Genomic DNA, 111,777 nt, shown 5'->3' on the forward strand with positions numbered 1-111,777 from the left:
AGGTCGCGGATCTGAATGCTCTGAACGCGATCCTCGCGGTCGTGAAGTGGAAGAAGATGTGCGGCTTCTACCGGGACCTCGAGGAGGAGCATCACTGCACCTACACGACCGACGGCAATCAGCTTACCAATGGCGACCTGCCGTGATCCGCTACCACCGCCTGGAGCCCCGGTTCGTGCAGCATCTGCCTGACCAGCTGATGCCGGGCATCCTGTATGTGTCGATGGAGTACGGCACGGTCGGGCATAGCTGTTGCTGTGGATGTGGGGAGGAGGTGGTGACGCCACTTACCCCCACTGACTGGCGGATCACCTATGACGGAGAGACCATGTCGTTGAGCCCATCGGTCGGCAGTTGGTCGCTTCCCTGTCGGTCTCACTACTTCATCGACAGGTCGCGAGTAATCGAAGCGGGGCAGTGGACGGATGAACAGGTCGCCGCCGAACGTAGACGCGATCACTTGGCCAAGCAGCATCACTACGGCGCGGACTGCGGCCAAATGCTGCCCACGCTGGAACCCGAAGTGAAGCAGCCTGATACGCCTGGGCGCCTGACGCGGCTGTGGCGCTGGTTCTCGGGCTGATACTCGAGAACCTATTGTCGGGGAGCCAAAGCATGGACGGCACCGCCGTCCATGCTTTGGCGGTACGGCCCCAGAGGTCGCCGCGTCGGGATGCGTGGAGAAGGGCGACTCCCCAACGGATTTCTGAATGCACGCCGATGCTCGGTGACCGGGCTCGAAGTCGCCGAAGAAAAGTGTCGGAACTCAGGGCAGCCTTGGATGCGAACGAACCCGTCCGTAGCATCAAGCCGATGGTCGGATGCGAATGGTCTGAAAAGGCCCGCGTTCCCGGCGCTTCGGACAACGAAGCAGGGTTGGTGCGCAGGGCCACGTCGGTCTTCAATGCCGGAATCAGTATCCGTTATGGCCGGGAGCGCGCCCAAGCGTCTGTCCACGCTGAGTGTCTTATCTCGGGCCGTGAGCCAATGACCGCTCTTGGCGCATTTGAGACTGAGAAACTGTAGTTTGGGAAAGGGGCCTTGATCACGGAGGTGGCCATGGGCCAGCTCGACCTTTTCCGGATGCCCCGCAAACCCTGGAACGCTGGCCGCATGACTGGGGCGAAAGCGCCGCTCAAGCCAAAGCACATCTGGGCGATCCGCCAGCACTTGAAGTCTATCGGATCGGTCCGGGACCTGGCGATGTTCAACACAGCCTTGGACGCAAAACTCAGGGGCTGCGATCTCGTCAAGCTACGGCTCGCCGATGTCGCCCACGGGGGCGTCATTCGTCAGCGCTCGACAATCGTCCAGCAGAAGACCGGGCGACCCGTACCGTTCGAGATCACAGAGCCGGCGAGAGAAGCGCTTATGCAATGGCTCGACCTTCGGGGCCGGCGGCCGGACGATTGGTTGTTCCCAAGCCGCAGCAATGCCGGCCGTCATATCGGAACGCGCCAGTACGCACGCCTGGTCGACGGCTGGGTTCGAATGATCGACCTGAATCCGAGTGCGTACGGCACCCACAGCCTGCGACGAACCAAGGTGGCGCTGATCTACAAGAAGACCGGAAACCTCCGCGCCTGCCAGCTGCTCCTGGGTCACGGCAAGCTGGAAAGCACGGTCCGATACCTCGGGATCGAGGTCGACGACGCTCTGGAAATTTCCGAGCAGATCGATCTTTAGACCGCAGTGGGTCCGCCAGAAAGCGGACCCACCAAAGGTCTCTTTTGGGTGGAAAGCGGACATCCGCATCATGCCCGGTTCAGCCCATTTTCAAAGCCGTCGCCATGACATGAACTACTATTACGCAACCACCATCCAGGGGTAGCGTGAGGGGTGAGGTCGAGGACGAGAGCGGGGACTTGTCGTCGGTCGCCAGACGCCCGCGAGTGATTTCCAATCAACAAACGGCGGGCATGTTGTTTAGGGATTTCTCAGGGTGCTAGCACGGCAAAGCAAGGGGATGACGGAGCCGTAGTAGCCCGCGTGGCCAGCATGCCGCGCGCACTCGACGACAGACCAATGACGGTGACCAATTCGTCTTGGGTCCAGGATGCGCTCAGAACCCCCCATTCACCCGAGGTAGATCGGCCATGACGGGCTTCGAATTCTGGGGTTCCCCGCCGCTGCGTTTCCTTCTCAACCTCGTCGGCGAAGGCTTCGAGAGTGGTGCCGAACCTGTAGGACTCAGCGACCACAACACCATCGCAAAGCCTGACTTGCCACGTGTCACCCCAGGCAATCGCCGCGCCGGGTGACCCGTTAATGACCGGGACAATTTGTGCATCGGGTCTGTGGGCCAACAACTGTTCAGCTGTCTGACCAACTTCTTGAGCATGGGCTGAGGATACGGCCATCGCCGCAATGACTGTCGCCAAAACGGTTCGCATGTTCACCTCATTAGGCCGATGCGCCCGCGCCATCTCAGTCTCTGCCGCGAGGCAATAGGTTCAGTCCCAGCAGTAGCCAAAGGAACAAGCCGCCGAAGAAAAGCCCTAGGAGCCATGGGTCAGTCTTCACCTGCATCGCGCGAACGAAAGTGTCAGCCTTAGTAATCTGGACTGCGGTCAGGTCGGGCCTAAGGCGGTCAATCCCGGAAATGAAACCAAGTTGGATGCCATAGACCATCAACCCGAGAACGACCGCCCCGCCTGCCAACCATGGAGCCAACTTGCTGTAGGCTTTGGGATGGTTCCACGCCATCCAGCCACATGCGGTGAGGCCCGCGACGATTAGTGGTCCGGCTATCTCGTTCATGTATCCATGTGTGCCAACCTAAGCCGCATGTGTCGAGGCGGTCGAACGGGTGCCACCCAGGTCGAGGCGACATCAGCCTCGTCCAGACGGTTGAGGAACTCGCCCGAACCTGAAACCATGGGTGCGTTGTATACAACGCGTGCCTGTGGGCGTCATTTTGCTGTCGCCGAATTGGTAGCAAAACCGTCATGGAATCAGCCCCACCTAGCCTCCGGCGCATACGAGTTCTTTCAATGAACAGGTATGCCCAATGTTCTCCCGCAAACCAGCACCGCTCCCCGCACCGAGGAATTTCCTCTCGGTGAAACTCGGCTCGTGGGTGGCCATTGAGGCGAAGGGTTGGGGGGTCGCCATCGTCCCCCTCGTCATCATCGTCAGTCTGGCCTTAGGCAACGTCGTCAGGGGCGGAGCCACCGAGGTATGGCAGCTCATCGGGGAAGTCGCGGAAGCGGCGCAAGCCGAACCCGCCGTGATCGCCGAACCCCCTCAAGAGCGAACCGCGATCACTCCATGAAGTCGATCTCGAACCATGCGTCTGGGTCACGACCGTAGCCGATCTCAGCCAAGACCCAGAGGTGGCCATCGGTCATGGGCTGGAACGGGGTCGCCGACACTTGATAACCCGCCTGAGCGTCCGCTAAGGGTCGGGAGCGGACCATCGCCTGAGGGTGGAAAGCGGACATCAGCCCAGTTCCAAAATTCGCTACTCTCTCTTGCGGAGAGCCCAACGCAAGAACATCCATTGGATGCCGACGAAAACAATCACGGCCACGATCAGGGTGGGAATGAAGAAGAGGTCGGCTGGTTGGGTGCAGGTCTCTCCTGCTTCAATTTGTGCGTCGCTTAAGACGCAATGGGCCATCACCAACGATCCGAGAACGACGACGGTGGCCGTGCAATAGGCCGCCGTAATGATAGAGAAGCCGACAACGGCTCCGAGGTAGCGCATCATTCTCAGGCTCCCTTGCGCGGGTTCGAGCCCGCATCCTGCCTTCAAGGGCCACGTCGCCGCAACGTCCGCTATGGGTCGGAAGCCGACAGTCGCCTAGGGGTGGAAAGCGGACATCTCCTGACGTAGCGTTCCGGATGCGCCGCGCTCTTCCCTATATCGTGTTCTTGGCTTTGGCCTCGTGCGGTGAACAGCCGGAAGCTGATGCTCAGCCGTCCACCCGAATGGACGCGGTCGACGCTTCGAGCGACGAGTTGGAAGGGCTGGTTAGACTAGATAGTTTGGACGCCGCGTCGTCATTGTCTTTAGCGAACGACACCCGACTTGTTGCCTACGCTTCGCCGCATGGAGAAGGGGTCGCTTGGGTAATGCCGGGGCTTCGTTGTCCGAAAGAAGCCTTTGCGGCAGCCAAGAAGGTGGAGATTGGGGCGGCATTTCCGGAAAGCGCGACTTTGGCCGGAGCCTTGTTCGCTCACAATCGGAGGGTCGCGAAAAATCCGGACAACGCTGGCGACTGCGTGAATTCGCCCGGACCCTGAACTGGCCTCTTCATCCCTGAGATCGGCCAGCAAAGATGTCCGCTATGGGTCGGGAGCCGACCGTCGCCCATGGGCGGGAAGCGGACGTTCCCCTTGTGCTACCGGCTGACCCACCAAAGGGTAAGGCCCCAAGCGATCAGGACAGCGATCAATCCCCCCGCGAAACGCCCCAGCCGCCCTGCCGCTGACAACGGGAAGCTGGCGGCGAACCCAACAAGTGCGATGACCGTGACGACGGCTCCCCAGAGGAGGCCATCAATGGCGGTTTCCGCATTTCCGGTCTGGCTGGACCGAACCCAGTAGCCCACCCCAGGAGCGGAGAAGGCCCCAAACAGGAGTGCCGTCCTAATCGCAGCCCACATGAGGGGCAGGTGAGCAAGGCTTGTCGCCCGCGGATTGGCAACCGTCCGAGGGCGAGGCGTTGTCATGGACACACTATGCCGGACACTCATCAACGTCCGCAACGGGTCGGAAGCGGACATTGAAAAGTCGCTGCTCAAGATGCACCGTGAGCTGCCTCAAGGGGTGGAGAAGTCTGTCATCGCTACCAAAATCACGCCCTCAAAAGCCGTCAGCCGTGGCAACCTGACCGTCAACGGCGCGGTCATGTCGATGATGTTTGGCGTCCCGGCATTCGCTTTTGCGGTGCCTCTGCTCCTTGGACTTGATGTGCAAACAGCCGGTGCAGCGGCAGGGCTCGCCTTCTTTGCAAGCTGGCCCTTGGCTTGGCTCACATGGTCCGTTCTCGTCGTCCGGTGGAGGGTTTGGGCTTACGAGCGAGTTGACGATCTGGATGAGCTAAAGATGCACGCGGTGGCCGCCGGTCTGATCTGGCGCAATGGGCACTTCTTCGAGCGAACGGAAATCCGCTCGCAGCTTCAACGCAAACGTATTCGCGAACTTGAGCAGGCTTGGGCAGCTAAGCGTGGAGACCGAGGCTAGCCTGCCCTCTCTCTGGGGAGGTCCGCTTTGGGTCGGGAGCCGACAGCCTCCCAGGGGTGAATGGCGGACAGCTATTCCAACACTTCGATGCCGATAACTTCGCCTGCCTCATTGAGATCGAGGCGGATATCCGGCCCCACATAGTTCGGGATGAGCGCGCTCACTCTAACCATGCTTTTCACGCAGCCAGCCGTTCCCGCACCGGGATGATTGGAGAGATACAGATACCCGACAGAAGGGTCGTCCCTGCTCGGTTCAAATCGCATGGCGTCCCTCCTAGACCTCTAGCCTAACTGCGAGGGGAAGGGTCCGCTATGGGTCGAGAGCAGACCGTCACCTGAGGGTGGAATGCGGACATTGGCGAAGATCAACTCTGCGGCCAATCGAAGCCTTCATGAACCAGCGCGAGAGACTGGGCTGGAGGGAGGCCATACATATCCGTGACGACGCGGGCCGTGAATTCCGCGACATTCGCAGGCTCGACGCGCAGATATGAAACTCCATTGGTCGTTTGGGCTACGGGCTCGACGCTGTGCGCACGGGCGAATGTCCTGAACTTTTCTTGGTCCTCAATGTTTCGTGGTCCCAAGAGAACCCAGTCAAATCCGGCCTTACCATTCTCGACTGAGACCTGGAGAGCCACGGCATCTTGATCAGATGGACGGTCGGGAGTGCTGAACATCAGCGTTGCCCATTTCGATCCAGCCGATCCGCGGGACATTGCTTCGACCAAAGCGGGCAGGTCGTCTGTTCGAACCTCCGTCTGCTTTAGTAGGCGCGGCATTCCCCCTTTGCCTCGATCCCAGACGAGGTAGTCAGATTTGAAAGCTAGGACTGCGACCGCAACAGTCATTGCGGCGATGATGCCGAAGATGATGGCGGCGGAAATCAACAGCGCCCTCTTATTCCCACGCGACTTGGCCATGAAAGCGAAGCTAGTTCGGCGCGCGACCGCGTCAACGCGGAAAGCGCACAAGCGTCAACGTCCGCTTTGGGTCGGGAGCGGACTGTCGCCTACGGGTGGGAAGCGGACTTTCCGCTGGTCCATCGATGGATGCGGCACATGGATGTGCAGGGGCGGCGAAGTCAGAAAATGATGGCCCCGACTTCAATCCAGAAATTGTCCATCGAAAGATTCAATTCTCGGGATGATCTCGTCAACTGACGCAATATCAGTGTCATCGACAAATGCGTAGCGCACCGAGGAGCATCTCCGATCCTTAGATGGGGTTTGGGATAGAAACACGCGAACAATGCCCACTACATCGCCTACGGTGCATCGGAAAACGTAGTCTTTTCCTCCCCGAACATCAGCAGACGAATATATTGCCATTTGCTGGCGACAATCCGCTCTGACATCTGATTCGGACCTGTCACTGGACGCAGCGGAAACAAATCCGGGAACCGAATAGCATTCCCCGCCAGCAAAGCACGACAACGCAAGCTGCTCGGCTACATCACGCCGAACGCTACAATTTTCGCCTCCGGCCCAAGTGCAGGCACCGCAAGTTAGGACGGAGGTCAAGACTGCTGCGAGCCTGAACATCGACGGCACCAAATGATAGTTTGACGGCCAATACGTGGTGACCGGGCCAGACTATATCGAAGGGTAAAGAGTCCGCTATGGGTCGGTATCAGCCAAAGGCATCTGACCGAAAAGCAGACGTTCCCAGGCTCAGACGTCATAGCTGAATGTCGTTTTTTCGGCGCTGAGGAACTGTCTGGTTCTGGCGCTAAGCGGCTATCGTCCGTTGGGCTAGCTCTCTATTTCCCGCCACCTCCGAGTCGCCCTCTGTTATCCGGGTGTCGAACTCTCGGCGCTGCCTGACGGAAGGCACGCTCCCAATTGCGGGCCGAGCGCCAACACATGCGGATATTCAGACCGCCAGTCGGAGTTGCATGTATCCTGGATCATCGCCTCTCCAGCCCCTAGTGGACAAGCGAACAGGTGCCGACGGCCGGCGAGGTCGGGAGTAGAGAGCTCGACGAGGGTGCGCGCCTCAAGGTCGCGGGCGGCGGTCCGAACGGCGGGATCAGTATAGCGCCGGCCGAGCTCATTCTCTGTCCAACAGGCGACGCCTTCTTGCCAGAGTTGGAACTCGGCATAGCGCCAGGCGCGCTCCCCGACGACATCGGCGAAGGCCGCCCGGGCTTGCAGGTAACCGGTCAAAGCGTCCTCGAAGCCCCCCCCCCCCCCGCGCCAACCGCGCTGACCAAAGCGAGCGAAGCCGACCGGTGCGCGGCGACGACGCCCGAAGCCTCGCTGGATTCTGGCTCTGGTCGCCATGGAGGCCAGCTGAAGAGCTACTCAGCGTCCTGCGGTGAGTGAGGTCTTCGGGACCACCTTTCCGGCGGTGTGTGCAAAGGCCCAGCAGCAGCATGGCCCATCCGGTCCGCTCTGCCCGGCGATGCTCATCGCATTGCGAGTTTTTAATGTGACTTTATAACATAACATCTGAGAAAAGCTCGTGGAGAAAAGGGAGGCCAAATTGAACCGACGCGGAATTATCAGCGCCGGGCTCGCCACGCTGACGGTCGGCTGCAAGCCGGCATCGAGCTCGCGTGGCCCCGCCGACAAAGGCCTGACGCGGGAAAACCGCTGGGCCCGAACCTTCTCCGTTCGCGAGCATGCCGGCTTCAAGGTCGTGGAGTTCACGGCCCAAGTGGTTGCGTGGGGCGGAGCCGCCCAGGGCGGGGTACAGCGCCGCCGGGTGGTACTCGCGCCCAAGGCAGGGCCCGCACCCCACCTGACAGGCGACCTCGCCGGCGCCGCGGTGGTGCGCACGCCGGTCGAACGGATCGCGGTCAACTACGCGCCGCAGGAGGCCATGCTGGTCCAGCTGGGCGTGGCCGACCGGCTGGTCGCGGTCGGCGGGATCAACTCCTATGACGACGACATCCGGGCCCGCGCGCGCCGGGGAGAACTGCTCCAGGTCGGCTACGGCTGGCATTCAGCGCCGGCGCTCGATGTCCTGATCGCCTCCCGGCCGGACGTCTTCTTCATGGCTCAGATCGATCCCAGCCATTCTTCCCACCTGGAGCGCATCCAGGCCATGGGCGTGCCGGTCGTCCCTTTCTTCCTGAGCAACGAGCCCCACTACATGGGCCAGGTCGAGTACATCCGCCTTGTGGGTCTGCTGACCGGCCGTGAAGCGGAAGCGGAAGCGCATATCCGCCAGGTGGCAGAGCGGGTTGAGGGCCTGAAGACGGCAGCGGCCGCCAGACCGCGCCGTTCGGCGCTGCACAGCTGGTGGATGGGCGGCGACGCCTTCATGGCGATCGTACGAAACGGCGAAGCCATGCTGATGCGGGACGCCAACCTCGAGGTTGTCATGGGCCAGCCCGACGATGCGCGCCACGATTCCAGCATCCGGCTAGGAACGGAGCGGCTGCTGGCGGACGGCCGGGACGCTGAGTTCTGGATCGCCCGTGACCCGCATGGACGCCCCTTCCCCGATCGCCAAGTGTTGCAGCAATTCAAGGCCTGGCGCGAGGACCGCGTTTTCGCCGTCGACGGTCGGATCAAGCAGCGCGCCGACGCCTACGACATCTGGCACACCGGGCCGATCCGGCCCGACCTGCTGCTCGCTGACTATGTGAAGATGGCCAATCCGGACCTTGTCCCGGGTCCGTTCACTTTCCTCAGCCTCGATCGCCAAACGAGGCCCGCATGAAGGGCGTCGTCACGCACCGCGCCCTTGCTGGCGGCGGCCTGCTCCTGCTTGCCCTGCTGGGTCTGATCGCGGCCGCGCTGACCCATGGTCAGATCAGCCTGACGCTCGGCCAGGCCATCCGCGCGGTCATCGATCCCGCTGCGGATCCTGTGGCCAGTCAGATCGTCGCGCAAATCCGCATGCCACGCATGCTCACCGGCGTGCTTGCCGGGGCCGGACTGGGGGTGGCGGGCGTCCTCATGCAGGCGCTGTTCAGGAACCCGGTGGCGGACGCCTGGTCCCTGGGCCTGACCGCTGGCGGCCAGCTGGGCGTCGCCCTCGCCGTTGCCGGAGCGGCCTTCGCCGGCCCAGCCGCCGTCTCCTTTGTTTCGACATTCAAGGGCCTGGACCTGACCCTCGGCGCCGCTATCGGAGTATCCGCCGCGGCAGCTCTGGTGCTCAGTCTTGGACGACGTCTCGGCACGATCACCCTGCTCGTTGTCGGGCTCATGATCTGGTTTACGGCCCAGGGGCTCGTCAGTGTAATTCTCCACTTCGCCAGTCGCGCCGGCGGTCGGGTCTTCGGCGGCTGGAACGACGGCACGTTTACCGGAGTCACGGGCGCGGATCTTCCGCTGCTGGCGATCCCGATTTTGATCGGCCTGGCGGTCGCCGTGGCGGCCGGTAAGCCGCTGACGTCCCTGTTGCTCGGCGAGACCTACGCTCGCAGTCTCGGAGCGGACGTCGGCCGGTTGAGATGGCTGGTCGTGGGTGCCACTGTCCTGATGGTGGCGCCCATCACGGCCTGGTGCGGACCGGTGACTTTCATCGGTTTGATCGTTCCTCATTTCGCGCGGGCGATCGCGGGGACGGCGCGGATTGGGCCCCTCCTGCCGTTGGCGGCGCTCTCGGGAGCGCTCCTGGCGGTCGCGGCCGATTTCGTGGTCCACCTCCCCTGGGACCAGCATTTCCTGCACCTGAACGCGGTTCTGGCCCTCGTCGGAGCCCCGGTGGTGATCCTGCTGTTGCTCTTCTCGCCTGGAATGCGGGGGTATCGGTGATGCTGACCCTTGAGCAACTGGTCTGTGGCTATGGACCACCGCGCGGCTCCGTCGTCGATGCCGTCTCCCTGACGGTCGATGCTGGTGCCTTCGTCTGCTTGCTCGGTCGGAACGGGGCCGGCAAGTCGACCCTGATGCGCACGCTTGCGGGCCTCCAGCCGCCCCTGGCCGGCATCGCCCGGCTTGATGGTGATGAGGTCCACTCACTGTCCGCGCCGGAACGTGCGCGTCGCATCGCCGTCGTTCTCACCGAGCGGCCGTCCAGCCCGGGACTGACCGTCGACGACGTGGTCCGTCTGGGTCGCCAACCGTTCACGGGCTGGGACGGTCGCCTGACCGACAATGATGAAGCACTCGCCGACGAGGCGGTTAATGCGGCCGGGGCGACCCCCTTCCTCGGTCGGCTGATTGACGACCTCTCCGACGGCGAGCGGCAGCGGGTGATGATCGCTCGCGCCATGGCGCAGACGCCCCGCCTGATGGTGCTGGACGAGATCACCGCCTTCCTCGACCTGCCCGGACGCGTCGAGGTGATGGCGATGCTGCGTCAACGTGCGCGCGAGACAGGCTCCGCGATCCTCCTCTCAAGCCACGATCTCGATCTGTCCCTGCAGCTGGCTGACATCGTCTGGCTGCTGGACGGGTCGGGAGCCCTTCAGGTCGGCACTCCCGAGGCGCTGATCGAGCGCGGCCTCATCGGCGAGGCTTTTGACACGCCCGACGTCGCCTTCTCCGCCGAACGCGGCCGGTTCGAACTCAACTCACGGCACTAGGCCGTCCACCCAGCGCACAGGACCACCATGCGATCCTTCCTTCTCGCCACCTCCCTCCTCACCCTGCCCGGTGCCGCCCTGGCGCAGTCGGCCGTGCTAGAGCCGACCCAACTGGACGAAGTGGTGGTCACCGCAACTCGCAGCGAGCAGTCGATCCTCGACGTGCCGGCGGCGATTTCGAGCCAGAATCTGGATGAACTCCGGCAGCAGGGTTTCACTTATGGCACCGATGAATTTCGCGGCGTGCCCGGGGTCTATTTCCGGCGCGGCGAGGGCGACGGGGACGAATTCCCCTTTGTCAGCATCCGCGGCGTCACCGGCAACCACGGCAACGACACCTTCCTCGCCTTGATCGACGGCATCCCCTTTGTGGGGCCTGATGAGGAGGTGATGCTCTACCAGGTGCCGTACGGGGCTGTGGAGCGGGTCGAGGTCGTTCGCGGGCCGGTGTCCGCGCTCTACGGCCGCGGCGCGATCGCGGGCGCCGTCAACTACATCACGCGAAATCCTCGAGAGGATGGGCTTGAGATTTCCGTCAGCGCCGGAAGTGATGACTATTATCGCGCTGAGGCTCTCGTCGAAAGCGCGGGCGACCGCGCAAGCTTCGTTGGCAGCGTCTCCTATGAGACCTCCGAGGGCTGGCGCGAGCAGAGCGCGCGCGAAAATCTGAACCTGTTCGGCAAGGCGCGGTTCGATCTGTCCTCCTCCACGACTCTGTCGCTCTACGCCAACTATCTGGACCGTGCCGGTGATGTGCCGGGGGCGATTCCGACGCTCGCAGACGGCACGGTGCCGGACGGCATCGATCGGGAGGTTTTCCTTGGCTACGGCGACACCCATAACGACTTCCAGGGCCACATGGGCGCTGTCAGGCTGGATCACACAGCCTCGGACGAGCTCTCCTTTTCAGTCACGGCGCACGCCCGCCGGTTCGACACGGACGTCTTCCTGAATTTCTACGACCCTTTCGGCTTCAATCCCCCTGCCAACATCATGGCCGTGAACGGCTATGCCTCGCACGGGGAAAGCGGCACCGCCTTCGGCGAGGCCACCGCCCGCTGGACGCCGGGCCGCCATGACATCCTGGTTGGCGTCAGCGCCGAGCGGACGACGCTTGACGATGACGAGCGCTGGAGCGGCCAGTACGGCTTCACCTTCGGCTGCGGATTCGCCTTCTTCCTGATCGAGATCGACTACACGACCGGCGAGACCCTGAACGCAGGCCACCCTTGCTTCGTGCAGAACCAGGTGCAGGCGCTGACCGAGGCGACCAACAGTTTCTGGAGCGTCTTCATCCAGGATGAGGTCGAACTGACCGAAACCCTCACCTTGACCCTTGGCGGCCGATACGACGCCTTCGACCGCGAGGTGACGTTCGGCGCCACCAGCCCCTTCAATCCAGGCGGCCAAGCCGGGGGAGACTCCAGCGCCTTCGCGCCCAAGGCGGCGCTGTCCTGGCGCTACGGTCCGGGACAGGTCTATGTGGCCTACGGCCGCGGCTTCAACTCCAACTTCGGCCCCACGTGGCAGTGGGATCCGTCGCAGTATGCCCGGACCGAGGAGCCGACCACGATCGACAACCTCGAGATCGGCTGGAAGGGACGAGCGCTGGATGACCGCCTGACCTTCGAGACCGCCCTCTTTCATCTGGTGCAGAAGAACCGCCGTGTCTTCGTAACCAACCCCGATCCGCTGGGCCCTCCGACCCTGGCGACCACCGGTCAGCGCTATGAGGTCACCGGCTTCGAGGGTGCGATCGAGTTCCGACCGACGACGGACACCACGTTGAATGCTACTTTCACGTGGCTGGATCCCGTCTGGGACGAGTTCGAGGCCGGCGGGGTGGACTATTCCGGGGTCACGCCAACCGGTGTGCCGGGCCAAATGTTCGCCGTCAGCGCCGAGCATCGCTTCACACCCGGCTTCCGCGGACGGGTCGGCTACGAGTGGTATGCCGACTACCAGATCAGCTTGGACAACGCCCACGAGGGCGGGGGCTACGATCTGGTCAGCCTGTCCGGCGTGTTCGACATTTCGGACCGGGTGGCCGTCGATGTCTCGGCCACCAACGCCTTGGACAGCGACTACCTCGCCTTCTTCGGCAATGAACACGACGTGACCCACGCTACCCCCGGCGTGCCGCGCCAGATCCGGGCGACGCTGCGGGCCCGGTTCTGATGCGGAGGACAACGCGGCCAAGTCTCGTTTCCGTCCTGATGACGACCCTGGCCACGCCAACCCTGGCCCTCGCCCAGGCTGGCGGGGCCGAACCCACTGCTTATGCAGCGGCGCACTATCAGCCCTACGCGCCCCAGACGGCGCTGGACATGGTGCGCCGAACGCCGGGCTTCGTCCTCGACGAGGGCGAGAGCGAGCTGCGCGGCTTTGGCGCGGCGGCAGGCAATGTACTGATCGACGGACTCCGCCCTTCGTCCAAGGGCGGTCTTGTCGACGCGCTGAGTCGGGTGCCGGCCAGCCAAGTCGAGCGGATCGAACTGATCCGGGGAGCCTCGGCGTCGGAGGCGCAGGGCCAGTCCCTGATCCTCAATATTGTGCGCAAGCCTGGTGGCGAATCGGGCGCTTGGGCTGTCGGCCTGGAGCGGAATGGCAATGGTCTGGTCTATCCGCAGGTCGACCTCAGCTATTCGCGACCCGTGGCCGGCTGGGAGGCTTCGGTGAGGTTGAGGGGATATTGGGAGGAGTGGCCGATCCGCAGCCTGCGGGTGAATCGTGATGCGTCAGGTATCCTCGTCTCCAGCACCCTGACCGACCTGCCCTCGACCTTGAGCGAAGTCTATCTGTCCGGTGACGCCCGTCGCCCTGTCGCAGGCGGCCTTCTGACCCTGACCGGCCGCTTCGGCCGGTACGGGTACTACTACGACCAACCGGGAGAGACTTTCCTTGGCCGCCTGCCCGACGGTACACCGGACCAACAGCAGATGACCGGGTATGATGTCGAACGGTGGGTGTTCGAAGCGGGAGCCGATTACACCCGCGCAGTCGGCGACTGGACCTGGCGGTCGATTGGCCTGGTTAACTACCGCGACGGAGTCGAGACGTCGAGCGACGAGCGGAAGACGGCCTCGGGCGCGTTCCTCTCGCGCTCGTTCGTGGACTCCACCGCCCGGCCGCTTGAGGTCGTGGCCAGAACGACCATTGCGTCCGTCGGAAACCACCGTCTGCGGTCCGAGTTCGGCGGCGAGTTCGCTTTTAACCGGTTTGATCGCACCTTCGCACTGTCCCTCGACAGCGGGTCCGGTCTGGTTCCCGTTCCCATCCCCGCCGCAGACGTCACGGTCGAGGAAATACGGGCCGACGCCTTCGCCAATCTTGTCTGGACGGTGAACCCTGAGTGGTCGGTCGAGGCAGTTCTGGGCGCCGAGTTCTCGCGCATCGCCGTTACCGGGGACGCTGACCAGTCCCAGACTTTCACCTTTCTCAAGCCGGCCCTTGCCCTTGTATGGAAGCCTTCCGAGCGACTGCAATTCCGCGCCGGCACCCGCAGTACCGTAGGTCAGCTCAACTTCAACGATTTCGCCGCCGGTGCCACGCTTGATGACGGGACCACCTCGGCGGGAAATCCTGACCTGGGTCCGGATCAGACCATCCGCTGGTATGCGTCGATAGACTATCGCGGCCGGGGCGACCTGGCGGTGAACTTCGAAGTTTTCCATGAAGACCGGACCGATGTCCTTGAGCAGGTCCTGCTGCCGTCAGGCGCGCCGGGCCTGGCTAACGCCGGCAACGCAGCCGTGAGGGGTGTGAAAGGGTCTCTGACGCTGCCCCTGGACCTCATCCTCACCGGATCGCGGCTCACAGCCGCGGGGCAGGTCGCTGACAGCACGTTCGAAGACCCGCTGATCGGAAGGACCCGCCCCCTCTCAAACATCCTCTCCCCGGACATCGACGTCGAATTCCGCCACGACCCGCCTGGACGCCCCTTCAGCTGGGGCGTGACATGGCGCGCCCGTCAGGAGCGGGAGGTTTTCTTGGTGAACGAGATTGAAGCTGCAGAAACCGCCGATCACTTCGGCGCCTTTGCCGAGACAACCGCCAGAACAGGCATGAAGATCCGGCTGGATGTTCGAAACGCCGACACCCAACGTAGTTCCCGTAATCGTCGCTTCTTCGAACCGGATCGATCCGGCACGCTGGAGCGCATCGAGGAACGCTTCACCCACCTACCCGTCTTCGTGACGCTTGCTGTCAGTGGTGCCTTCTGAGAGGCTTTGACAGCCCGGCTCCCATGGGCACTATCAGCTCGACTGTCGACCGATCCATCGCAATCGACCATGTGAGGTTTGGCATCACTTCGTCTCGCCAGTCTAAGGTTCCCCGAACGGGCCATAGGCCTTTGCCTGTGACTGACCTGCCCCCTTCCTGATCCCTCGGTTTGAGTGAGAGTCCGTCAACCTCAAGGAGACGGACATAAAGAAGAGCAGGTTCACCGAGGCGCAGATCATAGGCGTGCTGCGCGAACAGGAAGCTGGCGGTGCGCCGGCGGCGGGGGCGCAAGCGGGCGACCGGGGTGCGGATGCCGATGGCTGTGCCGGAAGGGCCGAACCAGCAATGGAGCTTGGACTTGGCTGCTACGCGCCGCCCTTCGGGTCGTGGCGAACGCCCTGTCGTGGGGTCGGCGCTTCCGCATTCTGTGCATCATGGACGACTTCACGCGCCAGGCCCTCGCGCTGGTGGTCGACACCTCGATCGGCGGCCGGCGCATGGCGCGGGAGCTGGATGCGCTGATCGCCCGGCGCGGCAAGCCGGCCATGATCGTCAGCGACAACGGCACAGAGATGACGTCGAGAGCCAAGCTGGAATGGGCCAACCGGACCGGCGTCGGCTGGCACTACATCGATCCCGGCAAGCCCCAGCAGAACGGCATCGTCGAGAGCTTCAACGGCAAGTTCCTTGACGAGTGCCTGAACGAGGAGGTGTTCAGGAACCTGGCCGAAGCCCGGGCTGTCATCGCCCGGCGGCGACACGACTAAAACCACGTTCGACCGCACTCCGCCCACGGCGGCCTCGCGCCCGAGACCGTACGGCTGAACCACGCGGACTCCCATTATGACCGAGGGACCAGAGGAGGGCAGGTCAGGTCTGGCTCCCGCACCCCCAAACGGCGTATCCTTAGTTGACACACCTATTGCTCAGAGAAGTTTGCGCTCCCAGGCCTCTTGCGCCTCGGCGGTAACGGCCAAGGCAGTCCACTCACGGGCGTGGGTGGAGTAGATTGCCTTCACGTCTGGGCTTGTTGCCTCCGCCGCCCGCATGAGAGCATCGTTAGCTTTCGCTCGGCAGGCTTTGGCATTCATCATGGTGGCATAGCCATGCGCCCTATCGCGGGGAATGGCGCAGTCTTTCTGCGGTGTAGCTTGTGGGGCCGACGCTTCTGTCCTTGTGGCCGCCGTTCATGGAGAGAATGCCCGGCCGTTGAAACGACTTCAGCCAGCATCGGCTGAATGTCTACAATGGGTCGAAAAGCGACTTAGGCCTTTGTGCAGAAAGCGGACATCGCAACGCGGCTTTGTCTATGAAAGCCGCGTTGCCGTCGCAGCCGTAGTAGTCGCTCTTGGCGCTATGCCGTGGCCAACGGTTCGCCCGCCCATGTCAGCCATTGTCGAAGGCACGGCCCTGGGCACCCAACAAATTCCAGCCTGCGTTTGTTGGCCAGAAGCCCTTTCGGCCCCGACGCTCCACATACCCGAGCACGGCCATCTTCTCACTCTGCGTGCGGCTCTCCGTCCGTGAGGCGTCCACAATGTCCAACAGGGCTTCAAGTTTATCGGCTTCGGTCATCAGCTAGGAATATCACGCGGCTTGAGCAGGGGAAGCATCGCCAACTCCTAAGGAAGTGCCCGGACGGAGTGTCGCATTTCACCGAGGAGCCGAAGGTCAGCTATTGGCGCGTAGCTGACATCCGTGCCTGCGTGTCGGAGGCCCTTTGGGAGCAGACCAAATCGGCCCCCACTCTCCCCCGCGCCTACCAGAACGCTTTGGCGATCAGCGTGCCCAGGCCATAGCCGGTGAGGCTGATGAATATGTCGTCCAGGGCAGCTTTCAGGTGCGTGTCGGCCGCCGTGTAGCACTGCCTGATGCGCTCGCAGTCCTGCTCGCAATCGGTCGAGCTGTCATCGGTCAGCAGCTCGTGGAGGATCAAGGATTTGAGGTCCAAGGGAAGCTCTCAGCTGCATGGTTGATGCAGGGCGATTCACTGGTCCAGCGATCTAGTTGACCCGATCCCGATTCCACCCGTCCCCGGCGCTGGAGCCTTCTGAATATTCCACCCCGGCGGAGCGCAGCTTCAAGGGAGGAGAAGGGGGAAGGGAATGACTGTTTGCTGGGGGAAGTGGGGGTGGGGGAGGAAGTATATATGGATGTAGTGCCGACCAGTGGTTTCAGCCATCGCTCTGACGGCGACTGCTGCAGGGAGCGCAGTTCTATCAGTCCGGCGTGGGGGCTGCGATACCACCTCTCCGTAGGGTGCCAGATCGCGAAAGACCGGCCCTTCAATCACCCGAAAGGGACCCCAGACGACGCGCGCAATACGGTCCGCTCGCCCTCTATCCGCCCCCCGCCCTGCGCGCGAGGCGTATCAGGCTCCTGCCCTGCTGAGACGTGTCGTCATTCATCCAGGCGAATATCGGCCTCGACCAGGGATCGCGAGATGGGCTCGGCCCACCCCTTGCGACCTTGCGCCCGAGCATCGGCCAAAGCGTCCTCCAAGGCGTAGCGATCATGGTGCAAGAGCGCATCGATTAGGGCCTTTGCCTGCGCCAGATCCTTGGTTCGCTTGATACGATTGGCGGGATCACGCCGCTGCGCCAGGATCAGTTTGTGGACGGCGAACCGTGCAGGCTGAGGTATCCGGACAAGGACGCCTGAGCCCCACAGAGCGGCCGCCGGTACTGCGTCCTGGATCAGCCAGGCGAGATGCGGCAGGGGAGCCGCGCCCGCGGCCAGGCCGCGAAGCGCCACCGGATTTACGTCATCTCGGGTGCGAACAGGGGTCAGTACGTCGACGAGGTAGCCGGACGCGCTTCTGTACCGAGACGAGGGTGCCTGTGGATCGAGTTGCGGGATTCCCGTGAAGGTGGGGTCCGCGCGATGGAGGATTTCCTCAAACCGTTCGGGAGGGGTGGACGCCAGCGCCAGGCTTGCGGCCGCGACATCCACATCACCGGTCATGAGCGTCGGCGAAGGCAGCCGCCGGCCGACAAGGGGCTCGCTGATCAGGAAAGCGGCTGTGCCCACCAGAACCGCCCCTGCCTGGAACAGGCCCGCCTGACTTAGCGTGTCCAGGATCGTCCCCATCGACCGATCGGGCGTCGCCAGTCGCGCTTTGCGCAACATCGCGATGAGGCTGCGTCGCTCGCTGGCAAGCGCCACGCCCTGCTGCAAGGACAAGGCCTTGGCCTCAGCCTGGGGGTCGCCGGCCTTTCCGATAAACCTGTCGATCCGCGCCGCTCCAACGGGCACCTTGGCGTAGATGTACTCGCCGTGCTCCGTAGTTCTTCGATACACGGAACCGGCCTCAGGCGAGGTTTCGAGCTGCTGCAAGAGCTCAGCGTAGAGGGTCAGCACCGAAGGCGTGAGGAGGTTAGCCATACAGACACATGCTCGATCTTTGTCTGCATGTAGCACTTACAGACAAAAACCGCAAATCCGTCTGTAAGACACATCAGGCTGACTTGCCCCGTCAAATGCCCTGCAACTCCGGAAGTGTCGGACGAAGAGCCAGGCGCGAGGAACGAGCGATCGTCGTCCTCCGCAAGCGACCGTTTGGCTTATAGCATTTCTAAGGCTTGTGAGCCCCGGGCGAACCTGTCTTCGCCTCTGCGTATGAAGAGTGGAGGCTTCAAGCGGCATCCAAAAATGTGCGGCGAAACGGCGATGCGGAGCGATAGCGACCGTCATGCCCGCCCCTGCCTACATGTGCCGGGTGGAGACGAATTGGCATTGGACTGACAGCACCACCGGGTCAGGTCTGCCGTGCCGATTCAATCGTCACGGCGTCTTCGGACGACGGATGCGACTGTGGAAAGGGTCTCCATGGCAACCACACCCCCCTCGGCGTCCCGAACGAATTGCACTCGGGTTTTGGTGTCCCCATCAATTCGGAAAAGATCGTCTCTGACGGGAACCAGGGAGCGCGCCGGGCGGCGACTCTGCCGCAGAGACAGCCCGCTTGGCGTCTCAGCAATCTCGATCCCGCCATAGCTACCTGCAAAATCAGACAATGGGCGCGAAGGTTCGATGGGATCTGCCAGCGCCTCCAACGCCCATAAGGCATTCTGGGCCATGCCCGGGGAGTCTTCGCGATGTGCAAGGGTCGTCAGTGCGGCGCGCTGGGCGACCCTCAGCGCCTCTTCCGAGGGACTGGGCAGGTCGGGTTGAACCCCGGCACCGCCCCAGTTGCGGCCGGTGATCGGATTTACGGGCGTGGCATTGGACACGAATACCGAGAATCCATCACCTGTCGGGAAGGTGTCACCCGGGTTCGACGCGCCGCCGCTAGCTTCGCCGACGATAAGGGCGCGACCGGCGGACTGCAGGGTATATGCGAAACCCTCGGCCGCAGATCCGCTCCGCCCGCTGATCAGGATATAGACAGGTACATCGAGGCGCGGAGTCGCATAGGGGACCCCAGGCCGCTCGTTCGATGCCCCTCTCCTCCCTACAAAGGTATTGTAGATGTCTGCGTCCCGCGGCGTGAAGGCACTGACCAGATACCCTACCATTGACGGCGAACCACCAGGGTTCTGTCGCAGGTCGAAGATCACGGCATCGGTGAAACTGACAAGGGTCAGGACGGCGTCGGCGAAGGCGCGAATTACATTATCGCTTCGTGTGAAGTCGATTTCGGCAAAACGCGTCATCTGCACATAGCCGATATTGCCGGGGAGGACGCTGACCTCAGCAAAGCCGAAATTAGAAATAATGGCCGACTCGATGCGGCTGAGGCGAGGCGGGGCACCAGCAATCATATTCTCTGCCGCCACTCTACTGTCATAGCTGACGGAGAAGTGCGGGTCCTCGGGCTTAAGCCGGTCGCTCAGAACGGCCGCCAACTCAGCGGGGTCGGCATATGCATCATATGCACCTGCTGCAGCCTCGGCCTCCAATGCGTCGGCGATCCTGTCCGCCGCGGCTGCGTCGAAGAAGTTGCGCCGGATGGCCGCAGCAACGCCCTGCGTCGTCCTGCGCGGGTCAGCTTCTACAGCAGTCGCGAAAAGAGACGCCGACAAGAGAACGCTGATCAGGCCAAGTTGTAAACTTCGGAACATATCGTGGTCGCTCTTGCCCCTGGAGACGGAAATGGAAGTGAAGTCAGTAAGACGGATACGGTAATAACGATAGAAACTGGGCGCTCTCCCGGAAAGTTAATAAATCGCAACAATGGTCACTGGGTTCGCCCGAGGAGTGCTTGCGGTAGCGAATCCCCTTGACCCGCAATACCGGCGAACCGGCCGGATCGTCGTCGCGACCCTGGTCAGATCGAAAAGGATGGACTGTCGACGAGACTGAACAGCAGGGTCACCAATGCCAGGCCGCCCGTGGCGCTCCGAAGAAGCTGCCGCGTCTCCACGGACATCTCCAGGGTCGGCACGCAGGCCATGTCCCAGCCACCGAACATTCGGTGAGACGCTGCCCAACGGCCCAGCACCTGGATGTTGCGATGCCTCGGGTCGCGAGTAAGGATCACCATTAGCCCATCGATCTGCGCCGGCGGGCCCTCGATCACCTGAACAAAGCGGTCCTCACAAACGGCCAGAGCACCAGTGATCCCGCGGGCCCGGTTGTGGCGGTTTGCGACATCGAGAATGTCCGACAGATCCTTGTCCAGATCCTCTGTGGCCACTGCGCAGCTTCGATAGATCAGGCGCTGATACAGCATGCAGGATTTCTCTCTAGCAACTGTGCTCTATCCCGCGGCAAGCCGCCTGCTTGCTAGATTTTGAAGGTGTTGCAGGCCGCCGCTTAGGTAGAGAAGAATTTCGGCTTTTGCGGGCCATTTTCTACCGCGTGCCTAGCGGTCCACCATCAAGATCCTTCAGGTCCGGCGCGTCATCTGACGGCCCGCGAAAGAGCGTGAATACCGTTGTCCGATAGACCTGCCAGTAGCCGTTGCTGCGCCGCGCCAAACTCACAAACCGGCCGACAAAACTGGACCCATCCACAAAATCCTCGCGCAGCACATAGCGCGAAAGCGCAAGATCGCCGAATACATCGACGGAAACTGGCCACATCTGGGTGGAGATCGCTCCATTACCCGCAGCGTGCCAAGCCGCGACCCCGGGTAGATACTCTGCCCGTGCAACTTCATCACCATCGATCCACAGCGTGAAGTCGTCGTGGAACTGCGCCGCGAATGCATCGAGCCCGTCCCTTGTCAGCACAAGAGCGAGGTCGCGCTCCATAGTGAGCACGGCCTCTCCCTCATCCTGGGCTTGGGCTTGGGCTTGGGCTTGGGCTTGGGCTTGGGCTTGGGCTTGGGCCGATGAAGCGGAACTAATTGCAAGTACAATCGCAGCGAAGACGCAAAACGAGCGCGACCACAGCTTAAGCGTTTTGTAGAATGTCCTATACATTCGCGTTCGATGTCATCATGCTAATGCAGACTTACAATTCGAGGTCGATACCGGCTCGCGCCGGTAGTGCCAAATGTTGGACTACATCAACGGCTGTCGCGTAATCACCGGTGCCGAATAGTTGGCAAAATCCTCATGTCGAGCGACCTTTCCGTCGCGAATAGTCAGGATGGTCACCTGTTCTGCTCGCCATTGCTGGCCGAAGCCTTCTTCGCGCGTACGGCTGAGGGTGTTTACGTGTCCTGTGAAGACCACGATGCCGCCGCTCTCAAAAACGACCGGGAAGTCCAGAAACAGACCGATGATCCTACTGCTTTCTCCGAAGTCACGCAGCATGGCCAGAACGGCTTCGCTACCCCGGAACTCCTGACCGCCGAACTCCGGGCTGGTCCGATCCACAAGGACAAAATCCTCAGCCATAAAGGGAGCCATGGCGTCCCAGTCGGCCGCGGAATAGGCGGCGATATACTGCCGCGCGACCGCTTCTGCCGGGCTGACCGGGCGGGACGACGACTGTTGCGGCGCAGGGGCGAGGGGCTGCGCCGCAGCCGGAAGGACGACGGGCGTGGTCAACAGCGTCGCCGCCAGGACCGATCTTGCAAACAGGTGGAACACAGTCATCTCCAGATGATTAGGCGGCGCCATCGGCGGTAGAGCGCCAGTGAACATTGACGACCGCCCACCGGCCGTTGAAGCGAAGGAGCTGAACCCAGTAGGTGATCCGTCCGCGAACGATCTTGCCGACTGCAGTGACGCCGCTGGCGTTCAACACCTCGATTTCCTGATCTTGTGCGCCGGGGTCCCGGGCATCGTGATCAGCGTTATAGATCTGGTCCCGGGTCTGGGCATGGACCACCGTGTGTCCAGCCCCGCGGGAAAGGGTGCGGAACTGGCTGATCGGATCCAGCACCCGGTCGAGCGCTGCATCATCACCAGACTGCACAGCGGCGGCGAACGTCGACAGAACCGCCCTGACCTCGGCAGCCTCTCCTGCGTCGACGCGAGCCGGCTCCCATTCGGGCAGGAGCCCCCAGACGCAGTCCAGGATGGTCCATTCCCCGTCGATCTTCACCGCGGTGAAGACATCGTACCAGTCGCCCGCCAACAGCTCCACGACGGCGACGTCGCCCGAGATGTCCAGGATAACCGCCCGGCGCTGCGTGGTCTCGTCGAATTCGCCGGCCTGGTTATAGGCGCGCCCCATCTGGCGCAGGCTCTCGCCCTCCAGCCAGGCCATGGTCTGCACGCCGAGGCCGCGAAAATTGCGATCGACGCCCCGCTTGGACAGGTCCCGATGGACTGTTCCCAACATCAGGTCAGCGTTCCCGGTATGGAAGCCAAGCGCATAGTCCGAAACCAGCCGCTCGAGGGCGGCGGTGTCGCTGGTCTGCAGGTCCGCCTCGGCAGCAGCGGCTCGGAATGGAAGGAGAAGTACGGCAGCCGCCACGTAGGCAAATGGCTTGAAGGTTACCGGCATTGATCAGGTCTCCATTGGTTATCCTAGAAACTACCGAGCTCAGCCATGAGCCTCCAGTGAAGGTTTCGTAAGGTACCGAATATTTCAGAATGGCCAGCGACTTACGATCGCAGGGACGGACCAAAAAGTCCGCCCCTGCTCTCTTCTCTTCATATTCTACAGTCTAGAAGTTGGCAGTAACACCGAAGAAGAAATAGCGACCCTGGGAGTCGTACAGCTGTGGGTAAGTGTTGCCGTTTCCGCTGGTACCTGCGCTCAACGACAGCTGCGGATCGTCGTCGAAGACGTTGTTGACACCGGCCCGAAGGGAAACGTTATCCATCACCTGCCAGGTTGCCGCCAAGTCGAGGTAGTTCTCAGCGTCGAAGAAACGATCGATGCGGGTACCACCGTTGTTGAGAGAACCATCGGCCGCCAGCACAGCGAGTTCCACCTCGCCGTAGTGGCGCCAGGTGGCCGAAATGTCCACGTCCCACGGTGTGAGCCAAGTGGCTCGGGCGCGGTGACGCCATTCGGGGTTCGGTGTGGTCAATGTAGAACCGTCGGTGCACTGGTTGCCGTAGAAGCCGGCGCAGTCATAGACCGAGTTGGCGGCGCCCAGACCGGTGTCGGTAACATGCGAGTCGAGCAGGGTGCCGACGAACGACATGTTGATCGAGCCCATGTTCGCCACGCCCATGTCCTCGAGGTCGAAGGCATAGTTGGCGTTGAAGTCCCAACCCGTGGTGCCAAGACCACCGATATTTTCGTTGAGGTCACTCACGACACCAGTGCCGACCCACAAGTTACCGCCGGCGTTTCGTGTAATGCGGGCGCAGGCCGCCGCATCGGGGGTCGTGCCGTAGCACTGAGCAATGGTGTTCAGCGGGCCGACCGTAGAAATAAGTCCGTCAACCTCAATGTCGAAATAGTCGACGGTCAGGTTGAAGCCCGGGACGAAGCTTGGCGTCCAGACCACACCATAGGTGAAGGTGTCGGCCTCTTCAGGGTTCAGGTTCGGATTGCCACCGGTCAGTTGGTTGTACTGACCCGCCGGGCTGTTGAGAGCGCCGCTCGCGGACTGGCCGGCGGTGACCTGGTGGGGTGCCGAGCCGATGCAGTTGGCCGCAACGGCGCCGGTGGTGGCGTCGCAGGGGTCACGATCGGCGTCGAACAGACCAAAGCCCTGGGCTGAGAACAGCTCGATGACGTTGGGCGCCCGCACAGCGTGCGAATAGCTGGCGCGGAAGCGGAGGTCCTCGACCGGGGCATAGTCGGCACCGACCTTGTAGGTGTCGGTGCTGATGTTCTCATACTCCGAACGACGATAGGCGGCGTCGATCGAGGCCGAATAGGCCCAGGGTTGATCGTCGGCGAGCGGGATCTGGATTTCACCGAAGACTTCGGCGACGTCCGCATCACCCGAGAGGCCGATCGTCGGTCCGCCCTGGCCGGTACCGTCGCCCGAAGCGAAATTGGCGTCCGTGGTGGAGGCCAGATAATCGCGACGGTACTCGGCACCGAACGCGACCTGGACGGTGCGCGAAGCTGTCGGCATCGACCAGCCCGTGTCGCCCGTGATGGCGGCAGTGACGACCTGCTGGGTCGTTTCACCACGCTGGATCAGCGGGATCTGAACGTAGTCGAGGGCCGCCTGGGTCACGCCGCCAATGATGAAGATGTCGTAGGGGACGCAGGTCGGGTCGGTGCCGTTGACGACCGAACGGCAGGTCGGGGTGCCGCCGACGTCGACGACGTCGAGAGCGCGGGTCAGGCGGGTGGCCGAGAAGTCGTTCATATAGGTGCGGGCGAGTGCGACGCGCGAGAACTGCGCGGCGACGTCATAGTCCCAGCCCGGAGCGATTTCGCCGCGAACGCCGACCACACCCCGATAGGAGGTGTAGTTCAGGTCGTCCTGACGGCCGCCGCCCTCGACGTTCCGGCGCCCGATGTACATGACCCGGCGGGTATCGGCAGCAATATCACCCGCGGTACAGCCGATGGTCGCGGCTTGTTGGGCACCGAGCAGCGGGTTTCCGCAGTTGATGTCCGCCGTGTTGAAGAAGTTGCCCGACGGAGCGATCTGCGCAACCGACTTGTAGTCGGAGAACATCAGCTGGGCGAACACCTCGGCCTTTTCGTTCACTTCATAGCGGCCGAAGGCCCCCATGGTGTAACGCTCGTCCGGGCGCTGGAAATAGTTGAGCGGTCCAAAGTTGTACTGGTGCAGGGCGTTATCGAACGGCACGAAGGTGCGGCCGGCGCCCAGGGTCGAGTTGAAGCCGGGGCCACCGCCGAAGTCGGTGAAACGACCCGGGAACGACGTGCCCGAACCACCGCAGGTGAAGGACTGCGGCGTAGCGGCGGCCGGAGCACCGATTGAGCAGCCCGAATAGTCGCGGTCCGCCTGGAGGATCGGGTTGTTGTTGCGATAGCCGGCATAGGCCAGCAGATTGCCGCGGCCGTCGGGGGCCGAGACACCGAGAGTGATGTTCACCGAACGGCTCTCACCATCCGAGACATTGTCATCCGGCAGGGCGAACTGGGCTGGGTTGGTCGCGCTGCGGTCGGCGATGACCGAGCGCAGGTTGCCCACGCCGTCGAAGTTGTTGTTGTGCTGATAGAAGCCGTACTGGGCGTCGATCTGCAGACCTTCGAAGTCCTTCTTCATGATGAAGTTGACGACGCCGGCGACAGCGTCCGAGCCGTACACGGCGGAAGCGCCGCCGGTCAGGACTTCAACGCGCTCAACCAGTTGTTCCGGGACCTGGTTCAGGTCGGCCGCGGGGTCGTTCGGCGAACCATAGCCCATCCGGCGACCATCGATCAGCACCAGGGTGCGCGACGAGCCGAGGTTGCGCAGCGAGACCGTGGCCGTACCCGAAGCGCCGTTCGAGACGGTCGAGTTCTGGGCGGCGAAGGCTTGCGGCAGTTGCGAAATCAGGTCCTCGACCCGGGTCACGCCCGCGACATCGATGTCCTCACCCGTCACCTGGGTCACCGGGCTGGTTGTGACCAGATTGGCTTGCGGGATGCGCGAGCCGGTGACGATGACATCGTCAAGGTCCTGCGACGCTCCGGCGTCCTGCGCCATCGCCGGCGCGGCGAAGGCAAGAGCGGCAAATCCGCCGATCATCGTTGTCGACAACAGCCGACTACGGGTTCTCTGGTTTCTCAAAGGTCGTCCTCCTGAATTCGGGCTGTCTCTCGGCGTCGCGGCCTAAACACTGCCCAGGTGAGCTGCACTGAATGATGGACATCAAGTAGCAACGCAGGAGACTTGAAACACGATTGTCATGACACACAATAGTCTTCTTCAATTGTTTTTGACTGTGTCACCTCACTGCCACTAAGACCAAGAGATTCTATATTAGAATTACACCGCTGTAATTGGCTTACTTGTATATTTGATGCGATAACAAATTACCGATTACAACAACATGGCGGCTCATGATTATGCCGGAAGCCTCTTTCTCTATCTGGCAGATGATTTTTCGCTCCCTCCTGATGAACAGAAGGGAGTTCTATAGGCCAGCCACTGTACGCAAGGTCCAAGACAACTGATTCCGTCCGCCCAACGATGCAACATAGCCAAGCGAGCTTGAGGGTCCTGGCCAAGCGCCAGGGCATCAATCAGAAGACGGTCGCTGAGTAGATTTCCGGATTTCGTTAGCGGGGCCTGCTGACGGGGCCGATCCCGCCCGGAGCGAATCCGCTGTTGGTCATTGCGCCATTAAGCTCCGCGACCAACAGCTAGGTCGTCGTAAGCCGGACCAGGGCACCTGCGGCGAGGGCGTCATCGATGGCCTGTCGCAGTCCAGCCGCTTCGATGAAGTCGAACTCAGCCAGCATTTGCTCCAGACTGAAGCGGCCCTGCGCCGCGCACCAGTCGTAAGCCAGCTGCACCGCCGTTCCCGCCGCGGGGAAGGCTCGACCGGTGATCTTGAAACTGGTCAGCACCGGTTGTTCGGGAAGAGTGAAACTGGCAGGTCGGGTCACCAGCCGTTCTTGCGACATCACCACCTCGTCAAGAAATGCCGGGCTGGACACCAGATCCGAAAGCAAGGCTCCGAGCCGTGCCAGATGAGCAGCCAGTGGCTTGCCATCGCCTTCGGCAGCGGGCGGGAAATAGGCCCGGAAGGCCGGAAACTGCATCGCCGCGCTGTCGAGAAGCGAGAACAGGATCCGCCCGTAAAGGGCAGTGACCGAAAACGTCACATGCAGGGAGGCCCCATCGACGGCGAGCGCGTCGTGAAAACGACCGCGCGGCAGGTACAGCACGTCGCCCGGCTGCATCCGTATCTCGGACATCACCGGGCCGCACGCCTGTTCGAGCCATTGGCGGGTTTCCGGGGTGTCGGGCGGCAGATCGACCGGCATCTCGATCTGGCTCTCATAGATGCGCCAGATCTTCTCGCCTTCAGTCTGAACGGCGAACACATCGTGGTTGTCGTAGTGGGGGCCGAACGCCTGGACATCCTTGAAGGAGCAATAAACGTTCGCGCCAATTTGGGCAGCGAAAGCCCGGCTCAGGAGGGCAGCGGTCTTTGCGATCCGCGGATGGAGCGTCTGCAACTCGTTGACCACAAGGCTGGCACCTTGGGCCAGGAACACCTCCACCTTGTCCGGGCATGGCCGATAGACTTGGCCTCCGCTCGGGACGCTCTTGAGCTGGCAGTATTCCCAGTGTGGGACCGCGACGCGGTTGTGCATCAGCCTGAGGGTCTGACCCGTCCAGATGGCGCTCTGGTCAAGGAGATGGTTGAGCGCCCCCCAATCCAGAAGCGCGCGCTTTTCCCGGTTCGCGCCGGCGAGGATGTGGAGCGGCTTTCGTCCCAGATACTCGTCACGGAACTGCCGCAGCGTGATCGGGGCAAGGAGTTCGTCAAAGCTGAGCATGTTTCCAAGCCAGGTTAGGTGCGGTCCCCGATCAACGGCGACGGCCGTGATCCCTGAAAAGCAAAAACCCCCGCCGCGATGAGCGACGGGGGTTTCCGTGACCCGTAAGGGTCGCCCCTAGAACGGGCGGTAGTTGAGGCCGATGAAGAAGCGCGTACCGTAGGGGTCGAAATTCGAATACAGCGTGTTCCCAAGGTAGCGGGCCTGCTCCGCGTCAAAGGCGTTGACCACCCCGGCGCGGATCGAGAGATTGTCCGCCGCATTCCAGCGGACGGTGAAATCGTGGCGGGCGAAGTTGCCCGTATTGAAGTTTTCCGGAAGGCGGGAGTCGACGTTGCCGGAGGCTCCGTATTGCGCGGAGGTGAACGTATCCTGCGCAGTCTGCCAGTCCATCGTCCAGTTCACACTCCACTCGTCGTTGGGCGCGTACGTCAGAGACGAGGTCAGCCGGACGCGGGGGTAGAGGATGTCGCTGTCCAGACCCGTGAAGTCGCTCGGATCCTCGGCGTTGTTGAAATTCTTCTGTTCGATCAGCCAGGAGCCGCCCAGGCGGTAGTCCAGGTTCCCCCAGTTGCGCCCGACGGCTTCTTCCAGATCCAGACGGTACCGGGCAGTGAAGTCCAGACCACGCGTGGTCAACTTGGCATAGTTGATCGAGCCCTGGATGAAGGCCCCGATCGGATCGCTCGCGGGCCCGCCGATCGCGAATGGAAGGAACGGGTTGTTGCGGAAGATGGTGGCGCACGCCCCCTGGTTCAGCGAAGGCCCGTCGACACAGTTGTTCGCCGCGATGTTCGGCGAGATCGCCGCGATGACGTTGGAGATTTCGATCTCGTAGTAGTCGAGCACCAGACTGAAGTTCGGGAACATCCGCGGCTCAATAACGGTCGAGAAGGTGAAGCTTTCCGACTCTTCCGGCTGAAGGAACGGATTGCCGCCCGCCGAGCCAACGACCGAGCCGGAGCCCAGCGGCGTCGGATCGAAGTCGTCGGTGGTGGTGGCCGTGGCACCGGCGAAGTCGAAGGTCAGCCCCTGCTGCTGGGCCAGGGCCGTGCAGTTGGCGATCCGGTTGGTTCGGAATTCCTGGTTGGCGGGCGCGTTGATGTTCGTCGTCGAGCAGGGATCGGTAAAGGCGAAGTTGGCGAACGCCGGGGTGAGAGGCGCGAAATTCTCCCCGAGGTTTGGTGCGCGGAACGAGGAGTTGAAGCTGGTCCGGAACGTCACGTCACGGATCGGCCGGTAGATGAAGTTCACGCCGTAGACGTCGCCGGTGCCGACCGTAGTGTAGTCGAAGTAGCGGTAGGAGCCGCTGATTTCGGCGTATTCGCCCAGCCAGTTGTCGCGGATCAGTGGGATTGAGAGCTCGGCGAATGCCTCTTCCGACTCATACTGCGCGGCAGGCTGGAAGCCGCCGTCGAACCCCTGCGTCAACCGGTTTTCGTTCTCGTCTTCGTAGCCGACACCCTCCGTGAACTCACGCCGGTATTCGACGCCGACCGCGCCGCCGATGCGGCCCGCGCCCCAGAAGTCCCACAACTCGCCGGAAACGGCGGCGATTGCCTGTTCTTGCTCGTTGCGCGCGAAGGAGTCGCCGGCGAACTGGATGTAGGCTAGGGCTTCAGCCGACTGGTTGCCCTTGCCGAACATGTTGAGGGGCTCGCACTCGTTGATGTTCTGCTGGCCGATAGGGTTGGCCCGCAGATCGCCACCTCGGACCTGATCCTCGATCAGGGCGACGTTCTGAGCCTGAAGCAACTGTACCCGGCAGACGATCTCGCCCGGCCGGCCGTTCACCAAGCCCGCGGTGTCGAAGACGGCGTCGGTGGCGTAGGCCTGACGCTCGGTGTCCACCGACTCAGCGACCTGCTCAACCTCGACTTCGCCGTAAGTGTAGCTCAGATCCCAGCGGACATTATTGAGGAAGGCGAAGCGGTCGTGGGTGCCTTCGAGCGATGCGACGAAGCGGGTCAGCTCGCGGGTGTTGGTCTGCTCGTTATCGACGCCCCGCAAGGCGTTCCGCGCGAACGGCGCGGCCACCGTCAGCGGATCGCCGGTCACCGGATCGGTCCTGGGCAAGCCCGGAGACGTCGCGGTCGGGTTGGTGTAAAGAATGAGCCGGTTGTTCTCGATTGCAGTGCGGACGTTCGCCGGCAGGAAGGCGTTGTCGCTCAGCCGGACGGTATATTGTGTGGCGCCGCGGATCTCGCTGACCTGGTCCGCCGTTCGGCCGTTGTTGATGTAAATATCGAAGAAGGTCGCCTGGCTCTCGGCGAAGGTTGCTTCCTGGGTTTGCTTCGCCTCGACGCGGAACAGGATGTCGTCGGTGATCGAGAAGTTGGCGCCCGCGGCGTAGCGCGTCGTCTCGCCTTGCGGGAAGAAGCTGAACTGGCTGAACTCCGAGTAGTCCTCGCCGTCACCGCCAATATTAAACAGCCGCGAGAAACCGGTGCCGATCCGAGTGCCAAAGTCGGTCGGTCGGCCCACAGCGCCGTCGAACACGAAGGAGTAGCCCGGGTTGGGCGTCGTGCAATTATTGTTGGTGTAGGACGTGCCGCTCGGGCAGTTGAAGAACGGAATATCAGGGTCGCTGAGTGGGCTCGCCGGTACGTTGTTGGCCAGGTTGACGATGCTCCACCGAACGCGTTGGAGCAACCTAGCGCCGGAGTAAACTCGCTGGTCGATGATCCCGTCGCTGGGAGGGCCGAAGGCCGGGTTGGTCGGATCGACATCGGCACCGATATGGACATAGTTGGCCCGCAGCCAGTCGATGTCCAGGTTCCGGACCTCGTCCAGCTCCTCATACTCGGCAAAGGCCCACAGGTTCAACCGGTCGTCAAAGATGTTGGCCCCGACCAACGCCGAAAGGCGGCGGTTCGCCTGACCGCCCTGGTTGATCATGCCGTAGTTGGCGTCGATCTCGAGGCCCTCGAAGTCGCGGCGCAGCTGGAAGTTCAGCACACCCGAGACGGCGTCAGCGCCATAGACCGACGACGCGCCGCCGGTGATGATCTCGATGTTCTCGATCAGCAGACGCGGGATGGTATCGACGTCCACGGCAAGCGCCCCGGTCTCCGATCCGACATGACGGCGGCCATCGACCAGCGTCAGCGTACGGCCCCTCCCGAGCGAGCGCAGGTTGGCGGCCGACAGACCGCCCAGGTCGCTGCCGACGGTGTCCGAAGGCACCAGGGAGTTCGACAGTGCTGGGATGGTCGCCAGAAAATCGATGACCGTCGACTGGCCGCTGGTCAGCAGCGCTTCACGCGAAACCTGGATCAGCGGGGTCGGCGAATTCGTCGGGTCACGACGGATGCGCGAGCCGGTGACGACGACTTCGTCGATCTCGGTGGCTTGCGACTCAGCCTCGCCCGAGACGTTCACGGTCGGCAGCGGGGCGGTCTGGGCGAAGGCCGGCAGGCTCGCTCCCCAAGCCACACCGGCAACGATGGTGGTCGCGAGGAGGCGTGAGCGCATGTGGTTCTTCATGTTGGTCTCGATCCTGAAATGACGCGCTCCGCAGCCCTCACGACATCGACCGGATCAGCGGTCGGGCCAAAGAACACCCCGCAGCACGTGCCGACGCCGAAATGTCCGACGCCATACCCAAGACAAGACTAGCTTCGCTTACTCTCGTTACACATACGTTTTACAATCACCGTAAGTGATTATGGAATCTGAGTCACAGATCAGCCACATGAATTAGAGTTACGTCGATGTAAGTCTACCTTAAATCGTAACGCCCAGCGCACGGCGTCGACAGTCCTACCTATTACACTATTGTAATGTGCCGGTTTTGAATTGACAGTCGCAAACGGCTGACACAATGATGAATTCAAACGCAATTCCTTCAATACATTGCTTATGTCCGGTCGGTTTTATCTTTCCATTTGAAGACAGAGTAGCCGCCTCTGATCACCGATTAAAGCAATCTGATAAACGAATCTCAATGAACTCTGTGAAGCTCGACGTCATCGACAGCCGTCTGATTGCAGCACTTCAGAAAGACAACCGCGTCAGCGTCACTGAACTCTGCGATACGATTGGCCTAACACCTGCGACCTGTCACCGTCGACTGAAGCGGCTCCGCGAAAGCGGAATCATCATTAAGGAAGCGGCACTGGTCGACCCGCGGCTCACCGCCCGGCCTCTGACGGTCATCATGGAGATCACCCTGGCGCAAAACAGGACTTCGTTCGAAAAGAAACTCAGCGGCCTAAGGGAGATCTCGATGTGTTGGGCGGTCTCGGGGCCGGTGGATTTTGTGGCAGTCGGCCAGTTCAGAGACATCAATCACTATCGCGAGTTCATGCTCGCCGAACTGATTGATGACGAGAACGTCAAGCGACAGAATTCAGCCATCGTCGTGGATCGGCTCCGCTTCAATCTTGAATTGGAGTTCCCGGTGGAGACCTGAAGGTCAGACCGCCCTGGTTTCACCGAAGGCGACCGAGATCTCGCCGGCGCGGCCTCGAATGGGTTGCGCGCGCCCTATCAAGACGTCCAGCTTCCCGCTGATTTGCGCGCCCAGTGGCGTCAGATACAGGTGACGGGAAATATTTTCACGGCCGTTTGACGACATAACCAACCAGCCGCGACTGGGAGGCAGAGCACCCGGATCTCCCTCCGACACCAATGCCCGGGCTGCGCGCGAAGCCGTGGCCTTGGTCGTCATCATCAGCCCGGCGAGCTCTGTGACCCGCACACCGCCGTTCTCGGCGACATACAGGAAAGCGAGCATCTCGGAGACCGAGATGCTCGGCGCCATTCTGCGAAGCAGGGTCAGGCAGGCAAGCAATGTGTTGCGCCGTCTTTCAAGCCCTTCAGTCATCGGCGTAGCCAACAATTACTGGGGCCGGAACACCCGGGCGCGGACGCATGCGTGGACGGCGCTGCCTGAATTCCAAGCTCGCACCCTCGTGCCGCTGGCGAATTTCGGCGAACTGGGCCTCGATGGACGCCTTTGCATGTTGGGCGGCCAGATAATCTTCCACCTCAATATCTATGGTGATCGTCGCGCGCAGTCGTATGGGATCGCAAGCGGCGTGAGGACGGCGCCGCATAGACTGGCCGACCATGGATAATGTCGTCATTTGAAAGTCTGCCCTTAGAGAGAAAACGATGGGGATGATGCCAGATGTTTTGCTGAAGTAACGCCGCAAACAACATCGTAATTTGACAGACTTTTGCATTTAAACGGCCATATAAGCGATTTTCTCTCACCTCACCTTCGTCTTTCACGATTAACTTTAATCGCACATGCTATTATGATCCTGTATTCGAGCGGATCGCCAATCTAAATTCTTAATGAATGAAAGATGCAGTATTATTATCGCCACACAGTTTGCGTCGCTCATTTATTATTGTTCAGACTATTACGCCAATGCAATGGCGTTGGATATTTGTCGAGAAACAATTTCTAGTCACATCGCTAAATAGAACTCGCTTCGCACCAGCTGACGTAATGACACAGCTTACAGAGAATAATTTGATAGGCTTTGCTCTCGCAATGGACCCCAATAACAGTAACCTGGATTTAGCGACTGGCGAGCGCATTGTCTTAGTTGTCAGCACTGACATTGAAGTCAGAGCCGGCCTGGTTGACCTTTTCGAGGGCGAAGGGTTTCGAACGCTCCAGGCTGGCAGTATTGAGGCGGCCACGGAACTCATGGCCACAGTTGCGATCGATTTGGTCGTTCTGGACGAGTGCCTATCAGGCGGTCGTGCCTATGGCTTTTGCCGCCGGCTGGCTGTGGAAGGGGGAGCGCGTGTCATTCTGTTGTCCGACAACACGGATGTCATGAGCCGAATTGTGGCGCTCGAGGTTGGCGCCGACGACTTGCTGCCGACCCCGGTGGACAGCCGTTTGCTGCTGGCTCAGGCGCGAGCACTGATGCGTCGCTGCGGAACGCGGCTCGGCCGAACTCATCCTGGCCCCTCTTCGGACTCTTGGAGGCTGGATCCTGTCTCGCGCGAAGCGATCGGACCGAACGGGCGGCGGCTTCGTATATCACCGCAGGAAGTCTCCCTGCTGAACATGTTCTTCCACAATCCCGGCGTCGTAATCACGACCGAAACAGCGTCGCGCTGGATCCCCACACTCAAACACGACACCACAACCGGATTTCGCACCGCCTTGTCGCGTCTTCGGCGCAAACTTGACGACTTGGACTGCGGCGAAGTCATACAGACGGTACATGGTGCTGGTTACATGTATCGACCTAATGGTGAGGGGCTGACAGGTTAGCTGCGCCACGTCGAAAGCCGCCCCTCCCTGCCCGAAATCTGGCAACGGCCTTCGACTAGGCCGCATCAGCTTAGGCTCGGAAACGGCAAAGAGCGGGTCGGCTGATCAGGTGGCGTTGGATGTTGAACGTGTTGTAGATCGCCACGTAGATGGTGAGGAATCTCCGGGCTGACTCTTGGGATTTGAGCCGCTGCTGCTGGCGTTTTCGTCGCCGGATCGGGCGCTGGGAGTTCTCAAATCGGTTGATCTCCCGCAGCCGACCCGGCCGGTGCAGATGCCTCAGATCCAGCTGATCCAGAGCTGCACCGTACGACGCCAGGCCGTCAGTGGTGATCGTCTGCGGCTCGACTGGTTGGTTGTGTAAAGGACGTCGGAGAAGCCCCAGCGCCGCCTCCGTATCGCGTCGCCACTGGACCACGGGGCCCAGAACCTCGCCCTCGTCGTCGACCGCTCGCCACAGATACGTCCGCTTGCCCCCATCTCGTCCAAGTACCAGCGCAGCGACGTGGCCCCTCTCCGCTTCTTCAGCCGCCACAAGACCAGGAGGCCAAACTTGATCGTCCAGGACCGGATCATGTCGTAGCTGACGTCAACCCCGCGCTGCGCCAGCAACTCCTCAACGTCGCGGAAACTGAGGCTTAGCCGGAATCACAACCACACGGCGTGGCGGATCACGTCAGCCGGAAGCCGGTGACGTTTGAACGAAAGCAACTTCACGAAATGTCATCCCTGACAATGGCTTACGCCGACTCTGCCGGAGATCTCTTAGCGCTTGCCTGATAGCACCGTCGGCTCAGGCCAAAGACAATCGACTATCGTGCAGGGCGCGGGCGAACGCATGAAGGTCCCTGAGCTGGCATCCGTAGACGTGAACAGTCCCACCGACCGGGTCCTGGAACAGTCCTGCGTTGGCCTTTTCAGAGGCCCATAGAATCCTCTCGACCGAAAGTTTTGGAAGATAGAAGGCGACCAGAGGATATTCCTCCGAATGCCGTCCGCCGAGGGCACCACCGTTGCAGCTTGTGAAGGGGATGCAGCCGGCCGCCGCCAGGGCAAATGCCGCGCCCGCAACACCGACATCGAGTTCATGGATCTCATGCGAGTCCATGAAACCCAGCACCTCGGACTGGTCCAGGCGGCAGAGCTCAATCTCGAGGATCTCATCGACCTCCGCCCAGGTGGTCGACCGAAGGTCTCGGTAGTCACGATTGCATCCGAGACCCGTGCCGTCTGCGGCGTCCTCGCCATCGATCCAGGCCAGCCTGTCCGGCTCAATGTTTCGCTCAATCTCCAGGGTGAATGTCGGCTCGGCCATCGCAGCACTCCATGTGGATCCTCGGAGGCGCTGGGACATAATCTGAAGGCCGCGTAGCCCGCACACGCTCACGGATGTTCGCGCGCGCTGCCCGAAGCCCGCTCTTCTCGCAAACCATAGGCGGCACACCACGGCAGATTGGCCACGCGAGGCGATTCGACCGCGCTTAGACGTGCCCCAGGATCGAGAATCTTGTGCCCCAACCGTGCCCCACGGGGCTACGCACCAGTCGGAATTTCACTTAAGTGTTTGAAATATATGGCGACCCCGGAGGGACTCGAACCCCCGACCTCTGCTTTAGGAAAGCCTTGCTCTATCCGGCTGAGCTACGGGGTCACGCAGGCTGACCTAGCGGGTGACGGCGCGGCGGGGAAGCGTCCGTGGCCGTCGTCCATTCCGATTTTTTGCATGGGCCGGGATTGAGGCGCGCAAGCCCCGGTTTCCGATTGTGGTTAATCCCCGTTAAGATACAATATGTTGGGGTGAACAAACCCCGAATCGGGCCGTGTCGGTGATTCGGTCCTGATTCGTTTCGCCCCTGTTCCGCCCGGGTGACCCACCCCATTAAGCCGGCTGCCCCGTCGCCGCTTCCGCGGCCGGCCGGGAGCCGGGCCGCCCGCGTTGACGACTTAGTTTTGATATGAAACGGTCTCCTGAACCCGGGGGAGACATGATGCCGCTGAAGCCATCCTGCCTGATCGTCGGTGCCGGGGACGGCGTCGGCTCAGCCATCGCCCGGGCCTTCGCCCGGGAGGGTCTGGCGGTCTGTATCACCCGGCGCCCGCGCAATCTCGAGTCGCTCGAGGCCGTCGCCGCCTCCATTCGCGCCGAGGGCGGCGAGGCCCATGCCTTCGGGGTCGATGCGCGCAACGAGGCCGAAATGATCGCCCTCGTCGACCGGATCGAAGCCGAGATCGGGCCGCTGCAGGTCGTGGTCTTCAACATCGGCGCGAATGTGCGCTTCCCCGTCGTGGAGACGACGGCCCAGGTCTATTCCAAGGTCTGGGAAATGGCGGCCCTGGCCGGCTTCTTCACCGGGCGCGAGGCCGCCAGGGTGATGACGCCGCGCGGCAAGGGGACGATCCTGTTCACCGGGGCCACCGCCTCGACGCGGGGCGGTGCAGGCTTTTCCGCCTTCGCGGGTGCCAAGGCGGCCCTGCGCCAGCTGGCCCAGAGCCTGGCCCGCGAGATCGGGCCCAAGGGCATCCATGTCGCCCATGTGGTCGTCGACGGCATGATCGACGGGACCTTCGCCCGCTCCATCGCGCCGGACATCCAGACCCTGCTGGACGAGGATGCGATCCTGAAACCCGACGAGATCGCCCGGAACTATGTCTGGCTGCACAACCAGCAACGCACCGCCTGGACGTTCGAGCTGGACCTGCGCCCATGGAAGGAAAACTGGTGATGACCCGGACGATCGACTTCATCTTCGATTTCGCCAGCCCCAACGGCTATTTCGCGCACCATGGGCTGAAGGGTGTCGCCGAACGCACCGGTGCCTCGGTCAATCTGATCCCCTGCCTGCTGGGCGGTATCTTCAAGGCGACGGGCAACCAGGCTCCGTTCCTGGCCTTCGGCGGCGTCAAGGGGAAGATGGACTATGAGATGCTGGAGATCCGGCGCTTCGTGGCCCGTCACAGCCTCACCGCCTTCCGGATGAACCCGCATTTCCCGGTCAACAGCCTGACGGCGATGCGCGGCCTTTGCGCGGTCGAGCCCGGACCGGATTTCGACCGCTATGTCGAGGCCGTTCTGGGCGGCTTCTGGGAGCGCCGTCTGGCGATGGGCGACCCTGCGGTTCTGCAGTCGGTGCTGGATGAAGCCGGACTGGACGGCGCGGCGATCCTGGCCCGCGCCGGGACCGACGACGTCAAGGCGATCCTCGCGGCCAATACCGAGGCTGCCGTGGCGCGCGGCGTCTTCGGCGTGCCGACCTTTTTCGTCGGCGAGGAGATGTTCTTCGGCAAGGAACGGCTGGACCAGCTCGAAGCCCTCCTGTCCGCGACCTGATGGCGCGACACCGCTTCGCTTGAGGAAACGCCGGCGAATCGCCACCTTGTCCCCATCATGAGTGATCGCGGCGCCGGACAGGCCCCCTCGCGCGTCGTCGCGGTTCTGGGCCCCACCAATACCGGCAAGACCCATCTGGCGGTCGAGCGGATGCTGGGCCACGCCTCGGGCATGATCGGCCTGCCGCTGCGGCTGCTGGCGCGCGAGATCTATGACCGGATCGTCAAACGACGCGGGGCCTCGGCCGTGGCCCTGGTGACGGGCGAGGAGAAGATCGTCCCGCCGCGGGCCGTCTATTTCGTCTGCACCGTCGAGGCCATGCCGCTGGAACGGTCGGTCGAGTTCCTCGCCGTCGACGAGATCCAGCTGGTCGCCGACCCCGAGCGGGGGCACGTCTTCACCCAGCGGCTGCTGCATGCGCGCGGGCGTTTCGAGACCATGTTCCTCGGCGCCGGGACCATGGCGCCGCTGATCCGGTCGCTGGTGGCCGATGTCGAGATCGTGTCGCGCGAGCGGCTGTCGACCCTGAGCTACGCCGGGTCGAAGAAGCTGACCCGGCTGCCCGCCCGCAGCGCCATCGTCGCCTTCTCGACGGACCAGGTCTACGCCATCGCCGAACTGATCCGGCGTCAGCGCGGCGGGGCGGCCGTGGTCATGGGGTCGCTGAGCCCGCGCACCCGCAACGCCCAGGTCGAGCTGTTCCAGTCGGGCGAGGTCGATTTTCTGGTCGCCACCGACGCCATCGGCATGGGGCTGAACATGGAGGTCGACCACGTCGCCTTCGCCGGCCTGCGGAAATTCGACGGGCGGCGGACGCGCTGGCTGCATGCGCATGAGATAGGCCAGATCGCCGGGCGGGCCGGGCGGCACCTGCGCGACGGGACGTTCGGCGTCACCGGCGAGGCAACAGAGCTGGACCAGGATCTGGTCGAACAGGTGGTCGAGCACCGGTTCGATCCGGTCGAGGGTGCCGAGTGGCGCAATGCGCGGCTGGATTTCGACAGCCTGCCCGATCTGCTGCGTTCCCTGACCGTCACGCCGGGCGTGCGGGGGCTGAACCTGACCCAGCCGGCACTGGACGAGACCCTGCTGCGGCGGCTGATCAAGGACGAGGATGTGGCCCGCGTCGGCCGGTCGCGCGGGGCGATCATGCGGCTGTGGGAGGCCTGCCAGCTGCCGGACTTCCAGAAGACGACGCTGGACGAACACGGGCGGCTGTCGAAGGAGATCTTCCAGGCCCTGACGGGCAAGCGCGGACGGCTGACGGCCGACTGGTTCGCACCACGGTTCGCCGAGCTGGACCGCGACGACGGCCAGATCGACCAGCTTTCGGCGCGGCTGAGCGGGGTGCGGACCCTGAGCTATATCGCCAACCGGCCCGACTGGCTGGACCAGGCGCAGGGCTGGCGCGACAAGACCAAGGCGCTCGAGGAGCGGCTGTCCGATGTGCTGCACGAGCGGCTGACCGCCCGGTTCGTCGACCGGCGCACCACCGCCCTGATGCGGGCGCTGAACGTGACCGAGGATGCGGTGGCCGAGGTCGAGGCCGACGGCGCGGTCATCGTCGAGGGCCATGCCGTCGGGCGGCTGACCGGGGTGGAGTTCCGGATCGACAAGGGCTCGAGCGCGCTCGAGGACCGGGCCCTGCGGCATGCGGCGCGGCAGGCGGTGACGCCGGAGATCGCCCGGCGGCTGGGCCGGCTGGCGGCGGACGAGGACGCCGCCTTCGCCGTGACCCCCGACGGGGCGGTGCTGTGGCGCGGGGCGGCGGCCGGGCAGGTCACGGGCGGCGAGTGGTTTGCGCCGCGGGTGCGGCTGCTGGGCGAACTGGGGCCGACACCGGCCCGGGAACGGGCGCAGCGCCGGCTGGAGGCCTGGCTGGCGGCGGAGGCCGGGCGCGCGCTGAAGCCGCTGGCGCGGCTGAAGGGCGCGGTCGAGAGCGGCACCCTCAAGGGCCTGCCGCGCGGCATTGCCTTCCGCCTGATCGAGGCCGGCGGGGTCATCGACCGGCGCGCGGTCGAGCGCGATCTCGCGGCGCTGAGCCAGGTCGAGCGACGCACGCTGAGGACCTTCGCCGTGCGGATGGGGTCGCATTCGGTCTGGCTGCCCGGCCTTCTGAAGGCGCGGGCGCGGGCGCTGATGCAGGCCTTCGTCGCCGCCGAACCGTTCCGGCCGGGTGCCACGGCCTTGACCGCCCTGCCCGCGACGCCGCCCTCGCCGCGCCTGTTGTCGGCGTTCGGCCTGCGCGCCATCGGCAAGGTCGCGGCCGGGGTGGAGATGCTGGAGGCGCTCGCCGAACGGCAGGCGGCCGGCAAGGGGGTGCTGAACGAGGCCGATCTGGCGGCCCTGGGGGTTTCACTGGATGAGGCGAAGACCCTGACCGCGACGCTGAAGGCGTCACGGGCGCAGAAGCCGGACCGCGACGAGCGACCGAAGGTGGTGACGGACTCGCCGTTCGCCGCCCTGTCGGCCCTGACCGCCAAGCCTGCCCCGGCCCGGGCGAAACGCAAACGCCCCCGCCGGACCCGCGCCCCCGCATGAGCGAAACGGGCTGCCGCATCGATGTCTGGCTGTGGCGGGCGCGGTTCGCGAAGACCCGGACCCTCGCCGCCGCCATGGTCGAGCGCGGCGCGGTGCGGCTGACCCACAACGGGGTCCAGACCCGGCTCGACAAGCCCAGCCGCAGCGTTCACGTCGGCGACACGCTGGTGTTCGCCGTCGGCGGGCGGCTGGTGGAACTGACCGTCGAGGCCGCCGGCGAACGGCGCGGTCCGGCTGAAGAGGCGCGCGCCCTGTACAGTCTGCGGCACCCCCTCGGTTGACAGCGCCCCCCGGCGGGGCCATTTGCGCTGCCCGTTCCTACTGCCAGCCGATAGCGCCCCAGACCGCCCCATGACCTACATCGTCACCGACGCCTGCGTGAAATGTAAGTTCATGGACTGTGTCGAGGTCTGCCCCGTCGACTGCTTCTATGAGGGCGAGAATTTCCTCGTCATCGCCCCGGACGAATGCATCGACTGCGGCGTGTGCGAACCGGAGTGCCCGGTCGACGCTATCAAGCCGGACACCGAGGACGAGCCGGACGGCAAATGGCTGATCGTCAACTCTGAATACGCCAAGGTCTGGCCGAACATCACGGTCAAGGGCACGCCGCCCGCCGACGCCGAGACGTTCGAGCGTGAGACGGGCAAGTTCGAGAAATATTTCTCGGAGAAACCCGGCAAGGGTTCCTGAGCCGCGCATCGCCTCGCTGATCGCACCGCCGCCCCCAGGCAGGTCGGGATTTACGGCCGCACACGCGCTGACGCTGTGGACGTTTTGAAATTCCGCAATTTTGTGATAGGTTCCTGTCATTGGGTCGGGCGGTAAGCGATTTTCTCGCGCCGCCCGCGTTTGCGACAGAACTCTGCCCACGAAGGCGGGGTCGGCCAGAGGTTTGGTGATCCGTTTCCACAGTTGACGCCTGATTTTGCCGCGCCGCCGACGGGTGACCGTCTTCGGAGAGCGCACAGCTGTCTTCGGTGTATGCGTCCCGCCTTCCCTGCGCCGGGAAAGGAATGACATGACGAGCAAGTCCGGACTGGAATTCAAGGTTGGCGACGCGGTCGTCTATCCGGCGCACGGCGTCGGCAAGGTCGCGGCGGTTGAGGTCCAGGAAGTCGCCGGCATGGAGCTGGAAGTCTATGTGGTCACCTTCGACCACGAGAAGATGACCCTGCGCGTTCCGACCAAGAAGGCCAAGACGGCCGGCCTGCGCTCGCTGGCCGCCGACGACGTGGTGACCAAGGCGCTGACGACCCTGAAGGGCCGCGCCCGTATCAAGCGCACCATGTGGTCGCGTCGCGCCCAGGAATACGAAGCCAAGATCAACTCGGGCGACCTGATCTCGATCGCCGAGGTCGTCCGCGACCTGCACCGCGCCGACAGCCAGCCGGAACAGTCCTATTCGGAGCGTCAGCTCTATGAATCGGCGCTGGACCGCATGGCCCGCGAAGTCGCCGCCGCCAATCGCATCGACAAGGACGCCGCCGTCCAGCTGCTGTCCAAGTCGCTGAGCGCCAAGAAGGCGGTCATCGCCGCCGCCGAAGCCGCTGAAGACGCGGCCGAAGAGGCCGAAGCCGCCTGATCCGGCGACATCGCTGAACCTGTTGAAAGGCCCGGGAGCGATCCCGGGCCTTTTGCTTTCAGGGGTGTCCCACGCTGAGCAGGGGTCCGTCCCCTTCCGGTTCGGAGACCGCCTCGACCGACGCGCGCGCCGGCCCGGCGGCACGCCGGGGAAACACGACCAGGCTGAGCAGATAGCCGACGATGGCGCTGCCGCCGTATCCGACGAGCGGCGTCGGATAGTTGCCGAGCGCCGCCGCCAGAACGAGCCCCGCCCAGACCGCACCGAAGGCGATGCAGGCGGATTGCGCCGGGCAACTCAATCGCCGGGCGGCCAGGGCCGGGAGCACCAGCAGCGCCGCGCCCAGGACGACGGCGAGTCCCGCCAGCGGATGGACGGCGAAGGCTGAATAGAGGATCTGGTCGACGAACGGCATGGCCGGCGACGGGTCGGCCTGCGCCATGGCGGCCGCAAAGCCGGCAAGGGCGGCGGCCGCGCCGGCCAGCGTTTGCCGGTCGGGACGGATAAGGGCGACCACCGTCAAACCGGCCGCCAGGGCTCCGGCCATCCCGCGATCGGGTTGCAGGGCCAGGGCCAGCGCCGCCAGGGCGATCCCCGCCAGGGACAGGGTATCCCGCGACCGAGCGAACAGCACCGCCATGAGCGGCACGAACATCATGGCCGGCTGGATGATGAGCGGCCCCAACGCCACCCACCGCGTCACGCCACCGACCGAGACGCCCCAGAGGCTGACCGCCAGCAGGACGAGGCCCAGGAGCAGATTGGTCGGGCCGGCCGGCAGATGCCCGCGCCGGTCGGCCAGGGTCAGGATGCCCAGCGCGACCAGGCCGAACGCCAGGGCTCCTGCATTGATCATCAGGTGGCGGTCCGGCGCGCCGCCCGCCGCCAGATATGCCAGGCCGAGGGCCGTCGCGCCTGCCCCGCACAAGACCGCTACGCCGCGCGGTCCCAAGGTCTTGCCGTCACCCATGGTTTCGTCCCCCTTTCGATTCGAATTCGACAACCGGTATCGGATGGCTTCGCCGACCGCCCAGAACAGGCAGCCGAGCGAGAACCGCAGCGCTTCGCCGGGACGGGTGATGGCCCCGGCCTCGCGAAAGGCCGCGTCGCCCCAGGGCCGCAAGGACGGCGGCAGAAGTCTGCGGACGAGGGCGAAAAGCCAGTGGCTGACGGCGCTCATGCCAGCCGCCCTTCCGGCAAGACTTCGCTACCCGCGCCCGCCGCGGCGTACTCATCGGCCAGACGGCAGCCGGCCGCCGTCAGCCGGTAGACATGGCGTGGGGGCCGTCCCGGAACCTCGGACGCCTGCCAGTCCGCCACCAGATAGCCCTGGGCCTCGAGGCGGATGAGCAGGGGGTAGAGGGTGCCTGACTTGATCTCCGCCTCGCGGCAAAGATCATAGCCATGCCGCCCCGTGGCACCCGCCTGCACCAGGGCAGCGAGGACGCGGCGCGCGGCCGGCGAAAGGGATCGTGATCGCACCATGCGAACATAACTCTACATATGTAGAGTTATGTCAATCCCGCCTTATACGCCGGGCCCGGTCCCCGAAACGCGTTCGAGATAGGCGATCAGGTCGGCGATGTCGGTCGACTGGAGCTCGAACGCCGGCATGGCGGGATGGGCGGTGACGACGCCTTCGGCGAAGGCCTCCTGAAGGTCGCTGATGGGATAGAGCACCCCCATGGCGCGGAACGGCGGGGCGGAGGCCATGGGGCTGTCGCCGGTACGCTCGACGGCGTGGCAGCCGGCACATCTCTGCTGGACCAGCATCGCGCCGCGGTCCGCGGAGCCCATGACGACGGGCTCGTTTCCGGTCTGGCGCACGGCCTCTCCGGCGCAGCCGCCGAGCGTCAGCAGCGCCACGGCGACGATCCATCGTGCTGTCATTGTCCTGATCCTCCGGGCGAGCGTCGTCGGGACGACCCAAGCCTGCCTGAACCGCAAATGCGTTCCGGGCGTTGTTCCATAACAAAGCGGGTGTGGTCCCGTTCCGGCAGGTGTCGGGATCGGAAGCCTGTTCAACGAGAGCGACGCGATGACCCAGTTCCACCATATCCGCCTCGAACTCGCCCGCGAGCCCGGCCATCCCGCCGGCGCGCCGGACGAAGGCTATGACATTGTCGTACCGCTGGACGCCGAGGGCCGGCTGGACGGCGACGCCTTGAAGGCCGAGCCGTCGCGCAGCCACGTCCGGCGCTTCTCGAACAACGAGACGGTCAGCGCCGGCCAGCTGCGCCACGGGCCGGGCGGGCGCTGGGTGCTGGACATGGACCAGGGCGACGCCGACGACGCCGTCGGCTTCCGGTTTGCCGACGAACGGTTCATCGCCGGCGAATATGTCAGCCTGTCGCTGCCCTCGGGCGCGCAGCACACCTATGTGGTCGCGCGCGTCGTCGAGGTCTGAGCGCTAGAAATACTCGGCGTTGGCCGGGCACTGGGCCGCGATCCGGCGGGCGGTGATGCTCGCGGGGATATAGGGCGTGCCGCGGGCAAGCTGGGCGCCGCCGGTGAAGCGGAAGCTCTCGGGCGCATAGGGCCCGCGCAGCCGGACATTGACCCGGCGTCCCTTGCGGTCCTGGCAGGTGCCCTCGAACCGCGCATTGCCGTTGCCGACCTGGCGCACCGGATAGGTGCATTGCCAGCGCCGCGTCGACAGGCCGCCGAAGAAGCGGTTGATCTCGCTCGGCCGCACGCATTTGGTCTCGGTATCGCGCACGCCGAGGGCGCTGGTCGTATATTCCCAGTATCCCGGCAGCACGGTGTCGTTCGACGCCTGCGGAACCATGGCGGCCGTGCTGGTGGCGGCGGGTGCCAGCAGGGCGGCTCCGGCGAGCGCGGCCGCGGCGATCAGGCGATGGATGGTCATGACGTCCCCGGAAAGGCGAGTGTTCTGTCTAGCGTCAATATATGGCGGGAATTGAACGGCGGCTGAACGGCCGTCGAGCCTTGACGGAACGCGTCCCTCTCCTCTATACGCCCCCCTCTCGCGCGGAAGGCTTGCCGTGCGCACCTGTTTCATGCGTCCGCCGTTTAACGGACCGCACCCGAAGGATAGTCCCATGTCGCGTCGCTGCGAACTCACCGGTATCGGCCCCATGGTCGGCCACAGCGTGAGCCACTCGAACGTCAAGACCAAGCGCCGCTTCCTGCCGTCGCTGAAGACGGTCAAGGTCGCCTCGGAAGCGCTGGGCCAGTCGTTCAGCCTGCGCATCTCGAACGCCGCCCTGCGCACCCTCGACTTCAAGGGCGGTCTCGACCCGTTCATCGTCAAGGCCAAGGACGAGCAGCTCTCGACCGCCGCCCAGCGCATCAAGCGCCAGGTGAAGGCCAAGCTGGCCGAGCAAGCCGCCGCCGCCTGATCGGGCGACAGCAACAAGATCTGAAAAGGCCGGCGGAAACGCCGGCCTTTTTGTTTGCGTGATCCGCACCCGTCATTAGGCTGACGACCTCGCCCCGGGGAGCCAGCCGTGTCCGTCACTACCTTCCGTGCCGCCCTGATGGGTGTTTCGATGCTCGCGCTCGGCGCCTGCGTCTCGATCACGGTCACGCACGAGGTGGAAACGGTCCCCGTCGCCGCCGCACCCGCCGTCACCGTCACGCCGGCCCGCGAATCGACCGCCTTCACCCTCGGCACCGACCAGCCGCGCACGCCTGAGCAGCTGGCCATGGCGTTCGACAAGGCCGACCTGTCGATCAAGGTCGAGCCGGAGACGAAGACCATCGAGGCGGTCGCCGTGCTGGAGTTCACCGCCACCGCGCCTCTGGACGCCGTGGTGGTCGAGCTGGACACCCTGCTGACCGTCTCATCCGTGCAGGTCGACGGACGTGAGATTCCCGCCGGCGAGGGCGGCTGGACCAATCCCGAGGGGCGGATGACCATTCCGCTGGCCGAACCGCTGGCCGCGGGCGGGACGGTGTCGGTCCGTATCGCCTATGCCGGGGCACCGCGGGTGGCGCCGAACGCGCCTTGGGACGGCGGTTTCGTCTGGGCCACGACGGCGGACGGCTCGCCGTGGATCGCCACCGCCGTCCAACCCGAGGGCTGCGATATCTTCTGGCCCTGTATCGACCATCCGCTGGCCGAGCCGAAGCGGGTCGAGCTGCACATCACCGTGCCGTCGAGCCTCGCCGCCCCGTCGAACGGGCGGTTCATGGGTACGGTCGACCACGGCGACGGCTGGACGACCTGGAACTGGAGCGCGGCCAATCCGAACACCTATGCCATCGCCCTGAACATCGGGCCGTATGACGAGGTGCGCAGCGACTATCAGAGCCGGTTCGGCAATGTGATCCCGATCTCCTACTGGCACCTGCGCTCGGACGATCCGGCCAAGGTCGCGGCCCTGTTCGCCCAGTTCGCGCCGATGATGGATTTCTACGAATCGACCGTCGGCCCCTTCCCCTTCGGCGACGAGAAGATGGGGGTGGTCGAGACCCCGCACCTGGGCATGGAGCACCAGACCATCAACGCCTACGGCAATGCCTATCGCCTCGACGGCAAGGGCTATGACTGGCTGCTGCATCACGAGATGGCGCACGAGTGGTTCGGCAACCAGATGACCAACCGCAACGCCGACGACATGTGGCTGCACGAGGGGCTGGGCAGCTATATGCAGCCGCTCTACCTGCGATGGCTGCACGGCGAGCGCTATATGCAGGCCGAGCTGCAGGAGCAGCGTCGCGACCTGATCAACCGGTTCGCGGTCGTCTCAGGGACCGAGCGGGCCGAGGACGAGGTCTACAAGAGCGACGTCGGCCCGGGGCTGGACCTCTACAACAAGGGCTCGCTGATCGCCCATTCGCTGCGGATGCTGATCGGGGACGAGGCCTTCTTCAGCTCGGTGACGCGGCTGGTCTACGGGTCACCGGACCCCCGGCCCGGTGGCTTCACGACGCGCTACGGCACGACCGACGAGTTCCTGGCCATCGTCAATGAGGAGACGGAGCAGGACCTGACCTGGTTCTTCCGCGGCTATCTCTATCAGGCCGCCCTGCCCGACCTGCGCGTGACCCGTGAGGGCAACCGTCTCGCGCTCGAATGGGTCACCGGCGACGGTGCTGCCTTCCCCATGCCGGTGGAGGTCGAGATCGACGGCGAAACCCTGTCCACCGTGCCGATGACGGGCGGCCGGGGCGTCCTTGACGTCCGGGCCGATGCGCATGTGCTGATCGATCCGCAGAACAAGGTGCTGCGCCGGGACGTCTTCCTGGAGGAATGGAAGGCCGCAGGCGGCCGCTGACTCAGACCGCCTCGGCCCTCACCGACTGCCGCACCAGCCGGCACGACCCCTGGGTGGTCAGGAAGGCGATGTCGGCGGCGTCCCGGCCGCAGGCGATGCGGACCAGACCCTCGACCGGGGCCAGGCCGGTCGGGTCGACCAGCCACCAGCCGTTCGACAGCCAGACCTCGAAGATGGCGTGGAAATCCGGCGGGTTCAGCTGGTGCGCAAAGGCGCTGACCGCGCGGGCCGGAATGCCCGAGGCGCGGCACAGGGTGATGCCCATATGGGTGAAGTCGCGGCAGACGCCGGCCCGGTCGATGAAGGTGCGCGCCGCCGTGGTCTCGCTGTCCGAGGAGCCGGGCTCATAGTCGATCTCGGCCTTGATCCAGTCGAGGATCTTTAGCACCCGGTCGCCGCCGATGGTGCCGCCGAAGGTGCGTTCGGCGAACCGGCCGAACTGGTCCGACGGGCAGTAGCGGCTGGGGTGGAGGTAGGTCAGCACCTCGGCCGGCAGGTCGTTCCAGTCGTGCTGGACGGTCACCGGCGGCAGGCCCTTGAGTACGCCGTTGTCGACCACCGCCTGATAGGTCAGGGCCACCTCGCCCGTGAGGTGGGCGCGCAGGGTCCGCGCCCCGAACTCGACGTCCTCATCCTGGATGAAGTCGATCACCGGCGTGGTGGTCAGGCTTTCCTCAAGAATGGTCTGGCCGGGCCAGTGGGCGACCTGGATCTTGTAGATGGCGTCAGTCGGCGGATCGAAGCGATAGACGAGTTCAGCGCTGACGCGGATTTTCATGAAGGCTCGACTGAAGCAGGACGGGCCTCACGTCAACGGCGCGGGTCGGCCGGCGTTCCGTGCCCCGGGGTCCGCCGCGATCTCCCGGACTGCGGTTTGCTGCGTGGCCTGCCCTGCCGGGCCCGCGGGTCAGGATGCCGCAGCACTTCGCGTCAACGAGACGGGCGTCCGTGGCCGGGCGAGCAGCCGGGCGACCGTGTCGGCAAAGGTGTCAAGCCGGAGCGGCTTCTGGAGGCTTTCATCGGCCCCCAGCACCCTAGCCGTTCGCAACAACAGGCTTCGATCCATACTGCCGCCGGAAGAGATGGCGAGAATGCGAATGTCCGATTGACGCTGGCGGAGTTCAACGATGGTTTCCAGCCCGTCCTTGTTCGGCATGAGCATGTCCAGGACCACCAGATCCACCGCCATGACGTCGACGATCCTGAGCGCTTCGTCGCCGTCTTCCGCTTCCACGATGGCGTGATCGTCACCGCGCAGCAGTTCGCCGGCGATCAGGCGGACCGTGGGGTCGTCGTCGACGATCAGGATAATGGCCATGTAAACTCCTCGAAATGCACTAGCCGGGCCGCCTTGAAGGAAAGCCTAACCGAATTGGTGAACCGGCGCGGACGCCAGGACTTCTTCGCGAGGGAGGTCAGCGAAGTCGCCCGGGCGGCGGTAGATAAATCCTTGAATGTAATGAACGCCGGCGGCGCGCAGGAACCGGACCTGGGCGTCGGTTTCCACGCCCTCGCACACGATCTTCATGCCGAGCGCTCTGCCGACCCCGATGACGGCATGGATGATGGCGGCCGACGCCGTATCGTCCAGGCAGTGCGTCACAAAGCTGCGGTCAATCTTCAGGGTCGAGAAGCGGAGCTGACGCAGGGCGTGAAGGCTCGTGTAGCCGGATCCGAAATCATCGAGGGCGACCCTCACCCCAAGCGCGGCAAGCCGCTCCAGCGTCGGCCGGGCCAGGCCCATGTCGAGGATGGCCGTCTCGGTCACCTCGATCTCAAGACGGTCCAGCGGGTAGGCGGCGCGGCGCGCGGCTTCAACGACCCGGTCGGTGAAATCAAGGCGCTGGAATTCGCCCGCGGAGGCATTGACCGAAATGACGACATCCTCCCGCGCCGCGCCCTCCTGCATCGCCCGTTCGAGGACGAAGTCGGTGAGCCTGGAGACGGCTCCTGCCGTTTCCAGAGCGGGGATGAAGTCGTCAGGACTTCGGGGGCCACGAACGGGACAGGTCCACCGGACCAGGGCTTCGGCCTTGCCGGCGAAGGCCCCGCTCCGGTCCATCATCGGCTGGTAGACAAGGCTGAGGTCCCCGGCCTCCAGCGCCCGCGCCAGGTCCGTCGCGATGTCATCTTGCGGCGCGGGTGCCGGTGCCCGATTGCCCAGGGACGCCGCCAGGGTCTGATCGAGCAACCGGGACATTGCCGCCGGATCAATCCGGCCGGGGTCACCCGCACGGGCGGCGGCTTCGGCGTTCGAGGCCGCCCTGGCCACAGCGGCGGCACCGAGGCTGAGGCTCATGGACTTCAGGGCGTGGGCCGCGCGGGCGCAGGCTTCGAGGTCGCCGGTCGAGAGGGCCTCGCCCATTTCCCGAAGACGGGCCGGCGCGTTTTCGGCATAGAGGGCCTCGACCCTGGCGACGAAATCAGGGCGGCCATTGCTGGCCATGGCCGCCAGTTCGGCGCGGATGGCGGGATCAAACAGGGCATCGTCCGGCCCCGTCGGGACCGGTCCGACCGGCGTCGGGCCGTCCAGCGGCCGGCTGACGAGGTCGCCGCAGTGGGTTGCCAGGGCCTTGGCCAGATCGCTGACGGTGAACGGCTTGTGGATGACGCCGTCCATGCCTGACTCGCGCCAGGCATTGGCGGCCGATCCGACGACGTGTGCGGTGAGCGCCAGGATCGTCGTACGGGGCCGGCCGTCGGCGAGCTCTTCGGCGCGGATTGCAGCGGCGGCCTCGAAGCCGTCCATGACGGGCATGGAGCCGTCCATGAGCACGAGATCGAACGCCGCACCCCGGAGGCGCTCGACGGCCTCCGCGCCGTTTTCGGCCAGTGCCGGGAAGACGCCCAGTCGCTGCAGGGCTTCGGAAGCCACCTCGCGATTGACCTCCGAGTCATCGACCACCAGGACCCTCGCGCCGGGGAACTGGACGGCGGGGAAGGCGGTGGTGGCGATGTCATCAAGGACGAGGGTCTCGCCGGCCCGAATCTGGGCCACCAGCCTCCTCACATCACAGCGCCGCACCGGCCCGGAGAGGACGCATGTGCCCGCGGCTTCGTCCAGATCCCGCGACCCGACCACGACCGTGGGAATATCCTGCGCCGGGACGGACGGCCCCCGGAAGATTGCGGCAAGTCCGGGCGACGCTTCGGTTACCGTGATCCCGAAGTCCTGGAGGTAGCGGGCGAGCGCCCGCCCGGTCATCGTCCCCACGCCCTCGATGGAGACCTTCGGCCCGGAGGGATCGGCGCCGCACGGGATGGCTTCACCGGCCGGGCTGAACGTCGTCGCGAAGGCGAACGTCGAGCCCTCGCCCAGAACACTCGACAGTCGCCACTCGCCGTCCATGGCGCGGACCAGCCGGTCACAGATCGTCAGGCCGAGGCCCGTGCCGCCATGTTTGCGGGTCGTGGACTGATCGGCCTGCGAGAAGGCCTCGAACAGTCCGGGCAACTTGTCTTCCGGAATGCCGGGCCCGGTGTCGGTTACGCCGAAGACATAGCGGTGCGGCTCGTCCGGGCTCGGCTCAATCGTCAGGATGACGCCGCCGGTCTCGGTGAATTTGATGGCGTTGTTCGCCAGATTGCCGAGGACCTGACGCAGTCGGGTGGGATCCGCTGTTACGGGCGGAATGCGCGGATCGACGTAGACGGCGAGGTCGAGATTCTTCTCGCGTGCCCGCTCCGCGAACAGGCTTGCCACGTCCTCGGCGACTTCCGCGAGATCGACTTCAACGGCCTCCAGTTCCAGCTTGCCTGCCTCGACCTTGGAGAAGTCGAGGATGTCATTGATGATGCCCAGCAGGGACTTGCCTGACTTGGCGATGACCTCGGCATGGCGGCGCTGGCGCGGCGGAAGATCAGAGCCCGAGAGCAGTTCGCTGAGCGCGAGGATGCCATTCATCGGCGTCCGGATTTCGTGACTCATCACAGCGAGGAAGTCCGACTTGGCGGCGGTGGCCGCCTCCGCCGAGTCCTTCGCGACCGAGAGTTCGGCGGTCCGCGCCGATACCTCCTCCTCCAGTCCGGCGACCTGGGCGGCGATCCGCTCGTCCCGGACCCGGATCCCGACCATCATCGACTGGAAGCCCGACACGAGGTCGCCCAGTTCTCCGTCCGCCTTGATATCGGGCGAGCGGGCGTAGTCGCCGGAGTCCCGGACGGCATTGGTGAAGGCGGCCAGTTCGGTGATCGGTCGGCTGATGCGACTCGCCATACGCAGCGCGATGAAGAGGCCCGCCAGCAAGGCGATGCCCGTTCCCGCCAGGCTGATCAGCACAGCGCCCAGGACCCGGGACTTCAGGCCCGGCGTTTTACTGAGCAGGGTGATTTCACCGACACGCTCGCCCTCGCTCACGATCGGGGCCGAAACCTGCAGCGTGCCGCTGTTCAGGACGGACCAGACAGAGTTGCCGCCGTCATCGGCGAGTTGTGCGTCGGAGCTGAGGCGCACACCGCCGCCGGTCTCGGCCAGAAGGCGGCCGTCCACGCCGGCTATCCGGGCGTAGGTGACGTTAGGCATCTGACTGATGGACCGGATCGCGACGAACACCCCGGCCCGCTCGCCGCGGCGAACGGGCTCCGCCGCAAGGGAGCCTATGACACGGGCGGTCTGGGTAAGGCGGTCCGTCTCCAGCGTCGTCTGACGCCGGGCGTCCATCCACCCGGAAAGCACCGCCGTCACAACACAGGTTGTCGTAAGGGAAACCAGAACAAGGCCAACCAACTTCCGACGGATGGTCGCCCGGGAGGTCGATTTCGACGGCGTGAACATGGAAATGCAGGGCTCTGGCGTTCAGCGTCCTCATAGACCGGCTCTATGACTCCCCCCTTAACGCGCGCTGCCGGGGGCCGCTTATTCAGACACTCCCAGCGTCAGTTACGGCCTAAAGGCCGTAGTGTGGCGCGCAGTAATATCTGTTTTTATGTCATTAATAGTGTCGCTTTACGGTCGCCCTGTAGCTTCACGGATGCCGAAAGCGATTCCGGGGGGCCGGGGCGTTTTGACAATTTTGTCGGCCGTCTTTGGAAGCGCTGAGCGTGACTGAGTTTTTCTACGTGCTCGACCAGACGACCCGGATTCTCTTCGTCGACGATGATCCGATCCTGCGGGAGTTCGCACAGGTGAACCTGGCGTCCCCGACGGCCGTCGTGGATGTCGCGTCGAACGGTGCCGAGGCATTGGAGCGGCTGGCGCTCAACGACTACGAAATCGTGCTGCTTGATCTCGAAATGCCCGTGCTGAACGGCTTTGATACCCTGGCAGCGATACGGGCCGATCCGCGGTTTGAGGGTCTGGCGGTCATGGTCCAGACCGGACGCGAGGATGTTGAAGCCATCGACAGGGCCTTTCGTCTGGGCGCGACGTCGTTCGTCACCAAACCCCTGAACTGGCGGCTGCTGACCTATCAAATTCTCTATGTCCTGCGGGCCTCGCGCGCGGAGCGGCGTCTGCAATCGTCCGAATCTTTCCCCGCGGGTGTGATGTGAGCCGGCTAACCTGTGGCGTGCAGGCCGCGCCGGGACGGGTGAGGCGCCCCGGGCCGGGAAGCGGGGGCAACGTCGCGGAGCAAGGCGCGTGATCCGCCGCCTTCAGCGACGTGTCCGGGCGCTGACGCATCGGTTTCTGCGCGAGACGCAAGGCACCATCGCGTTGAAATTTGCCCTGCTCGTTCCGGCCATCGCCCTGCTGAGCCTCGGCGCGATTGACCTTTATTCCGTCACCACGGCCCAGACCCGGCTCCAGGCCATTGCCGATGCCGGGGCCCTGGCCGGCGCGCCCGCCCTGGCCCTGGCCGTCGACGGTACGGCGGCCCGCGAACGTTCCGCCTCCTTCGTAGCCGGGCAACTCAGCGAGTGGTCCGATGCCCCGACGGTGGTCGAGACCTATGAGATCGTGACGCAGGGGGGGCAGCGCGGAATCCGGGTCCTGTTGCAGGCCAACCGGCAGTCCTTCTTCGTCAATATGCTACCGCCGGGGGGCTGGAATTTTGTCGGCGATGCCACGGCAACGACCGCCGGACTGGTTCCCCTTTGCGTCCTCAATACAGCCAATGCGGGCGACAACCTGCTGGAACTGGCCACCCGGTCACGGATCGAGGCACCGGAATGTCTGGTCCATTCGAACCATACGATCACGGTCAAGGACCGCAGCGAGATCAGAGGCGAGGCGATTCAGGCCGTCGGGGCGGCGAGCGGGAACATCGTCCCCAGCGCTGGAACCGGTGCGGCCCGCATTGAGGACCCCTTTGCTGCGCTCTCTCTCAACAGGCCGATCGGTGCCTGTAGCACCGCCAATGTCAACACGAGCACCAAGCGGATCCAGCCCGGCCGGCATTGTGCCATCACGATCACCGGCAATGACAGCTACATTCTGGAACCGGGCGAGCACTGGTTCGTAAACGGTGCCCTGACCGTCAGCGGCACCGCGACTCTGACCGGCGAGGATGTCGTCCTGCTGGTCGGTCAAAACGGGCAGCTCATTTTCAGTGGGGACGGCCGGGTCGACCTGATCGGTCGCCAGAGCGGCCCCTATGCCGGTCTGGTGATCGCCGCCTTGCGCGAACACGATGAAAAAATGACCATCAACAGCACGCGGGTCGAACGGCTTGAGGGCGCGATCTATGTGCCGAACGCCATCCTCGAGATCGGGGGCACCACCGACGTCGCGCGCCAGAGCGCCTGGACCGTGATCGTCGCGGCCAGCCTGATGCTCAAAGGCTCGCCCAACGTCTTCATCAACGCCGACTACGGTGCCTCGGACGTGCCGGTGCCCGGCGGCGTCGGACCGCGCCCCGGCGGCAGCCGGCTGATCAACTAGGGAGGGGGCGTCATGGCCATGGAATCTGAACGGCTGGCGGAGAGGCTTGAGGCGCCGGATCCCAAGGACCGCAGGGCGAGGTCAGAGCGGCGGGGTCCTGACCGCCGAAGGACAGACAGCCGGATCAATCCCGAGGCGCCCCGTCGATCCTTGCTGATCGTGATAGGAGCGGTGGGCGTGGGCATCAGCACGTCGATCATTGCGATCACCCTTCTGGCCGGTGAATTACTCGAGGCCGTAGTGCCGGTCAGCGTCCTCGCTTTCGAGGTCGCCCTTCTTCTCACATCCACCCTGTGGCTGGCGCTTGGCGCGATCGAACTCCGCCTGATCGAAATCCGCCTGGAACTGATGATGATGAACGGCGGGACGCGCGGGGCGGATCGTCGGCAAGCCCCTCGCAGGGGCGATCGGAAAGAGACCTCAGGCGAGGCTTTGACCGTCGCGCCCGCGCGCCGGGCGAAGTTGAATACGGCCTGAAGGCGGCATGGCGCGCAGCCTGCGTTCAGGAGAGAGAGGGAGGGCGATTCATTGATGATGTTCGGGCATGACAAGCGCATCCCAGGCGGAGACAGTCTGCGTCACGCCGGTCCGTCCGAAGTCGCCACGGCCCGGAAATCTTTCAAGCCCTGCCTTCAACTCCGGCAGTTGTGCCCTTGACCCAAGGGACCTGCGCGAGACCCCTGCATGTACGATCAGTTGAGGGCGTTGTGACCTATTTTCATATGGATCGAGACGGCATCGTACTCCTGAGGGCGATCGCCAGCAGTCCGATCGCCTCGGTGATCAGCAACCCCCGGATTCCTGACAATCCGATTGTCGGTGTCAACAAGGCGTTCTGCGCGCTTACCGGCTACGACACGGAAGAGATCATAGGGCGAAACTGCCGCTTCCTGGCGGGGGCGAAAACGGAACCATGGCTGACGGAGAAAATCAGTCAGGGCGTTCAAAACCGGAAGCCGGTGCTGGTGGATATCCTGAACTACAAGCGCGACGGCCAGCTCTTCCGCAACGCTGTTCTGGTGGCTCCCATTTTTCTCGAGGACGGGGACCTTGGGTACTTTCTCGGCTCGCAGGTGGAACTTGAGCAGGACGGGCCCGGCCTGTGGTCGAGCCGTCACGAACGCTCCCGGGAGATCGTAAAATCCTTTTCGCCCCGCCAAAGGGAGATCCTGCAGCACATTTCCCGGGGACATCGCAGCAAGCAGATATCCTTCGTTCTGGGTATCAGCGAGAAGACCGTGAAGATGCATCGCGCGCTGATACTTGAGAAGATCGGCACACATAACATCGCGGACGCAATCCGACTGGCTGTCGAGGCCGGTCTATAGTGTGCACCTGAGTTCGCGGAACCGGTCAGCCGGCGCTGACCGCCGTTGACCGTTGGCAAAGGCCTCCTCTCCGATTGGACCGCAATTCTCCCTGGCATCATCAACCCACTGCCTGACCAGAAAGTCCTGCCAGCTCTGGTGCAGATAGTGCGGCGGGAAGCGGCGGCCGAACTCCTGCAGCTGCCAGGCGCTGGGGCGGTGCGGGGCGCGGCGGACGGGCATGCCGGCCTGATCCGGCGTGCGGCCGCCCTTGCGGAGATTGCAGGGAGAACAGGCCGCCACGATGTTCTCCCAGGTCGTCCGCCCGCCGCGCGAGCGGGGGATCACATGGTCGAAGGTCAGTTCGGCGGTGGCGTTGCAATACTGGCAGGCGAAGCCGTCGCGCAGGAAGACATTGAAGCGGGTGAAGGCGGGCTGCCGGTCCTGGTCGACATAGTGTTTCAGCGCGATGACGCTGGGCAGGACCATTTCCATCGAGGGACTGCGGACGACCTTGTCATAGGTCGAGACCACGTCGACACGGTCCTGGTAGACCGCCTTGACCACTTCCTCCCACGGCCAGATCGACAGCGGATAGTAGGACAGCGGGCGAAAGTCGGCGTTCAGCACCAGCGCGGGCCAGCCGGACGGGGGACGGCTCTGGACCTGCATCAGGCCCTCGCCGTTCGGCAGAGGATGATTGACGCGACCGGACTGAAGACACGTCTCCTTCCCTGGCTATGGGCGAAGCCTAGTCCTGATTCGAAGGCTTGGCGATGACAGCCGGACGACGCCCAAGCGACCGTCAGCCCCGGGTCGGCGTGCCCGGAAAGGCCGGCAGGCTCCAGCCCCAGACCAGGGCCCCCGCGCGCAGGGCGAAGCCGCAGGGCGCGGCGACCAGGGCGGCGGGCCAGGCATCGAGGCCGAAGGCGCGCGCCGCGACGAAGACGGTGGCGGCCAGCAGGGCGGCGGAGACGGTGATCTCGCGCCGCAGCAGGATCGACGGCTGGCCGGCCAGCAGGTCGCGCACCACCCCGCCGAAACAGGCGGTCAGGGCGCCCATGACGATGCAGATCAGCGGCGCGACCTCGAAGGCCTCGGCCTTGGCCGCGCCCATGACGCCATAGGCGGCGAGGCCGATCGCATCGAGCCACAGCAGGGCCCGGAACCGCCACGGCCGGGCACCGACCATCCAGACCGCCAGCGAGGCCAGCAGGCAGACCGCGATATACCGCCAGTCCTGCACCCAGAAGACCGGGGCTCCGATCAGCAGATCGCGCAATGTGCCGCCGCCGACCCCGGTGATGGCGCCGAAGAAGGCGAAGGTGACCAGGTCATGCCGCTGCTGCGCCGCGGCCAGGGCACCGGTGGCAGCGAAGACGGCCACGCCGGCGAAATCGAGCGCGCCGAGCACGGTCTCGGGATCGGTCAGGGCGGGGTCGACGATGGGGCTCACGCGGGACGGTCCTCCAACGCGACCTCGCCGCGCTTGACCGCTCCATACCATCCCCAGAGGAGATGCGCCGCCACGCTGCGATGGGGGCTCCAGATTTCAGCGCGGGCCCAGGTCTGTTTCTCGGTCGGCCGCAGGGGCGCGCCGTCCGCCCAGCGGATGGCCTCCTGCAAGGCAATATCGCCGCCGGGGAAGACATCCTGCCGGCCCTCGCAGAACATCAGAAAGGTCTCGGCCGTCCATTTGCCGACACCCTTGATGGCCACCAGACGCGCAATGGCCTCCTCGTCTGACAGTCGCTCCAGATGGTCGAAATCGATCCGGCCCTCGACCTGGGCCCGGGCGATCTCATGGCCATAGGTCGCCTTCTGGATCGACAGGCCGAAGCCGCGCAGGACATCGATCTCCGTGGCCAGAACCCGCTCGGGCGTCACCACCCCGTCCAGACCGGTCGAGACGCGGGCCCAGATGGCGGCGGCGGATGCCACCGAGACCTGCTGGTCGACGATCATGTGAAACAGGCCCTCGAACCCGCCCGTCCGCACCCGCCAGTCAAAGACGGGCGTCTGCGCATGGGCGCGCGCCAGGGCGGGGTCCAGATCGATGAGTGCCTCACGCGCGGCGGCGATCTCGACGGGAGTCAGCGGAATGGGCATGCGGTCTCATCGACAGGGGCGGGCGCCCGTTCTAGCCTTTCGGCATGACCACTCTGGACGAACTTCTGCATCCGATCACGCGCGACCAGTTCGACGCGGACTACAACGACCGAAAACCGCTGCACATTCCGGCCGGCGAGGGGTCGCCCAAGCGGGCGCTCCTGAACTGGGACGGGTTCAATGCCCTGCTGGACCAGAGGTCGATCTGGACGGCGCAGAGCCTGAAACTGGTCTTCAATGGTCAGCCGATCCCGTTGGAGCAGTACTGTATCGAGGCCCGCAACCAGTCGGGACCGGTCGTGCAGCCCTCCCCGGCCAAGATCCAGACCCTGCTGGCGATGGGGGCCAGCCTGATCGCCGGCGACGTCCAGGAGCTGACGCCCGAACTGCGCACGCTGTCACACCGTCTGGCGCGGGATTTCGCGGGCGTCGTCGGGGCCAATGTCTATTGCTCCTTCGGAGGGGTGCAGGCGTTCGACACCCATTTCGACCTGCACCATGTGTTCGCCGTCCAGCTGGAGGGCACCAAGACCTGGCGGCTGTACGAAAACCGCGCCGAAGTACCGGTCAGCTATCCGCTCGACGAGGCGGAAGTTCGGCCCTGGTTCGCGCAGACGCGCGGCCGGCTGATGACCGAGGTGCGGATGCAGCCGGGGGATGTCCTCTATCTGCCGCGCGGCTGGTACCACGACGCCATGACCACCGAGGGCGCGTCACTGCATGTGACCTTCTCGGTGACCCCGCTCTACGGGCGGATCATGTTCCGCCTGCTCGAATCGGCGGCGATGCAGGATCCGGCGTTCCGGGAATGGCTGGTGCCGGGGGAATCCGACGGCGACCGGCTCGGCAAACAGCTGGCGGATCTCGGCCGGCGACTGGCCGAGCTGTCCGCCCTGCCGGCCTTCCGTGACGAGGTCCTGATGGCCCAGGAACGCCTCGTGCCGCGCACGGCCCCCTACGCCTTGCCCGCGCGGACGTCGCTGACCCTGCTTCGGGCGACCGGCCTGACGCCGCCCCGCGGGACGGGTCCGGCGCAGGTCGCGATCGACTGGGCGCTGGGCCAGCCCCAGTTCGCCATGGAGGATGTCATTGCCCAGTTCGACTTCGTCTCGGTGCCCGCGCTGAACGAGGCGTTCGAGGCCGCCATCCGCCTCGGCGTCTTCAAGCCGCTCTGAACGCGCCCCGCATCGACAGCGGGCGACGGGCGTCATACTTGTTCGGCCATGCACAGCTTGGACGACCTTCTGCATCCCGTCTCGCCCGAGCAGTTCCGGGCGGAGTATCTGGGGCGCAAGCCGCTGCACATCCCGGCGGCCGGCGACGACCGCAAGGCCGCCATCCTGACGTGGGCGGACTTCAACCGACTGCTGGGTCAGGGCTCGCTGTGGAGCTCGGCCCATCTGCGGCTGATGCGGAACTATGTGGCCGTACCGCCGGAGCAATACTGCCACCCGGTCGCGACGCCGCAGGGCGAGGTGTTGCGGCCCTGGCCCCAGAAGGTCGAGGTCTTCCTCTCCGCCGGCGCCAGTCTGATCGCCAATGATGTCCTGACCATCCACGAGCCGCTGATGCAGATCGGCGAGACCCTGGGTCAGACGTTCGCAGCCAGCATCGGCGCCAACATCTACTGCTCCTTCCAGGGCGTTCAGGCCTTCGGCACCCATTTCGACAACCACGACGTCGTCGTCGTGCAGACGGGCGGGACCAAGGTCTGGAACCTGTACGAAACCCGGGCCGAGAACCCGATCGAGAATTTCCCCGATGACGCCGCCACCCGCCGCTGGTTCGAACAGAGCCGCGGGGCGCTGATGCAGCAGGTGACGATGCAGGCCGGCGACGTCCTGTATCTGCCGCGCGGCTGGTACCATGACGCCCTGGCGACCGAGGGGCCGTCGTTGCATGTCACCTTTGCGATCACGCCCCTGCACGGCCGCACCCTGCTCGCCCTGCTCAACATCGAGGCGATGAAGGACCCGGCCTACCGCGCCTTCGTGCCGCCGGCGCACGAGGACGGCGGCGCGGCCCTCGCGGCGCACCTCGCCGACTACGGTCAGATCCTGGCGCGTATCGCCGCCTCCCCCGCCTTCGGAGAAGAGGTCGCCAAGTCCCAGGCCCGGATGACGCCCCGGCCTCCGTCCTTCACCCTGCCGGAGCGCAAGCCGGTCACCCTCTACCGGGTCACGGGCCGATCCTTCCCGGCCTGCCCCGGTGCCGTGCGTGAAACCTATGACTGGGCCATCGCGGAGCGGCAGTTCGCGCTCGAGGACATGGTCGCCCAGTTCCAGTCGCTGTCGGAGGGCGAGGTTCGCGCCGGCGTGGCCGCGGCCGAAACCGCCGGAGCGGTTCAGCGGCTGTAGCCGGCGACACATCGACAGGCTGCGGAGCCCGCCGTAAACCTCACCCATGCGCACGCTCGAAGAGATCCTGCATCCCGTCACCCCGGCGCAGTTCCGCGCGGAGTACGAAGGCCGCCAGCCACTGCATATCCCGGCTGTGGAAGGGTCGGACAAACGCGCGCTGCTGCCGTGGGACGCCTTCAACGGCTTGCTGAACCAGAGCAACGTCTGGGACTCGGAACGGCTGAAGCTGATGCGCCACGACGACCCCGTCCCGCCGGAGCAGTACTGCCGGCGCAAGCGGACGCCGGAGGGCATGATCTGGCGCCCGTCGCCGGCCAAGGTCGAGGTCTTCCTGTCCGCCGGTGCCAGCATCCTGGCCAATGACGTCCTGACCCTGCATTCGCCCATCACCCGGGCGGGCGTGGCCCTCGGAGAGGCGCTCGCGGCCGAGGTCGGGGCGAGCGTCTTCTGTTCGTTCAAGGGCGGCCGGGCCGTGGCGACCCACTATGACGTCCATGAGGTCTTCGCCGTCCAGACCGAGGGGGAAAAGGTCTGGAACCTCTACGAGGGCCGGGAGATCGATCCGGTCGGCTACCCGCCGGGCATGACCCAGACCGACTTCAACAAGGCCTGCGGCCGGCTGGTCTCGACCATCACCATGAAGCCCGGCGATGTGCTGTACATGCCGCGCGGCTTCTACCACGACACGGTGACGCCGGATCAGCCGTCCCTGCACGTGTCCTTCACCGTCATGCCGCTGGCCGGCCGGAGCATTCTGTCCCTGCTGGACGGGCCGGTTCTGCAGGACGCTGCCTTCCGCGCCTGGCTGCCGGCGGCCGACGCTGACGGCGGAGCGCTGCTGGAGGCGCGGCTGGCCGACCTGGCCACGCGACTGGCCGGGATCATCGCCTCGCCCGCGTTCCGGGACGAGGTTGCCCTGCTTCAGCGCCGCCTCATGCCCCGGGCACCCGACTTCACCCTGCCGGCGCGCAAGCCCGCCACCCTGTACCGGGTCACCGGCCGGGCCTTCCCGGACACGGGAGCGATGGCGAGGCTCGCCTACGACTGGATGATCGAGGAACGGCAGTTCGCAGTGGAGGACCTCGTCGCGGACATGGAGTCCCTGTCGGAGGCCGATATCCGCAGCGCCCTCGCCGGGGCCGAACAGGCCGGCGCCGTCCAGCGGATCTGAGCGGCGTCGTGGCCTTCGTCACCCGTTTCGCGCCCTCGCCGACCGGCCGGCTGCATCGCGGCCACGCCTTTTCCGCCCTGACGGCCTGGCGCGCGGCACGCGAGGCCGGCGGGCGGTTCGTGCTTCGGATCGAGGACATCGATCCGACCCGCTGCAAGCCCGAGTTCGAGGACGCCATCCTCGAGGATCTGGGCTGGCTGGGGCTGGATTGGGATGTGCCTGTGCGCCGCCAGTCCGAACACCTCGCCGACTACGCCGCCGTGATCGACGATCTGAACGGGCGGGACCTGCTCTATCGCTGCTTCCGGACGCGGAAAGACATCCTCGACACCATCGGCGACGCACCGCACGGACCGGTCGAGGCGGCGCGCCCCGGCCCTCATCCGGCCGATGAGGAGGCGGCGCTGCTGGCCGAAGGACGGGCGTTTGCCTGGCGGCTTTCGCTGGACCGTGCGCGGGAGACGCTGGGGGAAGTCGACTGGGAGGCCCTGGCCTTCATGGAGGAAGGCGGCGGCCCGGACGGAGAGCACGGCCGGATCAAGGCCCGGCCGGAGACGGCCGGCGACGCCGTTCTGGCCCGCAAGGACGCCGGGGCGGCCTACCATGTGGCCGTCACCCACGACGACGCCTTGCAGGGCGTGACGCATGTCATCCGCGGCGAGGACCTGTTCGAGGCGACCCATGTGCAGGTGCTGATCCAGACGCTGATGGGCTGGCCCACCCCCGTCTATCGTCACCATCGCCTGCTGCTCGGACCGGACGGAAAGCGTTACGCCAAGCGCGACCGGTCCGTGACGCTGGCAGAGCTCAGGGACGGCGGTCTGGACGCCGGGACGCTGCGGGCGGAACTCGGCTTCTGATCAGGGTGCCAGCCGGTCCTTGGCCTTCGAAGCCGGGAAGACCACCTCGGGGTCAGGCGCATCCGCCGCGGTGCCCGGCCCGCCGACGGTCCGGAGAATGTGTCGGATGATGTTCAGCCGCGCGGCCTTCTTGTCGTCGGTCGCAATCACCGTCCAGGGCGCGTGGTTATGGTCAGTCTCGTCCAGCATCCGGTCGCGGGCGACGCTGTATTCCTCCCAACGGGCCTGGGCCTCGGCGTCGAGCGGCGAGACCTTGAACCGCTTCAGCGGATCCTCGATCCGCTCGGCCAGACGACGGGCCTGTTCAGCCTTTGAGATGTCGAGCCAGAACTTGATCAGCACGATCCCGTCATCGGCCAGGATACGCTCGAACGACGGCGCGTCCGCGAGGAACTGCGTGTGCTGCTCCGGCTTGCAGAAGCCCATCACCGGCTCGACCCCGGCGCGGTTGTACCAGGACCGGTTGAACAGCACGGTCTCGCTGTCGGCGGGCAGGTGCGGGACGTAGCGCTGGAAATACCACTGGCTGGTTTCGCGCTCGGTCGGCTTGGGCAGGGCGACGATGCGCGTCTGACGTGGCGACATATACTCCGTGATGCGCTTGATCGCCCCGTCCTTGCCGGCGGAATCCCGGCCTTCGAATATGATCAGCGTCTTGCGGCCCTGTTCGATCGTCCAGTGCTGGGTCTCGACCAGCAGGATCTGGAGCTGCTCAAGGTCGGCGTCGTATTTGTCTGATTTCTTGCCCATGGACCCACGATGCGCCCGCCCCGCCGTAGGGGCAATGTTGCAACTCCATTTCAGCCGGGTCGCACCCCGGCCCTGCGCCGGCCCTGAACCTGTCCGCATTCTCATGTGCGGCCTGTGCGTCGGTCGGATAGGATGGCGGTGACAGAGATGGAGCCACCCATGTTCGCCACGCGCCGCGCCCTGTTGGGCGGTTTCGCCGCCCTGCCGCTCGTCAGCGCCTTTCCGGCCATGGCGCGCAGCCGTCAGGGCGAACCGGCGGCAGAAGCCGCGCTGGACGCCGTCTTCGCCGAGGCCGCACCGCCCGCCCTGGCCGCCGCGATCGTGACGCGCGACGGTCTCGCCTGGTCCGGGGTGAGGGGCGTACGCCGCGCCGGAAGCGAGACCCTGGCAACCGCCAGCGACCGCTGGCACCTGGGCTCGAACACCAAGGCGATGACCGCCGCCGTCTTCGCGCGACTGGTCGATCAAGGCCGCGCCCGCTGGGCCATGCCGGTCGGTGAGGCCTTCCCGGGCCTGACCACGCATCCGGCCTGGGCGGCGACCACGCTCGACGACCTGATGCACCACCGCGCCGGGCTGCTCGACGCCGCCCTGCTGGACCGCGCCTGGCTGATGGCCGCCCACGCCGACCAGCGCCCGCTGGCGGAGCAGCGGGCCGAGTTCGCGGCGCGGGCGTTCGGCGCGCCGCCGGCGGGGCCAGTCGGCCAGTTCGCCTATGGCAACGGCAACTACATCGTCCTGGGTGCCGCCATCGAGGCCATCACCGGCCAGCCGTGGGAGACAGTCATGGCGGCGGAACTGTATGCACCGCTGGGCCTGACCACCGCCGGCTTCGGCGCGCCGCAGGACCCGGCGCCCTGGGGCCATAGTGGCGGTGTCGGCGTCGATCCCGCGGGCTTTGCGGACAATCCGCGCGCCCTCGGCCCGGCGGGCACGGCCCATATGAGCATGGCCGACTACGCCCGCTTCATCGGTGCCATGATGGGCCGCGCGCCCGGCTGGCTCAGCGAGGCTGCCCGCGCTCATCTCCTGACCCCCGCCGCAGGGAGCCCGCCGGCGTATGCGGCCGGCTGGGGCGTCGGAACCGCGCCTTGGGCGGGCGTCGGCGGTCCGGGCCCGACGATCACGCACAACGGCTCCAACACCATGTGGTTCGCGACCGTGCTGGCCGCGCCGGAGCGGGGTCTCGGCTTCATCGCCCTGTCCAATGACGGCGTGGCGGGCCAGCGGGCCTGCACGACCCTCGTCCGGCGACTGGCGGAGGCCCGCGCCGCCGCGTAAGGCTGCTCGCGCATGAAGCGCGATTTTGCCGATTTCTGGAACCTGCTGTGGGAGCTGGCGCTCGGCGTCTGCGCGGCCTTCGCCATGCTCAACCTGTTTGCCCCGCAGCAGGACCTGCCTTGGAAGCCGCTGGACCTGAACCGGCCGATCGGCACGGCGACGGCGGCCAAGGTGGCCGATTTCGAACTGGCCGTCGCCGCCGCGCCCGAGGAGACCACCGCCGTCACCGAGGCCTGTATGCGGGTGCTGCGCGAGGCCGGGGTGCAGGTGGAGCGGGCCGAGGACCGGGACGACGGCGGCTTCTGCGTCGTCCGCGGAGCCATCCGCATCACCGGCGGGGCCGTCACCCCCCTGCCCGGCAATCCGGTCCTGCAGTGCCCGCTGGCGGTGCGGTACGTCATCTGGGAGCGCCAGGTGCTGCAGCCCGCGGCGATGCAGACCTTCGGCAGCCGGGTGGCGCGGCTGAACGACGTGGGCACCTACAGCTGCCGCCGCATCTATGGCCAGACCGATCCGAGCGCCCGGCCCAGCGAGCATGCGCGAGCCAATGCGCTGGATATCGGCGGCGTGACGCTGGAGGACGGACGGCGCGTCTCGGTGCTGACCGACTGGCCCGGAGACGGTCCGCGCGGGCCTGAGGGACGGCGCTTCCTGACCCGGATCCGCGAGGGGGCCTGCCGGGTGTTCTCGACCGTCCTGGGCCCGGGCTACAATGAGGCCCACGCCAACCACCTGCATCTCGACGGCGCAGCGCGCCCGCTCTGCACCTGATTTTGCGAACGCCGTTCGCCGGAGAGGCGAATCTGTTTGCGGTTGACCGACCCCGAATTGCGCGAGAGAAAGTCGGCGCAGTCCGGATTTCGCGCGGCCTCCACAATCGCGCTCGCTCCTTCACTGAATGAGCTCGTCCAGATGGGCTGACGGGCGTCCCTCGAGGGACGTCTGCCTGGAAAGCGCGTTCAGGAGACGCATTATGGCGACCGGCACGGTCAAGTGGTTCAACCCGACGAAGGGTTTCGGCTTCATCCAGCCCGATGGCGGCGGTCAGGACGTTTTCGTCCACATCACCGCAGTCCAGAAGGCGGGCCTGCAAGGCCTCGATGAGAACGCCAAGGTCGAATACGAGCTGGAATCCCAGCGCGGCAAGACCTCGGCGATCGACCTCAAGCTTCTTTAACCTTGGGCCGCGGTCAGAAGGCTCCGCCTTCTCGACCCGACGCGGCCTGGTCGAAGCCACGGCTGACACCATCACAGGACGGGCGCGGGGGCTTCGGCCTCCGCGCCTTTCTTTTTGGCCGATGACCACTGCGCCAGCACGATCGCGGCCAGCACCACGACGCCGCCGATCGCCTGCACGGCGGTCAGGGTCTCGGCGAAGATGAGCCAGCCGAGCAGGGCCGCGACGACGGGCTGGATCAGGACGGTCACGGCGGTGAGCGCGGCGGGCAGCCGGCCCAGCGACCAGGCGACGCCGCCCTGCCCCACCACATGCATCAGGCCGAGGCCCGCGCAGGCGGCCCAGCCGCCCCATGAGCCGGGCAGGACCTGTTCGCCGAGCAGCAGGGCGGCCAGCAGCAGGCCCGGCGCGGCGATGGCCGTGGACCAGAGCATGACCCGCCCGGCCGAGTGGCGGTCGCGCGCGCCCTTCACGGCGATGAAATAGCCCGCGTACCAGAGGGCGGTGACGGCGGCGAAGACGTCGCCCAGCGGGGGGTTCGAGCCCTGCCCGCCGTCGGCGCCGAGCGACATGGTCACGGCCCCGGCGATGGCGGCGGCGAGCGCCACGAGGAACAGGGCCTTGGGCCGCTCGCGGAACACCCACCAGCCGACCAGGGTCACCACCACGGGCGTCAGATTGGTCAGGGTGGTGGCATTGGCCACCGAGGTCAGGGCGATGCTGTAGTGCCAGAAGCCCAGGTCGAACACGAGCATCACGCCCGCCAGCACCATCCAGTTCGAGGGCCGGCCGATGCCCTCCCCGCCCGGGCGGGCGGTCATGACCAGCAGCCACGGCAGGGCGAAGGCGAAGCGCCAGAAGCCCGCGGCGGCCGGTCCCGCGTCAGAGAGGCGGACGAGGATCGGGGCGAGGCCGAGGACCACGGCCGCGAGGATCAGGACGATCAGGGCGGCGGCCCGGGTGGGCAGGACCGGCGCCTTTGGCGTCACGCGAAACGGCCGGCCAGCAGGCCGATGGCGAACAAGGGCAAATAGCCGATCCCGGCGACCAGCTGGATCGTGATCCACAGGGCGACCGCCTTGGCCAGGCCGAAGACCGGCGCGCTGTACCAGCGGCCCGCCCCCATGCGCATGAAGGCGGCGATGGCGATGACGAACAGGACCACCGTGCCGATCAACTGGCCGGGCCCCGGTTTGTACATCCACCAGGAGAAGGGCAGCAGGGGCACGGTCAGGGCGTTGAGGTAGGCGAAGGCCGCCCGGAATCCGCGCCGCCAGCCCAGCTTGTCCGGATCCCACCAGCGCATCAGGGGCGCCGCGGCCAGGGCGTAGAAGACGGAGAGCAGGGGCACCAGCACCAGGCTCATCCAGTTGTCGGCATCGGCCATGAAGGCGTCGCGGCTCTTGCCCGAGGCGGCGATCAGCGGGTCCAGCATCTCCGGCGGCATGGCGCCCAGCATCATGGCCGTGCCGCCCTGCAGGAACAGCACCAGCATGAGGATGGCGTTGAGCGCCAGATAGAGCCGCAGCGGCCGCGCATAGAGCCCCCCGCCGTCCGGCCCCTGGGTCATCCAGGCCTCCAGCACCGTGCGCGGGCGCAGCAGCAGATCGCGCGCGGTCACCAACTCGAGCAGGCCGAAGCCGAGCGTGTCGTCGGACAGGTCGTTCAACCCCCGGGCTTTCGGCTCCGGAGCGGGCGTTTGCGGTTCGGCCATGGTGGAATCCCTCTTGGGGCAACGATGGCATGGCGGACGGGGCGCGGCCAAGGGCCGCGGGGTCAGTCGGCACGCCCCCCGGAAAATTGCGAAACCCTGTCATCCCTCCCCTTTCGCCCCCGCTTCCCCAACCGCTGCCTCCGCCGCGCGCATGGCCTCCAGCCGGGCCAGTTCGATCTTCAGCTCCTCGTATTCGGGCGGCAGGTCGCGGCCGGCCATCAGGTCCTGCGCCAGCGTCAGCGCCCGTTCGCGCAGGAACATCCGCATCATGGCCTGACCGGCCTCGAACCGTTCGTCGGACTCGGCCGGGTCCTCCTCGGCCCATTGCAGGACGTCGTTCAGACGGGCGATCTCGGTCGCGGCGCGGGCGAGGCGGACGGCGTTCAGCCCCTCGCCGGTCTTCAGCGCATGGGCGGCGCCGGCCAGGGCCCGGCGGGCGAGGTCGTCGGGGCGGATGTGCAGGGGCGCGCGCCAGGCCGCCAGCACCGCCGCCTCGTCGGGGGGACCGTCGACGGGGGCGGAGGGCGCGGGGCCGGGCGGCGGCACCGACCGCGCCTGCGCCTGACGCGCGGCGAAGGCCCGTTTGGTCCAGCCCTCCTTCGCCGCATGTTTGCGCAGGGCCGTCACCGACACCCCGAACCGCGCCGCCACCGTCGGCGCCGACAGGCCCGACAGATAGGCCCCCCGGATCAGGTCCCAGGTCTCCGCCGCCACGGTGACATAGCGGGTCTTCGGCAGGGCCTTCATCGCCGCCCCCGATCATGGAGCCGCTGCAGCGTCGCCATCACCCGGTCGGTCGCCGTCATGGCCGCGTCCTGGGCTGCATCGAGCGCAGGCGTTCCGGTCGGCATGCGCGCCGCCGCCCGCGCCATGGTCGCCACCCGTTCGACGCCCAGCGCCAGTTGCATCGCATAGCCGACGGGGTCGGGCCGCTTCTTCCTCTTCTTCATGGTCTCCGCTCCGTGTTGAGGCGGCGGAGTCTGCGGCGGGCGGGAACTATGGCGGGCTGAAAGGGGCGAAAAGGGAGAGCGCGGGGCGCAAGGGGTTGAAAGGATTGGGGTCGGGAGGGGACGGTGGGGGCGGGATTGTGCTGACAATCGGCGGATTGTGAGCGGTGCTCCCTCCCCTCCCGCTATCGTCATTCCGGGCGAGCGGAGCGAGGCCCGGAACCCAGCGGCGCGCGTGAGCGCGAAGCTGCCGCGGGCACCGGTGCGTGAACAGATCGCCTTCGGCACCGCTGGGTTCCGGGCCTCCGAGCCGCTACGCGCCTCTCCGCCCGGAATGACGATAGCGGTTGGGGGGCACCGCCTCAGTCCGGTTCTTCCGGCGGGACCCAGTCGGGATCGTTCACCGGAAACCACTCGGCCGCCAGATCGCGCCAGTCGGGGTTGGCTTCCTCGATCAGCCGGAGCTTCCAGTCGCGCTTCCAGCCCTTGATCTGCTTTTCGAGGCGGATTGCGTCGACGACCCAGGCGTGGCGCTGAAACCAGACCAGCCGGGTGCAGCCGTAGCGTTTGCTGAACCCCTCGAAGGCGCCGGTGCGATGCTTCCACACCCGTGCCGGAAGGTTGGCGGCGACGCCGGTGTAGAGCGTGCCGTTGCGCCGGCTGGCCATGATGTAGGTCGCGACTAACTTCCGATACGTGCGCATGTCTCACAACCTATGCGCTATTTCTAAGGTCTGTCCAGCGCCCCTCCCGCTATCGTCATTCCGGCGAAGGCCGGAACCCAGCGGCACCGCAGGCGACCTGTCCACGCACCGGCGCGCCCGACAACTTCGCGCTCTCGCGCGCCGCTGGGTTCCGGGCCTCCGCCTCGCTTCGCTCGCCTCCGCCCGGAATGACGATAGCGGGAGGGGTGGACATGTTCATACCCCCCCTACCGCCCCTTCCGGAACGCCTCCGCCTTCTCCGCCGCCGCCTCCGCCCGCCAGCGCTTCGGCGCCGCCTTGTCGACCGTCTCGCCCTCGGCGGTCAGGACCTCATTGGCGAACTCCAGGTCCATCAGCTTCATCCGCTTGATCTCGTCGCGGAGCCGCGCCGCCTCCTCGAATTCGAGGTTGGCGGCGGCGTTGCGCATGCGGCCCTCGATGTCCTTGAGGGCGGCCTGGAAGTTGGAGCCGGTGAAGGGGCGGGCCTCCTCCTTGACGCCCGGGGCGGTCAGCTTGTCGAGGGCGCGGGACTCATAGGGGCTGGCCATGATCTCGCGGATGTCGCGTTTGACCGACTCCGGGGTGATGCCGTGTTCGGCGTTGTAGGCCTCCTGCTTTTCGCGGCGGCGGTTGGTCTCGGCGATGGCGCGTTCCATCGAGCCGGTCATGCGGTCGGCGTAGAGGATGACTCTTCCGTCGACGTTGCGGGCGGCGCGGCCGATGGTCTGGATGAGGGAGGTCTCGGAGCGCAGGAAGCCCTCCTTGTCGGCGTCGAGGATGGCGACCAGGCCGCACTCGGGGATGTCGAGGCCCTCGCGCAGCAGGTTGATGCCGATCAGGACGTCGAATGAGCCGACGCGCAGGTCGCGCAGGATCTCGATCCGCTCCATCGTGTCGACGTCGGAGTGCATGTAGCGGACGCGGACGCCCTGTTCGTGCATGTACTCCGTCAGGTCCTCGGCCATCTTCTTGGTCAGGACGGTGACCAGGGAGCGGTAGCCGTTGCGGGCGACCTGTTTGACCTCGTCAATGACGTCGTCGACCTGGTTGCGGGTCTGGCCGCTGACCGGGCGGATCTCGACCGGGGGGTCGATCAGGCCGGTGGGGCGGATGACCTGTTCGGTGAAGACGCCGCCGGTGCGCTCCATCTCCCACGGGCCGGGGGTGGCGGTGACGAACAGGGTCTGGGGCCGCATGGCGTCCCATTCGTCGAACTTGAGCGGGCGGTTGTCGATACAGCTGGGCAGGCGGAAGCCGTACTCCGCCAGGGTGGATTTGCGGCGGTAGTCGCCGCGGTACATGCCGCTGATCTGGCCGACGGTGACGTGGCTCTCGTCGACGAACAGCAGGGCGTTGTCGGGGATGTATTCGAAGAAGGTGGGCGGCGGCTCGCCCGGGGCGCGGCCGGTCAGCCAGCGGCTGTAGTTCTCGATGCCGGCGCAGGAGCCGGTGGCCTCCATCATCTCCAGATCGAAGCGCACGCGCTGTTCGAGGCGCTGGGCCTCCAGCAGTTTGCCGTTCTCGACCATCCAGTCGAGCGTCTCCTTCAGCTCGGCCTTGATGCCGGTGATGGCCTGGTTCAGCGACGGGCGCGGGGTGACATAGTGGCTGGCGGCGTAGACGGTGATCTCGGTGAGGTCGGCGGTCTTCTTGCCGGTCAGGGGGTCGAACTCCTGGATCGATTCCAGCTCGTCCCCGAACAGCTGCACCCGCCAGGCGCGGTCCTCCATGTGGACGGGGAAGATCTCCAGCACGTCGCCGCGCTTGCGGAACATGCCGCGGTCGAAATTCAGGTCGTTGCGCTTGTACTGGAGCGCGATCAGGTCGGCGCGGAGCTTGGACTCGTCGATCTGGTCGCCGACCTTCAGGGTGAAGGTCATGGCCGTATAGGTCTCGACCGAGCCGATGCCGTAGATGCAGCTGACCGAGGCGACGACGATGACATCGTCCCGCTCGAGGATCGCCCGCGTCGCCGAGTGGCGCATGCGGTCGATCTGCTCGTTTATGGACGAGTCTTTTTCGATGTAAGTATCTGATTTCGGTACATAAGCTTCCGGCTGATAGTAGTCGTAGTAGGAGACGAAATACTCGACGGCGTTGTCCGGGAAGAAGCTTTTGAACTCGGAATAGAGCTGGGCGGCGAGGGTCTTGTTGGGGGCCAGGATCAGGGCCGGGCGCTGGGTCTGTTCGATGACCTTGGCCATGGTGAAGGTCTTGCCCGAGCCGGTGACGCCCAGCAGGACCTGATCGCGCTCGCCGGTGGCGGCGGTGGCGACGAGCTCCTTGATGGCGGCGGGCTGGTCCCCGGCGGGGGTGTAGCGGGTCTCCAGCCGGAAGGGGATGTGTTTGCGATCCTGCGGCCGGTCGGGGCGGTGCGGGGTCCAGTCGGACGGCTTGCCGGGAGCCTCCTCGGGCGTCAGGCGCGGGCCGGTGACGGGGGCGAACATCGGCATGTTCGGCGTCTTCACCGGCATGCGGGCGGGGGTGCCGTCGTCGTCGCGCAGAAAGGCGGCGGGGGCCTCGGCCAGGGACTCGCCGCGGACGTGGACGGGCTTGGTGATGCGCGGGGCGGAACCCTTGGGGGACGAAGAACGGTTCATGAACGGCAATCTAGGGGGCGGGAGGCGGTTACGCCACAACGCGCGCGTCCGGCGGGGGATGCGGCGGGGGCGCTGCTGACAGCGGTGTGGCAGCAGGGTGGTCTGTGAAGGGCCGAAAACCGCGAGACGAGGCGGCGGCGGCGCGGCAGTATCGGAGCCGACAAGGAGACCCGTTCATGACCCCCTTCCACGCCCTTCACCAGGACGGCCTGCTGATCCTGCCCAACGCCTGGGATGGAGGGTCGGCGGCGCTGGTGGCGTCGCTGGGGGCCAGGGCGGTGGCGACGACGAGCGCGGGCGTGGCCTGGGCCCTGGGCTGGCCGGACGGGGATGCGCTGCCGGTCGAGCGGGTGGTGCAGGCGGCGCGGGATGTGGTGCGCGGCGCGGGCGGCCTGCCGGTCTCGATCGACATGGAGGGCGGCTATTCCGACGACCCGGCCGCGGTGGCGGCGCTGGCCACGCGGCTGGTCGAGGCGGGGGTGCAGGGGATCAATATCGAGGACGGCGGCAGGGCGCCGGAGGGGCTGGCGGCCAAGATCGCAGCGATCAAGGCGGCGGTCGGCGGGGCGCTGTTCGTCAATGCGCGCTGCGACGTCTGGCTGAGGGGCGTGGCGCCGGAGGCTCCGGTGGCCGAGGCGGCGCGGCGGGCGACGATCTATGCGGCAGCGGGGGCGGACGGCTTCTTCGCGCCGGGGCTGACGGATGTGGGGGACATCGCGGCGATGGTGGCGGCGACGCCCCTGCCGGTGAACCTGCTGGCCTGGCCGGGCCTGCACGATGCGGCGACGCTGAAGGGGCTGGGCGTGCGGCGGCTGAGCGCCGGCTCAAGCGTGTGGGGCGCGGTCTGGGGCCGGGCGGCGGCGCTGACCCGGGGGTTCCTCGCGGACGGTCGGTCGGAGCCGCTGATGGAAGGGGCGATGGGCTGGGGCGAGGTTAATGCGCTCATGCCGGCGCGAGACGGGTGATTGGTGGTTGGTGATTGGTGGCTGGCCGACGCCGGTACGACAGCGCGGACCGTGCCGCCCTTCCGCTGACAGAGACGGCATCCCTTCACCAATCACCAACCACCAATCACCAATCACCAATCACCTCCTCACCCCTGAGCTCCCATGAACCTCACCCTCTCCCGCCTCGACAGTCCGCTCGGGCCGCTGGCGCTGGCGTGTGATGACGCGGGCGCGGTGCGGGGGCTGTCGTTCGCGGACGGGCTGATCGGGGCGATGCGGCGGGAGTATCCGGGTGCCACGCTGGTCGAGGGCGAAACGCCGGCGGCGGTGGCGCGGGAGGTCGCCGCCTATTTCGACGGCGACCGGGAGGCGCTGACGCGGGTGGACTGGTCGCTGGAGGGCGCGGCGGCCGGCGACGGCTTCCAGGCGCGGGTCTGGCGGGCGCTGGCGGATGTGCCTGCGGGGGTCACCCTCAGCTATGGCGAGATGGCGAAACGGGCGGGCGAGCCGGGCGCGGCCCAGGCGGCGGGGACGGCGCTGAACCGCAATCCGATCCCGCTGATCCTCGCCTGCCACCGGGTCATCGGGGCCGACGGCTCGCTGACCGGCTTCGGCGGCGGGCTGGGTCGGAAGGAATGGCTGCTGCGGCACGAGGGGGCGCTGCTGATCTGATCGCTTGACGTCGTGTAACCCATAGGTGATATGTAACCCCTAGGTGACAAACGCAGGAGGATGCAGATGTCGAACACGCGCGATGGCAGCGACGACCGGCCGGTCCGGGGCCGCGGCTGGAAATTCATGGCCGGCTTCGTCATCTCCGGCCTCGGTCTCGGCCTGGCGGTGGTCGGCCTGAACCCGGGCGCGACGAGTCTGGCCGGAACGTTTTCCGATACCAATGCAGGGATCGTGACCGGTATCGGCATCGGCATCTTCGTGATCGGACTGATGATCGCCTGGAAACTGCGGCCCGGCGGTCCCGCCTCACGCGACGAGGACGAGCCGGGCAGGCGCGAGCGGATGCAGGCGCAGCGGTCCATGCTGCTGTGGCTGTTCCCGATCATCACCCTGATCTTCCTGTACCAGTCGACGCGGGCGATCCCGCTGATCCTGGCCGGCGAGGAGAGTCTCGCAAACTACATGAGCGTCCTCCTGCCGGTGATCTACGCCTGGCTGGCGGCCTCCGTGACCATGGGCTGGGACGGAAACTCGCGGAAGAACCGCCGCTACCTCGAGGACGAGCTGACCCAGGTGCTGCGCGCCCGGGCGATCGTCTGGGCCTTCCTCGTGCTGATGGCGGGTACGACCATCGCCCTGGGCCTCGGCCTGTGGCGGCTGGAGACCGGCCTGATCGCCCTGCCCTTCGCTCTGGCGGCGGCGGGCGCGACGGCGGGCCTGCGCTTCGCCTGGCTGGACCGTGAGGCCGGGCGCGACGATGGGTGATCCACGCCTCGCCTCACGGCTGAAGGAACTCCGCACCGCCGCCGGCCTGACCCAGGCCGAACTGGCCGAGCGGGCCGGCGTGTCGCGCAAGACCGTGAACACGGTCGAGAACGGGGTCTTCATCCCCTCGACCATCCTCGCCCTCAGCCTCGCGCGGGCGCTGGGGACGACGGTGGAGACGTTGTTCTGGCTGACGGAGTGAGTGTGGTGGTTGGTGATTGGTGATTGGGGGTTGCCGCTCGACTTTCAGCGGAAGGGCGGCGCGGCCCGCGCCCTCGCACCGGTGCCGGCCAACCACTAATCACCAACCACCATTCACCTCCTAGCGGCGCACCGACGCCCGCGCCTCGAGGTCCGCCCAGCGGCGGCTCAGGTCGGCCAGTTCGGTGCGCAGGCGGCTGGCTTCGGTGCGGCTGATCGCGCCGCTGCGTTCGCCGGCGGTGATGCGGGCCTCGATCTGGGCCGCGCGCGGGTCATTACCGTAGCCGCCGCCATTGTTGCCCGGCATGTAGCCGTCGCCGACGCGGCGGTTCAGATCGGCGTAGCGGGCTTCCAGATCCTGGCGCTCGCGGGAGTCGAGGCCGTCGCGTTCGTACTGGGCCTCCAGACGGACCAGCGCCTGGAAGTCGGTGCGCAGCCGGGTCGATTCCGTGCGGGTGATGTCGCGGGCGCGCAGGGCGGCCGCCACGCGGACGTAGAACGCGGCGCTCTGGCCGGCCAGCGGCTCCCAGCGGCCATAGCCGCCGCCATTGTTGTCATCGTCCTCAGCGGACTCCAGCCGGTCGGTCAGGCGGCGGTAGCGGTCGGTCAGGTCGGTGCGTTCGGCGGTGGTGAAGCGGCCGTCGGCGGCATAGCGGGTTTCCAGATCGACCAGTTCGGCGAAGCCGGCGCGCAGCCGCTCCGACTGGCGGTAGTTGATGGAGCCGTCCCGAACCCCGGCGTCCAGCCTGGCATCGAACTGGGTGCGCTGGTTGTACAGCGGCCGGCGACCACGGCTCCATTCGCTGTCCAGGGTGGCCTGGCCCTGCCCGAACAGGGTCCCGAGAATGGCCTCCAGCACCCGGCCGCCCTGCGACGGCTCCTGTGACTGAGGGCTGTAGGGAGTCGCGCTGTACGGCGTCTGGGCCGAGGCCACGCCGGCGGCGGCGAGGGTCAGGGCGGCGGCGGCGGCGGCCGTGAGGGTCTTGATGGTGGTCATGGGGGTTCTTTCCGGCAGTGAAGCCTGTCGCCGGAGAGAACGGGGTTGGGCGGGTAAGGTTGCGGCGGCGGCTTCTACAGCCCGCCGCCCGTCACGCGCGGCCGCCCCGCGTCAGACGCCATGTGCGCGGGTCGATCCTGGGTCGGACCGGCGGCGTCTCGCCCGGCAGCGCCTGGGGCTCGACGGCCGGCACAGAGGGCAGGGCCAGCGGGTCGACCTGGAAAGCGCCCGTCGGCGGCGGGGCGAGCGGCAGGGCGGGCGGCGCGGCGGGTGGCGCGGCCGGGCCCGGCGAGCGCGCGGCAGCGAACGTCGTCGGCACAGGCGCGGCAGCGGGGGGCTGCAGGTCGCGCAACCGGCGATAGCCGCCCGAGGTATCGACGGTCAGGGCCGCCGGCAAACAGGCCGAATCCGACAGGCCATAAAGTTCGGCGGCCACGTCATAGACGCCACGCTCGATCAGCGTCCGGACGCCGAGTTGCAGGGGCTCCAGCGCGCTCTGGCCGCCGGAGAGATCGACGGCCACACCGCCGAGGATATCGAACACACCGGCGCGGATCTCGCGCCCGACAATCTGCTTCTGGTAGGCCGCGACCGCCACCACCTCCTGGGAGACGGAATCCACCAGCCGCAGGTCCATGGCGACATTCATGACAAAGCGGGAGCTGCCAAAACCGGTCTTGGGATCCTCCGGGTTGATCGCCCCGACACGGAGTTCGCCACCCTCGGATTCGATATTGTAGTTGAGCTCGGTGATGCCGCCGACAAGGTAGAACCGCGACCCGGCGACCTGGCCGGGATTGATCGCGCGCAGTGGTCCCGGCGCATCGCCGGCCGCGGTCGGCGTATCGGAGAGGACCTGGGCCGCGGCATAGGTCCGCTCGACCTCCGCGACCGTCTGGTCCGCCCTTTCGACCTGGGGCACACCGGCGCGACCCAGGGCGGTCACGGCGAACAGGGACGCGCCCTGGGTCACCCTGCGTCCGGTCTCGAGATCCAGCTTGCCGGTCAGATCCGCGATGTCGCCCACGGCGAGGCGCGGCGCGACCAGTCCACGACCCGCGGCCGTATCCGCCAGGCAGGTCAGGGCCGCGGTCAGGGGGGTGGCGTTGGCGGTCGCCGGCGCGCCCCCGACCGGCTCGGCATAAAGGCCGGTTGCGGGGTCAAAGCCCGTCGACGCACACCCCGAAAGGATCGAGGCGGACAGCAGGGCGACGATCAGGGTGCGGCCGTTCACGAATCGATCTCTGCCCGTTCAAGGCAGCCACTGTAGACGTCAGAGCCTTGCAGTCCGGCAAGAAGTTCAAAAATCCCCCGCTCCACCAGGGTGCGAACCGCCGCCTGCAGCGGTTCCACCGACTGGACCCCGCCGGAGAGGACGCCGCCGACACTGGAGCTGCCGCCGGACAGGCCGAGGTTCATCTCTCGTCCAACCAGCTGCTTCTGGAAGGAGACCGTATCGATGACGATCTGCGAACGGCTGTCGACCATGCGCAGGTCGATCGCGACGTTCATGACATAGTCGGAGGCACCGGCGCGGGCCCGCAGGCCGGTCACGGCGGCCTCTCCGACCTGGCCGCTGATGCCGGAAGACTGGATGTTGTAGTTCAGCTCGGTGATGCCGCCGACGATGAAATACTCCGAACCCGCCACCTGACCGGCGAAGACCGGGCGGAAATTCTCCGCCGACTGGCCTGCCAGTTCGGGGGTGTCGGACAGCAGGTGGCGCTGGGCGTAGTCCAGTTCGATCTGGGCGACCGTATTGTCCAGCCGCTCGACCACGGGCGCGCCCGCCCGGGCCAGCGCCGTGATGGCGAACAGGGAGGCCCCCTGGGAGACGCGGGCGCCGGTATCGAAATCCACCCGGCCGGTCAGGTCGCCGATCCGCCCCACCGACATCCGGGGCGCGCTCAGCCCGAGGGTGCGGTTGCGGTCAGCGAGGCAGGTCAGGGCCGCCGTATAGGGAGTGGCGTTGCCTGTGGCATGGACCCGGCCGCCCCGAACGGCACCGTCCGGTGCCGCGGCCGCCGCCACGCCGGGAGCCGCCATGCTCGCGACCGCGAGGGCGATGATCGACAGTCGGACAGAAGGACGGATCATGTCGGGTCTCCGGTGAGGGCGGAAAGGGGGTCAGCGCGGCGCGTTGCCGTTGGCCGTGACGGTGCCGGTGTTCGCCTGGTCGGAGTTGACGATCACCGTGTTCCAGGAACCCACCACCGAGACCGTCAGCAGATTGCCGATCGCCGTGCTGGTGCTGCTCCCGGCCCCGGCCGAGAAATAGTCGGCGCCGCTGGCGGCCTGGTCGGTGCCGCTGCCATCCGCCTGGAAATAGGCGTTGGAGTCGTTCTGGATGATGCCGTTCACGATCAGACGATTGTCGTTCCGGGTCTGGGAGGACGGCGCATAGGTGCGGGTCTCCATCTGGCGACCGTTGCCATAGCCAGCCTCATAGGTGGCGAGGACGCCGCCGCGGGCCGGAGCGCTCTGGGCCAGGGCCGGAGAGGCCATGAGGCCGCCGACGACGAGAGCGCAGTTGAGGAATGAGCGGAAATGGTTCACTGTAGAAAACCCTTCAAGGGACGAGGGTGTCGCCGCGTTGCAGCGCGACGACACCGGGACGTCAGTGGTTTTAGAAGCCCGTGACCGTGAGGCTGTTGCCGATGGCGGCAGCCGTCGCGTTGACCGATCCGCGGACGTCGCGGACGGTAGCGCCCATGACCGCATTGACGCCGGCCTGGTTGATCTGGGTCGAAGCCAGACGGCCGAAGTCGGCATTGACGCTCGCCGAGTTGCTCAGAGCGGCCGAGGTCGCAGCCACATCGCCGCCGACATTGCCGATGGTTGCGTTCAGCGTGGCGGTGGGATCGTAGGCGGCCAGCTGGGTGTTGTTCAGGACGCCGACCCAGTCGCCTTCGATGCTGGCCGAGTTGGCAATGGCAGCGGAGGTGGCGGCCACATCGCCCTGGACGTTCGAGATCGAGGCCGAGAGGTCCGAACGCGCGTCGCCCCAGAAGTTCTGATAGTTGTTCAGGGTCGCGAGGCTGGAGCCTTCGGCCGTGAACGAGTTGGCGATCGCGGCCGAGGTCAGGGCCACGTCTTCCGTGACGTTCTGGACCGTGGCGTTGAGCTGGGCCCGGATGTTGGCGTTGTTGCGCTGGTTGTTGTCCAGGGACTGGGCCTGGGCGGCGCCGGCGGAGACAGCGAGGCCGAGGGCGATCGCCAGGATGGAGACGGTGGTTTTCATCGTAGAGTTCCTTTCGGTGCCGGGAAGTCGGCAGACGAGAACCCGCAACGACCGTACCAGCGGCCCGCCCCCCCGCCTCTTCATGTTTCGGTCACCAGGAAAGGCCCGTTCCGGTGCCGGAATTCGCCGCCCGGGAGAATTTCTCGCGTTAATCTGTCGATCGTAAGAGGTTGTGAACCCTGCCTGTCAGGACTCTGTTCATGATCAATTAAGTCTTACATTTCATGAGCTTCATAACGAGACAGAGGGCTGGTCCGGTTTGGTACATTTCCGGACATGCGTGTGCCGGAGAGACCGGGCCGGTCGTTGTCGCAGAGGCCCGGGCGGTTCGCCGTCCTCCTCCTGAAGGTCAGGCCTGCCCATGCTGCCCCTCCCCGACCTGATCCTCCTGTTCACCGCCCTGATCGCGGCCGGGCTGGTGGGCGGGCTCGTGGCCGGACTGTTCGGGGTCGGGGGCGGGACGGTGATCGTGCCGGCAGTGTTCTATGCGTTCGAGGTGCTCGGCATCGGCGGCGAGGGGAACCTGCATACGGCGATCGGGACGTCACTGCTGACCATCGTCGCGACCTCGTGGCGGTCGCTGAAGGCGCATCGGGCGCACGGGGCGGTGGATGAGGGGGTGCTGAAGACCTGGACGCCCTGGGTGGCGGCGGGGGCGCTGGTCGGGGCGGGCGTGGCCGGCTTCACCTCGATGCAGGGGCTGGCCATCGTCTATGGCGTCTGCCTGCTGGTGGTGGCGGCGCAGATGGGGCTGCTGCCGGAGCGGGTCACGCTGAGGCGCGACCTGCCGGAGGGCTGGGGCCGGCGCGTGACCGGAACGGTGATCGGCGGGCTGTCGGCCATGATGGGGATCGGCGGCGGGAGCTTCGGCGGGATGATGATGACCCTGTGCGGGCGGCCGATCCATCAGGCGGTGGCGACGGCCTCGGGCTTCGGCCTGGCCATAGGCGCGGCGGCGACCCTCGGGTTCATCGTCTTCGGCTGGGACGCGGGCGGACGGCCGCCGCTGTCGCTGGGCTATGTCAATGTGCCCGGGGCGATCGTGATGGCGGTGCTGACCACGGCGGTGGCACCCTGGGGCGCGAAGCTGGCGCACTCGCTCGACCGGGCGGTGCTGAGACGGGCGTTCGCCGTGTGGCTGCTGGTGACGGCGGCGGCGGTGGTGGGGAAGGCGCTGTAGGGGTGATTGGTGGTTGGTGATTGGTGGCTGCTGGATCGGTCACCGGCTCCTGATCGAGACACGCCGGTCGCGCCACTGCCAGTCACCAATCACCAAACACCAATCACCCTTCAGGGCCGCAGCGTCAGTCCCACCGGCGTCGCGCTGAACGAGGAGAGGCGGCCGAGGTAGCTCATGCCGAGCAGGCTGTGCGGCAGGCCGCGCTGGACGACGAGGGCCTCGACCTGTTCGACGCGGGCCCCCGCGACGGCCACGGCCTGAAGCGCGACGGTCGCGGCGGGGACGGGGCCGGAGGCGGTGATGACTGTGGCAGAGAAGTCGCCGGCCTTGAGCCTCAGCCCCAGACGGGCGGCGTCGGCCGGGGTCAGGACCACGACGCTGGCGCCGGTGTCGACCATGACGCGCACGGCCGTGCCATTGATCTGCGCGTCGGCCCAGTAGTGGCCGTCGGCGGCCTTCAGCACCTGGGCCGGAGCGCCATGGGCGGGGGCGTGAGCGGGTGCGGGCGTGGCGGCCTGGGCCTGACCGCGCGCATCGGCGTGGTTCAGCCACCAGGCCGTACTCAGGGCGGAAGCCACGGCCAGGGCCATGACTCCGGCGGAGGAAAAGTCGAAACGCATACGCCGTCCGTCGTGAACTCGCCGCTTCTGCAGCCCCTCCCCTGTCGCACACGGCCGTTGGGATGCGGTGAAGGGGCGTGGTTTGCGGGGAGTTAAGGCGGTGATTGGTGGTTGGTGATTGGTGGCGGCTGGATCCTGTCCCGGTGGTGGGTAAGCCGGCGCCGGCGGCCGCCCCATCCAGTCACCAATCACCAACCACCAATCACCCCGCGCGCGCTTCGCGCGCGGGCAGTTCCGCCAGGATCGTCGCCCGCTCCGCATCGGTGAAACCGCTCCACCCGGCGATCTCGGACAGGGTGCGCCAGCAGCCCAGGCAAAGGCTGGTGGCGCCGTCGACGACGCAGACCTTCACGCAGGGGGTCGCGATGCTGCGTGGCGGGCCCTGTGGATTTTCAGCGACAGTAGATGACATGAATGCGAAATATGGTCCGGCAGCGGATTAAAACTGATTGCATTTTTTACGTCGCGGGGTTAGATGGAGGCTGACGCGAAACGACTATGACGGTGAGATCCCCGAAAAGCACGACGTGTCTCTTTTCATCCATCACTCGAAAGGAGACGCCAGATGAAAGACAGAGACCGCAATCTGCAGCACGCCATGATGTCCTTCGCCCTGTGGGGCGGGATGCTGGTGAATACGAAGAACGGCTATGGGGCCGGCGACCGTGTGGTCAGCCACCCGTCCAACTTCGTGCCGATCAAGCTCGGCAAGCGCGACTAGGTCGCGCCGCATCGCAGACGACCCCAGCCCCGGTCCGCAAGGTCCGGGGCTTTGCAATTCCACCGTCAGGGTTGGTCAGTCGCGCGATCCCGAGACCTGTGTCAGGATAGTTGCGTGAGGGGTTCCGCATCATGTTCAGGCTGAAGGCGACGCTCGTCGCCACGACGCTGATGCGGCCGTGGCGCACCGGCTGGTCAGCGGACCGCGGCGTGGACTTTTCGTTGGTCGCCCCGACGCCAGCGGCGACGGCTCCGACACTGATGCGTGACGACGGCCCCGCCGGCGAGCGCCGCTGTTTCATCGATGAAGACGAGGCCCTGCTGACGGCTGCCGCCGTGGTGCGCCGCTTCGAAAGCCTCGGCACGACCGGGGCGGCGATCGAGGCCCCCGCCGGGGATGCGGCCGATACCGCCGGCCTGCGGGTCTGGTGGTCGCTGTCGGGCAAGCCCTAGGGACCCGAGACCCCGGCCGACATTGCGGCCGGGCCGCGCGTGCGGCACATCGGGTGGATGACCCTGATCCGCCGAGACCGCCACAACCATATCGAACTCTGGACCCTGGACCGGCCCGACCGGCTCAACGCCCTGCCCGACCTCGAGGACGGCGAGGCCTTTGCGGCGGCGTGCGAGGCGGTCAATGCGGACCAGGGCGTGCGCTGCGTGATCCTGACCGGGGCGGGGCGGGCGTTCTCGGCGGGCGGCGACCTGAAGGCGATGAAGGACCGGCGCGACCTGTTCGCCGGCTCGGGGGCCGAGATCCGCGAAGGCTATCGCCGCGTGGTACACCGGATCGTGCGGTCACTGTACGGGCTGGAGGTGCCGTTGATCGCGGCGGTGAACGGTCCGGCCATGGGACTGGGCTGCGACATCGCCGGACTGGCGGACATCCGCATCGCCTCGGACACGGCCAGCTTCGGCGTGCCGTTCCTGAAGCTGGGCATACTGCCCGGCGACGGCGGGGCCTGGCTGATGCCGCGCAACATCGGCTATGCGCGCGCCGCCGAGATGCTGTTCACCGCCCGGGTGCTGGACGCCAGGACGGCGATGGACTGGGGGCTGGTCAGCCGGGTGGTCGCGCCGGAGCGGCTGATGGACGAGGCCATGGAGATCGCGACGGACGTCGCCTCCCGCGCGCCCCAGGCCCTGCGCATGACCAAGGCCCTGCTGCGCCAGGGCCGCGACGCGACCTTCGACCAGATCCTCGAAATGACCGCCGCGATGCAGGCGCTGGCGCATCTGACGGACGACCATCTGGAAGGCGTGACGGCGGCGCTGGAGAAGCGGGGGGCGAGCTTCACCGGTCGCTGAGGCCGCGAGGTGATTGGTGGTTGGTGATTGGTGGTTGGTTGACGCCCGGAATGCGGACCTGACAGCGACGCCCTTCCGCAATCACCAATCACCAACCACCAATCACCCCTTCTTTACCCCGCCTGCGCCGGGGCCTGCATCGAGCGGTCGGCGGCGACGCCGGGGGTGACGGCGCGGGGGGCACCGGCGGTTTCGCCGGGCTTCATGAATTTCACCAGAACGCGCTGGCCGATCAGGAGCGGGGCGTCGCCGGCGCTGACGACGACTTCCACGACGCGCTCGTCCGAGCGTTGCGAGGGATCGTCAGAGGCCAGTTTGCGGGCACCGAAGACGGCGGCGCGGCGCAGGACTGTGCCGACATAGACCTTGGACGGATCGCCCTCGGGGGTGATCTCGACGGACTGGCCGGCGCTGATGTTGGGGATGTCGCTCTCGACGATCTCGGCGCGGGCGATGCGCGGGGCGTCGGGCTCGAGGTCGAACATGTTGGACACGTTCAGGGTCGAGGCACCGGCACCGGGGTTGGCGTAGCGGCGCACGATGCGGCCCGCCTGGGGCGCGCGGATCACGGTCAGCTCGACATTGTAGGCGGCCTGGTCGCGGCGGGCGCGGGCGGTCTGCACCGCCGCCTGCTGCGAGCCGAGCCGGGCCTGGGCCTGGGCGATGGCGTCGCGGGCCTGGTCCATGCGCGAGGCGGCGACGAAGTTGGAATCCACCAGCCGGGCGAGGCGGTCGTGCTCGCGCTGGGCGGTGCGGATGTCGACCTGGATCAGGCGCAGCTGGCTTTCGGCCTGGGCGACGTCGGCATTGGCGCTCTGCAGGGCCAGACGGGGCTCGTCGTCTTCCTGACGGGCGAGGATCTGGCCGGCGACGACGCGGTCACCTTCCTGCACCAGCACCTCACGGACGACGCCGCCGCGGCGGGCCGCGATCTGGATGATGCCGCCCTCGACATCGACCTTGCCGTTGGCGATGGCCGCATAGGGGCTCTCGACCTGCGTGGCCGCGGCCTTCTCCTCCTCGGCCTTCTTCGCCTTGCCGGCCTTCTGCATGAAGGAGAAGCCGACGACGATGACGACGATCAGCACGATGCCGATCCAGAGCCATTTGTTCTTGAGGAAGGCGGGCATGTCGAAATTCCTGAGGCGGTTCAGTGCGACGCCAGCGTGGCGTCGGGATTGGGGGTGCGGCGTTCGTCGGAGATGATGATGCCGTCTTCGATCTTGATGACGCGGTCGGCCCATTCCTCGAGGCGAGGATCGTGGGTCACGCAGATGACCGCGGCGCCGTGTTCGGTGGCGGCGCGACGCAGCAGCCGGATGACGATCTGGCCGTTCTCGCCGTCGAGGGCGGAGGTCGGTTCGTCGGCGAAGAGGATCTGAGGGTTCTTGGCCAGGCAGCGGGCGATGGCGACACGTTGCTTCTCACCGCCGGACAGGGCCGAGGGCCGCTGGTTGAGGCGCTTGCCAAGCCCGACTTCCTCCAGGGTGGCGGCCGCCTGACGACGGGCATCGGCCTTGGACAGGCCCTGGAACTTCAACACCACCTCGACCTGCTGCAGGGCGGTCAGGGCGGGGAAGAGGTTGAAGCCCTGGAAGATGAATCCGCAGTGGTCGAGACGGAATTTGTCGATCTTGCCCGAGGACAGCTTCCACAGATCATCGACGTCGAGGGTGTCGACCCGGCCCTCTTCCGGCCGCAGCAGGCCCGACAGGGCGGCGATGAGGGTCGACTTGCCCGAGCCGGACGGGCCCATGACCATGGTCAGGTCGCCGTGGCGGGCGTCGAAGTCCACGCCCTTGAGCACCTCGATGAAGGCCTTGCCGGACTTGAACCGCTTGACCAGGCCCTTGGCCTCGATGGCGAAGTCGCCGTGCTTTCCGTGCGCCTTGGTGTGAGCGGTCATCGCAGCAGATCCGCAGGTTGGCTGTTCTTGAGGATGCCGAGCGACAGCGCGCCGGACACCACAGCGATGAGGACAAGCCCGCCGCCGACGACGATCAACAGGACCGGCGGCAGGGCGATGATGACGGCGTTGGCCATGGCGAACATCTGGACCAGCAGGGTCAGGCCGATGGCGGCGGCGACGCCGACCAGGCCGACCCAGAAGCTGAGCTCCATGACGATGCGGTTGAGCGAGCCCATGCCGACGCCGAGGGCCCGCAGCGAGGCGAACTCCTTGATGTTGGCCATGATGGCGCCGCGCAGGGTCTGCCAGGTGATGGCCACGCCGATGATGGTGCCCAGCACCACGCAGCCGCCGATAATGATGACGAGGATGCCTTCCTCGAACATGGCACCGGCGTTGGCGTCGGCCAGTTCCTGACGGGTCCAGGCCTTCCACTGTCCGTCGCCGAGGGCATTCAGCTGGGCGGCGACGCGGTCGGCCTGGGCCGGGTCGCGCAGCTTGACCATCAGCGGTCCGACGCGCGGGCCGGTGTCGGCCTGGCCGAGCATGCGCAGCGTATCGCGCGACATCACGATGTTGGCCTGCATCATGTTGGGATAGCCGCGCGTGATGCCGACCACGGTGACGGTCTGGCCATTGTACAGCGCCCTGTCCCCGAGCCTGACGCCCAGCTTCGTCACGGCCGTCTCGTCGATGGCGATCGTGTAGGGCTGGCGCAGGGCGTCGACCAGTTCCTGGGAATAGTCGGTCGGAATGGTCACCGCGCCGGGCGTGGTGTCGATGATGCTGGCCTGGACGAATTCCTGTTTCGGCGCGCGCTGCCGGGCGCGCTCGGCCTGCGACATGGTCGGGTCGACGTTCTTGACCGACTGGAAGGAGCCACCGGCGCCGTCCAGCGGCTGGACCTCGATCACCTGCGGGTTGCGATAGGCCAGCGGAATGAACCGGCGCGGCACGCCCGAGGGCCCGCCCATCAGGCTGGTGGCCCCGGGCTGCATGATGATGATGTCGGCGCTGGAGCGCTCGATGGTGGCGGTGAAGCCCTTGCCGATGCCGATGAAGACGCCGGTCATGGCGAGGACCAGCAGGCCCGACAGGGCGAGCGCCATGACGGCCGCCATATAGCGGCGCCACTCAAACAGGAGAGTTGAAAGTGCAAGCGACATGGAAACGGCTGAACCCCTGACGTTGACCGCTATCTGACGATGCAAGGCAGCGGGGCCAAGTTAAATCGGGGTAAGGCGATCACGGTTACCCTTGCGCGCGCCCCGCCGTGGCGCGATGGACGGACTTCGTTCATCGTGTCTATGCAGATTGCAACGCCCGGCGACGTCCGCCGGCTCCTGGGAGATTTCGCAGAATGCTGCTTCGTTCGCTCCGCTCCGCCGTGTCGGCAACCGCCTCCATCGCCGCCGTCGCCGGCGTGCTGGCCCTGATGGCCACGCCCTCCACAGCCCGCGCCGACGAAGGCATGTGGACGTTCGACAACTTCCCCATCCAGACGGTGAACGACAAATACGGCACCCGGATCGACCAGGCGTGGCTGGACCGGGTCCGCAACGCCGCTGTCCGTATCCAGGGCTGCTCGGCCTCGTTCGTGTCGGATCAGGGCCTGATCCTGACCAACTGGCACTGCGTCGTCGGCTGCGCCCAGGAGCTGTCCTCGCCCGAGCAGGACTATGTAAAGAACGGCTTCCTGACCGCCAACCGCGAAGAGGAAAAGCGTTGCCCCGGCCAGACCGCTGAAGTGCTGGTCGACATCGTCGATGTGACAGACCGGGTGCTGGCCGCCGGTGCCGGCCTGGAAGGCGCCGCCTTCAACGCCGCCCGCACCGCCGAGACCAACGCCATCCAGACCGAGGCCTGCGCCGGCGATCCCAAGTTCAACTGTCAGGTGATCAGCTTCTACCGCGGCGGTCGCTACGCGATGTACAAATTCCGCCGCTATGACGACGTGCGGCTGGTGTTCGCCCCCGAGAACCAGGCCGCCTTCTTCGGTGGGGACCCCGACAATTTCAACTTCCCGCGCTACGCCCTCGATGCCGGCTTCCTGCGCGCCTATGAGGACGGCCGTCCGGTCGAAAGCCCGGGCTTCCTGCGCTGGAACCCGAACGCTCCGGCCGAGGGCGACCCGGTCTTCGTGGCCGGCAACCCCGGCTCGACCTCGCGCCTGCTGACCATGAGCCAGCTGGAGCGTCTGCGCGATCAGCAGCTCCCGCTGACCCTGATCCAGAGCTCGGAACTGCGCGGCCGCCTGCTGGAGTATTCGCTGACCGGCGACGAGGCCAAGCGCACCTCCTTCGACCCGATCTTCGGCCTCGAGAACGGCTTCAAGGCCCAGTACGGCCAGCATCAGGCGCTGCTCGATCCGGCGTTCCTCGGTGCCCGGCGCGACGCCGAGACCGAGCTGCGCGCGGGCGTGGCGGCCGATCCGGCCCTCGTCGCCCGCATCGGCGATCCGTGGAGCGATCTGGAGCAGATTCAGGGGACGGCGCGGGAACTCTACCTGCCCTTCCGCCAGCTGGAACAGTCGGCGGGCGGCGGCTCGACCCTGTACCAGATGGCGCGGGCCCTGGTGCGCGCGTCCAAGAATACGGCGATGACCGAGGCGCAGCGCGCCCGGATGGCCGCCGCCGTGGGCGCCGAGACGCCGATCTCGATGGAGATGGAGGAAATCCGCCTCCGCTACTGGCTGTCCAAGACCCGCGAATATCTGACGGTTGACCATCCGGAGGTGAAGACGCTGCTGGGCCGTGAAAGCCCGGAAGCCCTGGCCGACCGGCTGATCTCGACGACCCGGATGGGCGACGCCGCCTTCCGCGCCCAGGCCGCGGCGATGACCACGGAAGAGATGGCGGCCGCCGATCCGCTGCTGGCCTTCATCATCGCCAATGACGCCGCCGCCTCGGCGATCGGCGCGCGCTGGGCCGCCGAGGTCAACGCCCCGACCGCCCGCGCCGCCGAAAAGGTCGCCCAGGCCCGGTTTGCGGTCTACGGCACCAACCAGTATCCGGACGCCACCTTCTCGCTGCGCCTGTCGTACGGCCGGGTCGAGGGCTGGAGCTATCGCGGCGTCACCGTGCCGGCCTTCACCTATATGGGCGGCCTGTACGAGCGGGCGACGGGCGCCGAGCCGTTCAACGCGGCCCAGGCCTTCATCGACAACCGTAGCCGGGTGAACATGGACACCGTCTATGACTTCTCCTCGACCAACGACATCATCGGCGGCAACTCGGGTTCGCCCGTGATCAACGCCGCCGGCGAAGTCATCGGCGCGGCCTTCGACGGCAACATCCACTCGCTGGGCGGGGCCTATGGCTATGACGGCACCCTGAACCGGACGGTGTCGGTGTCGACGGCGGCCATCACGGAAGCCCTGCGCAACATCTACCCGAGCCCGCACCTGCTGGAAGAGCTGGGGGTTCGGTAAGCAGTCTCCTCCCTGTTGGCGAAGCCAATGGGGAGGGGGACCGCCGGCACGGCGGTGGAGGGGCTGGTTCCCCATCTGCCCTTCGTGAGCTAGCGTAAAAATCTGAGCCAACCGGAGGGGTCAGCGCGCGAGCGTCGACCCCTCCACCACTTCGTGGTCCCCCTCCCCATCGCGGGCGATGGGGAGGAGACAAGAACATGCGCCTCACCCCCGCCCTCGCCGCCGCCCTGCTGACCCTCGCCGCCGGCTCCGCCGCGCGCGCCGAGGAAGGGATGTGGACGTTCGACAACTTCCCCATCGCCCGCGCCAACGCCACCCTGGGGACCAACATCGACCAGGCCTGGCTGGACCGGGTGCGGCTGAGTTCGGTCAAGTTCGGCGGCTGTTCGGCGGGCGTCGTCTCGGCCGAGGGGCTGGTGATGACCAACAACCACTGCGTCGCCACCTGCGTGGCCAATCTGTCGACCCAGGCGGTCAACTACGCCGAGACCGGCTTCACGCCGCGCACCCGCGAGGAAGAGCGCAAATGCCCGGGCGGGACGGCGGAAATCCTGACCGACATCACGGACGTGACGGGGCGGATGCATGCGGCCGGCGCGGGGCTGGAAGGCCAGGCCTTCACCCGGGCGCGCGACGCCGAGGCGGGCCGGATAGAGCAGGAAGCCTGCGGCGGCGATGCGACCAGACGCTGTCAGGTCGTGAGCCTGTACCGCGGCGGCCAGTTCAAACTCTACACCTACAAGAAATACAGCGACGTCCGGCTGGCCTTCGCGCCCGAGGACCGGGCGGCGACCTTCGGCGGCGATCTCGACAATTTCAGCTTCCCCCGCTTCGCCATCGATGCGGCCTTCATCCGCCTGTATGAGAACGATGCGCCGGCAGCGACGCCGACCCATTTCGTGTGGAACGCCTCGCAGCCGGTCGAGGGCACGCCGGTGTTCGTCACCGGCAGCCCCGGCGCGACGCAACGCCTGCTGACCCAGGACCAGCTGTTCACCATCCGCGACGTGGTCCTGCCGATGGACCAGCTGCTGGCCAGTGAACTGCGCGGGCGACTGATCCGCTATGCCGCGGAGAGCGAGACCCGCGCCTTCGAGGCGATGGATCCGATCGTCGGGCTCGAGAACACCTACAAGCGCGGCCTCGGCCGGATGCGGGCCCTGACCGATCCCGGCTTCATGGCCATGAAGGCCGAACAGGAAACCAACTTCCGCGCCCGCGCCGAAGCCGGGGCCGGCGACGCCAATCCCTGGACGACGCTGAGCGCCGCCCAGCCGATCGTGCGCGACCTCTATCCCGCCATGGCCCTGCTGGAAGGCGGCACGGGCATGGGGACCACGCCGGTCGCCGGCGGGTCGCAGCTGTTCAGCTGGGCCCGGACGCTGGTGCGCGGAGCGCAGGAGCGGGCGAAACCGTCAGCCGAACGCCTGCCGGAATACGCCGACAGCCGTCTGTCCGGCGTCCAGTCCGGCCTGTTCGCCGAGCGGCCGGTCTATCCGGGCCTCGAGCAGGTGCGGATGGAATGGTGGCTGTCCAAGACTCGGGAATGGCTGACCGTCGACGATCCCCGCGTGCGCGGTCTGCTGGGCCGCGAGTCGCCCGAGCAGCTGTCGGCCCGCCTGATCGAGGGCACGACCCTGGCCGATCCGGCCGTGCGCCGCGCCCTGTGGGAAGGCGGCCTCGCCGCCGTCGAGGCCTCGCAGGACCCGCTGATCCAGTATCTGCTGTCGATCCAGGACGAGACGCGCGCCATCCGCTCGGAGTGGGAGGAGAAGGTCCAGGCCCCGACCGACCGCGCCTCGGAACGCCTGTCGACCCTGCGCTTCCAGGCCTATGGCGACAGCGTCTATCCGGATGCGACCGGCACGCTGCGGCTGACCTATGGCAAGATCGAGGGTTCGGACGTGCCGGGCCAGCGCTGGGGCCCCTTCACCACCTTCGACGGCCTGTGGGACCGGGCGACCGGCGCCCCGCCCTTCGACGTTGCGCCGCGGCTGCTGGCTGCCCGCGAGCGGATCGACGGCGACACGGTGATGAACATGACCCTGTCCTCGGACACCATCGGCGGATCGTCGGGCTCGCCCGTCGTCAATGCCGCCGGCGAGATCCTGGGCGCCAATTTCGACTCCACCGTCCTGACCCAGCGCAACGCCTATGGCTATGACCGCAACGTCAACCGCTCGGTGATCGTGACCACGGGCGCGGTGACGACGGCGCTGCGGGATGTGTACGGGATGGACGGGCTGGTGGCGGAGCTGGGGGTTCGGTGACGCGGGCCGGTGATTGGTGGTTGGTGATTGGTGGCTGGCCGCCACCGGTGCGATAGCGCGAGCAGCGCCGCCTTTCCGCCGCCAGTCGAGCGCAGTCACCAATCACCAGCCACCAATCACCTCCCAGCCGCGCCGGCCGGGACAGGGCGCGCGCCTGCTTCCGGAGCCCCTAGATCTGGCTCATCTTCTGCTGCGCCTTGGCGAAATACTGCCAGCCGGTCCAGACGGTGACGATGGCGGCGATCCAGATCAGGACGTAGGCGAAGGTCTGGAAATGCGGCTGCCATTCGAGCGGCAGGCCGAAGCCGTCCCACAGCAGGACCAGTTGCAGGGCACCCAGGGCGACCATCTGCAGGACGGTCTTCCACTTGGCCAGCAGGGTGACCGGCAGTTTGACCTTGCCGGCGACGGTCTCGCGCAGGGCAGAGACGGCGAACTCGCGGAACAGGATCAGGCCGCAGGGAATGGCGATCTGCGGCAGGGCGCCCCAGGCCAGGACGCCGAGGATGGCGCCGGTGATCAGAACCTTGTCGGCGATCGGATCGAGGATGGCACCCCAGCGGGTCGTCGAGTGCCAGCGCCGGGCCAGGAAGCCGTCGACCCAGTCGGTCGAGGCCGCGACCACGAAGATCACGAAGGCCGTGCGCCCGAAGCGGAACTGGTCATCCGGGCTCAGATAGTCGGACATGAAGGGAATGCCCTGCGGTGCCGCCCCCGCCAGGATCAGGAACATGATCACCCCGGCGATCAGCCGCAGGCCGGTCAGGATGTTCGGGATGGGGTTGGCGTGGGGATTGGGTGTCATGGGGCGCTCCGATACCTCAAACGCGATCTGCCACGCTTCGCTCCATGAAGCGAGACTTCGGACCGGCCTCTAGTCTGTGAGCGAGACGAAGGTGTCATCGCGCAGGGAGCGCAGGACGCCGTCGGCGATGCCGAAATGCACGCCGCTGAGCGCCAGGGTGCCCGCCGCCTCGCGCTCGGCGATCCACGGGAAGGTGCGCAGATTCTCCAGCGACAGCCGGACCACCGCCTCCTCGGCCGCCCGCTCTGCTTCCTCCGGCTGGCAGGCCTCGCAGACGCGGCGCACCACCGGCGCGCCCTGGGCGACCCAGGGGGCGACGAAGTCCTGGCAGTTGTCGGGGGCGCCATAGCGCATGGCGTTGACCCCGCCGCAGTGGGCGTGGCCCATCACCATGATGCGTGAGACGCCCAGCACCTTGACCCCGAACTCCAGCGCCGCGGACACCCCGTGCAGCTGGCCGTCGGGCTCATAGGGCGGCACCAGGTTGGCGACGTTGCGGACCACGAACAGCTGGCCGGGCGCGGTATCGAAGATAAGCGCGGGGTCGGCGCGACTGTCGGAACAGGCCACCACGAGGGTGTGCGGCTTCTGGCCTTTCGAGGCCAGCGCCTCGTATTCGGCCTTGGCGGCGGGCCAGTGGTCCTCACGGAAACGGCGGTAGCCGGAGAGCAGGGCGTCGCGGGATTCGTCGGTCATGGGGTCGGTATAGGCAATACGTTCAAGCGGGGGGAGAGTAACATTGGGCCGCAAGGGCAGCCGGGCCGTGGCTAGCGCCTGCGCGGTGTCCCATCGACCAGAACCGCCTGTTGCCAGCGGCCGGGTGCCTTGTCGGTGCGGTGGATGCAGCCCGCCCAGCAGCAGGGGCGCTTCTTGCCTTCCTGCATTTCCTCGATCGTCCGCTGGATGCGGCGCTGGCGGGTCGCGGGCTGTTTGGCGTCCTCGACCCAGCAGATGAATTCATTGCGGCCCAGCGGCGTCAGCCCCTGCCACAGCGCAAGGACGTCCGGGTCGGACTGGATGGCGGATCGAAGGTCGTCGCCGGCGACATGGACGACGCCCTCAGCAAACCCGGTCATGCGGCCTCCCTTCCCGAGCCCCTACCCTAACCCCGCCCCTCCGGGTGGAAGAAGCCGTAAATCCGCTCCGCCAGCGGCTGGTTGATCCCCTCGACCTTGACCAGATCGACCACCGCGGCGCGGCCGACGCCCTTGGCCGAGCCGAAGGCGTGGAGCAGGGCCTTCTTGCGGCCAGGACCGACGCCCTCGATCTCGTCGAGCGGGTTCTTCTTGATGTCCATTGAGCGGCGGGTGCGGTGGGCGCCGTTGGCGAAACGGTGCGCCTCGTCGCGCAGGCGCTGGATGTAGTAGAGGGCCGGCGACTTCAGCGGCATCATGAAGGGCGGCTTGCCCGGCATGAAGAAATGCTCCTTGCCGGCGTCGCGGTCCGGGCCCTTGGCCACGCCGACCGCCAGGATGTCGTCCAGACCCAGGTCGGCGAGAACAGCCAGCACCTCGGCCAGCTGGCCCGCGCCGCCGTCGATCAGCAGCAGGTCGGGGCGGACCACCTCTTCCCCCGCGTCCTCGTCCTTCACCAGACGGCCGAAGCGGCGGCGCATGACCTCGCGCATCATGCCGTAGTCGTCGCCGGGGGTCAGGTCCTCGCCGCGGATGTTGAACTTCCGGTACTGCGACTTCTGGAAGCCCTCGGGCCCGGCCACGACCATGCCGCCAACGGCATTGGTCCCCTGGATGTGGGCATTGTCGTAGATCTCGATCCGCTCGGGCCGACTGTCGAGACCGAAGGCCTCGCAGACCTCGTCGAGGATTTTGCCCTGCGCAGACCCTTCCGCCATCTTACGGCCCAGTGCCTCGCGGGCGTTAGTCAGGGCGTGGTCGACGAGGCCCAGCTTGTCGCCGCGCATCGGGCGGGCGATCTCGACCTTGCCTCTCTTCGATTCATTCGCGGCCTTCATCGAGAAGGCCTCCTCCAGCAGCTCCAGCTCATGCGGCCGGACGTTGGACAGGATCAGGCGCGGGATCGGCTTGTCCTCGTAGAACTGGCCAAGGAAGGCGGCGAGGATTTCGGGATCGGTGTCCGCCCGGTCGACGCGCGGGAAATAGGCCCGGCCGCCCCAGTTCTGGCCGCCGCGATAGAAGAAGACTTGGACGCAGGCCTGTCCGCCCTCGCTGAACAGGGCGAAGACGTCGGCCTCGGCGACGCCGTCGGCGCTGACGGAATTCTCCATCGAGATGGCCGACAGGGCGCGAATGCGGTCGCGCACGCGGGCGGCCTGTTCATAGTCCATGGCCTCGGCGGCGGCGCTCATCTCGTCGGACAGGCGGGCGATCACGGCGCGCGACTTGCCCTTCAGGAAGGCCGAGGCCTCGTCGACCAGGCCGGCGTAGTCCTCGAGCGAGATCAGGCCGGTGCAGGGGGCCGAGCAGCGCTTGATCTGATGCAGCATGCACGGCCGGGTGCGGGTCTCGTAGACGCTGTCCGAACAGGAGCGCAGCAGGAAGGCCTTCTGCAGGGTGTTCAGGGTCCGGTTCACCGCCCAGGTCGAGGCGAAGGGGCCGAAATAGTCGCCGGGCGTGGTGTGGGCCCCGCGGTGCTTGCGGACCTGCGGCGCGCGATGGTCCTTGCGGATCATCAGTTCGGCGAACGACTTGTCGTCGCGGAGCACGACGTTGAACCGGGGCTTCAGCTGTTTGATGAAGCTGGATTCGAGCAGCAGGGCCTCGGTCTCGGAGGCGGTGATGACCAGCTCCATCGAGCGGGTCAGGGACACCATCAGGCCGATGCGCTGGGTGTGGAACCGGCCCTGCGCATACTGGAGGATGCGCTTCTTGATCGACTTCGCCTTGCCGACATAGAGGCAGGTCCCGTCCTCGCCATACATGCGGTAGACGCCCGGCTTGTCCGGGGCCCGGCGCGCCTCGTCGCGGATCAGGTCGGCGGCCTTCAGGGCACCGGCTTCGGTCTCGCTTTCAGGAATCGGGGCCTCGGTCATCGGGACCGATATAGGCCTAGAAGCGACGGACCATAAGGACGCCGGCCAGAACCAGCGCGATGCCGGCGATGCGGCCGAGGCTGATCGGATGCTGCGGCGCGCCGAAGGCTCCGAAATGGTCGAGGATGAGGCCGACCAGCAGCTGGCCGGCGACCATCAGGGTGATGGTCAGGGCCACGCCGAGACGGGGCACGCCCCAGGCCGCGGCCACCACGAAGATCGCGCCATAGAGGCCGCCGATCCAGGCATACCAGGGCAGCCCCCGCGCCGCCGCCACGTCGGGCTTGGCCTGCAGGATCATGGCGAGGATGCCCAGCGCCGCCGTGCCGATGGCGAAGGAGACAAAGGCGGCGTTCACCGGCGAGCCGACGGCACCCATCATCTTGGCGTTGGTCGGCGCCTGGAGGGCGGTCGCGCCGCCCGCGAGGACGACGGCGATCATGGCGAAGAGGTTGGGGTTCATCGGGTCTGGCTACCAGCTTGTCGCGATGTACGCACCGCCGAAAATCTCCCCCAGCCGGTCCCGCGTCGCGCGGTGTGTATCGTCCGGCAGCGCCGCCGGGTCGAACCAGCCGATGTCCGCTATCTCGCCTTGGCTGGTGCGATCGGTCATCGAGAAGCGGTCGATGCGGTAGACGAGGACATGGTCGCCGCGGAAGAAGCGTTCGTTGGCATGGACGCTGATCAGGACCGGGCGGCCCTCGACGATGAGGCCGGCCTCCTCGCGCAGCTCGCGGATGAGGGCATCCTCACAGGTCTGGCCGCGCTCGACGCCGCCGCCGGGCAGCCACCAGCCGTGCAGATAGGTGTGTTTGACCAGCAGCACGCGGCCCTCGCCATCCACCGCCACGCCGCGCACGCCCAGGGTCATCCCCTGGCTGATCCGCGACCAGGCGAAGAACAGGGGGCGGGTGAAGGGCTCGATCCGGGTGCGCCACGTCGTCATGGGGCGACGATAGGCCGTCATGCGTTCTTGAACAGCAGGGCGCGGGGCTTTATTGCGGGCGCGCTAAAGGAGCGTTTCCATGCTGGCCCTCTACATCATCCTCGGCTTCGTCGCCGTTCTCGCCCTGATCAATTTCGTCGAGTTCGGCCGGGTTGACTGAGGCCCTCGCCCGCTCCGGTGAACGGCGGCGCGCCGCCCTGGTCACCGGCGGGGCGAAGCGCATCGGCCGGGCGATCTGTCTTGAGCTGGCCGCCGCCGGGTTCGACCTGGCGATCCACCATCGCGATTCGGGCGAGGACGCCGCGCGGCTGGCTGATGAGATTCGCGCCATGGGCCGGCGTGCCGTCTGCCTGTCAGCCGACCTCGCGGACGCGGACGCGACCGGGGCCCTGATCGGCCGGGCCGTCGAGGCGCTCGGCCCCGTTTCGGTGCTGGTCAACAACGCCTCGGTCTTCGCCGATGACCGGCTGGATAGCCTGACCGGCGAGAGCTGGTCGTCGCATATGGACGTCAATCTGCGCGCGCCGGTGATGCTGGCCCAGGCCTTCGCGGCCCAGGCACCGGACGGCTCGGCCATCATCAATATTCTGGATCAGCGGGTGCTGAAGCCCGATCCGCGCTTCTTCTCCTACGGCCTGTCCAAATCCGCCCTTTGGGTCGCGACCCGGACCATGGCGCAGGCCCTGGCACCGCGTATCCGGGTCAATGGCGTCGGGCCCGGACCGACCCTGCCGTCGGTGCATCAGGCCGCGGGCGAGTTCGAGGCCGAGGCCCGGGCCACGCCGCTGCAACGCGCCGGCAGCCCGGAGGCCGTGGCCCAGGCCGTGCTCTGGCTGGTGGATGCCGGCCAGGTGACTGGCCAGATGATTGCCGTCGACGGGGGCCAGCACCTGGCGTGGCAGACCCCGGACATTGTGGAGTAGGCCGTGACCGTTTCCCCCCTGCCCTTCCCCGCCGCCCCGGTCTCTGGCGACAGCCCCCGTCGCGAGGGCCTGACCGTGTTCGTGCGCGGCCTGCGGGTCGAGGCGGGCATCGGCGTGCACGACCACGAGCAGGGACGGCTGCAGCCGCTGATCATCGACGTGACGCTGGCGCTGGCGCCCGCGCCGGTCGAGCGGCTGGCCGACACCATCAACTATGAGACCGTGGCCCAGGCGGCCCGCGCCATTGTCGACGAGGGGCATGTCGGACTGGTCGAGACCTTTGCCGAAAGACTGGCCGCGGCCTGCCTCGATGACGTGCGGGTGCGGCGCTGCACCGTGCGGATCGAAAAGCCCGGCGCGCTGGAGGCCGCCGCGGCCGCCGGCTGCGAGGTGGTGCTGGCGCGCTGATCGCTCGCCCTCGGCGGTTGCGCCGGACGCGAGGCGCGGTCATTACTTGGACCGGACTGAAGGATATCCGATGGCCGAACCCGGCGATCTTCCCCCCACGGACGCCCCCCTGGATGACCATGGGAACGACCATGACGACGACCTGATCGGTTTCGCCACCCCGGCGTCGCTGCTGGGCCGTCTGCGCGTTGAGCCTGAACCGGAACCCGTGCCGGAACCTGAGCCCGAACCCGAGCCGGAACCGGAGCCTGAGGAAGACCTGGTCGAGGACGAGCCCCTCCCGCCGGAGTCGGCGCCGGTCGAGGCCGGTTCGGTCTTCGCAACCTCGCGCGAGTTCACGACCCGCCGGCACCGACGCGACGAGGGGGCCGCCCTGCCGGGCGGCGGTCTGGGCCTGTACGCCGTCTACGCCCTGATCCTGTTCGCCGTGCCGACCATGGGCGTGTCGGCCGCGATCGGCCTGTTCGCCGTCACCGGACGGCCCGGGCCGGAGGACGATCTCTCGGCGTCACACTTCATCTATCAGCGCCGGACCCTGTGGGCCGCGGCGGTGGCGGCGGTGGCGGGGGTGATCCTGCTGGCCGCGCCGTTTGCGCTGGGCGTGCCGATTCTGTTCGGTCTGGCGATCTGGATGGTTCTTCGCGGGGCCAGAGGCGTTTGGACCCTGAAGTCCGGCCGCGAAATCGCTGATCCGCGCGGCTGGTGGATCTGACGGAGACACCCCATGGCCGACGCCACGCCCGACCGACCGCCGGAACCCCGCTTCGCACCGGGCCATGAATCCGAAGGCCGGCCGGCGGCGCTGATCGCCTGGGGCCTGTACATCCTGTCCCTGCCCAGCGCGAACCTGCTGGTCATCGTCGGCCTGATCGTCGCCTATGCGGGCCGCGGCGGTTCGGATGGCCTGTCACGCGCCCATATCGACGCCCAGATCGGCCTGTTCTGGTCCGTGTTCTGGTGGACCATCCTGCTGTGGATCGGCATCGGGGTCTGCACCGTCGCCTTCTTCGCCGTACCGGCCATGGGCCTGGTCCTGATCCCTGTCGCCTTGCTGCTGGGGCTCAGCCTGCTGTTCCTGACGGTCTGGTTCACGATCAAGAGCCTCATCGGCCTGTTCAACCTGCTCGGCGACCGGGCCCCCTGAGTGCGTCGGGATTGCTGACAAAGGCCGACTTTCACCGGTTTTCGGGGAACAGGTTCGCGGACTGCCGAGTTGGCTGGGTGTCCGCTATCCGACACGGCCGAGGCCTCCCATGACCGATCTTCGCGACGTAATGACCGACCAGCGGTTCGAACAGGGGTTCTCTGATCCCGAGGGTCAGTTGCGCACCGTCTTCGCAGACTATGCGGTGCAGGGGAACACACGCGTGATCCTGCACGTCGAGGCCGACCCGGCCCTGCGCGGCACGGGCGCGGCGGGCCGGTTCATGCAGGCGCTCGCCGAGCATGCGCGGGCCGAGGGCCTGACGCTGGCACCGCGCTGCAGCTACGCCGTCGCCTGGCTGAAGCGGCATCCGGAGTTTGACGACATCCAGACCTGACCAAAGGCCCGTGCTGGCGTTCAGCCTTGCGTTGTGGTGGACTGCCCCCCTGGGGGTTTGCGTCATGTACAGTCTGTTGAGGGCCGCTGCGGCGGCTATTGTGTTGCTGGCTGTGCCAGGCGTCGCCCAGGCGCAGGCCTGGGTCGACTGGGGCGAACGATCAGCGCGGGAATTGATCACCGCCGAGCATGGTACCGTCACCGAGGTGACGGTGGGAGCCGACGGCGAACTGCACATCTATGCGACGTTCGACGGCTGGCTGCACATGCTGCTCATCGGGACGGACTGCAACGGGCAGGGCACGAACCAGCGGTGCAAACGGCTGGGCTTCAACGCCCTGTTCGAGGTGGATGACACGACCCGCGCGCTGGCGCTGGAGCGCGAGATGATCCTCGCCTTCGTGGCGGACATGGCGGACGGGGAGGATCTGGTCCTCCACCGCGAGGTCGACCTGACCGGCGGCGTTCCGCTGGTCAACATCCGGGCGCAGCTGGATCGGTTCATCCGCACCTGTGAACAGGCCTCCGACCAGATCTGGCCCGCGACGGACGGCAAGGGACCGACCAAGCCGCGTTAGCCTCGTCTGACGGCGACTGGGCAAAGCCGATGGAGCGTACAGCCGTTCCCGCGCATTGTGTGAGGAACGACGCGGAGCCGCCCCATGCCCGACCTCGACCTGTCCTCCCTCAGCGCCGCCGCGGGGCCGATGCAGACCTGGGTGCTGCCGGCCTTGCTGGGGCTCGGCCTGGCCTCGGCGACCGGGCTGCGCACCTTCCTGCCGCTGCTGATGCTGGCCCTGGCGGCGAAGTTCGAAATGTTCGGCGTGCGGCTGATCGACCAGATGGACTGGCTGGTCTCATGGCCGGCCATCGCGGCGCTGGCGACGGCGACCGTGGCGGAGTTCGCGGGCGACAAGGTGCCGGCCATCGACCACGGACTGAACGCCATCGGCTATGTGACCCGGCCGATCGCAGGCGCGGTGGCGGCGGGCAGCGTGTTCTGGAACGTCGACCCGTCGACGGCGGCCATCGCCGGCCTGATCGTCGGTGCCCCGGCGGCCCTGGCCTTCAACGCGGCCCAGACCGGGGTGAGGGTCGGATCGACGGCGACCACGGGCGGGCTGGGCAATCCGTTGGTCTCCCTGGTCGAGGACGTGCTGGCCTTCCTGACCGTGATCGTGGCCTTCCTGGTGCCGATCCTGATCCCGATTGTGATGATCGTGGTCGCGGTCGTGGTGTTCCGGCTGGCATGGCGGATACGCGACCGGCGCGAGCCAGGGACGGCCTAGAGGGGCGCGAAAGCCGGGATCAGGCCGCCTCGCCGCGCTGTTCCAGCCGCGCCTCGGCCTCGCGGACGGCGTCCACGGCCCGGTCGACCACGTCCAGACCCGCGCCGGCCGGGATGGACTCGACCGTCAGGATGCGGCGGAAAGCCCGGGCGCCGGGGCGGCCGTGCATCAGGCCAAGCATGTGCCGGGTCATGGCCGGCAGAAGCACGCCCTCCTCCAGCCGCGCGGCCAGATAGGGGCGGTAGCGATCGATGGCCGCATAGGCGTCCACGTCCGGCGTCGCGGCCCCATAGAGGCGGCGGTCGGCCTGACCGAGTATGGCCGGCTCATGATAGGCGGCCCGGCCCATCATGACGCCGTCCAGCGACACCCCGTCGCTGACGTCGAGATGGGCCTCGGCCTCGTCCAGCGAGGTGATGCCGCCGTTGATCGAGATCGAAAGATGGGGCCGCTCGCGCTTCAGACGCCGCACCAGCGCGTAGTCGAGGGGCGGCACGTCGCGGTTCTCTTTCGGCGACAGGCCCTTCAACCAGGCCATGCGGGCGTGGACGATAAAGTCCTCAATCCCGACGGCAGCGCAGGCGTCGACGGTGGCGAACAGCGAGACCTGCGGGTCCTGGTCGTCGACGCCGATGCGGCATTTGACGGTGGCGGGCACGGAGACCGCTTCCTTGATCGCGGCCATACAGTCGGCGACCAGTCCGGGCTCGCGCATCAGGCAGGCACCGAACCGGCCCGACTGGACCCGGTCGGAGGGGCAGCCGACGTTCAGATTGATCTCGTCATAGCCAAAGGCCTCGCCGATCCGCGCGGCCTCGGCCAGCTGGGCCGGGTCCGAGCCGCCCAGCTGCAGGGCCACGGGATGTTCGACGGCGTCGAAGCCCAGCAAACGCTGCTGGTCGCCGTGCAGCACCGCCGGAGCGGTCACCATCTCGGTATAGAGCAGGGCCTCGGCCGTCAGGGCGCGATGGAACGCCCGGCAGTGCCGGTCGGTCCAGTCCATCATGGGCGCGATCGAGAGACGGCGGTTCATCGGGCGCGGGCTCTACACCAAAGCGGGCGCGGACGCGACTGTCAGGCCTCGGCCCTTTCGCGCTCGTCCTCGTCCTCCAGCACCTCGGCTGCCTCCTCGTTGAGCGCCTGGCCCTCGCGGCGGGGTTTGACGTAGGGGGCGGGCTGGGGCGTGGCGATGTTGCCGCGCATCAGGGAGCGTCCGGCCTGGAGCCCGCCGGAGAGCTGGAGGGTGAACCGCTCCTCGTCGCGGCGGCGGACGTCCTCGATGGTTTCGCGCGCCTCCTCGTCGGAGAAGCCGAGGTCGATCAGCACCTGATGGCCGAAGACCAGGGCGCTCTCGAAGGTCTCGCGCAGCTGATACTCCACCCCGGCCTCGACCAGACGCATGGAGTGGCCGCGGTCGAAGGCGCGGACGAACAGCTTGGTCAGGGGGAATTCGGCCTTGACCAGTTCGACGATGCGGTCGGCGACCTCCGGCTTGTCGACGCAGACGAGGATGGTCTCGGCACCCTCCGCTCCGGAAGCGCGCAACACATCCAGGCGCGAGCCATCGCCATAGAAGACCTTGAACCCGAAATTGCCGGCGGCCTGGATCATCTCGACATCCATGTCGATGATCGAGACGTCGACATCTCGGGCCAGCAGGGGCTGGGACACGACCTGGGCGAAGCGGCCGAAGCCAATGATCAGCACGCGTTCGCGCAGGTTGTCGGCGCGGTCTACGCCTTCGGCGTCGTCGGGCGACAGGGCCTCGTTCGGGCGCAGCCGGTCGGCCAGCATGACGCGGAGCGGGGTCAGGGCCATGGACAGGATGACCACGGCCGAGAGGATGGCGGCGGTGCGGGCGTCGAACAGGCCGGCGGCGAAGGCGGTGGAATAGAGGACGAAGGCGAACTCGCCGCCCTCGCCCATCAGGGCGGCGCGCAGAAGGCCCTCGCCGTGCTTCTGGCGGATACGGGCCACGGCGTAGACCGCGACCATCTTGGCGGACATGAAGGCGGCCAGCCCGCCCAGCACCCAGGCCCAGTCGGCGATGACCACGCGCAGGTCGAGCGACATGCCGACACTGAGGAAGAACAGGCCCAGCAGCAGACCGCGGAAGGGTTCGACGTCGGCCTCGAGCTGGTGGCGGAAGGTCGATTCCGACAGCAGCACGCCGGCGAGGAAGGCACCCATGGCCATCGACAGGCCACCGAGGTTCATCGCGTAAGCCGCCCCCAGCACAACGAACAGGGCGCCCATGGTCATCACCTCGCGGCCGCCGTAGCGGGCCAGAAGGCGGAAGAAGGGGTTCACGATCCAGCGGCCGGCGACATAGACCCCGGCCACGGCGGCGATGGCCAGGCCGATGGTCAGCCAGATCGGATAGCCGGTCTCGACCGAGGAGCCGTAGGCACCCGCCAGCACCGCCACCAGCGCCAGCAGCGGCACGATGGCCAGGTCCTCGAACAGCAGGATGGAGACCACGCGCTGCCCCCCGGGTTCGACGTTCTCGTTCCGCTCCTGCAGCAGCTGCATGACGATGGCGGTCGACGAAAGGGCGAAGCCGAAGCCGGCGATCAGGGCGGCGTACCAAGCCAGCCCGGCCGCCATGGCGATGCCGGTCAGCAGCAGGGCGCAGGCGATCACCTGCACGGCCCCGAGGCCGAAGATCTCCTTGCGCAGGCTCCACAGCCGGGCGGGCCGCATCTCAAGGCCGATGATGAACAGGAACATGACGACGCCGAACTCGGCGACGTGCAGCACGGACTGGGGGTCACGCACCACGCCGAGCGCGGAGGGTCCGATCAGCAGGCCGGCGGCCAGATAGCCGAGCACGGCGCCGAGGCCGAAGCGGCGGAACAGGGTGGCGGCGACGACCATGGCCGCCAGCAGCGCCACCGCGTGGCCCAGTCCCATGCTGGTCGTCTCGTGCATCTCGCGTCCCCTGCGGCGTCGCTGGATAGTGGGGGGAGATGCGTCGATGCGCCACCCCGGGCCCCGTGATCCGCCGTCAGACTTCGTCAGAACTGCGCGCCACAGTTTCGCCAGAGGCCGGGCGGCCTCATGGGGATCACACAACCAAGGGGAGACGCGCGATGTCGAAACGTCCGTTGAAACAGACCCTCGTCGGGCTGGTCAGCCTGGCCCTGGCCGCGCCGATGGCACCCCTGCCGGTGATGGCCCAGGAGGGCCGGCCGATCGATCCCGACAAGCCGTCGGACGGCGTCGTCTCCCCCGCCGCCTGTCAGGTGTTCGGCTTTACCCTGCCGGAAGACCGGGCCGCGACGACCTATGCCGCGCGCAGCGGCGGCGTGCCGATGTATGCGCCGCCGCCACCCCCGCCGCCGCCTCCGCCCCCGCCGCCAGGCGCGGCCGCTGCGGAAATGAACGACGTCGTCGTCACCGGGAGCCGGGTTCCCGGCGGGTCAGTGGTCACCGCGTCGCCGGTGATTTCCGGCGGCGTCATCGCGCCCAACGCGCCGCCGCCCGGGATCATCGCGCCGCCCCGCCCCGTCGACACCGAACGCTATCCCGACGCCACGCCCAACCCGGTGCGCCGCGTCGCCGACGAGCCGGTCTCGACCTTCTCGATCGACGTGGACACGGCCAGCTATTCAAATGTCCGGCGCTTCATCGACGAGGGCCGCGCCCCGCCGGCGGACTCGGTCCGGGTCGAGGAGCTGATCAACTATTTCGACTATGGCTATGACCGGCCGACCTCGGCGACCCAGCCGTTCGCCATCACTACGGCGGTGACGGACTCACCCTGGGCACCGGGGCGGCAGATCGTCCATGTCGCCCTGCAGGGCTATGAACTGCCCGAAGCCGAGCGCCGGCCGCTGAACCTGACCTTCCTCGTCGACGTATCCGGCTCGATGAGCAGCCCGGACAAGCTGGCCCTGGCGCAGAAGTCGATGAACCTGATCATCGACCGGCTGCGGCCGCAGGACACGGCGGCGGTGACCTTCTACGCCGAGGGAGCGGGCACGCGGCTGGCCCCGACGCCGGGCGACCAGAAGCTGAAGCTGCGCTGCGCCGTGGCCAGTCTGTACGCCTCGGGCGGCACGGCCGGCGCGACCGGCATGACCAATGCCTATGACCAGGCGCAGGCCAATTTCGCCCGCGACCGGGTCAACCGGATCCTGATGTTCACGGACGGCGACTTCAACGTCGGCGTCACCGACAACCTGCGCCTCGAGGACTATGTCGAGGCCAGGCGGGAAACCGGCATCTATCTGTCGGTCTATGGCTTCGGGCGCGGCAACTACCAGGACGCGCGGATGCAGACGATCGCCCAGGCCGGCAACGGGACGGCGGCCTATGTCGACGACCTGAACGAGGCGCGCCGGCTGTTCGGTCCGGCGTTTGACCGGGGGGCCTTCCCCATCGCCGACGACGTCAAGATCCAGGTCGAGTTCAACCCGGCGCGGGTCAGCGAATACCGGCTGATCGGCTATGAGACCCGGCTGCTCAACGAGGCCGATTTCAACAACGACCGCGTCGACGCCGGCGAGGTCGGATCCGGTGCCTCGGTGACGGCGCTGTACGAGATCACCCCGGTCGGCGGCCCCAGCCAGATGGGTGAGCGGCGCTATCCCGAGAACCGCAACAGCCTCGGCGTCGGCGGCGGCGATCCGGACGGCGAGGTCGGCTTCGTGCAGGTCCGCTTCAAACTGCCGGGCGAGCGGGACTCGCGCCTGATGCAACGGGTGCTGGCGAATGCGCCCAACCCGGGTGCCGCGCGGGCGCAGCCGCCGGAAAGCACCCGCTGGGCCATCGCCGTGGCCGCCTTCGGCCAGCGGCTGCGCGGCGACCCCTGGCTCGGCGACGGCTTCGACTGGGACGCCGTGCTGCAGCTGGCGCAGGGCGCGCGCGGCGAGGACCCTTACGGTGAACGGGCCGAGTTCGTGCAGATCGTCCGGGCGGCCCAGGGGTTGCCGGCGCGGGCGGTGCCGTAGATCAGTTTCCTTCTCCCCTTGGGAGAAGGTGGCCCGAAGGGCCGGATGTGGGTCGGCAGGTTGAAGCGGCGAAGCCGCCCCGGGACGGCCGACCCACACCCTTTCGCCTTGCCGATCGCTTCGCTCCCGGAGGCTCAAGCCCTCTCCCAATGGGAGAGGGAAAGCGGCATTGTTGTCCCGTGACCGACACCCTCTCCCCGAAGACCGCCCGCCGCATCGCCCTGGCCGCCCAAGGGTTCGGGCGCGCGCAGCCCGCCGCCCCCGGCCGCAGCCATGTTCGCGACGTCGCCCGGCGGCTGGGCGTGATCCAGATCGACAGCGTCAACGTCGTCACCCGCACCCACTATCTGCCCGGCTTCTCGCGGCTGGGGGACTATCCGCGCGAGGCGCTGGAGACCGAGGCCTGGGGGACGCGGCGGGGGCTGTTCGAATACTGGGGGCATGAGGCCTCGTTGCTGCCGCTGGAGCTGCAGCCGCTGCTGCGCTGGCGGATGGAGCGGGCGAAGGACGGGGCCATGTGGACCGGCCTGTCCCGCTTCGGGCGCGAGAAGGCCGACTATATCGAAGGGGTGCTGGCCGAGATCGAACGGCGCGGACCGGTGACCGGCGGCGACTTCGCGACCGGACCTCGCGGCGCGCCCGGCTGGTGGTCTTGGTCGGACGGCAAGCGGGCGCTGGAGTGGCTGTTCTGGGCCGGGCTGATCACCACGAAGACGCGCAACGGTTTCGAGCGCGTCTATGACCTGACCGAACGCGCCCTGCCCGCGCGGATCGTCGACCTGCCGACGCCGACCGAGGCCGAAGCGCAGCGGGAGCTGGTGCTTATCTCGGCGCGGGCCATGGGCGTGGCAACGGCGGCGGACCTGCGCGACTATTTCCGCCTGCCGCTGGCCGATGCGCGGGAGCGGGTGGCGGAACTGGTCGAGGCCGGCGAGCTGACGCCCGTCGCGGTCAAGGGCTGGCGGCAGCCGGCGTATCTGGCGGCGGGCGCGAAGACGCCGCGCAAGGTGACGGGCTCCGCCCTGCTGTCGCCGTTCGACAATCTGATCTGGACCCGTGACCGCACCGAGCGGCTGTTCGGAGTCAAGGTGCGGCTGGAGATCTACACCCCCGCCCACAAGCGGGCGCACGGCTACTATGTCCTGCCCTTCCTCGAGGACGAGGCGATCACGGCGCGGGTCGATCTGAAGTCCGACCGCAAGGCGGGCGTTCTGCTGGTGCAGGCGGCCTGGCGCGAGCCGGATGCGACGCCGGAAACCGCCGCGCGGCTGGCGGTCGAGCTGCGGCGGATGGCGGGATGGCTGGGGCTGGCGGAGGTCGAGGTCGTCGGGAAGGGGGACCTGGCGGAGGCGCTGAAGGGGGCGCTCTAACCCGCTATCGTCATTCCGGGCGAAGCGTAGCGGAGACCCGGAACCCAGCGGCGCGCGAGAGCGCGAAGCTGTCGCGGACAGTTTGCCCAAGAAGATCGCCTTCGGCGCCGCTGGGTTCCGGCCTTCGCCGGAATGACGATAGCAGGGGGTGTGCTCTAGAGGTCGAACTTCACCCCCTGCGCCAGCGGCAGGTCCCGGCTGAAGTTCACGGTCTGGGTCTGGCGACGCATATAGGCCTTCCAGGCGTCCGAGCCGCTCTCGCGGCCGCCGCCGGTGTCCTTCTCGCCGCCGAAGGCCCCGCCGATCTCGGCACCCGAGGGGCCGATGTTGACGTTGGCGATGCCGCAGTCAGAGCCCCAGGCGGAGAGGAAGGCTTCGGCCTCGCGGACGCTGTCGGTGAAGACGCAGGAGCTCAGGCCCTGGGGCACGGCGTTCTGCATGGCGACGGCTGCGTCGAAGTCCGACCAGGTCAGGACATAGAGGATGGGGGCGAAGGTCTCGTGCTGCACCACCGCGCTCTGGGCCGGCATGCGGACGATGGCGGGGCGGACGTAGACGCCGTCACGGTCGACGCGGTCGCCGCCGACAACGATCCGGCCGCCCTGTTCAACGGCCTGCGCCAGCGCCATGTCGAAGCCGTGCGCCGAAGCCTCGTCGATCAGCGGGCCGATCAGGATGCCGTCTCCGCGCGGGTCGCCGACGGGCAGGGTTTGATAGGCGGCGGCCAGACGGGCGACGAGGGCGTCGGCGATGCTCTCGTGCACCAGCAGGCGACGCAGGGTGGTGCAGCGCTGGCCGGCGGTGCCGACGGCCGAGAAGGCGATGGCGCGGACGGCCATGTCGAGGTCGGCGCTGGGCGTCACGATCATGGCGTTGTTGCCGCCGAGCTCCAGCAGGCTGCGGCCGAGGCGGGCGGCGACGGTCTGGGCCACGGCCCGGCCCATGCGGGTGGAGCCGGTGGCGGAGACGAGCGGGATGCGGGCGTCGGCGGCCAGCGCCTCGCCGGCCTCGCGACCGCCGATGACCAGCTGGGACAGGCCTTCCGGGGCGTCCGCAAAACGGGCGATGGCGCGGTCGAGGATGGCGTGGGTGGCCAGGGCGGTCAGGGGGGTCTTTTCCGACGGCTTCCAGATCACCGGGTCGCCGCAGACGAGGGCAAGGCAGGCGTTCCAGGCCCAGACCGCGACGGGGAAGTTGAAGGCCGAAATGACCAGCACCGGGCCCAGCGGCTGCCAGGTCTCGCGCATGTGGTGGCCGGGGCGTTCGGAGGCGATGGTGAGGCCGTAGATCTGGCGCGACAGGCCGACGGCGAAGTCGCAGATGTCGATCATCTCCTGCACCTCGCCGAGGCCCTCGGAGACGATCTTGCCGGCTTCGAGGGTGACGAGGCGGGCGAGGTCGTCCTTCGAGGCGCGCAGCTCCTCGCCCAGCAGGCGGACCAGTTCGCCGCGGCGCGGCGCGGGCAGACGTTTCCACTGATGGAAGGCGGTCACAGCGCGATCGGCGACGGCGCCGAGGTCAGGCGTCTCGGCCACGCGGCCGGCGACCGAGCCGTCGATGGGCGAGCGGGCCTCGAAGCCGTCGGAGCTCCAGACCGACGCGGGCACGCCCAGCCTTTGAAGAATTTCCTTCGCCTCGTTCGCCGCCGTCATCGTCGTTCTCCGTCGTGTGCCGGGCCGTTTAGCCTTCCCTGAGGCCGGGCGAAAGCGGAACCGGGCACAGGTCCGGGGGTTCTGGTCGCAACCCCAACCACCGGAGAACCCGCCATGAAAGTTCGCGACGTAATGAGCAAGGACGTCCAGGTCGCCCGGCCCGGCGACAGCCTTCAGGAAGTCGCCGCACGCATGGCGGCCGGCGATTTCGGCTTCATGCCGGTGGCCGACGGCGACACCCTGATCGGCACGATCACCGACCGCGACATCGCCGTCCGCGCCGTGGCCGGCGGCGCCGCCTGCACCTCGCCCGTGGTCGAGTACATCTCGCGCGACCCGCACAGCGCCCGCGATGATGACGATCTGAAGAGCGTGCTGGACGCCATGGGCACCAAACAGATCCGCCGCCTGCCGGTGCTGGACAAGGACAACCGGCTGGTCGGGGTGGTGTCCCTGGGCGACCTGTCCACGCGGGTGAAGGAGAAATACGCCGGCGAGGCGCTGGAAGGCATCTCGCGCAACTGACCCGGAGGCGGGCGTTAAGGTCCGCTTCACCCTTTCGCCAAACCGGGTGTTCACACGGCCGTGACAGGCTTGCGCTGAACACCGGAGAATCCGATGGCGCGTGCACAGTTCCAGAAGGGACAGAAGGTCTGGGTCGAATGCGTCGGCGCATGGGCCCAGATCGAGAAGGTCCAGCCCGTCTGGGCCAAGGGCTTCGAGGAACCCGTGCGCGTCACCTATGACGTCGGACTGGGCCGCGAGTTTCTCGGCCATGAGCTGCTGCTGCCCAGCGACGATCCGGCCGCCAACGCCGGCGAAACCTGGCGGTTGATGCGGGCGAGAAACAAGTGGCAGACCGCTGAGGACTGTCCCCACCACCCCTTCCCCGGCACCTACCCGGTGGTGGTAACCGACAAGGCGGACTGGGGCGGCTGGCGGGTGCCCGGCGCGGAATACGACCGCGACCCGGATCAGATCGAGTTCCAGGCCCGGCTGATCGCCGCCGCCCCGCGCCTGATGGCCCTGGCCGAGCGTCTGACCGCCTCGGTCGATGAGGCGCCGGACGACGCGCCGCCTGAACTGCTGATGCTGGCCCGCGAGGCGCGGACCGTGCTCAAGTCGGTCACCGACGTATTGTCGTCCCCGCCGGACGGAGCCGCCGCCGCACCGCGGCAATCGCGGGCGGCCTGAAGCACGGCAGCGCGATAAAAGGTTGATGGTTTCTAACCAAGCCTCGACAGGAATCCGCGACGCAGCCTAGATTCGCTGTTCAACGTCGAATCCTTGGGGAGAGCGCCTTGCGGGGTGAGGAGCGCCGCGTAACGAGCGAGGGGCGGCGCACAACCGATCGTGATCGGGGACCGCCCGCCTGGCTTCGCATCGCCATACTGGCGCTCGCCCTGGCGATCACGGCGCATGTCCTGCTGGTCGCGCGATCCCTGCAAGGTCCGGAGGCCGCGAGTCCGCTCAGCGGGTTCAGCTGGAGCGACCTGTGGGTCCTCGGCCCGCCGATCGCCATCGGCCTGTTCACGCTTGCCCTCGTCCTTCATCTGCAAGGCCGCCAACAGGGCATCAGCCGGGCCTGGGCGGCGTCCGAGCGGCGTTTCCGCGGCGCGGTCGAAGCCGCCCGCTGCGGCGTCTGGGAATGGGATACGGAGACGGAACAGGTCACCGTCTCGGACTATATGGCCGAGCTGATGGGGCTGGACCGGAGCGGGTCCATACCGTCCGACGAGATCATGGCCCGGATCCATCCGCGTTATCATGATGCCGTGCAGCATGCCCTGCGACAGGCCCAGACCTTCGGCGCGTTTGACGTCACCTTCCCGGTGGCTGATGCCCAGGGCAAGGCGCGCTGGATCGATGCCCGGGGTCAGGCCCGCGGCGACCGCGGCGAAGAAGGCTTCACCAGTGTCCTGGGCGTGGCGCTGGACACCACCGAGGCCCGTCGGGCCAAGGCCCAGGCCCAGGCCGCCGAAAGCCGGCTGCGCGACGGTATCGAAAGCGTGTCGGACGCCTTCGTCCTGTTCGACAAGAATGGCCGGCTGATCCTCTCGAACCAGGCCTTCCAGGACGCCTTTGCCTTCGAGCCCGGTGTCCTGCGGCGCGGCGTGTTCAAACAGGATCTCAACCAGATCGCCGCCCTCGCCATCAAGGCCGACCAGCCGGCCGCGGGCGGCCGCGCCGGCGCGCGGGAGATCGAGCTGCATGACGGGCGCTGGCTGCAGCTGATCGAGCGCTTCACCTCGGACGGCGGCTCGGTCGTGACGGCGGCCGACATCACCGCCATCAAGCAGAAGGAAGCCGAACGCCAGCGCGCCACCGAACGCCTGCACGTCACCATCACCGAGCTGGAAGACCGCGAGGAGAAGCTGTCGCTGCTGGCGCGCAAATACGAAGTCGCCATGACCCGCGCGGAGGCGGCCAACCAGGCCAAGTCCGAATTCCTGGCCAATATGAGCCACGAGCTCCGCACACCGCTGAACGCCATCAACGGCTTCTCGGAGATCATGGCCGGCGAGATGTTCGGGCCGCTGGGCGATCCGAAATACAAGGGCTACGCCGCCGACATCCTGAAGTCGGGCCAGCACCTGCTGTCGCTGATCAACGACGTGCTGGACATGGCCAAGATCGAGGCCGGCAAGCTGACGCTGCACTATGAGACCGTGTCGCTGAAGGAGGTGGTCGACGACGCCGCCCGGCTGATGCGCGGCAAGATCGAGGAGGCGGGGCTGAACCTGGTGGTCGACGCGCCGGAGCTGCCCGAGATCGAGGCCGACTATCGCGGACTGAAACAGGTGGTGCTGAACCTGATCTCGAACGCGGTGAAATTCACGCCCGTGGGCGGCCACATCGTCGTGGCCCTCTCACGCGAGGACGACGACCGGCTGCGGGTGGCGGTCACCGACACCGGCATCGGCATCGCCGCCGAGGACCTGCAGCGGCTGGCGCGGCCGTTCGAACAGGTCGAGGGCCAGCACTCCAAGACCACCCAGGGCACCGGCCTGGGTCTGGCCCTGACCAAGTCGCTGATCGAACTGCACGGCGGCATGCTGACCATCGAGAGCGAGCCGGGCCGGGGCACGACCGTGGGCTTCGACATTCCGATCCGGCGGCCGGGGCAGCCGTCGAGGACACAGCCGGCCCCGATGCAGGCGCGGGCGGCCTGACGTCAGGCCGGCGGCGTCGCTTTCGCGGCGGCGGCTTGCGGCTCGCGCCCGCCCCGATCCCGGCCGGCGGCGCGGCCCCGACGGGTCAGGATTTCCGACAGGGCCCGGCGGTCATCCGGCTCCAGCGTGGCCAGCAGGGCCACGGCGTCAGCCTCAAGCCGCGCACGGCCGCGGATCTCCGCATTGCGGGATTCCTCCAGCAGCGCCCGGGCCCGGGCGGGGTCGAACGTCGCGGACTGTCCCATCTCCACGGCCTGACGCCGCTTCAGGCGCGCCTCCTCGAAATCCGGCCGGGCCGCGAGAGCCGAGGCCCGCATGGCAGCGCGCACCCGCTCGCGAACCGTCGGGTCAAGCTGGTCGATCAGGCGCATCGGCGAGCCCACCCGGGCCGGACGGTGCTGGGCCTCAACCTGTTGCTCGACCTGGGCGCGGGTCACGAACAGGGTCGCCCCGGCCGCGACAGCGAACAGGTTCAGCGCCACCGAGGCCGCCAGCGCAATCTTCAGAGCCTTGGGGCTCATCCGAGCACCTCCGCATCGTCCACCCCGAGCAGGGAGGCCTGGTAGAGGACCGCCTCGGCCTGGGCGTCGGCGGTCAGATGGCCGGTCATAATGACTCCCGCAAATATGCCGGCGCAGGCCGCGGCGGCCCAGCCGGCGCCGAGCGCCAGCCCCAGCCGGTCGAGCCAGCGACGCCCTTCGCGACGCGCCTTCAGGCCGGCCCCGGCGGCCGAGGCGATGACCCGGTCGCGCAGGGCCATGGACGGGTGGGCGACGCGGGAAGCATGCAGCAGGGCGTCCGCCGCATCGGCGTCGGCGAGGGCCGGGCCGGCGACAGCGGGATCAGCCGCCGCAAACGCCTGGGCCGCCGCGCGCTCAGCCTCGGGCCAGCGCCGTGCGTCGGCACCATAGGCCGCGACCAGGGCGAGGAACCGTTCCGACGTCATCACACTCATGCTCCTTCAGCACCCGGCCGGATATCGGCCAGGGCCTGTCTCAAGGCCCGTCGTCCGCGCGACAACAGGCTTTCCAGCGCGTCCACACTGACCGCCATCAGGGCCGCGGCCTCGATATTGGTCAGCTCCTGATAGTGACACAGGACAATGGCCTCGCGCTGACGGTCCGGCAGGCGCGCCAGCGCCGCATCGACCCGCACCCCGACGTCCGCCGCCAGCAGCCCCCGGTCCGGCGACGGCCCGGTGTCGGGCTGGTCCGGCGGCGTCGCCGTGACCGTCTCGCGCCGCCGGCGCAGCCGATCGTAGCAGAGGTTGAGCCCGACCCGGTGCAGCCAGGTGTCGAATTTGGCCTGCCCCGGGGTCCAGCGCGGCGCCTGTTTCCAGGCCCGCAACATGGCGTCCTGGGCCACGTCCTCGGCCTCGGCCGCATCGCCCAGCATCCGTTGCGCCAGCGCCAGCATACGGGGCAGCTTGCGCGCGACCATGGCCTGGATCGCCGCCGGGTCGCCCTGACCCACGCGACGCACCAGCTCCTCGTCGGGGTCGGCGATCAGCGCCAATCCGGCCCTCTTCCGTTGCTACCGAAAGGGTCGCCCGGTTCATGACCGCCGTCCCTGACATCATCCTTACTCCGAAGCAGACGCCGGAGGCGACGCCTGACGCGCGGCGCGACGTTCTGCCATGCGTTCACGACGATGCTCGCGCATGGCCTGACGACCGGCCCGGCCCTCGGCGGCGGTGACGAAGCCGTCGTGATCGGCGTCGAGACGGGCGAAGGCCTGTTCGGCGCGGGTCTGGACGTCGGCGATGACGACCGGACCGCGGGCCTCCATCCGGCCCAAGCCGTGTTGACCGCGAGCGGGGCCACGCTGGGCGCGCATCGGCCGGGGACCGCGATCGGCGCGGGCTTCACGACCGGTCTCGCGGGCGCTGTCGAACTCGTCGCGGCTGACCGAACCGTCGTCATTGGCGTCCAGCCGGTCGAAGCGGGCGTCGGCGCGGCCGGCCCTTTGGGCCTGCATCGCGGCGCGGCGTTCGTCCGCCGTCACCGAGCCGTCGCGGTCGGCGTCGATGGCGGTCAGACGCTGCACGCGCTGTCCGACAAACTCGGCCTGGCTGAGGCGGCTGTCGCCATCGGCATCAGCGCGCATGGGCCGGGCCGGAGCCTGCTGGGCGATTGCGACGCCGGCCGAGGCCAGCATGAGGACGGCCAGGCTGCCGGCCAGAAGGGTCTTGTGCATCTCGTTGATCTCCATGGCCGCCTCACGCGGCCTCAGTCCCTGTCTGGAGAGTGAAACGCCGCTGTCGTCAGTCTCCGTCGCGGGGCGGCGCCAGGACGGAGTCAAAAGCGGCCCGCGCGGCGGTCCGGACCCCGACCAGCCGGGTTTTCAGGGTCTCGAAATCCGCCAGGCCCGCAGCCTCGGCGAGACGGCGGCGGAAGCCTTCGGGCTCGTGCTCCGGGTCCGGTTTGTCGTCGAAGGCAGCGCTGAGAATCTGGCCCAACGCCTGTTGCAACCGCCAGGCCTCGGCGAGGGCGGGTTCCGCCGCGAGGGCCTCGAGGGTCGACACGGTCAGCGGCCCACCGCCGGCGGCGGCCTTCAGCTGATGCACCTGGGCAACGAACTCGGCATCGACCTGACCGCCGGGCGCCAGCTTGAGGTCCCACGCCCCCTGCCCCGGCCGTTCGCGCGCCATCAGATCGCGCATCCGGCGGGCGTCGGCGGCGACGTCCACGCCCGGCCGCGGCCGCCGCAGGATGGCCTCCAGCGCTGCCGTCGCGCGCGCGCCGAACGCCGGATCATCGGTCCAGACCACCCGAGCGCGGGTCAGGGCCATGAACTCCCAGGTGTCGGCCTCGGTGGCGTAATAGTCCTCGACCGCCGACAGCCGCAGCGACACCGGCCCCTTGGCCGCACCGGGCCGAAGCCGCATGTCGACCTCATAGAGGCCGCCCTCGGCCGTATGCGCCGACAGGGCCGCGATCAGCCGCTGGGTGAAGCGGGAATAGAAGACACCGGCGGCCCAGCCCTTGCCATTCGACATCGCCTCGTGCGGGGCGTCATAGAGGGTCATCAGGTCGAGGTCCGAGCCGGCGGTCATTTCGCGCGACCCGGCCTTGCCGA

Annotated in this window: 115 protein-coding genes, 1 tRNA gene and 3 pseudogenes (2 of these 119 running past the window's edge); 58 read left to right on the forward strand and 61 right to left on the reverse strand. The window is 66.8% G+C overall.

The genetic code is table 11. From position 1 onward, the window contains the following. The 4 genes from KB221_13135 to KB221_13150 form a co-directional block, all read left to right on the forward strand. Positions 1-146, forward strand: the end of a protein-coding gene (locus tag KB221_13135; protein ID WIY69015.1) for a ThiF family adenylyltransferase. 1,048 nt of this gene lie to the left of the window's left edge; 146 of the gene's 1,194 nt are visible here — the last part of the coding sequence; its start codon lies off the left edge, out of view; the stop codon is at positions 144-146. Beyond that, the gene (locus KB221_13140) at positions 143-583 is read left to right on the forward strand and encodes a DUF6527 family protein (protein ID WIY69016.1); all 441 of its coding nucleotides are present in this window, start codon (positions 143-145) and stop codon (positions 581-583) included. The genes KB221_13135 and KB221_13140 overlap by 4 nt, the downstream gene beginning before the upstream one ends. A gap of 476 nt (positions 584-1,059) precedes the next feature. After that, complete coding sequence (locus KB221_13145; protein WIY69017.1) at positions 1,060-1,686, forward strand: tyrosine-type recombinase/integrase; 627 nt, start codon at positions 1,060-1,062, stop codon at positions 1,684-1,686. A gap of 410 nt (positions 1,687-2,096) precedes the next feature. Then, entirely contained in the window at positions 2,097-2,261 is a 165-nt protein-coding gene (locus KB221_13150; protein ID WIY69018.1) for a hypothetical protein, read from the forward strand. A gap of 166 nt (positions 2,262-2,427) precedes the next feature. Here the strand turns inward: KB221_13150 and KB221_13155 are convergent, their stop codons facing one another. Then, positions 2,428-2,760 (reverse strand): hypothetical protein, encoded by a 333-nt coding sequence (locus KB221_13155; protein ID WIY69019.1) that lies wholly within the window; start codon positions 2,758-2,760, stop codon positions 2,428-2,430. 250 nt (positions 2,761-3,010) lie between these two features. Here KB221_13155 and KB221_13160 point away from each other — a divergent pair, with 250 nt between their 5' ends. Then, positions 3,011-3,274, forward strand: a complete 264-nt coding sequence (locus tag KB221_13160; protein ID WIY69020.1) for a hypothetical protein — start codon at positions 3,011-3,013, stop codon at positions 3,272-3,274. Positions 3,275-3,463: 189 nt separating this feature from the next. Here KB221_13160 and KB221_13165 read toward each other — a convergent pair whose 3' ends face one another. Further along, positions 3,464-3,712, reverse strand: coding sequence for a hypothetical protein (locus tag KB221_13165; GenBank protein WIY69021.1), 249 nt, complete (start codon positions 3,710-3,712; stop codon positions 3,464-3,466). A 134-nt stretch (positions 3,713-3,846) separates the two neighbouring features. Here KB221_13165 and KB221_13170 point away from each other — a divergent pair, with 134 nt between their 5' ends. Together KB221_13170 and KB221_13175 are read left to right on the forward strand one after the other, a co-directional pair. Next, positions 3,847-4,248: a hypothetical protein gene (locus KB221_13170; protein ID WIY69022.1), complete on the forward strand. Its 402-nt coding sequence runs from the start codon at positions 3,847-3,849 to the stop codon at positions 4,246-4,248. 426 nt (positions 4,249-4,674) lie between these two features. Then, positions 4,675-5,190: a hypothetical protein gene (locus KB221_13175; GenBank protein ID WIY69023.1), complete on the forward strand. Its 516-nt coding sequence runs from the start codon at positions 4,675-4,677 to the stop codon at positions 5,188-5,190. 71 nt (positions 5,191-5,261) lie between these two features. Here KB221_13175 and KB221_13180 read toward each other — a convergent pair whose 3' ends face one another. Together KB221_13180 and KB221_13185 are read right to left on the reverse strand one after the other, a co-directional pair. Further along, the gene (locus tag KB221_13180; protein WIY69024.1) at positions 5,262-5,456 is read right to left on the reverse strand and encodes a DUF2283 domain-containing protein; all 195 of its coding nucleotides are present in this window, start codon (positions 5,454-5,456) and stop codon (positions 5,262-5,264) included. A 101-nt stretch (positions 5,457-5,557) separates the two neighbouring features. After that, a complete protein-coding gene (locus KB221_13185) occupies positions 5,558-6,115 on the reverse strand; it encodes a hypothetical protein (GenBank protein ID WIY69025.1) in 558 nt (185 codons plus the stop codon). A gap of 1,564 nt (positions 6,116-7,679) precedes the next feature. On the opposite strand from KB221_13185, the gene KB221_13190 reads away from it, so the two are divergent. The 6 genes and pseudogenes from KB221_13190 (at position 7,680) to KB221_13215 (ending at position 15,665) form a co-directional block, all read left to right on the forward strand. Continuing rightward, positions 7,680-8,864, forward strand: coding sequence for an ABC transporter substrate-binding protein (locus tag KB221_13190; GenBank protein WIY69026.1), 1,185 nt, complete (start codon positions 7,680-7,682; stop codon positions 8,862-8,864). Beyond that, positions 8,861-9,904, forward strand: a complete 1,044-nt coding sequence (locus KB221_13195) for an iron ABC transporter permease (GenBank protein WIY69027.1) — start codon at positions 8,861-8,863, stop codon at positions 9,902-9,904. Before KB221_13190 ends, KB221_13195 begins: the two co-directional genes overlap by 4 nt. Beyond that, a complete protein-coding gene (locus tag KB221_13200) occupies positions 9,904-10,677 on the forward strand; it encodes an ABC transporter ATP-binding protein (GenBank protein WIY70929.1) in 774 nt (257 codons plus the stop codon). The genes KB221_13195 and KB221_13200 overlap by 1 nt, the downstream gene beginning before the upstream one ends. A gap of 27 nt (positions 10,678-10,704) precedes the next feature. Beyond that, the gene (locus KB221_13205; protein ID WIY69028.1) at positions 10,705-12,855 is read left to right on the forward strand and encodes a TonB-dependent receptor; all 2,151 of its coding nucleotides are present in this window, start codon (positions 10,705-10,707) and stop codon (positions 12,853-12,855) included. A 38-nt stretch (positions 12,856-12,893) separates the two neighbouring features. Continuing rightward, positions 12,894-14,900: a TonB-dependent receptor plug domain-containing protein gene (locus KB221_13210; GenBank protein ID WIY69029.1), complete on the forward strand. Its 2,007-nt coding sequence runs from the start codon at positions 12,894-12,896 to the stop codon at positions 14,898-14,900. Between the two features lie 263 nt (positions 14,901-15,163). Further along, a pseudogene (locus KB221_13215) lies at positions 15,164-15,665 on the forward strand (integrase core domain-containing protein). Between the two features lie 622 nt (positions 15,666-16,287). Here the strand turns inward: KB221_13215 and KB221_13220 are convergent. The 9 genes from KB221_13220 to KB221_13260 form a co-directional block, all read right to left on the reverse strand. Beyond that, positions 16,288-16,476 carry a hypothetical protein gene (locus KB221_13220; protein ID WIY69030.1) on the reverse strand — a complete coding sequence of 63 codons (189 nt, stop codon included), beginning with the start codon at positions 16,474-16,476 and terminating at the stop codon, positions 16,288-16,290. 184 nt (positions 16,477-16,660) lie between these two features. Then, positions 16,661-16,852: a hypothetical protein gene (locus KB221_13225; protein ID WIY69031.1), complete on the reverse strand. Its 192-nt coding sequence runs from the start codon at positions 16,850-16,852 to the stop codon at positions 16,661-16,663. A 449-nt stretch (positions 16,853-17,301) separates the two neighbouring features. Then, positions 17,302-18,285, reverse strand: coding sequence for a GSU2403 family nucleotidyltransferase fold protein (locus KB221_13230; protein WIY69032.1), 984 nt, complete (start codon positions 18,283-18,285; stop codon positions 17,302-17,304). A gap of 392 nt (positions 18,286-18,677) precedes the next feature. Further along, positions 18,678-19,964 (reverse strand): S41 family peptidase, encoded by a 1,287-nt coding sequence (locus KB221_13235; GenBank protein ID WIY69033.1) that lies wholly within the window; start codon positions 19,962-19,964, stop codon positions 18,678-18,680. A gap of 206 nt (positions 19,965-20,170) precedes the next feature. Next, a complete protein-coding gene (locus tag KB221_13240; GenBank protein ID WIY69034.1) occupies positions 20,171-20,575 on the reverse strand; it encodes a BLUF domain-containing protein in 405 nt (134 codons plus the stop codon). 121 nt (positions 20,576-20,696) lie between these two features. Next, a complete protein-coding gene (locus tag KB221_13245; GenBank protein ID WIY69035.1) occupies positions 20,697-21,098 on the reverse strand; it encodes a nuclear transport factor 2 family protein in 402 nt (133 codons plus the stop codon). A 252-nt stretch (positions 21,099-21,350) separates the two neighbouring features. Continuing rightward, a complete protein-coding gene (locus KB221_13250; GenBank protein WIY69036.1) occupies positions 21,351-21,938 on the reverse strand; it encodes a nuclear transport factor 2 family protein in 588 nt (195 codons plus the stop codon). Further along, a complete protein-coding gene (locus KB221_13255; GenBank protein WIY69037.1) occupies positions 21,901-22,746 on the reverse strand; it encodes a nuclear transport factor 2 family protein in 846 nt (281 codons plus the stop codon). The genes KB221_13250 and KB221_13255 overlap by 38 nt, the downstream gene beginning before the upstream one ends. Before the next feature lie 163 nt (positions 22,747-22,909). After that, a complete protein-coding gene (locus KB221_13260; protein WIY69038.1) occupies positions 22,910-25,873 on the reverse strand; it encodes a TonB-dependent receptor in 2,964 nt (987 codons plus the stop codon). 378 nt (positions 25,874-26,251) lie between these two features. Between KB221_13260 and KB221_13265 the strand changes: the two are divergent. Further along, positions 26,252-26,377, forward strand: a pseudogene (locus tag KB221_13265) (IS481 family transposase). Positions 26,378-26,478: 101 nt separating this feature from the next. On the opposite strand, the gene KB221_13270 reads toward KB221_13265, so the two are convergent. Beyond that, positions 26,479-27,624 carry a cupin domain-containing protein gene (locus KB221_13270; protein WIY69039.1) on the reverse strand — a complete coding sequence of 382 codons (1,146 nt, stop codon included), beginning with the start codon at positions 27,622-27,624 and terminating at the stop codon, positions 26,479-26,481. A gap of 117 nt (positions 27,625-27,741) precedes the next feature. Then, on the reverse strand, positions 27,742-31,098 hold the full coding sequence (locus KB221_13275) for a TonB-dependent receptor (GenBank protein ID WIY69040.1): 3,357 nt from the start codon (positions 31,096-31,098) through the stop codon (positions 27,742-27,744). A 472-nt stretch (positions 31,099-31,570) separates the two neighbouring features. Between KB221_13275 and KB221_13280 the strand changes: the two genes are divergently transcribed. After that, positions 31,571-32,038, forward strand: a complete 468-nt coding sequence (locus tag KB221_13280) for an Lrp/AsnC family transcriptional regulator (GenBank protein ID WIY69041.1) — start codon at positions 31,571-31,573, stop codon at positions 32,036-32,038. Between the two features lie 3 nt (positions 32,039-32,041). Here the strand turns inward: KB221_13280 and KB221_13285 are convergent, their stop codons facing one another. Together KB221_13285 and KB221_13290 are read right to left on the reverse strand one after the other, a co-directional pair. Further along, positions 32,042-32,452, reverse strand: a complete 411-nt coding sequence (locus tag KB221_13285; protein WIY69042.1) for a MarR family transcriptional regulator — start codon at positions 32,450-32,452, stop codon at positions 32,042-32,044. After that, on the reverse strand, positions 32,445-32,813 hold the full coding sequence (locus KB221_13290) for a hypothetical protein (GenBank protein WIY69043.1): 369 nt from the start codon (positions 32,811-32,813) through the stop codon (positions 32,445-32,447). The genes KB221_13285 and KB221_13290 overlap by 8 nt, the downstream gene beginning before the upstream one ends. A gap of 119 nt (positions 32,814-32,932) precedes the next feature. Between KB221_13290 and KB221_13295 the strand changes: the two genes are divergently transcribed. After that, positions 32,933-33,868: a response regulator transcription factor gene (locus KB221_13295; GenBank protein WIY69044.1), complete on the forward strand. Its 936-nt coding sequence runs from the start codon at positions 32,933-32,935 to the stop codon at positions 33,866-33,868. 70 nt (positions 33,869-33,938) lie between these two features. Here the strand turns inward: KB221_13295 and KB221_13300 are convergent, their stop codons facing one another. The 3 genes from KB221_13300 to KB221_13310 form a co-directional block, all read right to left on the reverse strand. After that, on the reverse strand, positions 33,939-34,286 hold the full coding sequence (locus tag KB221_13300; GenBank protein ID WIY70930.1) for a DDE-type integrase/transposase/recombinase: 348 nt from the start codon (positions 34,284-34,286) through the stop codon (positions 33,939-33,941). 375 nt (positions 34,287-34,661) lie between these two features. After that, complete coding sequence (locus KB221_13305) at positions 34,662-35,183, reverse strand: hypothetical protein (GenBank protein ID WIY69045.1); 522 nt, start codon at positions 35,181-35,183, stop codon at positions 34,662-34,664. Positions 35,184-35,442: 259 nt separating this feature from the next. Further along, positions 35,443-35,519: transfer RNA gene (locus KB221_13310), tRNA-Arg, on the reverse strand. Positions 35,520-35,853: 334 nt separating this feature from the next. On the opposite strand from KB221_13310, the gene KB221_13315 reads away from it, so the two are divergent. From KB221_13315 to KB221_13340, 6 genes are all read left to right on the forward strand, one after another. Beyond that, positions 35,854-36,591: an SDR family NAD(P)-dependent oxidoreductase gene (locus tag KB221_13315; GenBank protein ID WIY69046.1), complete on the forward strand. Its 738-nt coding sequence runs from the start codon at positions 35,854-35,856 to the stop codon at positions 36,589-36,591. Further along, positions 36,591-37,196, forward strand: coding sequence for a 2-hydroxychromene-2-carboxylate isomerase (locus KB221_13320; GenBank protein ID WIY69047.1), 606 nt, complete (start codon positions 36,591-36,593; stop codon positions 37,194-37,196). Before KB221_13315 ends, KB221_13320 begins: the two co-directional genes overlap by 1 nt. Positions 37,197-37,253: 57 nt before the next feature. Then, positions 37,254-39,737 (forward strand): helicase-related protein, encoded by a 2,484-nt coding sequence (locus tag KB221_13325; GenBank protein ID WIY69048.1) that lies wholly within the window; start codon positions 37,254-37,256, stop codon positions 39,735-39,737. Further along, positions 39,734-40,018, forward strand: coding sequence for an RNA-binding S4 domain-containing protein (locus KB221_13330; GenBank protein WIY69049.1), 285 nt, complete (start codon positions 39,734-39,736; stop codon positions 40,016-40,018). The genes KB221_13325 and KB221_13330 overlap by 4 nt, the downstream gene beginning before the upstream one ends. Positions 40,019-40,088: 70 nt before the next feature. Next, complete coding sequence (locus KB221_13335) at positions 40,089-40,430, forward strand: ferredoxin family protein (GenBank protein WIY69050.1); 342 nt, start codon at positions 40,089-40,091, stop codon at positions 40,428-40,430. A gap of 328 nt (positions 40,431-40,758) precedes the next feature. Further along, positions 40,759-41,322 carry a CarD family transcriptional regulator gene (locus KB221_13340; GenBank protein ID WIY69051.1) on the forward strand — a complete coding sequence of 188 codons (564 nt, stop codon included), beginning with the start codon at positions 40,759-40,761 and terminating at the stop codon, positions 41,320-41,322. Positions 41,323-41,380: 58 nt separating this feature from the next. Here the strand turns inward: KB221_13340 and KB221_13345 are convergent, their stop codons facing one another. The 3 genes from KB221_13345 to KB221_13355 are packed head-to-tail and all read right to left on the reverse strand — an operon-like array spanning position 41,381 to position 43,212. Then, positions 41,381-42,502, reverse strand: coding sequence for a hypothetical protein (locus KB221_13345; protein ID WIY69052.1), 1,122 nt, complete (start codon positions 42,500-42,502; stop codon positions 41,381-41,383). After that, entirely contained in the window at positions 42,499-42,807 is a 309-nt protein-coding gene (locus KB221_13350) for a helix-turn-helix transcriptional regulator (GenBank protein WIY69053.1), read from the reverse strand. The genes KB221_13345 and KB221_13350 overlap by 4 nt, the downstream gene beginning before the upstream one ends. A gap of 42 nt (positions 42,808-42,849) precedes the next feature. Then, on the reverse strand, positions 42,850-43,212 hold the full coding sequence (locus tag KB221_13355) for a c-type cytochrome (protein WIY69054.1): 363 nt from the start codon (positions 43,210-43,212) through the stop codon (positions 42,850-42,852). Between the two features lie 148 nt (positions 43,213-43,360). Here KB221_13355 and KB221_13360 point away from each other — a divergent pair, with 148 nt between their 5' ends. Then, complete coding sequence (locus KB221_13360) at positions 43,361-43,729, forward strand: hypothetical protein (protein WIY69055.1); 369 nt, start codon at positions 43,361-43,363, stop codon at positions 43,727-43,729. Positions 43,730-43,732: 3 nt separating this feature from the next. On the opposite strand, the gene KB221_13365 is transcribed toward KB221_13360, so the two are convergent. Continuing rightward, positions 43,733-44,191: a DUF3617 family protein gene (locus tag KB221_13365; protein WIY69056.1), complete on the reverse strand. Its 459-nt coding sequence runs from the start codon at positions 44,189-44,191 to the stop codon at positions 43,733-43,735. 193 nt (positions 44,192-44,384) lie between these two features. On the opposite strand from KB221_13365, the gene rpmB reads away from it, so the two are divergent. Both rpmB and KB221_13375 read left to right on the forward strand, forming a co-directional pair. After that, a complete protein-coding gene (gene rpmB, locus KB221_13370; protein ID WIY69057.1) occupies positions 44,385-44,684 on the forward strand; it encodes a 50S ribosomal protein L28 in 300 nt (99 codons plus the stop codon). A gap of 108 nt (positions 44,685-44,792) precedes the next feature. Further along, a complete protein-coding gene (locus KB221_13375) occupies positions 44,793-46,565 on the forward strand; it encodes a M1 family metallopeptidase (protein ID WIY69058.1) in 1,773 nt (590 codons plus the stop codon). A gap of 1 nt (position 46,566) precedes the next feature. Here KB221_13375 and KB221_13380 read toward each other — a convergent pair whose 3' ends face one another. From KB221_13380 to KB221_13390, 3 genes are all read right to left on the reverse strand, one after another. Then, complete coding sequence (locus KB221_13380) at positions 46,567-47,343, reverse strand: transglutaminase family protein (GenBank protein ID WIY69059.1); 777 nt, start codon at positions 47,341-47,343, stop codon at positions 46,567-46,569. 129 nt (positions 47,344-47,472) lie between these two features. Beyond that, positions 47,473-47,883 carry a response regulator gene (locus KB221_13385; GenBank protein WIY69060.1) on the reverse strand — a complete coding sequence of 137 codons (411 nt, stop codon included), beginning with the start codon at positions 47,881-47,883 and terminating at the stop codon, positions 47,473-47,475. A gap of 45 nt (positions 47,884-47,928) precedes the next feature. Continuing rightward, entirely contained in the window at positions 47,929-51,225 is a 3,297-nt protein-coding gene (locus tag KB221_13390; GenBank protein WIY69061.1) for an EAL domain-containing protein, read from the reverse strand. A 380-nt stretch (positions 51,226-51,605) separates the two neighbouring features. On the opposite strand from KB221_13390, the gene KB221_13395 reads away from it, so the two are divergent. The 4 genes from KB221_13395 to KB221_13410 all read left to right on the forward strand — a co-directional run bounded on the left by KB221_13395 (position 51,606) and on the right by KB221_13410 (position 54,713). After that, the gene (locus KB221_13395) at positions 51,606-52,055 is read left to right on the forward strand and encodes a response regulator (protein ID WIY69062.1); all 450 of its coding nucleotides are present in this window, start codon (positions 51,606-51,608) and stop codon (positions 52,053-52,055) included. Between the two features lie 88 nt (positions 52,056-52,143). Beyond that, a complete protein-coding gene (locus tag KB221_13400) occupies positions 52,144-53,385 on the forward strand; it encodes a pilus assembly protein TadG-related protein (GenBank protein WIY69063.1) in 1,242 nt (413 codons plus the stop codon). Between the two features lie 12 nt (positions 53,386-53,397). Then, on the forward strand, positions 53,398-53,862 hold the full coding sequence (locus tag KB221_13405) for a hypothetical protein (protein ID WIY69064.1): 465 nt from the start codon (positions 53,398-53,400) through the stop codon (positions 53,860-53,862). A 230-nt stretch (positions 53,863-54,092) separates the two neighbouring features. Continuing rightward, entirely contained in the window at positions 54,093-54,713 is a 621-nt protein-coding gene (locus KB221_13410) for a LuxR C-terminal-related transcriptional regulator (protein WIY69065.1), read from the forward strand. Between the two features lie 117 nt (positions 54,714-54,830). Here the strand turns inward: KB221_13410 and KB221_13415 are convergent. The 3 genes and pseudogenes from KB221_13415 to KB221_13425 all read right to left on the reverse strand — a co-directional run bounded on the left by KB221_13415 (position 54,831) and on the right by KB221_13425 (position 56,801). Next, positions 54,831-55,364 (reverse strand): annotated as a pseudogene (locus tag KB221_13415) (HNH endonuclease). A 133-nt stretch (positions 55,365-55,497) separates the two neighbouring features. Beyond that, positions 55,498-56,148 (reverse strand): trimeric intracellular cation channel family protein, encoded by a 651-nt coding sequence (locus KB221_13420; protein WIY69066.1) that lies wholly within the window; start codon positions 56,146-56,148, stop codon positions 55,498-55,500. Next, positions 56,145-56,801 (reverse strand): DNA-3-methyladenine glycosylase 2 family protein, encoded by a 657-nt coding sequence (locus KB221_13425; protein WIY69067.1) that lies wholly within the window; start codon positions 56,799-56,801, stop codon positions 56,145-56,147. Before KB221_13425 ends, KB221_13420 begins: the two co-directional genes overlap by 4 nt. Positions 56,802-56,845: 44 nt before the next feature. Between KB221_13425 and KB221_13430 the strand changes: the two genes are divergently transcribed. Genes KB221_13430 through gluQRS form a run of 4 tightly spaced genes read left to right on the forward strand, consistent with a single transcriptional unit; the run spans position 56,846 to position 61,192 of the window. Further along, positions 56,846-57,976 (forward strand): cupin domain-containing protein, encoded by a 1,131-nt coding sequence (locus KB221_13430; GenBank protein WIY69068.1) that lies wholly within the window; start codon positions 56,846-56,848, stop codon positions 57,974-57,976. Between the two features lie 48 nt (positions 57,977-58,024). Further along, positions 58,025-59,158: a cupin domain-containing protein gene (locus KB221_13435; GenBank protein ID WIY69069.1), complete on the forward strand. Its 1,134-nt coding sequence runs from the start codon at positions 58,025-58,027 to the stop codon at positions 59,156-59,158. A 46-nt stretch (positions 59,159-59,204) separates the two neighbouring features. Continuing rightward, positions 59,205-60,332, forward strand: a complete 1,128-nt coding sequence (locus tag KB221_13440) for a cupin domain-containing protein (GenBank protein ID WIY69070.1) — start codon at positions 59,205-59,207, stop codon at positions 60,330-60,332. 8 nt (positions 60,333-60,340) lie between these two features. Further along, the gene (gluQRS, locus tag KB221_13445) at positions 60,341-61,192 is read left to right on the forward strand and encodes a tRNA glutamyl-Q(34) synthetase GluQRS (GenBank protein WIY69071.1); all 852 of its coding nucleotides are present in this window, start codon (positions 60,341-60,343) and stop codon (positions 61,190-61,192) included. Here the strand turns inward: gluQRS and ppk2 are convergent, their stop codons facing one another. Then, a complete protein-coding gene (gene ppk2 / locus KB221_13450; protein WIY69072.1) occupies positions 61,193-61,942 on the reverse strand; it encodes a polyphosphate kinase 2 in 750 nt (249 codons plus the stop codon). 159 nt (positions 61,943-62,101) lie between these two features. On the opposite strand from ppk2, the gene KB221_13455 reads away from it, so the two are divergent. The 3 genes from KB221_13455 (at position 62,102) to KB221_13465 (ending at position 64,400) form a co-directional block, all read left to right on the forward strand. Continuing rightward, complete coding sequence (locus tag KB221_13455; GenBank protein WIY69073.1) at positions 62,102-63,223, forward strand: serine hydrolase domain-containing protein; 1,122 nt, start codon at positions 62,102-62,104, stop codon at positions 63,221-63,223. 12 nt (positions 63,224-63,235) lie between these two features. Beyond that, positions 63,236-63,994, forward strand: coding sequence for an extensin family protein (locus KB221_13460; GenBank protein WIY69074.1), 759 nt, complete (start codon positions 63,236-63,238; stop codon positions 63,992-63,994). 202 nt (positions 63,995-64,196) lie between these two features. Beyond that, positions 64,197-64,400, forward strand: coding sequence for a cold-shock protein (locus KB221_13465; GenBank protein WIY69075.1), 204 nt, complete (start codon positions 64,197-64,199; stop codon positions 64,398-64,400). 71 nt (positions 64,401-64,471) lie between these two features. Here KB221_13465 and KB221_13470 read toward each other — a convergent pair whose 3' ends face one another. The 6 genes from KB221_13470 to uvrB form a co-directional block, all read right to left on the reverse strand. After that, a complete protein-coding gene (locus tag KB221_13470) occupies positions 64,472-65,389 on the reverse strand; it encodes a DMT family transporter (GenBank protein WIY69076.1) in 918 nt (305 codons plus the stop codon). Beyond that, positions 65,386-66,114: a hypothetical protein gene (locus KB221_13475; protein ID WIY69077.1), complete on the reverse strand. Its 729-nt coding sequence runs from the start codon at positions 66,112-66,114 to the stop codon at positions 65,386-65,388. The genes KB221_13470 and KB221_13475 overlap by 4 nt, the downstream gene beginning before the upstream one ends. Before the next feature lie 99 nt (positions 66,115-66,213). Continuing rightward, positions 66,214-66,861 carry a hypothetical protein gene (locus KB221_13480; GenBank protein WIY69078.1) on the reverse strand — a complete coding sequence of 216 codons (648 nt, stop codon included), beginning with the start codon at positions 66,859-66,861 and terminating at the stop codon, positions 66,214-66,216. Next, positions 66,858-67,064, reverse strand: coding sequence for a hypothetical protein (locus KB221_13485; protein WIY69079.1), 207 nt, complete (start codon positions 67,062-67,064; stop codon positions 66,858-66,860). Before KB221_13485 ends, KB221_13480 begins: the two co-directional genes overlap by 4 nt. A gap of 359 nt (positions 67,065-67,423) precedes the next feature. Beyond that, positions 67,424-67,765, reverse strand: a complete 342-nt coding sequence (locus KB221_13490; GenBank protein WIY69080.1) for a GIY-YIG nuclease family protein — start codon at positions 67,763-67,765, stop codon at positions 67,424-67,426. 227 nt (positions 67,766-67,992) lie between these two features. Then, entirely contained in the window at positions 67,993-70,218 is a 2,226-nt protein-coding gene (gene uvrB, locus KB221_13495) for an excinuclease ABC subunit UvrB (protein ID WIY70931.1), read from the reverse strand. A 323-nt stretch (positions 70,219-70,541) separates the two neighbouring features. Here uvrB and KB221_13500 point away from each other — a divergent pair, with 323 nt between their 5' ends. From KB221_13500 to KB221_13515, 4 genes are all read left to right on the forward strand, one after another. Then, positions 70,542-71,330 carry an isocitrate lyase/phosphoenolpyruvate mutase family protein gene (locus KB221_13500; protein ID WIY69081.1) on the forward strand — a complete coding sequence of 263 codons (789 nt, stop codon included), beginning with the start codon at positions 70,542-70,544 and terminating at the stop codon, positions 71,328-71,330. A gap of 144 nt (positions 71,331-71,474) precedes the next feature. Continuing rightward, positions 71,475-71,984 carry a methylated-DNA--[protein]-cysteine S-methyltransferase gene (locus tag KB221_13505; GenBank protein WIY69082.1) on the forward strand — a complete coding sequence of 170 codons (510 nt, stop codon included), beginning with the start codon at positions 71,475-71,477 and terminating at the stop codon, positions 71,982-71,984. 66 nt (positions 71,985-72,050) lie between these two features. Continuing rightward, the gene (locus tag KB221_13510) at positions 72,051-72,752 is read left to right on the forward strand and encodes a hypothetical protein (GenBank protein ID WIY69083.1); all 702 of its coding nucleotides are present in this window, start codon (positions 72,051-72,053) and stop codon (positions 72,750-72,752) included. Next, positions 72,745-72,954: a helix-turn-helix transcriptional regulator gene (locus KB221_13515; protein ID WIY69084.1), complete on the forward strand. Its 210-nt coding sequence runs from the start codon at positions 72,745-72,747 to the stop codon at positions 72,952-72,954. The genes KB221_13510 and KB221_13515 overlap by 8 nt, the downstream gene beginning before the upstream one ends. A gap of 120 nt (positions 72,955-73,074) precedes the next feature. Here KB221_13515 and KB221_13520 read toward each other — a convergent pair whose 3' ends face one another. The 5 genes from KB221_13520 to KB221_13540 all read right to left on the reverse strand — a co-directional run bounded on the left by KB221_13520 (position 73,075) and on the right by KB221_13540 (position 77,191). Continuing rightward, positions 73,075-73,950 carry a hypothetical protein gene (locus KB221_13520; GenBank protein ID WIY69085.1) on the reverse strand — a complete coding sequence of 292 codons (876 nt, stop codon included), beginning with the start codon at positions 73,948-73,950 and terminating at the stop codon, positions 73,075-73,077. Positions 73,951-74,041: 91 nt separating this feature from the next. After that, positions 74,042-75,184 (reverse strand): holdfast anchoring protein HfaB, encoded by a 1,143-nt coding sequence (gene hfaB / locus KB221_13525; protein ID WIY69086.1) that lies wholly within the window; start codon positions 75,182-75,184, stop codon positions 74,042-74,044. Then, complete coding sequence (gene hfaB, locus KB221_13530; protein WIY69087.1) at positions 75,181-76,047, reverse strand: holdfast anchoring protein HfaB; 867 nt, start codon at positions 76,045-76,047, stop codon at positions 75,181-75,183. The genes hfaB (KB221_13525) and hfaB (KB221_13530) overlap by 4 nt, the downstream gene beginning before the upstream one ends. A gap of 30 nt (positions 76,048-76,077) precedes the next feature. Continuing rightward, positions 76,078-76,506 carry a holdfast anchoring protein HfaA gene (hfaA, locus tag KB221_13535; GenBank protein WIY69088.1) on the reverse strand — a complete coding sequence of 143 codons (429 nt, stop codon included), beginning with the start codon at positions 76,504-76,506 and terminating at the stop codon, positions 76,078-76,080. A gap of 70 nt (positions 76,507-76,576) precedes the next feature. After that, on the reverse strand, positions 76,577-77,191 hold the full coding sequence (locus KB221_13540) for a hypothetical protein (GenBank protein WIY69089.1): 615 nt from the start codon (positions 77,189-77,191) through the stop codon (positions 76,577-76,579). A gap of 361 nt (positions 77,192-77,552) precedes the next feature. Here KB221_13540 and KB221_13545 point away from each other — a divergent pair, with 361 nt between their 5' ends. Next, the gene (locus tag KB221_13545) at positions 77,553-78,371 is read left to right on the forward strand and encodes a sulfite exporter TauE/SafE family protein (protein WIY69090.1); all 819 of its coding nucleotides are present in this window, start codon (positions 77,553-77,555) and stop codon (positions 78,369-78,371) included. A 110-nt stretch (positions 78,372-78,481) separates the two neighbouring features. Here the strand turns inward: KB221_13545 and KB221_13550 are convergent, their stop codons facing one another. Together KB221_13550 and KB221_13555 are read right to left on the reverse strand one after the other, a co-directional pair. Next, complete coding sequence (locus KB221_13550) at positions 78,482-78,991, reverse strand: TIGR02281 family clan AA aspartic protease (protein WIY69091.1); 510 nt, start codon at positions 78,989-78,991, stop codon at positions 78,482-78,484. Between the two features lie 202 nt (positions 78,992-79,193). Beyond that, a complete protein-coding gene (locus tag KB221_13555; GenBank protein WIY69092.1) occupies positions 79,194-79,403 on the reverse strand; it encodes a DUF1289 domain-containing protein in 210 nt (69 codons plus the stop codon). Between the two features lie 153 nt (positions 79,404-79,556). Here KB221_13555 and KB221_13560 point away from each other — a divergent pair, with 153 nt between their 5' ends. The 3 genes from KB221_13560 to KB221_13570 all read left to right on the forward strand — a co-directional run bounded on the left by KB221_13560 (position 79,557) and on the right by KB221_13570 (position 81,019). Next, complete coding sequence (locus KB221_13560) at positions 79,557-79,712, forward strand: hypothetical protein (GenBank protein WIY69093.1); 156 nt, start codon at positions 79,557-79,559, stop codon at positions 79,710-79,712. Between the two features lie 131 nt (positions 79,713-79,843). Then, positions 79,844-80,164, forward strand: coding sequence for a hypothetical protein (locus KB221_13565; protein WIY69094.1), 321 nt, complete (start codon positions 79,844-79,846; stop codon positions 80,162-80,164). A gap of 57 nt (positions 80,165-80,221) precedes the next feature. Then, on the forward strand, positions 80,222-81,019 hold the full coding sequence (locus KB221_13570; protein WIY69095.1) for a crotonase/enoyl-CoA hydratase family protein: 798 nt from the start codon (positions 80,222-80,224) through the stop codon (positions 81,017-81,019). Between the two features lie 113 nt (positions 81,020-81,132). Here the strand turns inward: KB221_13570 and KB221_13575 are convergent, their stop codons facing one another. The 3 genes from KB221_13575 to KB221_13585 are packed head-to-tail and all read right to left on the reverse strand — an operon-like array spanning position 81,133 to position 84,094. Next, a complete protein-coding gene (locus tag KB221_13575) occupies positions 81,133-82,149 on the reverse strand; it encodes an HlyD family efflux transporter periplasmic adaptor subunit (GenBank protein ID WIY69096.1) in 1,017 nt (338 codons plus the stop codon). A 20-nt stretch (positions 82,150-82,169) separates the two neighbouring features. Beyond that, a complete protein-coding gene (locus KB221_13580; GenBank protein ID WIY69097.1) occupies positions 82,170-82,925 on the reverse strand; it encodes an ABC transporter ATP-binding protein in 756 nt (251 codons plus the stop codon). After that, entirely contained in the window at positions 82,922-84,094 is a 1,173-nt protein-coding gene (locus KB221_13585) for an ABC transporter permease (GenBank protein ID WIY69098.1), read from the reverse strand. Before KB221_13585 ends, KB221_13580 begins: the two co-directional genes overlap by 4 nt. A 194-nt stretch (positions 84,095-84,288) precedes the next feature. On the opposite strand from KB221_13585, the gene KB221_13590 reads away from it, so the two are divergent. Together KB221_13590 and KB221_13595 are read left to right on the forward strand one after the other, a co-directional pair. Next, on the forward strand, positions 84,289-86,358 hold the full coding sequence (locus tag KB221_13590; GenBank protein WIY69099.1) for a S46 family peptidase: 2,070 nt from the start codon (positions 84,289-84,291) through the stop codon (positions 86,356-86,358). 197 nt (positions 86,359-86,555) lie between these two features. Next, positions 86,556-88,628, forward strand: a complete 2,073-nt coding sequence (locus tag KB221_13595; protein ID WIY69100.1) for a S46 family peptidase — start codon at positions 86,556-86,558, stop codon at positions 88,626-88,628. Positions 88,629-88,797: 169 nt separating this feature from the next. On the opposite strand, the gene pgsA is transcribed toward KB221_13595, so the two are convergent. The 6 genes from pgsA to KB221_13625 all read right to left on the reverse strand — a co-directional run bounded on the left by pgsA (position 88,798) and on the right by KB221_13625 (position 93,389). Further along, positions 88,798-89,433, reverse strand: coding sequence for a CDP-diacylglycerol--glycerol-3-phosphate 3-phosphatidyltransferase (gene pgsA / locus KB221_13600; protein WIY69101.1), 636 nt, complete (start codon positions 89,431-89,433; stop codon positions 88,798-88,800). 69 nt (positions 89,434-89,502) lie between these two features. Continuing rightward, on the reverse strand, positions 89,503-90,129 hold the full coding sequence (locus tag KB221_13605) for a carbonic anhydrase (GenBank protein WIY69102.1): 627 nt from the start codon (positions 90,127-90,129) through the stop codon (positions 89,503-89,505). Positions 90,130-90,200: 71 nt separating this feature from the next. Continuing rightward, a complete protein-coding gene (locus KB221_13610; protein ID WIY69103.1) occupies positions 90,201-90,509 on the reverse strand; it encodes a YdeI/OmpD-associated family protein in 309 nt (102 codons plus the stop codon). A 26-nt stretch (positions 90,510-90,535) separates the two neighbouring features. Further along, complete coding sequence (uvrC, locus tag KB221_13615; protein ID WIY69104.1) at positions 90,536-92,443, reverse strand: excinuclease ABC subunit UvrC; 1,908 nt, start codon at positions 92,441-92,443, stop codon at positions 90,536-90,538. Positions 92,444-92,459: 16 nt separating this feature from the next. Beyond that, positions 92,460-92,906, reverse strand: coding sequence for a DMT family transporter (locus KB221_13620; GenBank protein WIY69105.1), 447 nt, complete (start codon positions 92,904-92,906; stop codon positions 92,460-92,462). A 9-nt stretch (positions 92,907-92,915) separates the two neighbouring features. Further along, positions 92,916-93,389 (reverse strand): NUDIX domain-containing protein, encoded by a 474-nt coding sequence (locus tag KB221_13625; protein ID WIY69106.1) that lies wholly within the window; start codon positions 93,387-93,389, stop codon positions 92,916-92,918. 152 nt (positions 93,390-93,541) lie between these two features. On the opposite strand from KB221_13625, the gene KB221_13630 reads away from it, so the two are divergent. The 7 genes from KB221_13630 to KB221_13660 all read left to right on the forward strand — a co-directional run bounded on the left by KB221_13630 (position 93,542) and on the right by KB221_13660 (position 97,549). Next, complete coding sequence (locus KB221_13630; GenBank protein ID WIY69107.1) at positions 93,542-94,312, forward strand: SDR family oxidoreductase; 771 nt, start codon at positions 93,542-93,544, stop codon at positions 94,310-94,312. A gap of 69 nt (positions 94,313-94,381) precedes the next feature. Continuing rightward, positions 94,382-94,720: a dihydroneopterin aldolase gene (folB, locus tag KB221_13635; protein ID WIY70932.1), complete on the forward strand. Its 339-nt coding sequence runs from the start codon at positions 94,382-94,384 to the stop codon at positions 94,718-94,720. A gap of 70 nt (positions 94,721-94,790) precedes the next feature. Then, positions 94,791-95,432 (forward strand): hypothetical protein, encoded by a 642-nt coding sequence (locus KB221_13640; GenBank protein ID WIY69108.1) that lies wholly within the window; start codon positions 94,791-94,793, stop codon positions 95,430-95,432. Between the two features lie 12 nt (positions 95,433-95,444). After that, positions 95,445-95,864 carry a hypothetical protein gene (locus KB221_13645; protein ID WIY69109.1) on the forward strand — a complete coding sequence of 140 codons (420 nt, stop codon included), beginning with the start codon at positions 95,445-95,447 and terminating at the stop codon, positions 95,862-95,864. Positions 95,865-95,973: 109 nt separating this feature from the next. Beyond that, the gene (locus KB221_13650; protein ID WIY69110.1) at positions 95,974-96,261 is read left to right on the forward strand and encodes a GNAT family N-acetyltransferase; all 288 of its coding nucleotides are present in this window, start codon (positions 95,974-95,976) and stop codon (positions 96,259-96,261) included. A gap of 64 nt (positions 96,262-96,325) precedes the next feature. After that, a complete protein-coding gene (locus tag KB221_13655; protein WIY69111.1) occupies positions 96,326-96,838 on the forward strand; it encodes a hypothetical protein in 513 nt (170 codons plus the stop codon). A gap of 84 nt (positions 96,839-96,922) precedes the next feature. Continuing rightward, positions 96,923-97,549 carry a DUF4126 domain-containing protein gene (locus KB221_13660; protein WIY69112.1) on the forward strand — a complete coding sequence of 209 codons (627 nt, stop codon included), beginning with the start codon at positions 96,923-96,925 and terminating at the stop codon, positions 97,547-97,549. A 19-nt stretch (positions 97,550-97,568) separates the two neighbouring features. On the opposite strand, the gene dusA is transcribed toward KB221_13660, so the two are convergent. Together dusA and KB221_13670 are read right to left on the reverse strand one after the other, a co-directional pair. After that, positions 97,569-98,555 (reverse strand): tRNA dihydrouridine(20/20a) synthase DusA, encoded by a 987-nt coding sequence (dusA, locus tag KB221_13665; protein ID WIY70933.1) that lies wholly within the window; start codon positions 98,553-98,555, stop codon positions 97,569-97,571. Positions 98,556-98,623: 68 nt separating this feature from the next. Further along, entirely contained in the window at positions 98,624-100,480 is a 1,857-nt protein-coding gene (locus KB221_13670) for a monovalent cation:proton antiporter-2 (CPA2) family protein (GenBank protein ID WIY69113.1), read from the reverse strand. 161 nt (positions 100,481-100,641) lie between these two features. Between KB221_13670 and KB221_13675 the strand changes: the two genes are divergently transcribed. Further along, positions 100,642-102,504 carry a von Willebrand factor type A domain-containing protein gene (locus KB221_13675; GenBank protein WIY69114.1) on the forward strand — a complete coding sequence of 621 codons (1,863 nt, stop codon included), beginning with the start codon at positions 100,642-100,644 and terminating at the stop codon, positions 102,502-102,504. Between the two features lie 179 nt (positions 102,505-102,683). Further along, positions 102,684-103,874 (forward strand): winged helix-turn-helix domain-containing protein, encoded by a 1,191-nt coding sequence (locus KB221_13680; GenBank protein ID WIY69115.1) that lies wholly within the window; start codon positions 102,684-102,686, stop codon positions 103,872-103,874. Positions 103,875-104,029: 155 nt separating this feature from the next. Here KB221_13680 and KB221_13685 read toward each other — a convergent pair whose 3' ends face one another. After that, complete coding sequence (locus KB221_13685) at positions 104,030-105,526, reverse strand: aldehyde dehydrogenase family protein (protein ID WIY69116.1); 1,497 nt, start codon at positions 105,524-105,526, stop codon at positions 104,030-104,032. Between the two features lie 114 nt (positions 105,527-105,640). Between KB221_13685 and KB221_13690 the strand changes: the two genes are divergently transcribed. From KB221_13690 to KB221_13700, 3 genes are all read left to right on the forward strand, one after another. Continuing rightward, positions 105,641-106,051, forward strand: a complete 411-nt coding sequence (locus tag KB221_13690; protein WIY69117.1) for a CBS domain-containing protein — start codon at positions 105,641-105,643, stop codon at positions 106,049-106,051. A gap of 93 nt (positions 106,052-106,144) precedes the next feature. After that, complete coding sequence (locus KB221_13695) at positions 106,145-106,720, forward strand: hypothetical protein (protein WIY69118.1); 576 nt, start codon at positions 106,145-106,147, stop codon at positions 106,718-106,720. A 107-nt stretch (positions 106,721-106,827) separates the two neighbouring features. Then, positions 106,828-108,699, forward strand: a complete 1,872-nt coding sequence (locus KB221_13700; GenBank protein ID WIY69119.1) for an ATP-binding protein — start codon at positions 106,828-106,830, stop codon at positions 108,697-108,699. 2 nt (positions 108,700-108,701) lie between these two features. Here KB221_13700 and KB221_13705 read toward each other — a convergent pair whose 3' ends face one another. The 5 genes from KB221_13705 to KB221_13725 all read right to left on the reverse strand — a co-directional run. Then, positions 108,702-109,220, reverse strand: a complete 519-nt coding sequence (locus KB221_13705; protein ID WIY69120.1) for a periplasmic heavy metal sensor — start codon at positions 109,218-109,220, stop codon at positions 108,702-108,704. Beyond that, complete coding sequence (locus KB221_13710) at positions 109,217-109,645, reverse strand: hypothetical protein (protein WIY70934.1); 429 nt, start codon at positions 109,643-109,645, stop codon at positions 109,217-109,219. Before KB221_13710 ends, KB221_13705 begins: the two co-directional genes overlap by 4 nt. Positions 109,646-109,650: 5 nt before the next feature. Continuing rightward, entirely contained in the window at positions 109,651-110,214 is a 564-nt protein-coding gene (locus KB221_13715; protein ID WIY69121.1) for an RNA polymerase sigma factor, read from the reverse strand. 66 nt (positions 110,215-110,280) lie between these two features. Further along, positions 110,281-110,910, reverse strand: coding sequence for an EF-hand domain-containing protein (locus tag KB221_13720; protein ID WIY69122.1), 630 nt, complete (start codon positions 110,908-110,910; stop codon positions 110,281-110,283). Positions 110,911-110,962: 52 nt separating this feature from the next. Further along, positions 110,963-111,777 carry the end of a bifunctional [glutamine synthetase] adenylyltransferase/[glutamine synthetase]-adenylyl-L-tyrosine phosphorylase gene (locus tag KB221_13725; GenBank protein WIY69123.1) on the reverse strand. 2,074 nt of this gene lie beyond the right edge of the window, so only the last 815 of its 2,889 coding nucleotides appear in the window; its start codon lies beyond the right edge, outside the window; it ends in the stop codon at positions 110,963-110,965.

Origin of the sequence: Aquidulcibacter paucihalophilus, from assembly GCA_030285985.1 — a bacterium.
Lineage (GTDB): Bacteria > Pseudomonadota > Alphaproteobacteria > Caulobacterales > Caulobacteraceae > Brevundimonas.

Excerpts from the sequence above, each read along its gene's own strand:
- KB221_13145 (WIY69017.1), top strand. The coding sequence starts at position 1,060 with ATGGGCCAGCTCGACCTTTTCCGGATGCCCCGCAAACCCTGGAACGCT.
- KB221_13150 (WIY69018.1), top strand. The coding sequence starts at position 2,097 with ATGACGGGCTTCGAATTCTGGGGTTCCCCGCCGCTGCGTTTCCTTCTC.
- KB221_13155 (WIY69019.1), bottom strand. The coding sequence starts at position 2,760 with ATGAACGAGATAGCCGGACCACTAATCGTCGCGGGCCTCACCGCATGT.
- KB221_13160 (WIY69020.1), top strand. The coding sequence starts at position 3,011 with ATGTTCTCCCGCAAACCAGCACCGCTCCCCGCACCGAGGAATTTCCTC.
- KB221_13165 (WIY69021.1), bottom strand. The coding sequence starts at position 3,712 with ATGATGCGCTACCTCGGAGCCGTTGTCGGCTTCTCTATCATTACGGCG.
- KB221_13170 (WIY69022.1), top strand. The coding sequence starts at position 3,847 with ATGCGCCGCGCTCTTCCCTATATCGTGTTCTTGGCTTTGGCCTCGTGC.
- KB221_13175 (WIY69023.1), top strand. The coding sequence starts at position 4,675 with ATGGACACACTATGCCGGACACTCATCAACGTCCGCAACGGGTCGGAA.
- KB221_13180 (WIY69024.1), bottom strand. The coding sequence starts at position 5,456 with ATGCGATTTGAACCGAGCAGGGACGACCCTTCTGTCGGGTATCTGTAT.
- KB221_13185 (WIY69025.1), bottom strand. The coding sequence starts at position 6,115 with ATGGCCAAGTCGCGTGGGAATAAGAGGGCGCTGTTGATTTCCGCCGCC.
- KB221_13195 (WIY69027.1), top strand. The coding sequence starts at position 8,861 with ATGAAGGGCGTCGTCACGCACCGCGCCCTTGCTGGCGGCGGCCTGCTC.
- KB221_13200 (WIY70929.1), top strand. The coding sequence starts at position 9,904 with ATGCTGACCCTTGAGCAACTGGTCTGTGGCTATGGACCACCGCGCGGC.
- KB221_13205 (WIY69028.1), top strand. The coding sequence starts at position 10,705 with ATGCGATCCTTCCTTCTCGCCACCTCCCTCCTCACCCTGCCCGGTGCC.
- KB221_13210 (WIY69029.1), top strand. The coding sequence starts at position 12,894 with ATGACGACCCTGGCCACGCCAACCCTGGCCCTCGCCCAGGCTGGCGGG.
- KB221_13220 (WIY69030.1), bottom strand. The coding sequence starts at position 16,476 with ATGACCGAAGCCGATAAACTTGAAGCCCTGTTGGACATTGTGGACGCC.
- KB221_13230 (WIY69032.1), bottom strand. The coding sequence starts at position 18,285 with ATGGCTAACCTCCTCACGCCTTCGGTGCTGACCCTCTACGCTGAGCTC.
- KB221_13235 (WIY69033.1), bottom strand. The coding sequence starts at position 19,964 with ATGTTCCGAAGTTTACAACTTGGCCTGATCAGCGTTCTCTTGTCGGCG.
- KB221_13240 (WIY69034.1), bottom strand. The coding sequence starts at position 20,575 with ATGCTGTATCAGCGCCTGATCTATCGAAGCTGCGCAGTGGCCACAGAG.
- KB221_13245 (WIY69035.1), bottom strand. The coding sequence starts at position 21,098 with ATGGAGCGCGACCTCGCTCTTGTGCTGACAAGGGACGGGCTCGATGCA.
- KB221_13250 (WIY69036.1), bottom strand. The coding sequence starts at position 21,938 with ATGTTCACTGGCGCTCTACCGCCGATGGCGCCGCCTAATCATCTGGAG.
- KB221_13255 (WIY69037.1), bottom strand. The coding sequence starts at position 22,746 with ATGCCGGTAACCTTCAAGCCATTTGCCTACGTGGCGGCTGCCGTACTT.
- KB221_13270 (WIY69039.1), bottom strand. The coding sequence starts at position 27,624 with ATGCTCAGCTTTGACGAACTCCTTGCCCCGATCACGCTGCGGCAGTTC.
- KB221_13275 (WIY69040.1), bottom strand. The coding sequence starts at position 31,098 with ATGCGCTCACGCCTCCTCGCGACCACCATCGTTGCCGGTGTGGCTTGG.
- KB221_13280 (WIY69041.1), top strand. The coding sequence starts at position 31,571 with ATGAACTCTGTGAAGCTCGACGTCATCGACAGCCGTCTGATTGCAGCA.
- KB221_13285 (WIY69042.1), bottom strand. The coding sequence starts at position 32,452 with ATGACTGAAGGGCTTGAAAGACGGCGCAACACATTGCTTGCCTGCCTG.
- KB221_13290 (WIY69043.1), bottom strand. The coding sequence starts at position 32,813 with ATGCAAAAGTCTGTCAAATTACGATGTTGTTTGCGGCGTTACTTCAGC.
- KB221_13295 (WIY69044.1), top strand. The coding sequence starts at position 32,933 with ATGAAAGATGCAGTATTATTATCGCCACACAGTTTGCGTCGCTCATTT.
- KB221_13305 (WIY69045.1), bottom strand. The coding sequence starts at position 35,183 with ATGGCCGAGCCGACATTCACCCTGGAGATTGAGCGAAACATTGAGCCG.
- KB221_13315 (WIY69046.1), top strand. The coding sequence starts at position 35,854 with ATGATGCCGCTGAAGCCATCCTGCCTGATCGTCGGTGCCGGGGACGGC.
- KB221_13320 (WIY69047.1), top strand. The coding sequence starts at position 36,591 with ATGACCCGGACGATCGACTTCATCTTCGATTTCGCCAGCCCCAACGGC.
- KB221_13325 (WIY69048.1), top strand. The coding sequence starts at position 37,254 with ATGAGTGATCGCGGCGCCGGACAGGCCCCCTCGCGCGTCGTCGCGGTT.
- KB221_13330 (WIY69049.1), top strand. The coding sequence starts at position 39,734 with ATGAGCGAAACGGGCTGCCGCATCGATGTCTGGCTGTGGCGGGCGCGG.
- KB221_13335 (WIY69050.1), top strand. The coding sequence starts at position 40,089 with ATGACCTACATCGTCACCGACGCCTGCGTGAAATGTAAGTTCATGGAC.
- KB221_13340 (WIY69051.1), top strand. The coding sequence starts at position 40,759 with ATGACGAGCAAGTCCGGACTGGAATTCAAGGTTGGCGACGCGGTCGTC.
- KB221_13345 (WIY69052.1), bottom strand. The coding sequence starts at position 42,502 with ATGAGCGCCGTCAGCCACTGGCTTTTCGCCCTCGTCCGCAGACTTCTG.
- KB221_13350 (WIY69053.1), bottom strand. The coding sequence starts at position 42,807 with ATGGTGCGATCACGATCCCTTTCGCCGGCCGCGCGCCGCGTCCTCGCT.
- KB221_13355 (WIY69054.1), bottom strand. The coding sequence starts at position 43,212 with ATGACAGCACGATGGATCGTCGCCGTGGCGCTGCTGACGCTCGGCGGC.
- KB221_13360 (WIY69055.1), top strand. The coding sequence starts at position 43,361 with ATGACCCAGTTCCACCATATCCGCCTCGAACTCGCCCGCGAGCCCGGC.
- KB221_13365 (WIY69056.1), bottom strand. The coding sequence starts at position 44,191 with ATGACCATCCATCGCCTGATCGCCGCGGCCGCGCTCGCCGGAGCCGCC.
- rpmB (WIY69057.1), top strand. The coding sequence starts at position 44,385 with ATGTCGCGTCGCTGCGAACTCACCGGTATCGGCCCCATGGTCGGCCAC.
- KB221_13380 (WIY69059.1), bottom strand. The coding sequence starts at position 47,343 with ATGAAAATCCGCGTCAGCGCTGAACTCGTCTATCGCTTCGATCCGCCG.
- KB221_13385 (WIY69060.1), bottom strand. The coding sequence starts at position 47,883 with ATGGCCATTATCCTGATCGTCGACGACGACCCCACGGTCCGCCTGATC.
- KB221_13390 (WIY69061.1), bottom strand. The coding sequence starts at position 51,225 with ATGGACGCCCGGCGTCAGACGACGCTGGAGACGGACCGCCTTACCCAG.
- KB221_13405 (WIY69064.1), top strand. The coding sequence starts at position 53,398 with ATGGCCATGGAATCTGAACGGCTGGCGGAGAGGCTTGAGGCGCCGGAT.
- KB221_13425 (WIY69067.1), bottom strand. The coding sequence starts at position 56,801 with ATGCCCATTCCGCTGACTCCCGTCGAGATCGCCGCCGCGCGTGAGGCA.
- KB221_13430 (WIY69068.1), top strand. The coding sequence starts at position 56,846 with ATGACCACTCTGGACGAACTTCTGCATCCGATCACGCGCGACCAGTTC.
- KB221_13435 (WIY69069.1), top strand. The coding sequence starts at position 58,025 with ATGCACAGCTTGGACGACCTTCTGCATCCCGTCTCGCCCGAGCAGTTC.
- KB221_13440 (WIY69070.1), top strand. The coding sequence starts at position 59,205 with ATGCGCACGCTCGAAGAGATCCTGCATCCCGTCACCCCGGCGCAGTTC.
- ppk2 (WIY69072.1), bottom strand. The coding sequence starts at position 61,942 with ATGGGCAAGAAATCAGACAAATACGACGCCGACCTTGAGCAGCTCCAG.
- KB221_13455 (WIY69073.1), top strand. The coding sequence starts at position 62,102 with ATGTTCGCCACGCGCCGCGCCCTGTTGGGCGGTTTCGCCGCCCTGCCG.
- KB221_13460 (WIY69074.1), top strand. The coding sequence starts at position 63,236 with ATGAAGCGCGATTTTGCCGATTTCTGGAACCTGCTGTGGGAGCTGGCG.
- KB221_13465 (WIY69075.1), top strand. The coding sequence starts at position 64,197 with ATGGCGACCGGCACGGTCAAGTGGTTCAACCCGACGAAGGGTTTCGGC.
- KB221_13475 (WIY69077.1), bottom strand. The coding sequence starts at position 66,114 with ATGGCCGAACCGCAAACGCCCGCTCCGGAGCCGAAAGCCCGGGGGTTG.
- KB221_13480 (WIY69078.1), bottom strand. The coding sequence starts at position 66,861 with ATGAAGGCCCTGCCGAAGACCCGCTATGTCACCGTGGCGGCGGAGACC.
- KB221_13485 (WIY69079.1), bottom strand. The coding sequence starts at position 67,064 with ATGAAGAAGAGGAAGAAGCGGCCCGACCCCGTCGGCTATGCGATGCAA.
- KB221_13490 (WIY69080.1), bottom strand. The coding sequence starts at position 67,765 with ATGCGCACGTATCGGAAGTTAGTCGCGACCTACATCATGGCCAGCCGG.
- uvrB (WIY70931.1), bottom strand. The coding sequence starts at position 70,218 with ATGCCGATGTTCGCCCCCGTCACCGGCCCGCGCCTGACGCCCGAGGAG.
- KB221_13500 (WIY69081.1), top strand. The coding sequence starts at position 70,542 with ATGACCCCCTTCCACGCCCTTCACCAGGACGGCCTGCTGATCCTGCCC.
- KB221_13505 (WIY69082.1), top strand. The coding sequence starts at position 71,475 with ATGAACCTCACCCTCTCCCGCCTCGACAGTCCGCTCGGGCCGCTGGCG.
- KB221_13510 (WIY69083.1), top strand. The coding sequence starts at position 72,051 with ATGTCGAACACGCGCGATGGCAGCGACGACCGGCCGGTCCGGGGCCGC.
- KB221_13515 (WIY69084.1), top strand. The coding sequence starts at position 72,745 with ATGGGTGATCCACGCCTCGCCTCACGGCTGAAGGAACTCCGCACCGCC.
- KB221_13520 (WIY69085.1), bottom strand. The coding sequence starts at position 73,950 with ATGACCACCATCAAGACCCTCACGGCCGCCGCCGCCGCCGCCCTGACC.
- hfaB (WIY69087.1), bottom strand. The coding sequence starts at position 76,047 with ATGATCCGTCCTTCTGTCCGACTGTCGATCATCGCCCTCGCGGTCGCG.
- KB221_13540 (WIY69089.1), bottom strand. The coding sequence starts at position 77,191 with ATGAAAACCACCGTCTCCATCCTGGCGATCGCCCTCGGCCTCGCTGTC.
- KB221_13545 (WIY69090.1), top strand. The coding sequence starts at position 77,553 with ATGCTGCCCCTCCCCGACCTGATCCTCCTGTTCACCGCCCTGATCGCG.
- KB221_13550 (WIY69091.1), bottom strand. The coding sequence starts at position 78,991 with ATGCGTTTCGACTTTTCCTCCGCCGGAGTCATGGCCCTGGCCGTGGCT.
- KB221_13555 (WIY69092.1), bottom strand. The coding sequence starts at position 79,403 with ATGTCATCTACTGTCGCTGAAAATCCACAGGGCCCGCCACGCAGCATC.
- KB221_13560 (WIY69093.1), top strand. The coding sequence starts at position 79,557 with ATGAAAGACAGAGACCGCAATCTGCAGCACGCCATGATGTCCTTCGCC.
- KB221_13565 (WIY69094.1), top strand. The coding sequence starts at position 79,844 with ATGTTCAGGCTGAAGGCGACGCTCGTCGCCACGACGCTGATGCGGCCG.
- KB221_13570 (WIY69095.1), top strand. The coding sequence starts at position 80,222 with ATGACCCTGATCCGCCGAGACCGCCACAACCATATCGAACTCTGGACC.
- KB221_13575 (WIY69096.1), bottom strand. The coding sequence starts at position 82,149 with ATGCCCGCCTTCCTCAAGAACAAATGGCTCTGGATCGGCATCGTGCTG.
- KB221_13580 (WIY69097.1), bottom strand. The coding sequence starts at position 82,925 with ATGACCGCTCACACCAAGGCGCACGGAAAGCACGGCGACTTCGCCATC.
- KB221_13585 (WIY69098.1), bottom strand. The coding sequence starts at position 84,094 with ATGTCGCTTGCACTTTCAACTCTCCTGTTTGAGTGGCGCCGCTATATG.
- KB221_13590 (WIY69099.1), top strand. The coding sequence starts at position 84,289 with ATGCTGCTTCGTTCGCTCCGCTCCGCCGTGTCGGCAACCGCCTCCATC.
- KB221_13595 (WIY69100.1), top strand. The coding sequence starts at position 86,556 with ATGCGCCTCACCCCCGCCCTCGCCGCCGCCCTGCTGACCCTCGCCGCC.
- pgsA (WIY69101.1), bottom strand. The coding sequence starts at position 89,433 with ATGACACCCAATCCCCACGCCAACCCCATCCCGAACATCCTGACCGGC.
- KB221_13605 (WIY69102.1), bottom strand. The coding sequence starts at position 90,129 with ATGACCGACGAATCCCGCGACGCCCTGCTCTCCGGCTACCGCCGTTTC.
- KB221_13610 (WIY69103.1), bottom strand. The coding sequence starts at position 90,509 with ATGACCGGGTTTGCTGAGGGCGTCGTCCATGTCGCCGGCGACGACCTT.
- uvrC (WIY69104.1), bottom strand. The coding sequence starts at position 92,443 with ATGACCGAGGCCCCGATTCCTGAAAGCGAGACCGAAGCCGGTGCCCTG.
- KB221_13620 (WIY69105.1), bottom strand. The coding sequence starts at position 92,906 with ATGAACCCCAACCTCTTCGCCATGATCGCCGTCGTCCTCGCGGGCGGC.
- KB221_13625 (WIY69106.1), bottom strand. The coding sequence starts at position 93,389 with ATGACGACGTGGCGCACCCGGATCGAGCCCTTCACCCGCCCCCTGTTC.
- KB221_13640 (WIY69108.1), top strand. The coding sequence starts at position 94,791 with ATGGCCGAACCCGGCGATCTTCCCCCCACGGACGCCCCCCTGGATGAC.
- KB221_13645 (WIY69109.1), top strand. The coding sequence starts at position 95,445 with ATGGCCGACGCCACGCCCGACCGACCGCCGGAACCCCGCTTCGCACCG.
- KB221_13650 (WIY69110.1), top strand. The coding sequence starts at position 95,974 with ATGACCGATCTTCGCGACGTAATGACCGACCAGCGGTTCGAACAGGGG.
- KB221_13655 (WIY69111.1), top strand. The coding sequence starts at position 96,326 with ATGTACAGTCTGTTGAGGGCCGCTGCGGCGGCTATTGTGTTGCTGGCT.
- KB221_13660 (WIY69112.1), top strand. The coding sequence starts at position 96,923 with ATGCCCGACCTCGACCTGTCCTCCCTCAGCGCCGCCGCGGGGCCGATG.
- dusA (WIY70933.1), bottom strand. The coding sequence starts at position 98,555 with ATGATGGACTGGACCGACCGGCACTGCCGGGCGTTCCATCGCGCCCTG.
- KB221_13670 (WIY69113.1), bottom strand. The coding sequence starts at position 100,480 with ATGCACGAGACGACCAGCATGGGACTGGGCCACGCGGTGGCGCTGCTG.
- KB221_13675 (WIY69114.1), top strand. The coding sequence starts at position 100,642 with ATGTCGAAACGTCCGTTGAAACAGACCCTCGTCGGGCTGGTCAGCCTG.
- KB221_13685 (WIY69116.1), bottom strand. The coding sequence starts at position 105,526 with ATGACGGCGGCGAACGAGGCGAAGGAAATTCTTCAAAGGCTGGGCGTG.
- KB221_13690 (WIY69117.1), top strand. The coding sequence starts at position 105,641 with ATGAAAGTTCGCGACGTAATGAGCAAGGACGTCCAGGTCGCCCGGCCC.
- KB221_13695 (WIY69118.1), top strand. The coding sequence starts at position 106,145 with ATGGCGCGTGCACAGTTCCAGAAGGGACAGAAGGTCTGGGTCGAATGC.
- KB221_13705 (WIY69120.1), bottom strand. The coding sequence starts at position 109,220 with ATGAGCCCCAAGGCTCTGAAGATTGCGCTGGCGGCCTCGGTGGCGCTG.
- KB221_13710 (WIY70934.1), bottom strand. The coding sequence starts at position 109,645 with ATGACGTCGGAACGGTTCCTCGCCCTGGTCGCGGCCTATGGTGCCGAC.
- KB221_13720 (WIY69122.1), bottom strand. The coding sequence starts at position 110,910 with ATGGAGATCAACGAGATGCACAAGACCCTTCTGGCCGGCAGCCTGGCC.